Annotated in this window: 113 protein-coding genes, 2 tRNA genes and 1 pseudogene (1 of these 116 running past the window's edge); 69 read left to right on the top strand and 47 right to left on the bottom strand. The window is 64.1% G+C overall.

Annotated features, from left to right (window positions below; genetic code table 11):
• Positions 1–69: 69 nt before the first annotated feature.
• The 5 genes from ACLGL5_RS05480 to lpdA are packed head-to-tail and all read left to right on the top strand — an operon-like array spanning position 70 to position 7,104.
• Positions 70–3,057, top strand: coding sequence for a 2-oxoglutarate dehydrogenase E1 component (locus ACLGL5_RS05480; protein ID WP_069090510.1), 2,988 nt, complete (start codon positions 70–72; stop codon positions 3,055–3,057).
• A gap of 42 nt (positions 3,058–3,099) precedes the next feature.
• A complete protein-coding gene (gene odhB / locus ACLGL5_RS05475) occupies positions 3,100–4,377 on the top strand; it encodes a 2-oxoglutarate dehydrogenase complex dihydrolipoyllysine-residue succinyltransferase (RefSeq protein WP_069090509.1) in 1,278 nt (425 codons plus the stop codon).
• Between the two features lie 38 nt (positions 4,378–4,415).
• Positions 4,416–4,922, top strand: coding sequence for a hypothetical protein (locus ACLGL5_RS05470; protein ID WP_245307001.1), 507 nt, complete (start codon positions 4,416–4,418; stop codon positions 4,920–4,922).
• Entirely contained in the window at positions 4,919–5,674 is a 756-nt protein-coding gene (locus ACLGL5_RS05465) for an SDR family oxidoreductase (protein WP_069090507.1), read from the top strand. Before ACLGL5_RS05470 ends, ACLGL5_RS05465 begins: the two co-directional genes overlap by 4 nt.
• Positions 5,675–5,697: 23 nt before the next feature.
• Positions 5,698–7,104, top strand: coding sequence for a dihydrolipoyl dehydrogenase (gene lpdA, locus ACLGL5_RS05460; protein ID WP_069090506.1), 1,407 nt, complete (start codon positions 5,698–5,700; stop codon positions 7,102–7,104).
• A 489-nt stretch (positions 7,105–7,593) separates the two neighbouring features.
• Here lpdA and ACLGL5_RS05455 read toward each other — a convergent pair whose 3' ends face one another.
• Both ACLGL5_RS05455 and ACLGL5_RS05450 read right to left on the bottom strand, forming a co-directional pair.
• The gene (locus ACLGL5_RS05455; RefSeq protein WP_069090505.1) at positions 7,594–8,661 is read right to left on the bottom strand and encodes a TraB/GumN family protein; all 1,068 of its coding nucleotides are present in this window, start codon (positions 8,659–8,661) and stop codon (positions 7,594–7,596) included.
• A gap of 61 nt (positions 8,662–8,722) precedes the next feature.
• Complete coding sequence (locus tag ACLGL5_RS05450; RefSeq protein WP_064981746.1) at positions 8,723–9,661, bottom strand: tyrosine recombinase XerC; 939 nt, start codon at positions 9,659–9,661, stop codon at positions 8,723–8,725.
• A 96-nt stretch (positions 9,662–9,757) separates the two neighbouring features.
• Between ACLGL5_RS05450 and rimM the strand changes: the two genes are divergently transcribed.
• Positions 9,758–10,357 (top strand): ribosome maturation factor RimM, encoded by a 600-nt coding sequence (gene rimM / locus ACLGL5_RS05445; RefSeq protein WP_069090504.1) that lies wholly within the window; start codon positions 9,758–9,760, stop codon positions 10,355–10,357.
• A complete protein-coding gene (trmD, locus tag ACLGL5_RS05440) occupies positions 10,354–11,052 on the top strand; it encodes a tRNA (guanosine(37)-N1)-methyltransferase TrmD (RefSeq protein ID WP_069090503.1) in 699 nt (232 codons plus the stop codon). Before rimM ends, trmD begins: the two co-directional genes overlap by 4 nt.
• Here the strand turns inward: trmD and ACLGL5_RS05435 are convergent.
• Entirely contained in the window at positions 11,034–11,786 is a 753-nt protein-coding gene (locus ACLGL5_RS05435; RefSeq protein WP_064981476.1) for a sulfite exporter TauE/SafE family protein, read from the bottom strand. The two genes, trmD and ACLGL5_RS05435, sit on opposite strands and share 19 nt — an antisense overlap.
• A 326-nt stretch (positions 11,787–12,112) precedes the next feature.
• Between ACLGL5_RS05435 and rplS the strand changes: the two genes are divergently transcribed.
• The 9 genes from rplS (at position 12,113) to ACLGL5_RS05390 (ending at position 20,817) form a co-directional block, all read left to right on the top strand.
• Entirely contained in the window at positions 12,113–12,658 is a 546-nt protein-coding gene (gene rplS / locus ACLGL5_RS05430) for a 50S ribosomal protein L19 (protein ID WP_019862024.1), read from the top strand.
• A gap of 156 nt (positions 12,659–12,814) precedes the next feature.
• Positions 12,815–13,228 carry an organic hydroperoxide resistance protein gene (locus tag ACLGL5_RS05425; protein WP_019862023.1) on the top strand — a complete coding sequence of 138 codons (414 nt, stop codon included), beginning with the start codon at positions 12,815–12,817 and terminating at the stop codon, positions 13,226–13,228.
• Positions 13,225–13,761 carry a MarR family winged helix-turn-helix transcriptional regulator gene (locus ACLGL5_RS05420; RefSeq protein WP_069090502.1) on the top strand — a complete coding sequence of 179 codons (537 nt, stop codon included), beginning with the start codon at positions 13,225–13,227 and terminating at the stop codon, positions 13,759–13,761. Before ACLGL5_RS05425 ends, ACLGL5_RS05420 begins: the two co-directional genes overlap by 4 nt.
• A 157-nt stretch (positions 13,762–13,918) precedes the next feature.
• The gene (locus ACLGL5_RS05415) at positions 13,919–14,716 is read left to right on the top strand and encodes a basic amino acid ABC transporter substrate-binding protein (RefSeq protein ID WP_019862020.1); all 798 of its coding nucleotides are present in this window, start codon (positions 13,919–13,921) and stop codon (positions 14,714–14,716) included.
• Positions 14,717–14,989: 273 nt separating this feature from the next.
• A complete protein-coding gene (locus ACLGL5_RS05410; protein ID WP_069090501.1) occupies positions 14,990–15,799 on the top strand; it encodes an amino acid ABC transporter permease in 810 nt (269 codons plus the stop codon).
• Between the two features lie 50 nt (positions 15,800–15,849).
• Complete coding sequence (locus ACLGL5_RS05405) at positions 15,850–16,485, top strand: class I SAM-dependent DNA methyltransferase (RefSeq protein WP_019862018.1); 636 nt, start codon at positions 15,850–15,852, stop codon at positions 16,483–16,485.
• A gap of 275 nt (positions 16,486–16,760) precedes the next feature.
• Positions 16,761–18,170, top strand: a complete 1,410-nt coding sequence (leuC, locus tag ACLGL5_RS05400; protein WP_019862016.1) for a 3-isopropylmalate dehydratase large subunit — start codon at positions 16,761–16,763, stop codon at positions 18,168–18,170.
• Between the two features lie 165 nt (positions 18,171–18,335).
• Positions 18,336–19,532, top strand: coding sequence for a GGDEF domain-containing protein (locus tag ACLGL5_RS05395; protein WP_038650542.1), 1,197 nt, complete (start codon positions 18,336–18,338; stop codon positions 19,530–19,532).
• 73 nt (positions 19,533–19,605) lie between these two features.
• Positions 19,606–20,817, top strand: a complete 1,212-nt coding sequence (locus ACLGL5_RS05390; RefSeq protein ID WP_069090500.1) for a GGDEF domain-containing protein — start codon at positions 19,606–19,608, stop codon at positions 20,815–20,817.
• 61 nt (positions 20,818–20,878) lie between these two features.
• Here the strand turns inward: ACLGL5_RS05390 and ACLGL5_RS05385 are convergent, their stop codons facing one another.
• On the bottom strand, positions 20,879–21,241 hold the full coding sequence (locus tag ACLGL5_RS05385; RefSeq protein WP_019862012.1) for a hypothetical protein: 363 nt from the start codon (positions 21,239–21,241) through the stop codon (positions 20,879–20,881).
• A 168-nt stretch (positions 21,242–21,409) separates the two neighbouring features.
• On the opposite strand from ACLGL5_RS05385, the gene ACLGL5_RS05380 reads away from it, so the two are divergent.
• From ACLGL5_RS05380 to ACLGL5_RS05355, 6 genes are all read left to right on the top strand, one after another.
• Positions 21,410–22,033: a hypothetical protein gene (locus tag ACLGL5_RS05380; RefSeq protein WP_348628479.1), complete on the top strand. Its 624-nt coding sequence runs from the start codon at positions 21,410–21,412 to the stop codon at positions 22,031–22,033.
• Between the two features lie 347 nt (positions 22,034–22,380).
• Positions 22,381–22,800: a succinate dehydrogenase, cytochrome b556 subunit gene (gene sdhC, locus ACLGL5_RS05375; protein ID WP_069090498.1), complete on the top strand. Its 420-nt coding sequence runs from the start codon at positions 22,381–22,383 to the stop codon at positions 22,798–22,800.
• 2 nt (positions 22,801–22,802) lie between these two features.
• Positions 22,803–23,201 (top strand): succinate dehydrogenase, hydrophobic membrane anchor protein, encoded by a 399-nt coding sequence (gene sdhD / locus ACLGL5_RS05370; RefSeq protein WP_069090497.1) that lies wholly within the window; start codon positions 22,803–22,805, stop codon positions 23,199–23,201.
• Positions 23,202–23,229: 28 nt separating this feature from the next.
• Positions 23,230–25,038 (top strand): succinate dehydrogenase flavoprotein subunit, encoded by a 1,809-nt coding sequence (sdhA, locus tag ACLGL5_RS05365; RefSeq protein ID WP_171903230.1) that lies wholly within the window; start codon positions 23,230–23,232, stop codon positions 25,036–25,038.
• 2 nt (positions 25,039–25,040) lie between these two features.
• Positions 25,041–25,478: a DUF3052 family protein gene (locus ACLGL5_RS05360; protein ID WP_019862004.1), complete on the top strand. Its 438-nt coding sequence runs from the start codon at positions 25,041–25,043 to the stop codon at positions 25,476–25,478.
• On the top strand, positions 25,478–26,257 hold the full coding sequence (locus ACLGL5_RS05355; protein ID WP_010912301.1) for a succinate dehydrogenase iron-sulfur subunit: 780 nt from the start codon (positions 25,478–25,480) through the stop codon (positions 26,255–26,257). The genes ACLGL5_RS05360 and ACLGL5_RS05355 overlap by 1 nt, the downstream gene beginning before the upstream one ends.
• A 113-nt stretch (positions 26,258–26,370) precedes the next feature.
• Here ACLGL5_RS05355 and ACLGL5_RS05350 read toward each other — a convergent pair.
• Positions 26,371–26,445, bottom strand: a tRNA-Ser gene (locus tag ACLGL5_RS05350).
• 221 nt (positions 26,446–26,666) lie between these two features.
• Here ACLGL5_RS05350 and ACLGL5_RS05345 point away from each other — a divergent pair.
• From ACLGL5_RS05345 to ACLGL5_RS05335, 3 genes are all read left to right on the top strand, one after another.
• On the top strand, positions 26,667–27,140 hold the full coding sequence (locus ACLGL5_RS05345; protein ID WP_069090496.1) for a hypothetical protein: 474 nt from the start codon (positions 26,667–26,669) through the stop codon (positions 27,138–27,140).
• A gap of 304 nt (positions 27,141–27,444) precedes the next feature.
• Positions 27,445–29,088, top strand: coding sequence for a sulfatase-like hydrolase/transferase (locus tag ACLGL5_RS05340; RefSeq protein ID WP_245307000.1), 1,644 nt, complete (start codon positions 27,445–27,447; stop codon positions 29,086–29,088).
• 155 nt (positions 29,089–29,243) lie between these two features.
• Positions 29,244–29,873, top strand: coding sequence for a YceH family protein (locus ACLGL5_RS05335; RefSeq protein WP_069090494.1), 630 nt, complete (start codon positions 29,244–29,246; stop codon positions 29,871–29,873).
• A gap of 70 nt (positions 29,874–29,943) precedes the next feature.
• On the opposite strand, the gene ACLGL5_RS05330 is transcribed toward ACLGL5_RS05335, so the two are convergent.
• A complete protein-coding gene (locus tag ACLGL5_RS05330) occupies positions 29,944–30,369 on the bottom strand; it encodes an OsmC family protein (RefSeq protein WP_069090493.1) in 426 nt (141 codons plus the stop codon).
• A gap of 254 nt (positions 30,370–30,623) precedes the next feature.
• On the opposite strand from ACLGL5_RS05330, the gene ACLGL5_RS05325 reads away from it, so the two are divergent.
• The 4 genes from ACLGL5_RS05325 to ACLGL5_RS05310 all read left to right on the top strand — a co-directional run bounded on the left by ACLGL5_RS05325 (position 30,624) and on the right by ACLGL5_RS05310 (position 32,498).
• On the top strand, positions 30,624–30,851 hold the full coding sequence (locus ACLGL5_RS05325; protein ID WP_038650525.1) for a hypothetical protein: 228 nt from the start codon (positions 30,624–30,626) through the stop codon (positions 30,849–30,851).
• Positions 30,848–31,204: a YciI family protein gene (locus ACLGL5_RS05320; protein ID WP_019861998.1), complete on the top strand. Its 357-nt coding sequence runs from the start codon at positions 30,848–30,850 to the stop codon at positions 31,202–31,204. The genes ACLGL5_RS05325 and ACLGL5_RS05320 overlap by 4 nt, the downstream gene beginning before the upstream one ends.
• 158 nt (positions 31,205–31,362) lie before the next feature.
• On the top strand, positions 31,363–31,890 hold the full coding sequence (locus ACLGL5_RS05315; protein WP_069090492.1) for a hypothetical protein: 528 nt from the start codon (positions 31,363–31,365) through the stop codon (positions 31,888–31,890).
• 209 nt (positions 31,891–32,099) lie between these two features.
• On the top strand, positions 32,100–32,498 hold the full coding sequence (locus tag ACLGL5_RS05310) for a GFA family protein (RefSeq protein ID WP_083246480.1): 399 nt from the start codon (positions 32,100–32,102) through the stop codon (positions 32,496–32,498).
• Here the strand turns inward: ACLGL5_RS05310 and ACLGL5_RS05305 are convergent.
• Positions 32,495–33,754, bottom strand: a complete 1,260-nt coding sequence (locus tag ACLGL5_RS05305; protein ID WP_019861993.1) for a ubiquinone biosynthesis hydroxylase — start codon at positions 33,752–33,754, stop codon at positions 32,495–32,497. The two genes, ACLGL5_RS05310 and ACLGL5_RS05305, sit on opposite strands and share 4 nt — an antisense overlap.
• A 98-nt stretch (positions 33,755–33,852) precedes the next feature.
• On the opposite strand from ACLGL5_RS05305, the gene tesB reads away from it, so the two are divergent.
• From tesB to ACLGL5_RS05285, 4 genes are all read left to right on the top strand, one after another.
• Positions 33,853–34,713 carry an acyl-CoA thioesterase II gene (gene tesB / locus ACLGL5_RS05300; RefSeq protein WP_019861992.1) on the top strand — a complete coding sequence of 287 codons (861 nt, stop codon included), beginning with the start codon at positions 33,853–33,855 and terminating at the stop codon, positions 34,711–34,713.
• Positions 34,714–35,035: 322 nt separating this feature from the next.
• Positions 35,036–35,374 (top strand): P-II family nitrogen regulator, encoded by a 339-nt coding sequence (locus ACLGL5_RS05295; RefSeq protein ID WP_013528889.1) that lies wholly within the window; start codon positions 35,036–35,038, stop codon positions 35,372–35,374.
• A 31-nt stretch (positions 35,375–35,405) separates the two neighbouring features.
• Entirely contained in the window at positions 35,406–36,767 is a 1,362-nt protein-coding gene (locus tag ACLGL5_RS05290; RefSeq protein WP_019861991.1) for an ammonium transporter, read from the top strand.
• A 333-nt stretch (positions 36,768–37,100) separates the two neighbouring features.
• Positions 37,101–37,376: a hypothetical protein gene (locus ACLGL5_RS05285; RefSeq protein ID WP_019861990.1), complete on the top strand. Its 276-nt coding sequence runs from the start codon at positions 37,101–37,103 to the stop codon at positions 37,374–37,376.
• A 141-nt stretch (positions 37,377–37,517) separates the two neighbouring features.
• On the opposite strand, the gene ACLGL5_RS05280 is transcribed toward ACLGL5_RS05285, so the two are convergent.
• Entirely contained in the window at positions 37,518–37,889 is a 372-nt protein-coding gene (locus ACLGL5_RS05280; protein WP_069090489.1) for a hypothetical protein, read from the bottom strand.
• A 195-nt stretch (positions 37,890–38,084) separates the two neighbouring features.
• Between ACLGL5_RS05280 and ACLGL5_RS05275 the strand changes: the two genes are divergently transcribed.
• From ACLGL5_RS05275 to ACLGL5_RS05265, 3 genes are all read left to right on the top strand, one after another.
• On the top strand, positions 38,085–40,748 hold the full coding sequence (locus ACLGL5_RS05275; RefSeq protein ID WP_494372882.1) for a DNA translocase FtsK: 2,664 nt from the start codon (positions 38,085–38,087) through the stop codon (positions 40,746–40,748).
• A gap of 134 nt (positions 40,749–40,882) precedes the next feature.
• Positions 40,883–41,563, top strand: coding sequence for an outer membrane lipoprotein carrier protein LolA (locus ACLGL5_RS05270; RefSeq protein ID WP_027047537.1), 681 nt, complete (start codon positions 40,883–40,885; stop codon positions 41,561–41,563).
• A 230-nt stretch (positions 41,564–41,793) separates the two neighbouring features.
• On the top strand, positions 41,794–42,600 hold the full coding sequence (locus ACLGL5_RS05265) for an exodeoxyribonuclease III (RefSeq protein ID WP_038650507.1): 807 nt from the start codon (positions 41,794–41,796) through the stop codon (positions 42,598–42,600).
• A 140-nt stretch (positions 42,601–42,740) separates the two neighbouring features.
• Here the strand turns inward: ACLGL5_RS05265 and ACLGL5_RS05260 are convergent, their stop codons facing one another.
• From ACLGL5_RS05260 to ACLGL5_RS05250, 3 genes are all read right to left on the bottom strand, one after another.
• A complete protein-coding gene (locus ACLGL5_RS05260) occupies positions 42,741–43,238 on the bottom strand; it encodes a GNAT family N-acetyltransferase (protein WP_069090487.1) in 498 nt (165 codons plus the stop codon).
• Positions 43,239–43,247: 9 nt separating this feature from the next.
• Positions 43,248–43,706: a cyclic nucleotide-binding domain-containing protein gene (locus ACLGL5_RS05255; protein WP_069090486.1), complete on the bottom strand. Its 459-nt coding sequence runs from the start codon at positions 43,704–43,706 to the stop codon at positions 43,248–43,250.
• A gap of 122 nt (positions 43,707–43,828) precedes the next feature.
• Positions 43,829–44,512 (bottom strand): response regulator transcription factor, encoded by a 684-nt coding sequence (locus ACLGL5_RS05250; protein WP_010912284.1) that lies wholly within the window; start codon positions 44,510–44,512, stop codon positions 43,829–43,831.
• A gap of 144 nt (positions 44,513–44,656) precedes the next feature.
• On the opposite strand from ACLGL5_RS05250, the gene ACLGL5_RS05245 reads away from it, so the two are divergent.
• The gene (locus ACLGL5_RS05245) at positions 44,657–45,193 is read left to right on the top strand and encodes a L,D-transpeptidase family protein (RefSeq protein ID WP_223217913.1); all 537 of its coding nucleotides are present in this window, start codon (positions 44,657–44,659) and stop codon (positions 45,191–45,193) included.
• Between the two features lie 98 nt (positions 45,194–45,291).
• Here the strand turns inward: ACLGL5_RS05245 and ACLGL5_RS05240 are convergent, their stop codons facing one another.
• On the bottom strand, positions 45,292–45,534 hold the full coding sequence (locus ACLGL5_RS05240; RefSeq protein ID WP_038650500.1) for a hypothetical protein: 243 nt from the start codon (positions 45,532–45,534) through the stop codon (positions 45,292–45,294).
• 130 nt (positions 45,535–45,664) lie between these two features.
• Between ACLGL5_RS05240 and gcvA the strand changes: the two genes are divergently transcribed.
• Positions 45,665–46,597 (top strand): transcriptional regulator GcvA, encoded by a 933-nt coding sequence (gcvA, locus tag ACLGL5_RS05235; RefSeq protein WP_019861981.1) that lies wholly within the window; start codon positions 45,665–45,667, stop codon positions 46,595–46,597.
• A gap of 24 nt (positions 46,598–46,621) precedes the next feature.
• Here gcvA and ACLGL5_RS05230 read toward each other — a convergent pair whose 3' ends face one another.
• The 7 genes from ACLGL5_RS05230 to tsaD form a co-directional block, all read right to left on the bottom strand.
• Positions 46,622–47,365, bottom strand: coding sequence for a glycosyltransferase family 25 protein (locus tag ACLGL5_RS05230; RefSeq protein ID WP_494372881.1), 744 nt, complete (start codon positions 47,363–47,365; stop codon positions 46,622–46,624).
• Between the two features lie 15 nt (positions 47,366–47,380).
• Positions 47,381–47,797, bottom strand: coding sequence for a DUF1761 domain-containing protein (locus ACLGL5_RS05225; protein ID WP_069090485.1), 417 nt, complete (start codon positions 47,795–47,797; stop codon positions 47,381–47,383).
• Between the two features lie 69 nt (positions 47,798–47,866).
• Positions 47,867–48,565, bottom strand: coding sequence for a class I SAM-dependent methyltransferase (locus ACLGL5_RS05220; RefSeq protein WP_441938901.1), 699 nt, complete (start codon positions 48,563–48,565; stop codon positions 47,867–47,869).
• Entirely contained in the window at positions 48,520–48,945 is a 426-nt protein-coding gene (locus ACLGL5_RS05215) for an EVE domain-containing protein (RefSeq protein ID WP_019861976.1), read from the bottom strand. Before ACLGL5_RS05215 ends, ACLGL5_RS05220 begins: the two co-directional genes overlap by 46 nt.
• Before the next feature lie 38 nt (positions 48,946–48,983).
• Positions 48,984–49,280 (bottom strand): YciI-like protein, encoded by a 297-nt coding sequence (locus ACLGL5_RS05210; RefSeq protein WP_069090484.1) that lies wholly within the window; start codon positions 49,278–49,280, stop codon positions 48,984–48,986.
• Positions 49,281–49,331: 51 nt separating this feature from the next.
• Positions 49,332–50,363, bottom strand: a complete 1,032-nt coding sequence (locus ACLGL5_RS05205; protein ID WP_069090483.1) for an NAD(P)H-dependent glycerol-3-phosphate dehydrogenase — start codon at positions 50,361–50,363, stop codon at positions 49,332–49,334.
• Entirely contained in the window at positions 50,360–51,445 is a 1,086-nt protein-coding gene (gene tsaD / locus ACLGL5_RS05200; protein WP_494372947.1) for a tRNA (adenosine(37)-N6)-threonylcarbamoyltransferase complex transferase subunit TsaD, read from the bottom strand. Before tsaD ends, ACLGL5_RS05205 begins: the two co-directional genes overlap by 4 nt.
• A 102-nt stretch (positions 51,446–51,547) precedes the next feature.
• Between tsaD and hemC the strand changes: the two genes are divergently transcribed.
• From hemC to ACLGL5_RS05170, 6 genes are all read left to right on the top strand, one after another.
• Entirely contained in the window at positions 51,548–52,474 is a 927-nt protein-coding gene (gene hemC, locus ACLGL5_RS05195) for a hydroxymethylbilane synthase (RefSeq protein WP_069090481.1), read from the top strand.
• Between the two features lie 2 nt (positions 52,475–52,476).
• Positions 52,477–53,187 carry a uroporphyrinogen-III synthase gene (locus ACLGL5_RS05190; protein ID WP_069090480.1) on the top strand — a complete coding sequence of 237 codons (711 nt, stop codon included), beginning with the start codon at positions 52,477–52,479 and terminating at the stop codon, positions 53,185–53,187.
• Positions 53,188–53,297: 110 nt separating this feature from the next.
• Entirely contained in the window at positions 53,298–54,770 is a 1,473-nt protein-coding gene (locus ACLGL5_RS05185; RefSeq protein WP_069090479.1) for a COG4223 family protein, read from the top strand.
• A gap of 10 nt (positions 54,771–54,780) precedes the next feature.
• Complete coding sequence (locus ACLGL5_RS05180; RefSeq protein ID WP_069090478.1) at positions 54,781–56,382, top strand: heme biosynthesis protein HemY; 1,602 nt, start codon at positions 54,781–54,783, stop codon at positions 56,380–56,382.
• A 53-nt stretch (positions 56,383–56,435) separates the two neighbouring features.
• Positions 56,436–56,915: a tellurite resistance TerB family protein gene (locus ACLGL5_RS05175; RefSeq protein ID WP_027047532.1), complete on the top strand. Its 480-nt coding sequence runs from the start codon at positions 56,436–56,438 to the stop codon at positions 56,913–56,915.
• 18 nt (positions 56,916–56,933) lie between these two features.
• Entirely contained in the window at positions 56,934–57,650 is a 717-nt protein-coding gene (locus tag ACLGL5_RS05170) for a glutamine amidotransferase (protein WP_019861966.1), read from the top strand.
• 26 nt (positions 57,651–57,676) lie between these two features.
• Here the strand turns inward: ACLGL5_RS05170 and ACLGL5_RS05165 are convergent, their stop codons facing one another.
• The 8 genes from ACLGL5_RS05165 to ACLGL5_RS05130 form a co-directional block, all read right to left on the bottom strand.
• Positions 57,677–57,985 (bottom strand): NIPSNAP family protein, encoded by a 309-nt coding sequence (locus ACLGL5_RS05165; protein ID WP_019861965.1) that lies wholly within the window; start codon positions 57,983–57,985, stop codon positions 57,677–57,679.
• Between the two features lie 49 nt (positions 57,986–58,034).
• Entirely contained in the window at positions 58,035–59,273 is a 1,239-nt protein-coding gene (locus ACLGL5_RS05160; RefSeq protein WP_069090477.1) for an MFS transporter, read from the bottom strand.
• Between the two features lie 265 nt (positions 59,274–59,538).
• Positions 59,539–60,639, bottom strand: a complete 1,101-nt coding sequence (locus ACLGL5_RS05155) for an aminotransferase class I/II-fold pyridoxal phosphate-dependent enzyme (RefSeq protein WP_069090476.1) — start codon at positions 60,637–60,639, stop codon at positions 59,539–59,541.
• A 122-nt stretch (positions 60,640–60,761) separates the two neighbouring features.
• Entirely contained in the window at positions 60,762–61,220 is a 459-nt protein-coding gene (locus ACLGL5_RS05150) for a Ros/MucR family transcriptional regulator (protein ID WP_069090475.1), read from the bottom strand.
• Positions 61,221–61,432: 212 nt separating this feature from the next.
• On the bottom strand, positions 61,433–62,137 hold the full coding sequence (locus tag ACLGL5_RS05145) for an ROK family protein (RefSeq protein ID WP_038653527.1): 705 nt from the start codon (positions 62,135–62,137) through the stop codon (positions 61,433–61,435).
• A 14-nt stretch (positions 62,138–62,151) separates the two neighbouring features.
• Positions 62,152–63,528, bottom strand: a complete 1,377-nt coding sequence (zwf, locus tag ACLGL5_RS05140) for a glucose-6-phosphate dehydrogenase (RefSeq protein WP_069090474.1) — start codon at positions 63,526–63,528, stop codon at positions 62,152–62,154.
• Between the two features lie 22 nt (positions 63,529–63,550).
• Positions 63,551–64,567 carry a phosphogluconate dehydrogenase (NAD(+)-dependent, decarboxylating) gene (gene gnd / locus ACLGL5_RS05135; protein WP_019861959.1) on the bottom strand — a complete coding sequence of 339 codons (1,017 nt, stop codon included), beginning with the start codon at positions 64,565–64,567 and terminating at the stop codon, positions 63,551–63,553.
• Between the two features lie 52 nt (positions 64,568–64,619).
• Positions 64,620–67,031, bottom strand: a complete 2,412-nt coding sequence (locus ACLGL5_RS05130) for a glucan 1,4-alpha-glucosidase (RefSeq protein WP_069090473.1) — start codon at positions 67,029–67,031, stop codon at positions 64,620–64,622.
• A gap of 209 nt (positions 67,032–67,240) precedes the next feature.
• Between ACLGL5_RS05130 and ACLGL5_RS05125 the strand changes: the two genes are divergently transcribed.
• From ACLGL5_RS05125 to ACLGL5_RS05105, 5 genes are all read left to right on the top strand, one after another.
• Complete coding sequence (locus ACLGL5_RS05125) at positions 67,241–68,254, top strand: ABC transporter substrate-binding protein (RefSeq protein WP_027047529.1); 1,014 nt, start codon at positions 67,241–67,243, stop codon at positions 68,252–68,254.
• 49 nt (positions 68,255–68,303) lie between these two features.
• Complete coding sequence (locus tag ACLGL5_RS05120; protein ID WP_069090472.1) at positions 68,304–69,773, top strand: sugar ABC transporter ATP-binding protein; 1,470 nt, start codon at positions 68,304–68,306, stop codon at positions 69,771–69,773.
• A gap of 1 nt (position 69,774) precedes the next feature.
• Positions 69,775–70,755 carry an ABC transporter permease gene (locus ACLGL5_RS05115; protein WP_019861955.1) on the top strand — a complete coding sequence of 327 codons (981 nt, stop codon included), beginning with the start codon at positions 69,775–69,777 and terminating at the stop codon, positions 70,753–70,755.
• A 3-nt stretch (positions 70,756–70,758) separates the two neighbouring features.
• The gene (locus tag ACLGL5_RS05110; protein ID WP_019861954.1) at positions 70,759–71,706 is read left to right on the top strand and encodes an ABC transporter permease; all 948 of its coding nucleotides are present in this window, start codon (positions 70,759–70,761) and stop codon (positions 71,704–71,706) included.
• A 155-nt stretch (positions 71,707–71,861) separates the two neighbouring features.
• On the top strand, positions 71,862–73,934 hold the full coding sequence (locus tag ACLGL5_RS05105; protein ID WP_069090471.1) for a 3-hydroxyacyl-CoA dehydrogenase NAD-binding domain-containing protein: 2,073 nt from the start codon (positions 71,862–71,864) through the stop codon (positions 73,932–73,934).
• 59 nt (positions 73,935–73,993) lie between these two features.
• Here the strand turns inward: ACLGL5_RS05105 and ACLGL5_RS05100 are convergent, their stop codons facing one another.
• The 9 genes from ACLGL5_RS05100 to ACLGL5_RS05060 form a co-directional block, all read right to left on the bottom strand.
• A complete protein-coding gene (locus ACLGL5_RS05100) occupies positions 73,994–75,502 on the bottom strand; it encodes an aldehyde dehydrogenase family protein (protein ID WP_069093215.1) in 1,509 nt (502 codons plus the stop codon).
• Positions 75,503–75,522: 20 nt separating this feature from the next.
• Positions 75,523–75,867, bottom strand: coding sequence for a cupin domain-containing protein (locus tag ACLGL5_RS05095; protein ID WP_038650458.1), 345 nt, complete (start codon positions 75,865–75,867; stop codon positions 75,523–75,525).
• Positions 75,868–75,889: 22 nt separating this feature from the next.
• Positions 75,890–76,231, bottom strand: a complete 342-nt coding sequence (locus tag ACLGL5_RS05090) for a cupin domain-containing protein (RefSeq protein WP_069090470.1) — start codon at positions 76,229–76,231, stop codon at positions 75,890–75,892.
• 79 nt (positions 76,232–76,310) lie between these two features.
• Entirely contained in the window at positions 76,311–76,661 is a 351-nt protein-coding gene (locus tag ACLGL5_RS05085; protein ID WP_069090469.1) for a cupin domain-containing protein, read from the bottom strand.
• Positions 76,662–76,779: 118 nt separating this feature from the next.
• Positions 76,780–78,054: a glycosyltransferase gene (locus ACLGL5_RS05080; protein ID WP_069090468.1), complete on the bottom strand. Its 1,275-nt coding sequence runs from the start codon at positions 78,052–78,054 to the stop codon at positions 76,780–76,782.
• A 10-nt stretch (positions 78,055–78,064) separates the two neighbouring features.
• Positions 78,065–79,138, bottom strand: coding sequence for an ABC transporter ATP-binding protein (locus ACLGL5_RS05075; RefSeq protein ID WP_069090467.1), 1,074 nt, complete (start codon positions 79,136–79,138; stop codon positions 78,065–78,067).
• Positions 79,135–79,929, bottom strand: coding sequence for an ABC transporter permease (locus tag ACLGL5_RS05070; RefSeq protein WP_069090466.1), 795 nt, complete (start codon positions 79,927–79,929; stop codon positions 79,135–79,137). The genes ACLGL5_RS05075 and ACLGL5_RS05070 overlap by 4 nt, the downstream gene beginning before the upstream one ends.
• Complete coding sequence (locus ACLGL5_RS05065; RefSeq protein ID WP_019861943.1) at positions 79,922–80,764, bottom strand: ABC transporter permease; 843 nt, start codon at positions 80,762–80,764, stop codon at positions 79,922–79,924. Before ACLGL5_RS05065 ends, ACLGL5_RS05070 begins: the two co-directional genes overlap by 8 nt.
• A gap of 92 nt (positions 80,765–80,856) precedes the next feature.
• Positions 80,857–81,921 (bottom strand): polyamine ABC transporter substrate-binding protein, encoded by a 1,065-nt coding sequence (locus ACLGL5_RS05060; protein ID WP_069093214.1) that lies wholly within the window; start codon positions 81,919–81,921, stop codon positions 80,857–80,859.
• 236 nt (positions 81,922–82,157) lie between these two features.
• Between ACLGL5_RS05060 and ACLGL5_RS05055 the strand changes: the two genes are divergently transcribed.
• Genes ACLGL5_RS05055 through ACLGL5_RS05040 form a run of 4 tightly spaced genes read left to right on the top strand, consistent with a single transcriptional unit; the run spans position 82,158 to position 87,079 of the window.
• Positions 82,158–83,096 carry a GntR family transcriptional regulator gene (locus tag ACLGL5_RS05055; protein WP_019861941.1) on the top strand — a complete coding sequence of 313 codons (939 nt, stop codon included), beginning with the start codon at positions 82,158–82,160 and terminating at the stop codon, positions 83,094–83,096.
• Positions 83,097–83,106: 10 nt separating this feature from the next.
• Complete coding sequence (locus ACLGL5_RS05050) at positions 83,107–84,390, top strand: nucleotide disphospho-sugar-binding domain-containing protein (protein ID WP_069090465.1); 1,284 nt, start codon at positions 83,107–83,109, stop codon at positions 84,388–84,390.
• Between the two features lie 5 nt (positions 84,391–84,395).
• On the top strand, positions 84,396–85,778 hold the full coding sequence (locus ACLGL5_RS05045; RefSeq protein ID WP_019861938.1) for a glutamine synthetase family protein: 1,383 nt from the start codon (positions 84,396–84,398) through the stop codon (positions 85,776–85,778).
• A gap of 2 nt (positions 85,779–85,780) precedes the next feature.
• Positions 85,781–87,079 (top strand): NAD(P)/FAD-dependent oxidoreductase, encoded by a 1,299-nt coding sequence (locus ACLGL5_RS05040; protein ID WP_069090464.1) that lies wholly within the window; start codon positions 85,781–85,783, stop codon positions 87,077–87,079.
• A gap of 207 nt (positions 87,080–87,286) precedes the next feature.
• Here ACLGL5_RS05040 and ACLGL5_RS05035 read toward each other — a convergent pair whose 3' ends face one another.
• A complete protein-coding gene (locus tag ACLGL5_RS05035) occupies positions 87,287–88,057 on the bottom strand; it encodes an IclR family transcriptional regulator (RefSeq protein ID WP_038650427.1) in 771 nt (256 codons plus the stop codon).
• Between the two features lie 119 nt (positions 88,058–88,176).
• Here ACLGL5_RS05035 and ACLGL5_RS05030 point away from each other — a divergent pair, with 119 nt between their 5' ends.
• The 7 genes from ACLGL5_RS05030 (at position 88,177) to ACLGL5_RS05000 (ending at position 96,217) form a co-directional block, all read left to right on the top strand.
• Positions 88,177–89,034 carry a CoA transferase subunit A gene (locus ACLGL5_RS05030; protein ID WP_038650424.1) on the top strand — a complete coding sequence of 286 codons (858 nt, stop codon included), beginning with the start codon at positions 88,177–88,179 and terminating at the stop codon, positions 89,032–89,034.
• Positions 89,031–89,828 (top strand): CoA-transferase subunit beta, encoded by a 798-nt coding sequence (locus ACLGL5_RS05025; protein ID WP_069090463.1) that lies wholly within the window; start codon positions 89,031–89,033, stop codon positions 89,826–89,828. Before ACLGL5_RS05030 ends, ACLGL5_RS05025 begins: the two co-directional genes overlap by 4 nt.
• A gap of 1 nt (position 89,829) precedes the next feature.
• Positions 89,830–91,035, top strand: a complete 1,206-nt coding sequence (gene pcaF, locus ACLGL5_RS05020) for a 3-oxoadipyl-CoA thiolase (RefSeq protein ID WP_069090462.1) — start codon at positions 89,830–89,832, stop codon at positions 91,033–91,035.
• A gap of 154 nt (positions 91,036–91,189) precedes the next feature.
• Positions 91,190–92,221 carry a BMP family protein gene (locus tag ACLGL5_RS05015; RefSeq protein WP_069090461.1) on the top strand — a complete coding sequence of 344 codons (1,032 nt, stop codon included), beginning with the start codon at positions 91,190–91,192 and terminating at the stop codon, positions 92,219–92,221.
• Between the two features lie 178 nt (positions 92,222–92,399).
• A complete protein-coding gene (locus ACLGL5_RS05010; RefSeq protein WP_069090460.1) occupies positions 92,400–93,911 on the top strand; it encodes an ABC transporter ATP-binding protein in 1,512 nt (503 codons plus the stop codon).
• A 309-nt stretch (positions 93,912–94,220) separates the two neighbouring features.
• Positions 94,221–95,276, top strand: coding sequence for an ABC transporter permease (locus tag ACLGL5_RS05005; RefSeq protein ID WP_038650416.1), 1,056 nt, complete (start codon positions 94,221–94,223; stop codon positions 95,274–95,276).
• Positions 95,273–96,217, top strand: a complete 945-nt coding sequence (locus ACLGL5_RS05000) for an ABC transporter permease (RefSeq protein ID WP_019861928.1) — start codon at positions 95,273–95,275, stop codon at positions 96,215–96,217. Before ACLGL5_RS05005 ends, ACLGL5_RS05000 begins: the two co-directional genes overlap by 4 nt.
• 192 nt (positions 96,218–96,409) lie before the next feature.
• Here the strand turns inward: ACLGL5_RS05000 and ACLGL5_RS04995 are convergent, their stop codons facing one another.
• Positions 96,410–97,177 carry an SDR family NAD(P)-dependent oxidoreductase gene (locus ACLGL5_RS04995; protein ID WP_019861926.1) on the bottom strand — a complete coding sequence of 256 codons (768 nt, stop codon included), beginning with the start codon at positions 97,175–97,177 and terminating at the stop codon, positions 96,410–96,412.
• A gap of 291 nt (positions 97,178–97,468) precedes the next feature.
• Between ACLGL5_RS04995 and ACLGL5_RS04990 the strand changes: the two genes are divergently transcribed.
• Together ACLGL5_RS04990 and ACLGL5_RS04985 are read left to right on the top strand one after the other, a co-directional pair.
• The gene (locus ACLGL5_RS04990; protein WP_019861925.1) at positions 97,469–97,624 is read left to right on the top strand and encodes a hypothetical protein; all 156 of its coding nucleotides are present in this window, start codon (positions 97,469–97,471) and stop codon (positions 97,622–97,624) included.
• 137 nt (positions 97,625–97,761) lie between these two features.
• Complete coding sequence (locus ACLGL5_RS04985; protein WP_069093213.1) at positions 97,762–98,703, top strand: LLM class flavin-dependent oxidoreductase; 942 nt, start codon at positions 97,762–97,764, stop codon at positions 98,701–98,703.
• A gap of 2 nt (positions 98,704–98,705) precedes the next feature.
• On the opposite strand, the gene ACLGL5_RS04980 is transcribed toward ACLGL5_RS04985, so the two are convergent.
• Complete coding sequence (locus ACLGL5_RS04980; RefSeq protein WP_494372880.1) at positions 98,706–99,389, bottom strand: cysteine hydrolase family protein; 684 nt, start codon at positions 99,387–99,389, stop codon at positions 98,706–98,708.
• 232 nt (positions 99,390–99,621) lie between these two features.
• Between ACLGL5_RS04980 and exbB the strand changes: the two genes are divergently transcribed.
• Genes exbB through ACLGL5_RS04965 form a run of 3 tightly spaced genes read left to right on the top strand, consistent with a single transcriptional unit; the run spans position 99,622 to position 101,793 of the window.
• The gene (gene exbB, locus ACLGL5_RS04975) at positions 99,622–100,371 is read left to right on the top strand and encodes a tonB-system energizer ExbB (RefSeq protein WP_019861921.1); all 750 of its coding nucleotides are present in this window, start codon (positions 99,622–99,624) and stop codon (positions 100,369–100,371) included.
• 7 nt (positions 100,372–100,378) lie between these two features.
• Complete coding sequence (gene exbD, locus ACLGL5_RS04970) at positions 100,379–100,846, top strand: TonB system transport protein ExbD (protein WP_038650413.1); 468 nt, start codon at positions 100,379–100,381, stop codon at positions 100,844–100,846.
• On the top strand, positions 100,843–101,793 hold the full coding sequence (locus ACLGL5_RS04965) for a TonB family protein (protein ID WP_069090456.1): 951 nt from the start codon (positions 100,843–100,845) through the stop codon (positions 101,791–101,793). Before exbD ends, ACLGL5_RS04965 begins: the two co-directional genes overlap by 4 nt.
• A gap of 45 nt (positions 101,794–101,838) precedes the next feature.
• Here the strand turns inward: ACLGL5_RS04965 and ACLGL5_RS04960 are convergent, their stop codons facing one another.
• The 5 genes from ACLGL5_RS04960 to ACLGL5_RS04940 form a co-directional block, all read right to left on the bottom strand.
• Positions 101,839–102,159, bottom strand: coding sequence for a hypothetical protein (locus tag ACLGL5_RS04960; RefSeq protein ID WP_069090455.1), 321 nt, complete (start codon positions 102,157–102,159; stop codon positions 101,839–101,841).
• Positions 102,160–102,265: 106 nt separating this feature from the next.
• Positions 102,266–102,511, bottom strand: a complete 246-nt coding sequence (locus ACLGL5_RS04955; protein ID WP_069090454.1) for a hypothetical protein — start codon at positions 102,509–102,511, stop codon at positions 102,266–102,268.
• A 66-nt stretch (positions 102,512–102,577) separates the two neighbouring features.
• The gene (locus ACLGL5_RS04950; protein WP_494372879.1) at positions 102,578–103,636 is read right to left on the bottom strand and encodes a SagB/ThcOx family dehydrogenase; all 1,059 of its coding nucleotides are present in this window, start codon (positions 103,634–103,636) and stop codon (positions 102,578–102,580) included.
• A 412-nt stretch (positions 103,637–104,048) separates the two neighbouring features.
• Positions 104,049–104,798 carry a helix-turn-helix domain-containing protein gene (locus tag ACLGL5_RS04945; RefSeq protein WP_019861910.1) on the bottom strand — a complete coding sequence of 250 codons (750 nt, stop codon included), beginning with the start codon at positions 104,796–104,798 and terminating at the stop codon, positions 104,049–104,051.
• A gap of 327 nt (positions 104,799–105,125) precedes the next feature.
• Positions 105,126–105,201, bottom strand: a tRNA-Ala gene (locus tag ACLGL5_RS04940).
• Between the two features lie 147 nt (positions 105,202–105,348).
• Between ACLGL5_RS04940 and ACLGL5_RS04935 the strand changes: the two genes are divergently transcribed.
• Positions 105,349–105,639, top strand: coding sequence for a YggT family protein (locus ACLGL5_RS04935; RefSeq protein ID WP_027047523.1), 291 nt, complete (start codon positions 105,349–105,351; stop codon positions 105,637–105,639).
• A 13-nt stretch (positions 105,640–105,652) separates the two neighbouring features.
• Positions 105,653–105,965, top strand: a pseudogene (locus ACLGL5_RS04930) (DUF167 domain-containing protein).
• Between the two features lie 200 nt (positions 105,966–106,165).
• Here ACLGL5_RS04930 and ACLGL5_RS04925 read toward each other — a convergent pair.
• From ACLGL5_RS04925 to ACLGL5_RS04915, 3 genes are read right to left on the bottom strand one after another with little or no spacing between them, the layout of a single operon-like run.
• Positions 106,166–107,047: a MurR/RpiR family transcriptional regulator gene (locus tag ACLGL5_RS04925; protein ID WP_494372878.1), complete on the bottom strand. Its 882-nt coding sequence runs from the start codon at positions 107,045–107,047 to the stop codon at positions 106,166–106,168.
• Between the two features lie 42 nt (positions 107,048–107,089).
• Positions 107,090–108,157, bottom strand: a complete 1,068-nt coding sequence (locus tag ACLGL5_RS04920; protein ID WP_027047522.1) for an ABC transporter ATP-binding protein — start codon at positions 108,155–108,157, stop codon at positions 107,090–107,092.
• 2 nt (positions 108,158–108,159) lie between these two features.
• Entirely contained in the window at positions 108,160–108,930 is a 771-nt protein-coding gene (locus tag ACLGL5_RS04915; protein ID WP_069090452.1) for an SDR family NAD(P)-dependent oxidoreductase, read from the bottom strand.
• A 181-nt stretch (positions 108,931–109,111) separates the two neighbouring features.
• Between ACLGL5_RS04915 and ACLGL5_RS04910 the strand changes: the two genes are divergently transcribed.
• The gene (locus ACLGL5_RS04910) at positions 109,112–110,344 is read left to right on the top strand and encodes an ABC transporter substrate-binding protein (RefSeq protein WP_019861903.1); all 1,233 of its coding nucleotides are present in this window, start codon (positions 109,112–109,114) and stop codon (positions 110,342–110,344) included.
• A 97-nt stretch (positions 110,345–110,441) separates the two neighbouring features.
• Positions 110,442–110,708 carry the 5' end (the start) of a carbohydrate ABC transporter permease gene (locus ACLGL5_RS04905; protein ID WP_069090451.1) on the top strand. 603 nt of this gene lie beyond the right edge of the window, so only the first 267 of its 870 coding nucleotides appear in the window; the start codon lies at positions 110,442–110,444; the stop codon falls past the right edge of the window.

Raw genomic sequence — 110,708 nt, 5'->3', positions numbered from 1 at the left:
GGTGAATCGCCCACTATCGCGGCGCTGCCGCAAACGTAAGGAGACGGAGCCAGGCTCCGCTGAAACGACATGGCAAGACAAGATCAGGCCAACGACCAATTCTCGCTCACCTCGTTCCTCTACGGCGGCAACGCCGATTACATCGACGCGCTCTATGCCGCCTATGAAGACGATCCCGCCTCGGTCAATCCCGAATGGCAGGAGTTCTTCGCCGGGCTGAAGGACGATGCCGGCGATGTGCGCAGGAACGCCAAGGGCGCCTCTTGGGCCAAGCCGTCCTGGCCGCTGCAGGCCAATGGCGAATTGGTGTCGGCGCTCGACGGCAATTGGGGCATCGTCGAGAAGCATCTGGAAAAGAAGGTCAAGGACAAGGCGGTCACCAACGGCATCGTGCTCTCAGACGCCGACGTGCACCAGGCGACGCGCGATTCGGTGCGCGCCATCATGATGATCCGCGCCTACCGCATGCGCGGCCATCTGCACGCCAATCTCGACCCGCTCGGCATCGCCAAGCCGCTCGAGGATTACAACGAATTGTCGCCGGAGAATTACGGCTTCACCGCAGCCGATTACGACCGGCCGATCTTCCTCGACAATGTGCTGGGGCTCGAATTCGGCACCATCCGGCAGATGCTGGAGATCCTGACCCGCACCTACTGCTCGACGCTGGGCGTCGAGTTCATGCATATCTCGGACCCTGAGGAGAAGGCCTGGATCCAGGCGCGCATCGAAGGCGCCGACAAGGAAATCTCCTTCACCACGACCGGCAAGAAGGCGATCCTGCAAAAGCTGGTCGAGGCCGAAGGATTCGAACAGTTCATCGACGTCAAGTACAAGGGCACCAAGCGCTTCGGCCTCGACGGCGGCGAGGCGCTGATCCCGGCGCTGGAGCAGATCGTCAAGCGCGGCGGCCAGCTCGGCATGAAGGAGATCGTGCTCGGCATGGCGCATCGCGGCCGCCTGAATGTGCTCAGCCAGGTGATGGCCAAGCCGCACCGGGCTATCTTCCACGAATTCAAGGGCGGCTCGGCAGCCCCCGACGAGGTCGAGGGCTCGGGCGACGTGAAGTACCATCTCGGCGCCTCGTCGGACCGCGAGTTCGACGGCAACAAGGTGCATTTGTCGCTGACCGCCAATCCCTCGCATTTGGAAATCGTCGATCCCGTGGTGATGGGCAAGGCGCGCGCCAAGCAGGACTATCTGTTCGGCCGCGGCCGCGAGGAGATCGTGCCGCTGGAAGAGCGCGCCAAGGTGCTGCCGCTGCTCCTGCATGGCGATGCCGCTTTCGCCGGCCAGGGCGTGATCGCCGAAATCCTCGGCCTGTCGGGCCTGCGCGGCCACCGCGTCGCCGGCACGCTGCACTTCATTATCAACAACCAGATTGGCTTCACCACCAATCCGCGCTTCTCGCGCTCGTCGCCCTATCCGTCCGACGTCGCCAAGATGATCGAGGCGCCAATCTTCCACGTCAATGGCGACGATCCGGAAGCCGTGGTGCACGCCACCAAGGTGGCGATCGAATTCCGCATGAAGTTCCACAAGCCGGTGGTCGTGGACATGTTCTGCTACCGCCGCTTCGGCCACAATGAGGGCGACGAACCGGCCTTCACTCAGCCGATCATGTACCGCAACATCCGCACCCACAAGACGACGGTGCAGATCTATGGCGACCGGCTGATCGCCGAGGGCCACATCACCCAGGCCGAGCTTGACCAGATGAAGGCCGACTGGCGCGCGCATCTGGAATCCGAGTGGGAAGTCGGCCAGCATTACAAGCCCAACAAGGCCGACTGGCTGGATGGCGCCTGGTCTGGCCTGCGCACGGCCGACAATCAGGACGAACAAAGGCGCGGCAAGACCGCGGTGCCGGTCAAGACGCTGAAGGAAATCGGCAAGAAGCTGACCGAGGTGCCGAAGGGTTTCGAGGCGCACAAGACCATCATCCGCTTCCTCGAAAACCGCCGCGAGGCGATCGAATCCGGCGAAGGCATCGACTGGTCGACGGCGGAGGCGCTGGCTTTCGGCGCCATCCTGCTCGACGGCAATCCGATCCGCCTGTCGGGGCAGGATTCCGAGCGCGGCACCTTCTCGCAGCGCCATTCCGTGCTCTACGACCAGCGCGACGAGACCCGCTACATCCCGCTCAACAATCTGTCGGCGGCGCAGGCCGGCTACGAAGTCATCAACTCGATGCTGTCGGAAGAGGCGGTGCTGGGCTTCGAATATGGCTACAGCCTGGCCGAGCCGAAGGCGCTGACCTTGTGGGAAGCGCAGTTCGGCGACTTCGCCAACGGCGCCCAGGTGGTGTTCGACCAGTTCATCTCTAGCGGTGAGCGCAAGTGGCTCAGAATGTCGGGCCTCGTCTGCCTGTTGCCGCACGGCTATGAAGGCCAGGGTCCGGAGCATTCCTCGGCCAGGCTGGAGCGCTTCCTGCAGCTTTGCGCCGAAGACAATATGCAAGTCGCCAACTGCACCACGCCGGCCAACTACTTCCACATCCTGCGCCGGCAGCTGAAGCGCGACTTCCGCAAGCCGCTGATCCTGATGACGCCGAAGTCGCTGCTGCGCCACAAGCGGGCGGTGTCGACGCTGCCGGAAATCTCGGGCGAAAGCTCGTTCCACCGGCTGTTGTGGGACGACGCGCAGTTGTTGCCCAACCAGGCGATCAAGCTCACCAAGGACAGCAAGATCCGCCGCGTCGTGCTGTGCTCGGGCAAGGTCTACTACGACCTCTACGAGGAGCGCGAGAAGCGCGGCATCAACGACATCTACCTGCTGCGCGTCGAACAGCTCTATCCGTTCCCGGCCAAGGCGCTGATCACCGAACTGTCGCGTTTCCGCAACGCCGAGATGGTGTGGTGCCAGGAGGAGCCCAAGAACATGGGCGCCTGGTCGTTCATCGACCCGTATCTGGAATGGGTGCTGGCGCATATCGACGCCAAGCATCAGCGGGTGCGCTACACCGGCCGGCCGGCGGCCGCGTCGCCGGCGACGGGATTGATGTCCAAGCACCTTGCCCAGCTCGCCGCCTTGCTCGAAGACGCGCTCGGCGAATAAAGCAGGCGAATAGAACAGAACCGACAAGAACGGACAGGCACAATGGCTACCGAAATCCGCGTTCCCACTCTCGGCGAATCCGTCACCGAGGCGACCATCGGCAAATGGTTCAAGAAGGTCGGCGATGCCATTGCCGTCGACGAGCCGCTGGTCGAGCTTGAAACCGACAAGGTGACGGTGGAAGTTCCGGCGGCCGCCGCCGGCACGCTGGGCGAAATCGTCGCCAAGGAAGGCGAGACGGTGGGTGTCGGCGCTTTGTTGGGTTCGATCTCGGCAGGCGGCGCCGCCGCGCCGGCGACCAAGCCGCAGGCGGTTTCGCAGGCCTCGTCGCCGGATGCGGCGTCGACCAGCAAGCAGGCCGCGGCCGAGACCGCCAAGATCGCCGGCGATGGCGGCGCGGTCGAGCCGCGCAGCATGCCGCCGGCGCCGGCAGCCGCAAAACTGATCGCCGAGAACAATCTGTCGGTCGACCAGCTGTCCGGTTCGGGCAAGCGCGGTCAGGTGCTGAAGGGCGACGTGCTCGACGCCATCGCCAAGGGCGCGCCGTCGCAGCCGGCCGAGACGCCCAGGGCGGCGCCGGCATCGATTGCCGTGCGTGCGCCATCTTCCGGTGACGATGCCTCGCGCGAAGAGCGCGTGCGCATGACCAAATTGCGCCAGACCATCGCGCGCCGGCTCAAGGAAGCGCAGTCGACCGCGGCGATGCTGACCACCTTCAACGAGGTCGACATGTCGGCGGTGATGGCGCTGCGGACCAAGTACAAGGACGTGTTCGAGAAGAAGCACGGCGTGAAGCTGGGCTTCATGGGCTTCTTCACCAAGGCCGTCACGCACGCGCTGAAGGAAATCCCGGCGGTCAATGCCGAGATCGACGGCACCGACATCATCTACAAGAACTTTGCCCATGTCGGCGTCGCCGTCGGCACCGAGAAGGGCCTCGTAGTGCCGGTCGTGCGCGACGCCGACCAGATGTCGATCGCCGAGATCGAGAAGGAAATCGGCCGGCTCGGCATCGCCGCGCGCGATGGCAAGCTGTCGGTCGCCGACATGCAGGGCGGCACGTTCACCATCTCCAATGGCGGCGTCTATGGTTCGCTGATGTCGACGCCGATCCTCAACGCGCCGCAGTCGGGCATTCTGGGCATGCACAAGATCCAGGACCGGCCTGTCGTGGTCGGCGGCCAGATCGTAATCCGGCCGATGATGTATCTGGCGCTGAGCTACGATCACCGCATCGTCGACGGCAAGGAAGCGGTCACCTTCCTGGTGCGCGTCAAGGAAAGCCTGGAGGATCCGGAACGGCTGGTGCTCGATCTCTGAGGCGGTCGGATGGCAGCTCGCGGCAGAGGCGGCCAATGATGGCCCGTTTGCTTGGGTCTGCCAAACTGGCTGTGCTTATGGCCGGCATGGCGCTGGCTCCCGCAACCGCCCATGCCGCCTGCCCGATCGAACTCGCCGTCTATGGCGATGCGCAAAGCGGCAGCGAGATCGATTTTACCCCGACCGGCACCTCCGCCACCGTCACCAACACGTTCCGCATGATCCTCGACAACAATGTGGTGCTGAACGGCATCGTCATGTGGACCGAGGGCGTGGCACGGCCGAACGGCGCGCTGATGTTCAAATGCCCGGAGGGCGACACCACCGGCGCCGAGCTCGCCGCCTGTACCCCCTGGCACGGCGTCATCTACACGTCTGACGACAAGGGCAGCATCGGGCTCTTGCCGGCAGAAGGCGGCGAGGCGCCGAAGACGCTGATCCTGCCGGATCTCGGTCCGATGCTGCGTCAGTCGTCGGCCTATGGCGGCAACGGCTTCTCGAAAGTGCCGTCGGACGTTTTTACGTTGAAGGGATGCCAGGAATGAGCGAAGCGCAGAAGGTCCTGCTGGTCACCGGCGGCAGCCGTGGCATCGGCGCCGCCATCTGCCGGCTTGGCGCGAAGGCCGGCTATCGCGTCGCGGTCAACTATGCCTCCAACAAGGCTGCCGCCGACGCGCTGGTCAGCGACATCAAGGCTGCCGGCGGTGATGCTTTCGCGGTCAAGGGCGATGTCGGCAGCGAGGCCGATATCCTCTCGATCTTCGAGGCCGTCGACCGCACCCATGGCCGGCTCGACGCCTTCGTCAACAATGCCGGCATCGTCGACGCCAAGGCGCGCGTCGACGAAATGAGCGCGGCACGGCTCGAGCGCATGATGCGCATCAATGTCGTCGGTTCGATCCTGTGCGCCCGTGAGGCGGTCAAGCGCATGTCGACGCGCCATGGCGGCAAGGGCGGGGCGATCGTCAACATCTCATCGGCGGCGGCGGTGCTGGGCGCGCCGGACAATTATGTCGACTATGCCGCCTCCAAGGGCGCCATCGACACGTTCACCATCGGGCTCGCCCGCGAGGTGGCGCTGGAAGGCATCCGCGTCAACGCGGTGCGGCCGGGCATCATCGACACCGACATCCATGCTTCCGGCGGACAGCCGGACCGGGTGGCGCTGATCCAGGACACGCTGCCGATGAAAAGAGCCGGCACCGCCGATGAAGTCGCGGGTGCGGTTCTCTATCTTCTATCCGACGCCGCGTCCTATACGACAGGCGCGATCCTGAACGTTAGTGGCGGCCGCTGAGCGCCAAGCAAAGGGAAACAAACATGGCTTATGACGTCGTTATCATCGGATCGGGACCCGGCGGCTATGTCTGCGCCATCAAGGCGGCGCAGCTCGGTCTGAAGGTGGCGGTGGTCGAGAAGAACGCCACCTTCGGCGGCACCTGCCTCAACATCGGCTGCATCCCGTCCAAGGCGCTGCTTCATGCCTCCGAAATGTTCGCCGAGGCCGGCCATTCCTTCGACACGCTGGGTGTCGAGATACCACCGCCGAAGCTCAACCTGAAGAAGATGATGGCGCACAAGGATGCGACGGTGTCGTCCAACGTCAACGGCGTCGCCTTCCTGTTCAAGAAGAACAAGATCGACAGTTTCCGCGGCACCGGCAAGGTGGTCGCGGCAGGCAAGGTGTCGGTGACGGGCGAGGACGGCAAGGTCGAGGAGGTCGAGACCAAGAACATCGTCATCGCCACCGGTTCCGATGTCGCCGGCATTCCCGGCGTCAAGGTCGATTTCGACGAGAAAATCATCGTGTCGTCGACCGGCGCGCTGTCGCTGGACAAGGTTCCGGGCCACCTCGTGGTGGTCGGCGGCGGCGTCATCGGCCTCGAGCTCGGCTCGGTGTGGGCGCGGCTCGGCGCCAAGGTCACCGTCGTCGAATTCCTCGACACGATCCTCGGCGGCATGGACGGCGAGATTTCCAAGCAGTTCCAGCGACTGCTGTCCAAGCAAGGCTTCGAATTCAAGCTCGGCGCCAAGGTCACCGGCGTCGCCAAGGCCAAGAAAGGCGCAACCGTCACCTTCGAGCCGGCGAAGGGCGGCGCCGCCGAGACCGTCGCGGCCGATGTCGTGCTGATCGCCACCGGGCGCCGCGCCTATGCCGACAGTCTTGGGCTGAAAGAGGCGGGGGTCGAGGTCGACGAGCGCGGCCGCGTCAAGACCGACGGGCACCTGCGGACCAACGTGCCGGGCATCTATGCCATCGGCGACGTCATCGCCGGGCCGATGCTGGCGCACAAGGCCGAGGACGAGGGTGTCGCGGTGGCCGAAACCATCGCCGGCCAGGCCGGCCATGTGAACTACGAGGTCATTCCGAGCGTCGTCTACACCAGCCCGGAAATCGCCTCGGTCGGCAAGACCGAGGAAGAGCTGAAGAAGGCCGGCATCGACTACAAGGTCGGCAAATTCCCGTTCAGCGCCAATGGCCGCGCACGCGCCATGCTGCACACGGACGGCTTCGTGAAGATCCTCGCCGACAAGGCCAGCGACCGCGTGCTCGGCGTGCACATTGTCGGCTTCGGCGCCGGCGAGATGATCCACGAAGCGGCGGTGCTGATGGAGTTCGGCGGCTCGTCGGAGGATCTCGCCCGCACTTGCCACGCGCATCCGACAATGTCGGAAGCGGTGAAGGAGGCGGCGCTGGCCACCTTCTTCAAGCCGATCCATATCTAAGGGCGCCCAACCCTTCGACCGCGCGAAACAAACAAAACGGCCCGCCTTTCGACGGGCCGTTCGTATCTTGATGTCTAGCCGATCAGTTGGCCGGTGCCGGAGCGGGTGCTGGCGCAGGCGCGGGTGCCGGAGCGGGCGCAGGAGCCGGTGCTGGCGCCGGAGCTGGCGCGGGAGCCGGTGCTGGGGCAGGAGCTGGCGCAGGAGCCGGTGTGCTGGCCGCTGGCGCTTCGGCGGGTGCCGGATGCTCGCCGCTTCTGCCGAAAACGTAATACGCGACAATCGCCAGGATAACGACGACCAGAGCAATCAGCCAGGGGCTGCCGCCGCCACCGCCGCTTGGCCTGTCGTTGGATGGATTCGCCATAAAAGTGTCCTCCGTGGATGAAAATGATCAATCAACAGCCATCAACGTGCAACCGTTGAATGGGTTTCACGCTAGGGACGGAAAGCGCCGAAAACGCGGCGTTTGGCCTCCCACTGCCATCCGACTCAATTGACGGCGGTAACAGTATAGCCGGCTTTGCGGAAATCCTCGACCAGTCCCTCGGGACCGGGCAGGTGGAGCGCGCCGACCGCCATGAAGGCATTGCCCCTGGCCAGGATCGGTCCGGCATGATCGACCATCACCTTGTTGCGGCTGGTGATCATGGTTTCCTCGAAGGCGGCATAGCCCGAGGGGTCGTTCTGCTCGTCCGGCATGGCGGCGCGGAACAATGGCCAGAACATGCCGGTGTCGCCTCGCTGGTAGAGCACGATCATGGTCTCGTTGATGTCATTGACCTTGTCGCCGAGCTTCAGCGTGTCGACCAGGCCCTTCATGTGGAAGGCAAGCGGCAGCGAGGCCATGGCGCGTAGCTGGCTCTCGGCCGTTTCCAGACCTTCCACCGGCTTGCCGGCCGCCTTGGCGCTCTCGGCCAGCTTGACGTCGAGCACCGGTGCTCCGCCGGACTGGCGGGCGAGTTCGCAGGCCGGCAGCGCCATCATCGCCGACAGCATCCACGGCTTCATCTTGGCGACGGTTGCCGGCGGGATGCCGCGCGCGTCGAGTGCTGCGTTCATCGCCGCCGCTTCGTCCGGCTTCAGCAAGGATGACAGCGTCGTGGAGTCGGTGAACATCATCAGGTCCGGCTCCTTCAGCATCGCCGTCATCATCTTCTGCTTGTCGAGCACATCGGTGGTTTCGATGATGAGGGTGCCGGCGGCGTCAAAGGCCTTCTGTGCTTCCGGCGGCAACGTTGTGACGCGCGGGTCGGTCATGTGCATGGTGCCGAACAGATAGGATGGCTGTTCTCCCGATCTCTCAAGCTTCCACAGCAGGCCCTTGCCATTCAGCGTGGCGGCGGCTTCCGCCTCGATCTTGCTGTAGGTGGCAGGGCTGCTCTTCTGCAGGGCCGACAGCATGTCGGCACCGCTGCAGGTCGGGACGTCCGCATGCGCCCTGCCGGCCGCGAACAGCAGCACGGCAAGGAAGGACAGGAAAAACAGCACGTTGAGTGCGACAAGCAGCTTCAGCGAGATGGAAGCTGCACGGTCGGCGATGGCAATGACGCGTTTCATGGCCCCTTTCTAAGGGGGAAAAGCGGCAAAACGGTTAATTGGCAGGTCGAAATTGAAGGGTTCACGCCCTTGGATGGGCCGATTCGTAGATTTCAAGCAGCCTTGCGGTGTCGACGCCGGTGTAGATCTGCGTCGTCGACAGGCTCGCATGGCCAAGCAGCTCCTGGATGGTGCGCAGATCGCCGCCGCGGCCAAGCAGATGGGTGGCGAAGGAGTGGCGCAGCGCGTGCGGCGTCGCGGTGTCGGGCAGGTTGAGCGCCGAGCGCAGTTTGGCCATGTCGCGCTGGATGATGGCCGGATTGAGCGGGCCGCCGCGCGCGCCGCGAAACAACAGGCCTTTCGGATCGAGATGATAGGGGCAGAGCCGGCGGTATTCGGCGATTGCCCTGAGCGCCACCGGCAGCACCGGTACCAGCCGCGTCTTGCCGCCCTTGCCGGTGACGCGCAGCACTGTGTCGGCCTCGGACGCCAGATCGGCGCCGGCGAGGCCGAGCGCTTCGGAAATGCGCAGCCCCGAGCCGTAGAGCAGCGTCAGCACGGCGGCGTTGCGGGCGGCGATCCAGGGCTCTTCGGCCAGCTGGCCTTCGACCGACACGACCTGTTTGGCGTCGCTCGCCGTCAGCGGTTTTGGCAGCGATTTGGGCTGGCGCGGCGCGCGCAGCGCGGCGGCGCCGGCGGCGTTGACCAGGCCACGGCGTTCGAGGAAACGCAGCAGCGAGCGGATGCCGGCCAGGCCTCGGCCCAGCGTGCGGGCGCCGGCGCCGGCGTTGCGGCGGGCGGCGAGAAAGCCGCGCAGGTCGGCCGGGCGCAGATTGGCGATGTCCGAGATGCCGGGCGAGCCACCACAATGGCCGGTCAGGAAGTGCAGGAACTGGCGCGTGTCGCGCTCATAGGCTTCCACTGTCTCGGGCGACAGCCGACGTTCACGCGCGAGCATCTTCAGCCAGCTTTCACGCGCCGCCTGGAGATCGGGTTTCGCCGGGATGAGGAATTCCTGCATGGCGGCATCTTCCTGCATCCGGGTTAGGAAGCGGTGAAGAGCCCGTCATTGAAATGACAGCCGCGTGGGGTTAGAGCAGGCCAAAGGATATTCGCGATGAGCAAGCCGCAAAACCCTGTCCAGATGGCCGTGATCGGCGCCGCCCATGGCATCAAGGGCGAACTCAGGGTGAAGACCTTCACCGGCGATCCGATGGCGCTGGCCGATTATGGGCCGCTCTATGCCAGGGACGGCCGCGCCTTCCAGATCACAGACATAAGGCCGGCCAACACCGTCGTCGTGGTGCGTTTCAAGGGCATCAGCGACCGCAATGCCGCCGAAGCGCTCGCCGGTACGGAGCTTTTCGTCGACCGCTCTGTGCTGCCGGACGATGGCGAGGAGGATGAATTCTACCATGCCGACCTGGTTGGACTGGAGGTTCGCGACGAAACCGGCGCTGCGCTTGGCAAGGTGGTTGCCGTGCATAATTTCGGCGGCGGCGACATTCTCGACGTGACGCTCGCCGGCCGCAAGGGCGTGCTGATCCCATTCACCCAGGCCGCCGTGCCTGATGTGTCGATCGCCGAGGGCTTTGTCCGCGTCGACCCGGTGGCGGCCGGGCTGGTCGAGGACGAGGATGACGATGCGCCGCGCGAGGAAGACTTCGACCCGAAGGGCAGGCCGCGCGGACCGCGCGACGCCGGGGGCAACCGGTGACATTCAAGGCCTCGGTGCTGACGCTCTACCCCGAGATGTTCCCGGGCGCGCTTGGCCTGTCGCTGGCGGGCCGCGCGCTCGAGGCCGGCACCTGGTCGCTGGAGGCGATCCAGATCCGCGACTTCGCCACCGACAAGCACCGCACCGTCGACGACACGCCGGCCGGGGGTGGCGCCGGCATGGTGATGCGCGCCGATGTCTTGGCCAAGGCGATCGACCATGCCTCGCCGCCGGGCGATGCGCGTCCGCGCCTTTTGATGAGCCCACGCGGCAAACCGCTGACCCAGGCGCGGGCGCGCGAGCTTGCCGCCGGGCCGGGCGCCGTCATCCTGTGCGGCCGCTTCGAGGGCGTCGACCAGCGGCTGATCGACGCGCGCGGCCTGGAAGAGGTGTCGATCGGCGATTTCATCCTCTCCGGCGGCGAGCCGGCGGCGCTCGTGCTGCTCGACGCGGTGGTGCGGCTGCTGCCCGGCGTGATGGGCAATGCGGTGTCGGGCGAGGAAGAGAGTTTTGAAAACGGCCTGCTCGAACATCCGCACTACACAAGGCCGCAGGAGTTCGAGGGGCGCGCGATTCCCGAGGTGCTGATCTCCGGCAATCACAAGAAGATCGCTGCATGGCGGCGGGCGGAGTCCGAGCGGCTGACCAGCGAGAGGCGGCCGGACCTTCTCGGCGCTCACCCCTTGGTAAAATAATAAAACGCCAGAAACAGGCCGACGGCGACGACGAAGCCGCGCACCACGTTCTGCGGCACGCGCTTGGCGATCCACACGCCGGCATAACCGCCGAGCGCGCCGCCCGGGATCATGACGATCGCCTGCGGCCAGGCAACGACGCCACCCGAGACGAAGACGATGATCGCCACCGCGGCAACGACCACGGCCAGCATGTTCTTCAGCGCGTTCAGCCGGTGGTAGTCGCCGGCCTGCGTCAGGCCGAGCGTCGCCAGCATCATCACGCCCATGCCGGCGCCGAAGAAGCCGCCATAGATGGCGGTGACGAACTGCGCCAGCGAACCGGCGAGCGAGCCGACCGCCGCCTCATGGCCGGGTTTTGGTGTTGGCTTCAGCCACGGCCCGGCGGCAAACAGGGCGGTTGCGCCCAAGAGCAACCACGGCACCATGACGCGGAAGGAAGGGTTGGACAGTGCCAGAAGGATGAAGGCGCCGGCCAGCGCACCGGCCGCCGAGATCAGGCAAAGCACCAGGGCACCGCGCCAGAAGTGCCTGATATCGGTCCAGTAGGCGAGCGTCGAGGTGATGTAGCCCGGGAACTGCGTGACCGAGGAGGTGGCGTTGGCGACGATCGGCGGCACGCCGACCAGTGTCATGGCGCCGAAGGTGATGAAGGTGCCGCCGCCGGCGACCGCATTGGCGGTGCCGGACAGGAAGCCCGCCAGGAACAGCAGGATGGCGTCGAAGACAGACATGGAATGCCGCCGCGGAAAACTCTGTTATGTCAGGCTTAGAAAGGCCTGAGGGCCGGCGCAACCCGGCACGAAGCGATTACGATGGTGCCATGCCGGCAAAAAAGACTCGTGCGCGGGCGTGACAAAGCGCCGAAATAGCTGTATGTCGCCGCCGAACCGGAAGAAGAATCTGCCGGACCCGTCAACAATGACGGTGTAGTCGCCCCTGTCCGATGTCTTGCAGACGAATGTCTCGGAGGCAAAGGACATAGCCGAGCGGTCAATGGAACTGCAAGGCGAGTGTCGGACGCTCTGACTGTCGGAAGAACAAGAAGTGGATTATTGAGATGGATCTCATCCGTCAGCTCGAGGCCGAGCAGGCCGCCAAGATCGAAGCCAAGCGCAAGCTCCCCGAATTCCAGCCCGGCGACACCGTGCGCGTCCAGGTCCGCGTGACCGAAGGCACCCGCACCCGCGTCCAGGCCTACGAAGGCGTCGTCATCGCCCGCGCCGGTTCCGGCTTCCAGGAAAATTTCACCGTCCGCAAGATCTCCTATGGCGAAGGCGTCGAGCGCGTTTTCCCGGTGTTCTCGCCGATGGTCGAGGGCGTCGAGATCGTTCGCCGCGGCAAGGTGCGTCGCGCCAAGCTCTATTACCTGCGCGACCGTCGCGGCAAGTCGGCCCGTATCTCGGAAAACACCGGCGTGCGCGCCCGCAAGCTCAACGATGAGGAGCGCGACGCGCTGAACGCCGAAAAGGCCCGCATCGAGGCCGAGAAGGTCGCCGCCGCCCAGGCGCTGGCCGCCGAGACGGCCGCCAAGGAAGCCGCCGAGAAGAAGGCCGCTGCCGAGGCTGAGGCAGCCAAGGCCGCCGAGGCGACCCCGGCCGAATAAGGCTTTCGGAAATCCCATTCAAAAAAAGGCGGCTTCGGCCGCCTTTTTCGTTTCACCAGACTGTGAACGCTTCCGCCCCCGAAACAGGATCAGGCTGTTGACCGCATATTATCTTGTGTACTAAATAATCGTGCACAAGATAATTGGAGATTTGATATGGCACTCTACACCACACAGGCTCACGTCACCGGCGGCCGCGCCGGCCATGGCGAGACCAGCGACGGCCTGCTCAAGGTCGATCTGGCGATGCCCAAGGAACTCGGCGGGCCGGGTGGCGCGACCAATCCCGAGCAGCTTTTCGCAGTCGGCTACGCCGCCTGCTTCGAAAGCGCCATCCGCTTCATCGCGCGCAAACAGAAGCTGCCGCTCACGGATGCCGGGGTAACCTCCACCGTCAGCCTGCTTCCCAATGGCGAGGGCTTCAAGCTCGGTGTCGCGCTCGCGGCGCAGACGAAAGGCCTTGATCAGGCGGCCGCGGAAGCGCTTGTATCGGAAGCGCACAATATCTGCCCCTATTCGAACGCCATCCGGGGCAATGTCGAGGTGGCGCTTTCGGTAAAGGCGGCATGACGGGAAAGACCATAAATAGCCCCAGAGACGTCCCGGCGGCGGCCGCCGGGACAGTGGGGGTTCCGCGACTCGATCAGCAACTCTGCTTCGCGCTCTATTCGGCGAGCGGGCTGATGACCAAGCTCTATCGACCGTTGCTCGATCCGCTCGGCCTGACTTATCCGCAATATCTGGTCATGCTGGCGCTATGGGAGCACGCGCCGAGCACTGTGGGCGCGCTTGGCGAGGCGCTGGGCCTCGATTCCGCGACGCTGACGCCGCTGCTCAAGCGGATGGAGGCGGGCGGGCTCGTCACCCGCCGGCGCGATGCCGCCGATGAGCGCCGCGTGCTGGTCGAGCCGACGGCCAAGGGCCAGGCTCTGAGTGCGCGAGCGCAGGATGTGTCCGCGGCGCTTGCCTGCAGCGTGCCGCTCCAACCTGGTGAAGCGAAAGCGCTGCATGCGACGCTCACCCATCTCGTTGCCGACTTGCGCAACGCCGTAGCGGAAGACGGCTCGGCGGATGCGGAGGCGCTGGTTTCCGGTTCGAGATAGCCAGATTATCCCGAAATCCCTGAATTGAGGGCATCCGAATCCCTTTTCGCGCGCGCTGAAGCAGCGGTCCGTCTTGCATGACGCAAGCGGAAAGCTAAAGTCGGCCCGGATTTCCTGTAAGCCCATCCGGGCGCCTTCAATTTTCCGGGAGTGTGTCATGACCAAATCGAAACTGCTGCTGTCCGGCCTGCTGGCCCTCGTGCTGGCGCCTGTTGCCGCCTTCGCGCAGGCGCTGCCCGATCTCGGCGGCAGACAAGTGGTGGTGGTGACCGAAAACGCCTATCCGCCGCTGCAGTTCATCGATCCCAAGACGGGCAAGCAGATCGGCTGGGAATATGACGCGATGAACGAAATCGCCAAGCGGCTCAATTTCAAGGTCGAGTACCAGAACACCTCCTGGGACGCGATGATCCAGGCGGTTTCCGACAAGCAGTACAACATCGGCATGACCGGCATCACCATCAAGGATGACCGCAAGGAGAAGGTCGACTTCTCCGATCCCTATATGCGCTCGGAGCAGTTCATGCTGGTGCGCGGCGATGAAAGCCGCTTCACCGACGCCAAGACCTTCGGCGCTTTCAAGGACGGGCTGATCGGTGCGCAACCCGGCACCACGCCCTTCTACACCGCCGTCTACAGTGTGCTCGACGGCAATGAGCAGAACCCGCGCATCAAACTGTTCGAGACTTTTGGCGCCACGGTGCAGGCGCTGAAATCGGGCGACGTCGATGTCGTGCTGACCGACGGCACCGCCGGCAAGGGCTATGTCGATGCTTCCGAAGGCAAGCTCAAGCTGATCGGCGGCCCGCTCGGCACCGAGGACTTTGGCTTCATCTTCCCGAAGGGATCGGACCTGGTGAAGCCGGTCAACGCCGCGATCGCGGCGTTGAAGGCGGACGGCACGCTCGATGCGCTGAACAAGAAGTGGTTTCTCGACTACAAGATGGGGCAGTAGTCGTTGGCGCGCGTGCTTGCTGACGATGGTGCGCCGCAAATCGCGCTGACCCTGCGCCATGGCACCCCTCTCTGTCCTGCCGGACATCTCCCCCTCAAAGGGGGGAGATCAGCAGCTTCAGCGCCGGCAGCAGTTTTACGACGTCGGGGATTGGCGAAAGTCGAGACAATATCCAAATCCAATCTCCCCCCTGAGGGGGAGATGCCCGGCAGGGCAGAGGGGGGTGGCTTGCCGCGATCCTCCGACAATCCTTGCGCTGCCACGCTCGCCTGAATGGTACCGTCCTCTTCCGCCAAGTCCGAATTCCCCTGGTGGCTTGCCGCCGCCGCCGTGCTTGCACTGGCGGCGGCCCTGTTCATCGCAGCCAGCGATCTCTATGCCCAGGTCTTCGCCACGGTCGCCAAGGGTATCGCTATCACCGTCTTTGTGACCGTCATCGCCTTCGCCATGGCGTCGATCATCGGTCTCGGGGTTGCCCTGATGGGCTTGTCGGGCTCGTCCTGGCTTCGCCAGATCGCGCGCTTCTATGTCGAGATCATCCGCGGCGTGCCGATCCTGGTGCTGTTGTTCTGGATCGCCTTTGCCGGCGCGCCGGCCTTCGTCGCGGCCTGGAACGCGTTGACCGCGCCGCTGCAAAGTGCCGGCTATCTCGGTGAGCTCCTGGTGCGCGACGTGTCGCTGTTGTGGCGCGCCATCATGGCGCTGACCATCGGCTACTCCGCCTTCATCTCGGAGGTCTTCCGCGCCGGCATCCAGGCAGTCGAGAAGGGCCAGATCGAGGCGGCCAAGGCGCTTGGGCTGAGCCGTGCGCAACGCTTCCGGCTGATCGTCTTTCCGCAGGCGATCCGCACCATCTTGCCGCCGCTCGGCAATGATTTCGTCGCTTTGGTCAAGGATTCCTCGCTGGTATCGGTGCTCGGCGTCGCCGACATCACCCAGATGGGCAAGATCTATGCCGCCGGCTCGTTCCGCTTCTTCGAGACCTATTCGATCGTGGCCTATATCTATCTCATCCTCACCGTTGGCCTGTCGCTGGCGCTCAGGGCGCTGGAGCGGCGCCTGCACCGCCAGCACGAGGAATAGTCTTTGGGCCGAGACAGGGTTACGATCCTGTCGACATCGAGGGAGGTCTCATGATTGCCGACAAGGCCAATGCGGCGCTGGATTCCGTCTATGGCGCCGACACGCCTGAAACGCTGGCGCAGGCCTATGCCGCCTGGGCCGCGACCTATGACAGCGAGACCGCCTCGCTCGGCTATCTCCTGCCGTTCCTCATCACCGCCTGGGTGGCACGCCATGTTCCGGCTGGCGAAGGGCCGCTGCTCGACGCCGGCTGCGGCACCGGCCTGTCGGGGCCGTCGCTGAAGGCGCTGGGCTATGGCGACATTGCCGGGCTGGATCTCTCGGACGACATGCTCAAGATCGCCGGCAGCCGCAACGCCTATGGCGAGCTGAAACAGGCGATGCTGGGCGGACCGCTGCCCTGGCCGGACGGGCATTTCCGCGCCTTCTTCTCCACCGGCGTGTTCACCATCAGCCACGCGCCGGCATCGGGCCTGCACGAATTGGTGCGCATCACCAAGAAGGGCGGCCACGCCATCTTCACCGTGCGCGACCAGGTGTTCGAGAGCGGCGGTTTTCAGGCGGTGTTCGATGAACTCACGCAGGCGAAGAAATGGCGGCTGGTCGAGCAAAGCCCATGGTTCCGTTGCTATGCCATCGCCGAGCCCGATGCGCTGGTGAAGACGTTTGTCTTCGAGGTGATGTGAGTGGTGCCACCTCCCCCAGAGGGGGTAGGGAAAGTCGCACCGCCACGCCGCAATTGCCGAAGAGCCAAAACATTGGTATGAGCCACGCCATGGAAGAGCTTTTTGGCGATCCGGCCTACAAGGGGTTCGTGCTGCAGGACAGAAAACGCCTGCCGTCGCGCTTCTCCGCGCGCGTCTGCGGCGCCCTGACCAGCCGACTTAGCTAGACTGCTTTCGCCGGGCCAAGGCTTGCGGCGTTACACTCTTCCCATTCTCATATCGACGGATTTACGCACATGAGCGCACCGCGCACCCTCTACGACAAGATTTTCGACGACCACGTCGTCGACCGCCAGGACGACGGCACCTGCCTGCTCTATATCGACCGGCACCTCGTCCATGAAGTGACCAGCCCGCAGGCCTTCGAAGGCCTGCGCCTGAGCGGCAGAAAAGTCCGGCATCCGGAAAAGACGCTGGCCGTGGTCGATCACAATGTCTCGACCTCGCCCGAGCGCAAGTTCGGCATCAAGAACGAGGAAAGCCGCATCCAGGTCGAGGCGCTGGCCAAGAACGCCAAGGACTTTGGCGTCGAATATTATTCCGAGAACGATATCCGCCAGGGCATCGTCCACATCATCGGCCCGGAGCAGGGCTTTACCTTGCCCGGCATGACCATCGTCTGCGGCGACAGCCATACCTCGACGCATGGCGCGTTCGGCGCTCTGGCGCACGGCATCGGCACGTCGGAAGTCGAGCATGTGCTGGCGACGCAGACGCTGATCCAGCGCAAGGCCAAGAACATGCTGGTGCGCGTCGACGGCCAGCTGCCGGAAGGCGTTACCGCCAAGGACATCATCCTCGCCATCATCGGCGAGATCGGCACCGCCGGCGGCACCGGCTATGTCATCGAATATGCCGGCGAGGCGATCCGCTCGCTGTCGATGGAAGGCCGCATGACGATCTGCAACATGTCGATCGAGGGCGGCGCGCGCGCCGGCCTGATCGCTGCCGACGAGACGACCTTCGCCTATGTCAAGGACAAGCCGCGTGCGCCGAAGGGCGCGGCCTGGGACGCCGCGCTCGCCTACTGGAAGACGCTGCAGTCCGACGAAGGCGCGCATTTCGACAAGGTGATCGTGCTCGACGCGGCCAAGCTGCCGCCGATCGTCTCCTGGGGCTCCTCGCCCGAGGATGTCGTTTCCGTGCAAGGCATCGTGCCGAACCCGGACGATATCGCCGACGAGAACAAGCGCACCTCCAAGCAGCGGGCGCTCGACTATATGGGCCTCACGCCGGGCACCAAGATCACCGACATCGCGCTCGACCGCGTCTTCATCGGTTCCTGCACCAATGGCCGCATCGAGGATCTGCGCGCCGCCGCCAAGGTGATCGAGGGCAAGACCGTGAATCCGCGCGTCAACGCCATGATCGTGCCGGGCTCCGGCCTGGTCAAGGAACAGGCGGAAGCCGAGGGTCTGGACAAGATCTTCCGCGCCGCCGGTTTCGACTGGCGCGAGCCGGGTTGCTCGATGTGCCTTGCCATGAACGACGACCGGCTGAAGCCGCATGAACGCTGCGCCTCGACCTCGAACCGCAATTTCGAGGGAAGGCAAGGCTTCAAGGGCCGCACCCATCTGGTGTCGCCGGCCATGGCGGCGGCGGCGGCGATCGCCGGCCACTTCGTCGACATCCGCGACTGGAAATAACCTCCGGTCCACACATTCCGATGATTGCCGGACCCCGGAACCGCAATGCGGTTCCGGGGTCTTTTTTCATTCGCGCGGTCCGCATATTCGTCCGGGCTTAACCGCTTGTTTGGGCTTGCGCCCTATGGTCTTCCCTCACGTCACGCGAGGGGAAGTCACCGTCCTTTGGACACCGGCCTGTTGATAGCGCTGCTCAATCCGACGATCGCGCTGGCCCTCGGCGCGGCCTTCCTCGTGCTATGGGCCTATCAGCGTCACCGGCCCTATCTGGCCGTGCTGGCGCTCAGCTATTGTGTTTCGGCGCCCGGCTTTCTGTTCCAGTATTTCACCTTGCCCATCGGCATGGTGCTGACCAAGCTGGTGTCCAACATCTGCTTCGCCATCGCCGGCTGCTGCCTGTCGAGCGCCATCGTCGCCCGTTATGGCCGCAAGGTGCCCTATGTGGCGATCGGCGTGCTGGCCGGTGGTGGGCTGGCCTCGTTCTGCTGGTTCCTCTTCGTCGCGCCTGATCTCACCTGGCGTATCCTGGCGATGAATTTCGCCTTCGGCGGCCTCAGCCTTCTGGTCGCCGCCGAACTCAGGCCGGTGCGCAACAATGGCCCGACCGAGAAGATCCTGTTCGTGCTGTCGCTGCTGTCGGGCCTCAACTTCTTCGTGCGAACCCTCGTCGTCGTCATCGCGCACGGGCCGTTCACCAGCTATGACGGATTCTACAACTCGTCCTACTGGACGACGGCGCTGCTGTCGCATGCGCTGCTGTCGCTGCTGATCGCGCTTTGCCTGTTCACCGCCGCGGCCCTCGACGTGATGAAGGCGCTGAAGGCCGAGACGCATACCGATCCGCTTTCGGGCCTGCTCAACCGGCGCGGCTTCGAGGAGCGCGCGGCCCAGCTTCTGCGACACTGCGCAATGGCCAGGTTCCCGGTGGCGCTGGTGCTGGCCGACCTCGATCATTTCAAGGCGCTCAACGATGTGCACGGGCATGCCGCCGGCGATCGGGTGATCGCCGATTTCGCCGCCAAGCTCCGGTCGGCCACCGGCGCGCGCGGCGCTGCCGGGCGCATCGGCGGCGAGGAATTCGCCGTGCTTCTGCCGCTCAGCGATCTCGCCGCCGCGCGGCTGTTCGCCGAGGCTGTGCGCACGCTCTACTCGGCAGGCGGCGTCGACGGGCTTCCCGCCGGCACCAAGGTCACCGCCAGTTTCGGCGTGGCGGCCCGCAGCGGCGAGGAAGCGCTGGAGCCGTTGATGCGGCGTGCCGACGAGGCGCTCTACAAGGCCAAGAAAAACGGCCGCGACAGCGTGCGCCTGTCGTACGAACGGCCCGAAACGCTGTTCGTGCCGGAGCCGTCCAAGGCCGGCTGAAGCCGTACGTCCCAGCACACGTTAACGTCTTTTTCGCCCGTCGGTGTTAGGTGACACACGGGGTGCGAAAGAGATGAGCGGCGCGAACTTCATCCTGTTGATCAATCTGTCGGTTGCGGGCCTGCTGGCAGCATCCTTCATGGCGGTCGCGTTTCATGATGTCGGCCGCGCTCCGGCGCGCTGGTTTGCTTCTGGCTATGTGCTGGGCATGGTCTACTCGGCGATCGAATTCAGCATTCCCGCCTTCACCGATGCCCGGCTGCCGGTGGTCACTGCCTTCGCGGTTTTCCTGGGCGCAACAATAGCCTTCAACGTCGGACTGGCCCGCAAATACGGCGTCGCGCCGCCATGGTCGCCGATGCTGTTCTTCCTGGTCGCCGCCACCATCGTCGTCTATTTCGTACAAGACCTGCCGCGCCAGTCGCTGGTCCGCATGATGGCCTACCAGCTCCCCTATGCCGTCATGCAATTCGTCGGATTGGCCATCGTCTGGTCGTCCAGGCAAAGGCGCGGCCGGCTCGATCGCATCCTGATGGCGGTGCTCGCCGCCAGCGCTGTGCAGTTCGCCTCAAAGCCGTTCATCGCGCATGCCTTTGGCGGCTGGGGCGCCAATCCGCAGGCCTATCTGCAAAGCAGCTACGCGCTGGTGTCGCAATCGCTCGGCACCGTCTTTGCCCTGGCCATGGCGCTGCTGACGCTGGCCATCCTGGTCCGCGATGTGTTGGCCGAAGTGACGTCGAGATCGGAGACCGATACGCTTTCGCGACTGCTCAATCGCGGTGCCTTCACGCGCCAGGCCGAGCAGGCCGTGCTTGGCGCCATGCGGCAAGGCGTGCCGGTCGCGCTGGTCATCGCCGATCTCGATCATTTCAAGAGCATCAACGACAATTTCGGCCATGCCTCCGGCGACCGGGTGATCGAGACCTTTGCCGGTTCCCTGCGCGAAGCCGCCGCCGGGCACCATGTCGCGGGCCGCATCGGCGGGGAGGAATTCGCCATCATCCTGCCGGGAACCAATCTGGCCGCCGCCCGGCTGTTCGCCGAGGGCACGCGCAGCGCGTTCGGCGCGCTGCGCATCGACGGGCTGCCCGCGGACATCAGCTGCACGGCGAGTTTCGGGGTTGCCGAACTTCATCCCGGTGAAACCACCGCCGATCTCATGCGGCGCGCCGACGAGGCGCTCTACCTGGCGAAGAATGCGGGGCGCGACTGCGTCCGTGTCTCGGCCGGGCCGGGAGGCGAGTGGTCGTCCAGCGCAATCGTCATCAATTCCAGATCAGCATGACGTTGGTCGAATCGTCATCCTGATCCACCTCTTCGCCGTTTCCGTGAAACGGTGAAACGCTCTAGCGGCAGGGGCTGAGTTCCGGCATCTCGCCGTCGGAAAGCCCGTACATGTAGCTGCGGCCTTTGACGAAGACCGGCGGCCGGTAGCAATCGCTATAGCCTGAAATCTCGTCGGATTCATTCTGGTAGATCACCTTGGGCTGGCCGGCGCTGGTGTAGTCGGCCAGCTTCTTGGCCAGCTTGCCTTCGCCGACGATGATGCGCTTGTAGCCGGCGGCGCTGTCGATGACGAGATTGCCGAAGGAATCGGCGTAGACGCGATCCTGGTGGCGCCCATTGGCCAGCGTGGGCGTCGCCAGGCTGGCGAGCGAAACCGCTACCATAAGCGCCGAGAGGCGTGATCTGCTTGAGTTCGAACGCATGGCGTCTTCCTGATGGTTAGAGGCCAAAGCGCGTCGAGACGCGCTTTTTGATTTCTTGTCTGGATGCATGTCGTTGCCCCAAAACCGCTGACGCACTTTTGGGCGACATGCATGGCTCCTCGAATCAGAAATTAACCTTTTCTTAACCTTTGTTAAGAGGCCGGCGCGTTGCGCGGCGATGTCTCGTCAAACATGGTTAATTTCCGACTGGAGGGAAAACCCGATAGCCATCATTCGGCCATGCTTGGCGGCACCATCGCGGCCGGCATCGAATGGACCCAAAGGCAGCCTCGGGGCAACCTTGATCTTGGTGCAACATCGTGGCTAGTCTGCCGCGCGGGAGGACAGCATATGGCGCTACGCCAGACGGTTTGGGTGTCCGTTTTCCCGTTGCTTGCCGTCGTTGCGGCCTGTGTGCCGCAGGATGGCGCGCCAAAAGCGGCCAATGTCGTCTCGCCCGCGCCGGCACAGCAGTCCATCGCAGCCGCGGCTCGCCCGGCATCCGCGCCTCCGGCACCGGCAACCAAGATCACCACCGATCTCACGGCGCCGCGATCCACAGTGGGTACGGCAACCTATGGATGCGGCAATGGCAGCACGATCACCATTCAGAATCTCGGCTCGTTGTTGCGTGTGATCGAGCCGAATGGCACGACCGAAGAGTTTGCGGCGTCGCCCGCCAACCAGTCCAGCCGCTACCAGGAAGCCGCCACGCATAACGCAATCGTGATCGACGGGCGTGAGGCGCTGGTGATGAAGAGGGGCTCGACGCCGCAGACCTGCAGGCGCTAGGCCGCACGGCCAGGAAGTCGCTTATGCTGCACTGCAGCGATATCGAGCCGGCTTTGGGTCCTCCGCCCCTAATCGATTGAAGCCCGAGCCTGCCTTTTTGTCAGACTAAATGACGTTTCCAAAACGATTTTCTGGCTTTGACGCGGTGCAAAAAGAGCATTAGAAACCGGCTGTCCGAAGTCGCAACCGGAAGCGGCAATGCCGTATTTCCACCTGAGGCTAAAAGCGCGTCGCGCCGAAACGGATTCATGCGACGCGCCTCGGATTCTTGTTTAGTGCATGCCGTCCTCCCAAAACCGAGGTCACTTTTGGGCGACATGCACGAAGACGCCGAACCTGGGGGAGCCATGAGCAAATCACCAGCCACCCGCGAATTCGCCAGACGAGAACGGCCGCTTTCGCCGCACCTGACGATCTACCGGCCGCCGATCACCATGACGATGTCGATCATCCATCGCATCACCGGCGGGGCGCTTTACTTCGGCACGCTGCTGGTCGCGGTCTGGCTGATGGCGGCGGCAAGCTCGCAGGCGACCTTCGACTGGGTCAACTGGGCCTTCGGCACCTGGCTCGGCCGGCTGATCCTGTTCGGCTACACCTGGGCGCTGATGCACCACATGCTGGGCGGCGTGCGCCACCTGGTCTGGGATACGGGCGCCGGGCTGGAAAAGCATACGGCCTCGAAGATCGCCTGGGCGACGCTTGTCGGCTCGGTCCTGCTCACCTTGCTGATCTGGACCGCCGGCTACATGGCGCGAGGAGCCTGATCATGAGCGGCAAGAACAATACCGATATGCGCACGCCGCTGGCGAAAGTCCGCGGTCTCGGCTCCGCCCGCGAGGGCACCGGTCATTTCTGGCGCCAGCGCCTGACCGCAATCGCCAACATCCCGCTGACGCTGTTCTTCGTCGGGTTCCTGATCGCGCTCAACGGCGCCGGCTATGCGGAAGTGCGCGCGGCGCTCGCCAATCCGTTCGTGGCGCTGATGCTGGCCCTGGTGCTGATCTCCGGGCTCATCCATATGCGGCTCGGCATGCAGGTGATCATCGAGGATTACATCACCAGCGAAAGCCTGAAGCTGGCGACGATCGCGCTCAACACATTTTTCACCGTAGCGGTCGGCGTCGCCTCGATCTTCGCCCTGCTCAAGCTGGCATTCGGAGGCTGAGTTGGCCAAGGACGCGAAATCAGCCAAAATGGCAGGCTATAATTTTGTCGACCACAAATTCGACGTGGTGGTGGTCGGCGCCGGGGGCGCGGGCCTGCGCGCCACGCTTGGCATGGCCGAACAGGGCCTGCGCACCGCCTGCATCACCAAAGTGTTCCCGACGCGCTCGCACACGGTGGCGGCGCAAGGCGGCATTGCCGCTTCGCTGTCCAATATGGGCCCCGATTCCTGGCAGTGGCACATGTACGACACCGTCAAGGGGTCGGACTGGCTCGGCGATGTCGACGCCATGGAATATCTGGTGCGCGAAGCGCCGGCCGCGGTCTACGAGCTCGAACACTATGGCGTACCATTCTCGCGCACCGAAGAGGGCAAGATCTACCAGCGGCCGTTCGGCGGCCACATGATGAATTACGGCGAAGGCCCGCCGGTGCAGCGCACCTGCGCCGCCGCCGACCGCACCGGCCACGCCATCCTGCACACGCTCTACGGCCAGTCGCTGAAGAACAACGCGCAGTTCTTCATCGAGTATTTCGCGCTCGACCTGATCATGGAGCCGGACGGCACCTGCACCGGCGTCGTTGCCTGGAACCTCGATGACGGCACCATCCACCGCTTCTCGGCCAAGATGGTGGTGCTGGCGACCGGCGGCTATGGCCGCGCCTATTTCTCGGCCACCTCGGCCCACACCTGCACCGGCGACGGCGGCGGCATGGCGTCGCGGGCCGGCTTCCCGCTGCAGGACATGGAATTCGTGCAGTTCCACCCGACCGGCATCTACGGCGCCGGCTGCCTGATCACCGAAGGCGCGCGCGGCGAGGGCGGCTATCTCGTCAATTCCGAGGGCGAGCGCTTCATGGAGCGCTACGCGCCGTCCGCCAAGGACCTTGCCTCGCGCGACGTCGTCTCACGCTGCATGACGCTGGAGATCCGCGAGGGCCGTGGCGTCGGCAAGAACAAGGACCACATCTTCCTGCATCTCGACCACCTCGATCCGGCCGTGCTGCATGAGCGGCTGCCCGGTATTTCGGAATCGGCCAAGATCTTCGCCGGCGTCGACCTGACCAAGGAGCCGATCCCGGTGCTGCCGACGGTGCACTACAATATGGGCGGCGTGCCGACCAACTACTGGGGCGAGGTGCTGAACCCGACGACGCGCAGCCCCGACAAGGTGTCGCCCGGACTGATGGCGGTCGGCGAGGCCGGCTGCGCCTCGGTGCACGGCGCCAACCGGCTGGGCTCGAACTCGCTGATCGACCTGGTGGTGTTCGGCCGCGCCGCGGCGATCCGCGCCGGCCAGGTCATCGACCGCAAGTCGGCGATCCCGTCACCCAACGAAGCCTCGGTCGAGAAGATCATGGACCGCTTCGACGGGCTGCGCCACGCCAATGGCTCGACGCCGACGGCCGTGCTGCGCGAGAAGATGCAGAAGGCGATGCAGGAAGACGCCGCCGTGTTCCGCACGCAGGAATCGCTGGAGAAAGGCTGCAAGCGCATTTCGCAGATCTGGGGCGAGCTCAAGGACATCAAAGTGTTCGACCGCTCGATGATCTGGAATTCCGACCTGGTCGAGACGCTGGAGCTGGAAAACCTGATGGCCAACGCCATCACCACCGTCTACAGCGCCGAGGCGCGCAAGGAGAGCCGCGGCGCGCATGCCCGTGAAGACTTTTCGGCGCGCGACGACGCCACCTGGCGCAAGCACACGCTGGCCAGGGTGAGCGAAGACGGCAAGGTGACGCTCAGCTACCGGCCTGTGCACACCGAGCCGCTGCTGGCCGAAAAGGACGGCGGCATCAGCCTCGCCAAGATCGCGCCCAAGGCCAGGGTGTACTGACGATGGCGCTGGCGGGCACGGGATATTCCAGCAAGCCCCTTCCGGCCAAGCTCGGCCTGAAGGACGGCATGATTGCCGCCTTCATCGCGCTGCCGCCGGAGCTCGACGAACTGGCCGGCGCCGTCGATTTCGCCGAGGTCTACCGGCTGGCCGAATGGTCCGACATTTCGGGCAGCCATCAAAGATACGACGCCGTGCACGCCTTCACCAAACAACGCGCCGAGATCGAGGATCGCCTCGGCGATGTCGAGGCGGCGATCAAGCGTGACGGCATGGTCTGGGTGTCGTGGCCGAAGAAGGCATCGAAAGTGCCGACCGACGTCACCGAGGGTGTCGTCCGCACCGAAGCGCTGAAGCGCGACCTTGTCGACGTCAAGGTCGCCGCCGTGAATGAAGTCTGGTCCGGGCTGAAGCTCGTCATCCGAAAGGACCTGAGGTAATGGTCGAACTGACGCTCCCCAAGAATTCGAAGATCCAGCAGGGCAAGACCTGGCCGAAGCCGGAGGGTGCCACCAATCTGCGGGAATACCGCATCTACCGCTGGTCGCCGGACGATGACGAGAACCCGCGCATCGACACCTATTTCGTCGACATGGACGATTGCGGGCCGATGGTGCTCGACGCGCTGCTCTGGATCAAGAACAAGATCGACCCGACGCTGACCTTGCGCCGCTCCTGCCGCGAAGGCATTTGCGGCTCCTGCGCCATGAACATCGACGGCTCCAACACGCTGGCCTGTACCAAGGGCTGCGACGACATTTCCGGCGCCGTCAAAGTCTATCCGCTGCCGCATATGCAGGTGGTGAAGGATCTGGTGCCCGACCTCACCAATTTCTACGCCCAGCACGCCTCGATCGAGCCGTGGCTGAAGACGGTGTCGCCGCAGCCGGCCAAGGAATGGCTGCAGAGCCATGAGGACCGCGAGAAGCTCGACGGGCTCTACGAATGCATATTGTGCGCCTGTTGCTCGACCTCGTGCCCGAGCTATTGGTGGAACGGCGATCGCTATCTCGGCCCGGCAACCCTCTTGCAGGCCTATCGCTGGCTGATCGACAGCCGCGACGAGGCCAAGGGCGAGCGGCTCGACAATCTCGAGGACCCGTTCCGGCTCTATCGCTGCCACACCATCATGAACTGCGCGCAGACCTGCCCCAAGGGCCTCAACCCGGCCAAGGCGATCGCCGAGATCAAGAAGATGATGGTGGAGCGGCGGGTTTAGTTGCCGGATGCCGTGCGATGACTATCGCACCGGAAGCCGTCGAGGCGGCCGGGAGCGGCACTCTCTGTTTTTGGCAGTCAGCAATTTACTGGAATGCGACTGTTAGAGAGGCAGAGAGTGGGCGGGGCTCGAACCCGCGTCCCCTCGCTTAGCAGGCGAGCGCTCTATCCAACTGACGCTACCACTACGCAACCCTTACGGGTTGATCGTGTTCGCACGACTGGCAGGTCATGTGGGATAGCCGCTGTGCGGTTTCAAGTCACTTGTTCCGAAGCAATGAATACCTTTGGATACAGGTAACGAACTCTGCGGTCGCGCATCAATCGACTCGCCTTCCCCCAAGAATCAGGCAAGCTACATCCTAGTTCAGCCAATTGAGTCGATGAAATTCTGACAATTGGAGAGATCAATGGTGCGCAGGATTCGAGCAGGCAACGTAAAAACCGCTTTGTATGAAATTACGAAAGAACTGGTGGCGAAAGGCACATACTCTACCCCAAATGCTGTCAGGGAATTGAGATCTAAACACGGAAAGGCAGTCGATACCGATCTCCAAGATGTCTTGGATATGGGCCTAAAAGTTATTGCTGGCATTGTTCGTTCCAGGCCCAATGGGAATGCCGACCAAGGTGACCTCACGCGAGAATTGGGGATCCGAGAATTCGAGACGTTCTTCTTCAACGGCCCAGACGGAAAATCCGAGAGTAAGGTTGTGAATGTTTTGGATTCGACCCTTGAGGTCTATGACGCTCGCGTGGTTCCGGTGAAAAAATCGCGCGCTGCGCTGAATGTAAAAGAGGGTTCGGCCAAATATTTCGAGGAAATGCGAGAGCAGGGACTGGTGGGTGTGACGCTTCGTAGATACCTCGCTGATCGTAGGTAGAACCTGCGGTGCGGCAGATGTTTGGCTCGCGCATCGAGCGCTATGAGTTTCGGCTCGGCAGTTCTCGCTCACTTCGCTGCCGCCATCCTTGATTTGCTCCTGTTCGGCGGGCCGCCGGCCGCGCCCGGTCTTGTTTCAAACATGTCGCTTGCTAGTCTGGGGCGCCGAGGGAGTCTTGGTGACTAATATTAGCGACAGCTTAAGTAATTGATTGCTAGTTGCGCGCGATTACTTGTATTGTCTTAGTGTAGTTTTAAGCAGTCACCGATATTCACTTTCGAGATCGCGGTTCGAGTGTAAAGCGGTGCGCGGCTTCATCGTGAATGGGTGTTCAGTATCTGGGCCATTGATCAGCGCCACAACAGTCGGCTCGCTCACCTGGCTTGTGTCGCTGATCTATTTTCAGGAGAAGGGGCTGCTTGCGGCTCTCGGTTTGGGGGTTTTGATCGCGCTTCTCTGGCTTGACGGGTTCCGGGACAAGAAGGCGGATCGGCAGGGAAGCCGGTGGTTCAGGCCCTATTTCTCGCTCTTCCCCTGCCTTCTATTCCTTGTCTATGTCTATCTGGAAAGCGTCTTCGGCTATTTTGACTGGGGTGCGATGTTCATGCATGCCGGCGCCGGGATGCTGACGCCCGGTGTCGTCTTTGAGTATTTGTGGAATACCGGAAGCACGATGCTGGTTATTCTGGTCGTTCTTCTCGGTCTCGGCGCACTGAAGGCGCGCGGTACGCTGACGAGAGGATTGGATGTCGCCCTGATGGCGTTCTTCCTGGCGGCAAACCCGATGCTGACACGTCCGATCGCGGCAGCAATTCATCCCAATCCCCTGCATGATTTCCTGTCCAAGCGGTTCGTCGATATTGCCGCTTTGGCAGAGCCGGAGGTTGCGGCAGCATCCGTGGCCGTCGCGCCCAGCAACCTCGTTCATATTTTCATCGAAAGCGCCGAGCGCTCCTACATGAACGAGGCGGAGTTCGGTGACGTCATGGGTCCGCTGCTCGAATTCGATAGGCGTGGGGTTTCGGCGAGCAACATGGTGCAGCTTGCCTACACCAACAACTCCATCTCAGGGATGGTCGCTGCGAATTGTGGAACGCCGCTGCTGATAACGTTCTTCACATCGCGCCAATACCTGGAGGAGCATTCGCAATTCCTGCCTGGCCTGACCTGCCTGGGCGATGTTCTGAAGGCACGGGGTTATCAGCAGAACTTTGTTACCGGTTGGCCACTCAGCTTCACCGGTCAGGGGACATTCTATTCTACCCATGGCTACTCATCGCTTTTCGGGGGCCCCGAAGTGGTGGCCGCGGTCGCCGGGCGCGGCAACAGTTTCGGCGCCGACGACGCTGAAGTCCTGGATTTGAGCTTCGACATTTTGCGGCGTGCGCAGCGCGGCGGCAAACCGTTCTCTTTGACGATCGCCGTCAGCGGTGGGCACGCGATGGATGGCTACCTGACCGACAAATGTATCGGCAAGACGGGACTTTCCCCGCAAGCCCCCAATATTCTCCACGCCGTGAAATGCACCAACATGCTCGTTGCCGACTTCATTCACAAAGCCGAAGCCGACGGTCTGATGGCGAACACCGTTCTGGTGCTGCAAAGCGACCATCTCAGTGCACCTAGCGCGGTGACGGACCGCCTGGACAAGTATGAACGACGCAACTTTTTCTCCCTCTCGGGGGATGGCATTCCGTCCAAGACATATACCGGACTTTCGGGCACGATCGACATATTCCCCACCATCCTCGACGCGCTGGGCGTGCCGCCCCCCAATGGCCAGGCCGCCTTTGGCGTCTCGCTGCTCGGGGATCGGCCGACGCTGGCCCAGGAACTTGGACAGGACCTGCTCGATGACGCGGTCTATGCCGAGGATATCCTCGTCAGATCATTCTGGCAGCCGAAACCTGAGCGGAAGGCCGAGGCGCCTAGGACTAATGCCCTCTAGTGCCGAAGCGCGCCGGTGCAAATGTCCGATGCCAGATAGCGCCCTGATGCGAGAAAAGGCTGAAAAGTGTGACGCTTCGTAGCGCATTCGTCGATCGAAAATGGGAGACGTTTCGCGGACGGTCATGGTATCGGAAGCTTTGGGTATAGAAATCCATGAGCGAAGACCTTCCCATCCTCTCCCCCATCGAAGCGCGCGTGCTCGGCTGCCTGATCGAGAAGAAGGAGCTGACGCCTGACGTCTATCCGCTGACGCTCAACGCAGCCCTTGCCGCCGCCAACCAGAAGACGGCGCGTGACCCGGTCATGGCGCTGGAGCAGACGGAGGTGCACCGGGCGCTGAAGCTGCTCGAGCAGAAGGGGCTGGTGCGGCAGATGTTCGGTTCGCGCGTCGAGCGCTACGAGCATCAGATGGCGCAGCGCTTCTCGCTGACCACGCCACAGACCGCCTTGATCGGCCTGCTCCTGCTGCGCGGACCGCAGACGGCGCATGAACTGTTGGCTCGAGCCGAGCGCATGGCGCGATTTTCATCGATCGAGGATCTGCGCGCTGAACTCGACATGCTGATCGGCCGGCGGCCGCCGCTTGTCCAGGAAATCCCGCGCGGACCAGGCCAGCGCGAGGATCGCTACGTGCATCTTCTCGCCGGCCCGGTGGACGTTGCAGCCCTGTCGGCCCAGCGTAGCGCGCCGGCCATGCCTCACTCCGACCTCGAAGCGAGGGTGGAAGCGCTGGAGCAGGAAGTCGCGGCCCTTCGCGCCCGGCTTGACGCGCTGGGCGGCTGAGGCCACCTGGAGTTGTTCACATTAAAACGCCGGCTCTCAGGCCGGCGTTTGTCGCTTCTGGTTACCCCGCTCAGCCGAGCTTGGCGTCGAGCGACACCTTGATGGCGCCGAGCGCCTTGGAGACCGGGCATTCGGCCTTGGCCTTCTCGGCCAATTCCTTGAATTTAGCCGCATCGATGCCGGGCACCTTGCCGACCAGCGTGATCGCGCTGCCTGTGATGCCGGTGCCCGGAACCAGCGTCACCACGGCCTTGGCGTCGAGTTCGGCGGCGGGCGTGCCGTTCTCGGCCAGGAAGTGCGAAAGCTGCATGGCGTAGCAGCCGGCATGTGCCGCCGCGATCAGCTCTTCCGGGTTGGTGCCGGATTTGCCGCTTTCATCCTCGAAGCGCGCCTTGAACGAATAGGGCGTGCCCTTGAGCGTCCCGCTCTGGCTGTCGAGCGTGCCTTTGCCTTCTTTCAGATTGCCTTTCCAGACGGCGGTTGCGGTGCGGTCCATGAAGTCCTCCTTGGTTGCCGTGAACTTGGGGTTGTCGTGAACTTGGTCCGGGTGAAGCCCGGCGTCCGGTCAACTATAGCGCGGGTCGGCGCGAAGACCACTGCACTGTTTGGACCACGGCACGATGACGGCGCATTTGCCTTCGGAAAAATCCGGGCAGCCAGGAAAAAAATAGTCGCGCAAAAATGTCGACTTCGATCCAGCCCGTCCGTCCTGTGGGCGGCCATGGGATTTGTGGCCTGATGGAGGTTCACATGGACAATCTTTTTTTCGCACTGTGGAAGAGCCCGGGCCATGGGCCTGAGCGACAGGAAGACTTCTGGCTGGATCCGCCGGCGCCCGTCTTCGCCAGGCTGCTGGCGGCGGTCGCCATCATCGGGGTCGCGACATGCCTTCTCGACCATGCGGCGGCCATCGACGGCAAGGCTGACACGCTCGTCGTCGCATCCTATGGTTCGTCTCAGCAGGAGAGCTCGCGATGAAATATGTCTGCCTGGTTTATGGTGAGGAAAAGGACCTCTACGCATTGACCGTGGAGCGCGGGGCCAAGCTCGACGCGGATTCACTGGCCTATGACAGGTCCCTGGACCAGGAGGGCAAGCTGATCATCGCGCAGGCGCTGCAATCGGTGAGAACGTCGAAGTCGGTGCGCCGGCGCGAGGGCAAGCGCCTCGTCACCGACGGCCCTTTCGCCGAAACCAAGGAGCAACTGCTCGGCTTCGTCATGGTCGAGGCCGACACTCTCGACGAAGCGCTGGACATCGCCGCCGGTATTCCGCTGGCCGAACTCGGCACGGTCGAGGTCCGGGCGATCTACACTATACCGGGGTCTTAGGTGGTGCCTGGCCTTGGCGGCTGAGGCTACAAACCGGCTGTTTAATCGCCTAAGTTTCACCAGCCGCAATTGAAGTTTCTTCGCCGCAAGCAACTCTCGCGTGTTGAAGCGGCGCGACAGTTCTCTTATCGTCCCTCGGATTTCCGAGGGATTTCGACATGCCTTTCCTGATTGCTGTCCTTGGCGTGCTGGGTGCGGCGGCGTTCTGGTGGTACCGGATGAAGGCCATGAACGATGCCGCGCGCGAGGTCGCCGATGTCGTCGGGCGCGTGCAAGGCAACATCAGGCGCAAGAAACTGCGCAAGCAGGCGGCCCTGTCGCCGCTCACGGCGATCGACGATCCGGTGGTGGCCGCCGCGACGCTGATTACCGCGATCGTTTCCGAGAACGGCCCCGTGCTGCCGCAGCGCGAGGCCGTCATCCGCGCTGTAATCTCCGAGATCGCCGACAAGAAGAAAACCGACGAGGCGGTGATCTACGCCAAATGGGCGGCGGCGCAGATCGACGACACCACGATCGTCATCGACAAGCTGGCGCCGTTCCTGCGCGAACGTCTCGACGTCGCCGAGCGCAACGATCTGCTGCAGATGGTCAACCGCGCCGCCCAGGGTGGCGAGAAGCGCCTCGAGATCGCCGACCAACGCATGCTGCGGCTGCGGCAGAAGCTTGGTTTTGAAGTGAACTAGGCTGTGGCCATATTCGCCGGCGTATTGGCGAGGCGCTCTCGGCTGCGGACTCACAAAGGCGCAGCGACAGTCTGATGGCCGCCAAGATCATGCACAATCGCTTGCTTCGAATGTCGGAATTGGGCTCGCGCTCAGCGCATTTCATGGCGGCTCCCCCACTACGACCGGTATAAATTATCGGTCAGTCGATTGGCTCAAGGAGAATTCGCATGCGCGGTCATTGTTTATGTGGCGCCATTGCTTTTGAGGTCGATGGTCCGGCACAAGCATGCGTGAGCTGTCATTGTGAAAGTTGTCGGCGGCAATGTTCTGCGCCGATGACCACCTATATTGGCGTCTTGGACGACCAATGGCGATGGCTGAGCAAGCCTCCGAAGGTCTTCAACTCTTCTCCCGGTGTGGAAAGAACATTTTGCGATCACTGTGGCTCGCCACTGTCTTTCCGCTCAAAGAGCATGTCCGGTGTCATGCATTTTTTTGCCGCGGCGATGGAGGACCCGGAAAAATTTGCACCAACGCTGCATGTCGCTTTTGAGGAGAAGCTCCCCTGGCTGAAACTCGCCGACGGCCTGCCGACACGTTTTGGGCCTGACTATACGAAAGGCTAGATCGCCTCGCCTTTCAGCAGCCGCGGCGTGTCCGCGGACAATCCCGACGCCTGCCGGATGAAAAACTCCTTCAGGCGCGGCATGCGCTCGACGAGGCCGAGGCCGATGTCGCGCACGGTGCGCAGCGGGGTGATGTCGTTGGAAAACAGCCGGTTAAGCACATCCGTCGTGACGCCCATCTGCACCGTGTCGAAACGGCGCCATTGCTGGTAGCGTTCGAGCACGTCGAGCGCGCCGATGTCCTGGCCGAGCCGGTCGGCCTCGACGATCACTTCGGCAAGTGCGGCCACATCCTTGAAGCCGAGATTGAGGCCCTGGCCGGCGATCGGATGGATGCCGTGGGCGGCGTCGCCGGCAAGGGCCACGCGCGGGGCGACGAAGGCGCGCGCGATGGTGAGGCCGAGCGGCCAGGCGCGCGGCTTGTCGGCAACGCGGATCTCGCCGAGCTTCAGGCTGAAACGCTGTTCCAGTTCATGCTCGAAGACGAGGTCGTCGCCTTCCACCAGCGTTTTGGCATCCTCCGTGCGTTCGACCCAGACGATCGACGAGCGGTTGGTGCCGTCTTCGTCGGGTTTCAGCGGCAGCGTGGCGAAGGGGCCGGCGGGCAAGAAGTGCTCTTCGGCGCGGCCATTATGCGGGCGTTCATGCGCCACGGTGCAGACGATGCCGGACTGGCCATAGTCCCACTTCACCGTCTTGATGCCGGCCATGTCGCGCAGCTTCGAATTGACGCCGTCGGCGGCGACCAGCAGCCGTGCCGTCAGCGCGGCGCCGTCGGCCAGATGCACGGTGATACCGGCGCCATTGGTCTCGAAACCCTGCACCGCGACGCCTTCGATGATGTCGATGCCGAGCTTTTCGGCCCTGGCGCGCAAGGCGCCGTTGAGCGACTTGTTGGCGACCATATGGGCGAAGGGCTCGCCCGGCGCCACTTCGCCGCCAAAGGTCAGGAAGACCGGGCGCACAGGATCGGCGCTGCGCGAATCGGTAATGATCATCTCGGTGATCGCCTGCGCCTGCGGCGCGATCTCGGCCCAGACGCCGAGCTGGTCGAGCATGCGGCAGGCGGCAGCGGCAATGGCCGAGGCGCGGCCGTCGCGTTGCCAGGCGCCGGCGGGCGCGGCATCGACCAGCGCCACGGCCAGATGCGGTCGCGCCTGTTTCAGCGAGACGGCGGTGGCCAGGCCGACATAGCCTGCTCCGGCGACGAGGACATCGAGCCCGGATCTGGTCTTGGCGTCCGCCTTGCGTTCCATGCCTTGGCTCCTTGCGCGTCGGCCCGGGCTCGCGCCCTTGACGGCTCGTTCTTCCTGTCGGAAACCGCCATAGCAATTTTGCGGCGAGGTCACAAAACATGACGGCGGCGATCGACGAGCTTCTGAGCATTCTCGACCTCGAGAGGCTGGAACACAATCTGTATCGTGGTCGCAGCCCCCAGGTGGAGTGGCAGCGCGTGTTCGGCGGCCAGACCATCGCCCAGGCGCTGGTAGCGGCGCAGCGGACGGTGGAGCCGGACCGCTTCGTGCATTCGCTGCACGGCTATTTCATGCGGCCGGGCGACATCAGGGTGCCGATCGTCTACGAGGTCGACCGCATCCGCGACGGCGGCTCCTTCACCACTCGACGCGTGCTGGCGATCCAGCACGGACAGGCGATCTTTTCGCTGGAAGCCTCGTTCCAGGTCGACGAGAAGGGGCTGGAGCACCAGTTCGCGCTGCCCGACGACGTGCCGCCGCCGGAAGGGCTGCTGACGCAGCGCCAGCTGCTCGAAAGAGCCGAGCGTGTGCCGGAGGCGGTGCGCCGCTTCTGGGCGCGCGAACGGCCGCTGGAACTCAGGCCGGTCAATCTCCAGCACTATGAAAGCCGCGACAAGCTGCCGCCCCGGCAGAACGTCTGGATCCGCCTTGGCGGCCCGGTTCCCGATGACCGCGCGCTGCAATCGGTGCTGCTGGCCTATCTCTCCGACATGACGCTATTGGACACCTCGACCTTCGCGCATGGGCGCGGCCTGTTCGATCCCGATATCCAGGCGGCGAGCCTCGACCATTCGATGTGGTTCCATCGGCCGCATTCGCTCGACGGCTGGCTGCTCTATGCGCAGGACAGCCCGTCGAGTTCGGGGTCGCGCGGCTTCAGCCGCGGCACGCTCTATGCGCGCGACGGCACGCTGATCGCCTCGATGGCCCAGGAAGGGTTGATCCGGCTCAAGCGTTGAGCATTGCGAGTCTTGTTTGAGCAGGATCACTGGGCAAACGAAAACCGTTTGTCCGGGAAAACCGGGCTCGACTTTTCGGGATCATGCTCAAAGCTGGCAAATTAGGCAAATTCGAAAAATTGCATATTTTTTGAGCATGTGGCGTGCCGCAGGCATTGGCACCCGCTGCCTCCCATCGCCTCATTCCCTGTGTTTACAACAGGTTAACATGCTGCTTCGGCACTTGGCACGGAGCTTGAATCCTTGTGTGCACTCTCCGGCTCTTTGGGATCGGTGAAGTCGTGCAAACGCGGGGGACCGCAACAGCAAAGGGTGAAACCTTATGAAAATCGTGATGGCAATCATCAAGCCGTTCAAGCTGGACGAGGTACGCGAAGCGCTTACCGCCGTCGGCATCCAGGGCCTGACCGTCACCGAAGTCAAAGGCTACGGGCGTCAGAAGGGACATACGGAAATCTATCGCGGAGCGGAATACGCGGTCAGTTTCCTGCCGAAGATCAAGATCGAGGTCGCTGTCAGTGCCGACATGGTCGACAAGGCCGTCGAAGCCATCACCGCCGCGGCCAAGACCGGCCAGATCGGCGACGGCAAGATCTTCGTTTTCGGCATCGATCAGGCGGTGCGCATCCGCACCGGCGAAACAGACACCGACGCGCTCTGAGCGGCGAACACGTATTCCAATGGAGAGTTCAATGAATATTTCTTCCACCTTGAAGACGACGGGACGGGCGGCCCTTCTGGGCTCGCTTGCTCTGGCAGCATTGGGCAGCGTCGCCGCCTTTGCGCAGGAAGCCGCTCCGGCCGCTGCCGCCGCCGCACCGGCTGCCGCGCCCACCCCGGTGCTCGACACCGGCAACACCGCCTGGATGCTGACCTCGACGGCCCTGGTGTTGATGATGACCATTCCGGGCCTGGCGCTGTTCTACGGCGGCATGGTGCGCAAGAAGAACGTGCTCGCCACCATCATGCAGAGCTTCGCCATCACCTGCCTGGTAACGGTGCTGTGGTTCATGTTCGGCTATTCGCTGGCCTTCACCACCAATGAATCCGCCAGCATGAACAGCTACATCGGCGGCTTCTCGAGATTCTTCCATCACGGCATCACCGTCTCGACGCTGTGGCTGCCAGGGGTCGCGAACATTCCTGAGTTCGTCTTCTCGATGTTCCAGATGACCTTCGCCATCATCACGCCTGCCCTCATCGCCGGTGCCTTCGCCGAGCGCATGAAGTTCTCGGCGCTGCTGATCTTCATGGCCCTGTGGCTGCTGGTCGTCTATGCGCCGATCGCGCATTGGGTCTGGGGTGGCGGCTTCCTTGGCGCGGCCGGCGTGCTCGACTTCGCCGGCGGCACGGTCGTCCATATCAACGCCGGTGTCGCGGGCCTGGTCTGCGCGCTGGTCCTGGGCAAGCGCGAAGGCTACGGCACCACCAACATGGCGCCGCACAACCTGGTCTATTCGGTGATCGGCGCTTCGCTGCTGTGGGTCGGCTGGTTCGGCTTCAACGCCGGTTCGGAACTGGCAGCCGACGGCCTTGCCGGTGCCGCCATGCTCAACACCCAGGTCGCCACCGCCGCGGCGGCTCTCGCCTGGATGTTCGCCGAATGGATCGTCGCCAAGAAGCCCTCGGTGCTCGGCATCATCTCGGGCGCCGTCGCCGGTCTCGTCGCGGTGACGCCGGCTTCCGGCTTCGTCAACCCGACCGGCGCCTTCATCGTCGGCATCGTCGCCGGCGTGGTCTGCTACATCTCGGCGGTCAAGGTGAAGCACATGTTCGGCTATGACGACTCGCTCGATGCCTTCGGCGTCCATGGCGTCGGCGGCGTGGTCGGTGCGTTGCTGACCGGCGTGCTCGCCGATCCGGCGATCAATGCACTCGGCAAAGACGCTTCCATCGGCAAGCAGCTCTACGGCATCGTCTTCACCATCCTGTGGACGGCGATCGCCACCTTCGTGATCCTCTACATCGTCAAGGCGCTGGTCGGCCTGCGTCCGACGACCCAGGAAGAGGTCGAAGGCCTCGACATCTCCCAGCATGGCGAAGTGGTGCCGTAAGGCAAGCTTCGCCATGGGGCCGGCGGATCCTCCTCCCGCCGGCCCCATATTCTCACGCAATCCCGGGAAAACCTGCAATTCGGCTTTCCCGGAGCTACTCCAGAGATCCCGTCGTGACGTTCTCGAAAGAGGCTCACGCATTGAGGCCCGAAGCAATTCGGGCCTCTTTTTTTGGAAAATCGAACGCTTCGAAAAGAAGAAGGAGGAATCGTTTTTCGATGCGATCACGTTCGCGTGATCAGCCAACGAGAAGAAACATAGAGCCTCCCGGCTCCGTACTGGAGGTGCGAGCGCCGTTCTGGTGCTCGCTACCAACAGGGAAGGAACCAACTGATGAACATCAAGAACATCTTCCTGGGAGCACTGGCTCTGTCGATGGTCGGCGGCGTTGCGCTTGCTGGCGCGCTCGACGAGCCTGACAATATGGCGCCGTTCTTCACCGATGCCGGCATGAAGACCATGAAGTCCGAGGCGGATTTCAAGGCAGCCTGGGCCTCGACGGCCAAGGACAAGCAGGACCAGATGATGAAGGAGTGCCAGGACGCAGCGATGAGCAAGCCTCACGCCGAATTCTGCGCCAACCTGATGATGTACGCCGGTCACAAGTGATCGCGCGGGATCGGGCAGAAGGCCCGATCCTTTTGTTGTCGAGCGAAACGATGGCGGGTCCAGGTGCCCGCCATTGTTTCGTTTGCCGGTACGCCTTGGCGGAGACCGCAGGCGTTCCCGATGCCCGTCCGATGGCGGAGTCTATCCGCCGGTGCCGTCGTCCATCATGGTGTTTGTCAGCGCCTCATAGGCACTGCTGCACATCTGGGAACGGGGGCAATTGCGGACAATCAACGTCGGCGCCACCGTCAGTACGGCCGCAATCAGAATTTGCAGGCCTAGACCCGGCACCCCAAATGCCTTGCCGAAGAGAGCCCTGTACAGAAAATACAGGCCCTGTATCAGGCAGGCGGAGGCGAGCAGGTGCAGGAGCGGGCCGGTCGCCCTGGCAAAGGGCGTCACGTGACCATCCGGAAAGCCCACCATCCCGAGTTCGACAAACCAGTGCGCAGCAAGCAGGAGACTAAGCCCTGCCCAGGCCAGGGCCGCCCCGCGAAGGAAGATAGACCGCATGCCTCTATCCACCCCGGTGGCCGCACGGCGACATTGCACATCCCGCCCGCTTCCGCTGCAACCTGAAGTGACGAGTTTGATGATCTCAACCTCTTATAGTTAATGCCCCCTTAACCTTCCCACCGATAGTCTGGCATCCGAATCTGCCGGAGTGCGTCATGCGCTAGGGCCAGGCAATCACTGACGGGGAAGAGCATGCGTTCAGGGGCTTCAGCACCGCTCGCGATGACCGATACGGGGCACGGCATCCAGGCTTTCGCGCGGCGCCAGGTCGGCCGGCTGGTCGGCGCCGGCATGTTTCTGGCTGTGGCCTTCGGGGTTGCCAGCCTCGCCACCTGGAACGTTGCCGATCCAAGCTTCTCGCACGCCACCAACAACACCGTCACCAACGCCATGGGCTATGCCGGCGCGGTTTTCTCCGACCTCGCCATGCAGTTCTTTGGCCTTGCCGCGGTTGCGGCGCTGGTTCCGGCTGTCATCTGGGGGTATCTCTTGTTTTCGGCGCGCGGCGTCGACAGGCTGCCCAAGCGCGGGCTGTTCTGGTTCGGCTTCGCGCTGCTCGCCGCCGCCATCGCCGGCTGCATCGTTCCGCCCAAGACCTGGCCGCTGCCCACCGGCCTCGGCGGCGTGTTTGGCGACATGGTGCTCAAGATTCCCGGCGTGCTGATCGGCGGCTATCCGACCGGGCTGATCGCCAGCGTGCTCGCCGTGCTGCTGGCCGTGCCGGCGCTCTGGCTGTTCGCCTATGGCTCGGCGCTGATCGGGCGCAAGAACGGCTTCGCCGTGATGGAAAAGCCGGCGGCCGCGGACCCGCGCGAGGACGATCTTCTGTTCGACAATGAAGAGGATGAGGGCGACGAGGGCATATTGGCGCTCGGCGCCATCACCCATTGGTGGCTGTCGTTGCGCGCGTGGATGCATCGCCGCGCGGTGCGCCGCAGGCAGGAACGCGACGAGTACGAGCCGGAGATGGAGCCGCGCCCCAGCGCCTGGCGGCGTGCCGCCGAGCGCGTCGAATTGGCCGAATTCGCCGAGCAACGGATGAGCCCGGATGGCCGCGCCCGCGTCGAGCCGGAATTCTTCGCCGCCATGGTCAATGACCGCAGCGTATCCGTCGATCCGGACGATGACGACATCTTCGACCGCGACGACGAGGACATGGATTTCGACGAGGAGCCCGTCACCCAGCGCCGTGCGGCGCCAACGGCCAAGGTGCAGCAGTTCCGTTCGGATGCCGCCACCCGCGTCGAGGCGCCGGCGCCGCGCCCGGCGCCTGGCGCACGCGTCCAACGCGAGGCGCAGACCTCGCTGATCGGCTCCGACAAGTTCGAAATGCCGTCGCTGCATTTCCTGTCCGAACCGAAGAACGTCGCACGTGACCCGAGCCTGTCGAAGGATGCGCTGGAACAGAATGCGCGTCTGCTTGAAGGCGTGCTGGAGGATTTCGGCGTCAAGGGCGAGATCATCGCCGTGCGCCCGGGTCCCGTCGTCACCCTCTATGAGCTGGAACCCGCGCCCGGCATCAAATCGTCGCGGGTCATCGGCCTCTCCGACGACATCGCCCGCTCGATGAGCGCGATCGCCTGCCGCGTCGCCGTGGTGCCCGGCCGCAACGCCATCGGCATCGAATTGCCGAACGCCAAGCGCGAGACGGTGTATCTGCGCGAGATCATGGCGAGCCGCGATTTCGAGACGACCAAGGCAAAGCTCGCGCTGGCGCTGGGCAAAACCATCAATGGCGAGGCCGTCATCGTCGACATCGCCAAGATGCCGCACGTGCTGGTCGCCGGCACCACCGGCTCCGGCAAGTCGGTCGCCATCAACACCATGATCCTGTCGCTGCTCTACCGGCTGACACCGCAGGAATGCCGGCTGATCATGATCGATCCGAAGATGCTGGAACTCTCCGTCTATGACGGCATCCCGCATCTGCTCACGCCGGTCGTCACCGATCCGAAGAAGGCGGTGGTGGCGTTGAAATGGACCGTGCGCGAGATGGAGGACCGCTACCGCAAGATGTCCAAGGTCGGCGTGCGCAACATCGACGGGTTCAACGCACGGGTCCAGCTGGCTGAGAAAAAGGGCGAAAAAATCTCGCGCACCGTGCAGACCGGCTTCGACCGCCAGACCGGCGAGGCGATCTACGAGACGGAGGACCTCGATCTCGAGCCGATGCCCTACATCGTCGTCATCATCGACGAGATGGCCGACCTGATGATGGTCGCCGGCAAGGACATCGAGGGCGCGGTGCAGCGCCTGGCGCAAATGGCGCGCGCCGCCGGCATCCATGTCATCATGGCGACGCAGCGTCCGTCGGTCGACGTCATCACCGGCACCATCAAGGCCAACTTCCCAACCCGCATCTCCTTCCAGGTGACATCGAAGATCGACAGCCGCACCATTCTGGGCGAGCAGGGCGCCGAGCAGCTGCTCGGCATGGGCGACATGCTCTACATGGCCGGCGGCGGCCGCATCCAGCGCGTGCATGGCCCCTTCGTCTCCGACGACGAGGTCGAGAAGATCGTCGGGCACCTGAAGCTGCAGGGCGTGCCCGAATATCTCGACGCCATCACCGAGGATGATGACGAGGATGAGGACGAGCCGTCCGGCAAGGGCGGTGGCTCCGGCGGCGGTGGCGGCGGCAATTTCGAGGATTCCGACGACCCCTACGACCAGGCGGTGGCGGTGGTGCTGCGCGACGGCAAGGCGTCGACCAGCTACATCCAGCGCCGGCTCGGCATTGGCTATAACCGCGCCGCCTCGATCATCGAGAAGATGGAAAAGGAAGGCATCGTCGGCCCGGCCAACCATGCCGGAAAACGCGAAATCCTGGTGCCGACCGAGGACGACAAGTTCTGATGGCGGGGAGCTCACGGCAACTTTGAACCCTCTGGCGCGTTCAGCAACCAAGCAGCGTTCGCCCCGCCAAACTTCAGCCCAACTGGGGGTTCAGGACAGCGACAGATACAGGAATCACCACGAGAGTGACCGACATGAAAAACGATCTTTCCAAGCTCAGCGATTTTGCCCCGACCCGCCGCCAGCTCCTCGGCTTCGGCCTTGTCGCTACGGGTGCAGCCGCCTTCAACGTGGTGCCCGGGTTCGAGCTGCTGGCTTCGGCGCAGGCGGCCGTGCCCGCCGCCGCGCAGAAGATCGCCGACCATTTTTCCTCGGTCAAATCGATGAGCGGCGAATTCGTGCAGTTTGGCCCCAAGGGCGAGCAGACCGGCGGCAAATTCTTCCTCGAGCGGCCGGGCAAGATCCGCTTCAACTATGATGGAGCGTCGAATTTCAAGGTGATCTCCGACGGCAAGTCGGTGGTCATACTCAACAAGAAAATGAACACATCGGACCTTTATCCGCTGTCGAAGACGCCGCTGAAGCTGCTGCTCGATGACCGGATCGACCTCTCCGGCGACCGCGTCAAGAGCGTCAAGGAAGAAGACGACCTCACCACCATCCAGCTTTCCGACAAGTCGGTGTTCGGCAATGCGCGCATCACCATGATGTTCGATCCGAAAACCTATGATCTGCGCCAGTGGACGATCACCGACGCGCAAGGCAAGGACACCACGGTGATGATCTTCAACACCAAGGAAGGCGTCAGCTTCGCGCCCGACACCTTCGCCATCGACTATACGGCGAACCGCGAGCTGAACACCAAGACAAGATAGCTCCCGTCGCTACGGCAAGTTTGCGGCGGCGGCGCTGAAACCAGTTTCTTTCTCCCCGTTTGCGGGGAGAAATGCCCGGCAGGCCAATGAGGGGCGCCGAGATCAATAACTGGCGCCCGGCTTGTCTTTGCTGCCCGCGGCTGGCAGTTTCCGGACTGACTCCCTCAAAAGGCGTCTTCTCCGTCAGGGCCTATCGATCCTGGCTGGCTGCACGCTGTCCGGATTGCCAAATGCCCTTTTCCGTCGCCACTTGGAACATCAATTCGGTTCGTCTGCGCATGCCGATCGTGGAGCGACTGCTCGACGAGTACGCGCCCGACGTGCTTTGCCTGCAGGAAACCAAGGTTCCCGACGAGCTGTTCCCGGAAAAGGCATTCCGCAGGCTCGGCTACCAGCACATCGCCTTCCATGGCCAGAAGGGCTATCACGGCGTCGCCACGGTGGCGCGGCGGCCGATCGAGGTGGTCGAAAAGCGCCGCTTCTGCGAGATCGAGGACAGCCGGCATCTGTCGGTGACGGTGCGCGCCGGCGGCAAGACGATCCTGCTGCACAATTTCTACGTTCCGGCGGGCGGCGACGAGCCCGATCCCGAAATCAACAAGAAATTCAAGCACAAGCTCGATTTCGTCGCCGAGATGAACGCTATTCGCGCCGAGCACACAGAGGTGTCCGCCTCGGTGCTGGTCGGCGATCTCAACATCGCGCCGCTCGAGCACGACGTCTGGTCGCACAAGCAATTGCTCAATGTGGTCAGCCACACGCCGGTCGAGACCGAAAACTTCGAGGCGATGCGGCTCGCCGGCAATTGGGTCGACCTGATGCGGCACAACGTGCCACTAGACCAGAAGCTCTACACCTGGTGGAGTTATCGCGCGCAGGACTGGGAAGCATCGAACCGGGGCCGGCGGCTCGACCATGTCTGGTCGTCGCCCAATCTGGTGCCTGATTTCGCCGGCTACGAAATACTGCGCGCGGCGCGCGGCTGGGAGCGGCCGTCGGACCATGTTCCTGTCATCGCGCGCTTCGACCTGGATTAGGTATGTCGATATTCAGGTGAGGCCGGCCTGCAAATAGCGGCTTCCTGCGCTTCCGGTGCTCACGTACCCAAAAGTACGCTCCGCTCCGGTTCTCGAAAGCCACCATTTTCGGCTCGGCCTGACCTGAATCTCAACACACCTTAGGCCGGCGTCCCTGCTCGACGTTCCCATTCCGGCCGCAGCTGCGCCATGACCAGTTCGTCGCGGTGCACGCCATTGAAAAACGCGCTTCCTCGCGCAATACCTTCGGCTGTGAATCCAACAGCCTCGTAGGCGCGCCGCGCGCGATGGTTGTCCGGAAAGAGGCTGATGCATAGCCGATAGGCGTCGGTTTCGACAAAGGCCCGGTCAATCGCTGCCGCCAGCAGCATTCGGCCCTGGCCTTGGCCCGGCGCGACAACGGCAATGCGCTTGACCAGTGTCACACGTTCGGCAGAAGCCCAACCGCGCAAGATCACGAAGCCGATCGGCGCCGAGCCTTCGATCCCTACGAAATAGGCGTGGGTGCCGTCGGCAAAGGCTTGGCGATGACATGGCTCATCCCAGCGTCCGACAAAGGCATCGTAGCCTGCGCGCCGTTCGGTGGCCATGATGAAGGGCAGGTCATTTTCGGTGGCTCGAACAAGCCGGAAGTCCATTCGCGACTCTCACCTACCCGAAAACCGTGGCGCCAGTTCCTCGATGCGGCGGATCATGTCCTGGAATTCCTCGGAGATGCGCTGGTGCAGCTTCACCGCCAGTTCCGGATATTCCTCGAGGATGCGGCGGAACATCTTGCGGCTGAGCCGGATCACTTCCGAATCGATTTCGGCCGACGCGCTGGTCAGCCGATTGGTGTCGGCGATCAATGCCAGTTCGCTGAGCATGGTGCCGGGGCCGGCGGTGCCGATCGGGATACGCTCGCCACTCTGCTCGCGATAGAGCACGATGCGTCCGCTGACCACGATATAGGCCGAATCGGCCTCGTCGTCCTCGCGGTAGAGCTTGTGGTTGGCCTGCAGCAGGGTGGTCTCGGCGCCGAAGGCGAGCAGGCGCAGCTGTTCCTGCGTGAAACCCTGGAAGAGCCTCACGGCGGACAGAATGCGGATGTCGTCATCCAACGCCATCTCTAGCTGCGTCCCCGAACGGTCAGTCCAATCCCTCCTTCACGAGTTGATCCTTAATCCCCTCCAACAGGATCGCACCCGAAAGCGGTCCCGCCCAGACCGCTTATTGGATAATGAAATGTTTAAGGAACCAGCTTGTAGCCACCGCTTTCTGTCACAAGAATTTCCGCATTGGAAGGATCGCGCTCGATCTTCTGGCGCAGCCGGTAGACATGGGTTTCCAGCGTGTGCGTGGTGACGCCGGAATTGTAGCCCCAGACTTCCTCCAACAGCACGTCGCGCGTCACCACCTTCTGGTCGGCGCGGTAGAGATATTTGATGATCGAGGCTTCCTTCTCCGTCAGCCGCACCTTGCCGCCACGCGGGTCGATGAGCAGCTTCTGGCTGGGTTTGAAGGTGTAGGGGCCGACCGAGAAGGTGGCGTCCTCACTCTGCTCGTGCTGGCGCAGCTGGGCACGGATGCGCGCCAGCAGCACCGCGAAGCGGAACGGCTTGGTCACATAATCGTTGGCGCCGGCCTCGAGACCCAGAATCGTGTCCGAATCGGTGTCGTGGCCGGTCAGCATGATGATGGGCGCCTTGTAGCCGCCCTTGCGCAGGATCTTGACGGCCTCGCGGCCGTCCATGTCGGGCAGGCCGACATCCATGATGAGCAGGTCGATGAGGCCGCCGCGTGCCGCCGTGACGCCTTTTGCCGCAGTCGCTTCCTGCAGCACGTCGAATTCCTCGTAGAGGGCGAGTTGCTCGACCAGTGTGCCGCGCAGGTCGTCGTCGTCGTCGACGATTAGGATGGTGCGTGAAGTCATGGATCAATCCGTTGTTTTGAAAATGAAATTCAGTTGACCGCTGCGTATTTATGCGGAAGCTGGCCGACACAATAGCCGATCACAGTGATTTGTTCCGTGGCACGATCATACAAGAAAAAACGCGATCGCAATGCAGCCGGCGCAATTTTGCCGAAACGGCTGCGTGTGCTGACCGTGCGGGCAAGGCCCGGCCACCCCAGCCAGGGCCTGCTGCAGGCCGGAAAAACCGTGTTTGCCTGCGCGCTCGGGCGTGGCGGCATCTCGGCCGACAAGCGCGAGGGCGATGGCGCCACGCCGCTCGGCTCGATGCGGATCCTGTCGGGTTATTTCCGGGGAGATCAGTTTGCCGGTGGCCGCCGGACGCGGCTTGCGATGACGCCGATCGGGCCCGACCTCGGTTGGTGCGAGGTATCAGACGACCGCAACTACAACAGGCCTGTCAAGATCCCCTATGGCGCCAGCCATGAGCGCATGCGGCGCGACGACCGGCTCTACGACGCCTGCCTGGTGCTCGACTGGAACATCGCGCCGCGCCGCCGCGGGCGCGGCAGCGCCATCTTCTTCCACCTGGCGCGACCGGATTTCACGCCGACGCAAGGTTGCGTGGCGGTGACCGCGCGCACGATGGCCCGGCTGCTGCCGCTGCTGTCGGGTAGGACAGTGGTGAAGGTGGTGCGGTAGGGAATGGGCAGTAGGCAGTAGGCAGTAGGCAGTAGGCAGTAGGCAGTAGGCAGTAGGGATCTCTTTCTACGTCTATCCCCTACTGCCCACTTCCTTTTCTATCGCTTCTGCCAACCCGTGCCCAGCAGTCCGATTTCACGGAGTTCCCGGTCCATCGCCCTGGCGATGTCGCGGCGTTCGCCGCCGATATCGCGCAGTTCACGGTCGGAAAGGTCGTCGACCGATTCCAAGGGAAGCCTGGCGGCGACGTTGGCCTGGCGCAGCCAGTCGAACGTGGCGCGCAGCCACTGCGGGAGAGATGATTTCAGGGCGGTATGGGACTTCAGAGCGATGTCGGTCATGGCTTTATCCGGTTTCTCCGGATATCAAATCCGGTTTGAAGGTATCTCGATGTCGAGATCATACCGGATTGAAAAACAAACGGGAAACGAGTAGTTCTTTTCAGATCATCAAGTTTTATTTGGAGATCAGATGTCTCGCCTCCTGCCCGGAACGCGCGCGCTGAGGACCTTCGAGGCGGCGGCGCGTCACCTCAATTTCACCCGCGCCGCCGACGAGCTTGGGCTGACGCCGGCCGCGGTCAGCCATCAGGTCAAGGAAATCGAGGATCAGCTTGATCTGGTGCTGTTCACCCGCACCAGCCGCACCATGCGGTTGACGGAAGCGGGAAACGTGCTTCACGAGGCGTCGATCGATGCGCTCGACCTGCTCAACCGGGCGGTGTCGCGCGCCCACAAGATGACGCGCGGCACGGCGCTCTTGAAGGTGACGCTCGACGCGCAGTTCGCGACGAAATGGCTGATGCGGCGCATCGACGATTTCCGCGGTCAGAGGCCGGGCATCGAGTTGCGTTTCGACATCACCTACGATGTCAGGGACTTCGAGCGCGACGACGTCGATATCGGCATCCGGTTCGGCACCGGCAGATATGCCGGGCTTTGCGCGCACCGGCTGTTCGACAACATCATCATCCCGGTGTGCAGCCCGGCGCTGCTGGCTTCCGGGCCGCCGCTCAACGAACCGCGCGATCTCTTCCGGCATACGCTCGCGCATATCGATTGGTCGCGGCAAGGCGTCACCTGGCCGAACTGGAGCATGTGGATGCAGGCGGCCGGCGTCGACGATTTCGACGACAGCCGCACGCTCGTCTTCGGTTCCTCGACCGATGCCACGCAGGCGGCACTCGACGGCAATGCCGTGGCGCTGGCCGACTTCGCCATGGTCGCCAATGATTTGTCGCAGGGGCGTCTCGTGCGCCCCTTCGAGCTCGGCATCAAGGTCGCGCCGGAATTCGCCTATTTCCTGGTCTATCCGGAAACCGTGAAGGACGACGCCCGCATCGCAGCGTTTCGTGAGTGGCTGCTGGAGGAAGCGGCAAAGACGCACGGCACGGAGAAGGTGTAGGCGGCTGCCGGGCCTGTCTTTCGGTCACGACCGGGCGTTGTAGCCGAAGATCATGCGTCGGAACTTCTTCAGGGTCCATTTGAGCTTTTTGTAGAAAAGCGGCTGCTTTTTGCTGGCGACGGAGGTGTGAAATGAGCCGTTCTCGCTGCCCTGCTCGGCAATCGGCCGCTCGAACCAAAGCATCTCAACCCCGAGCCTCTCGTCCATCTGCTCAATCTGGTGGTCGATCGCCGTCGATATCTTGTTTTGCGCGATCCAGGCGCAGCGGGCCTCGGCAACCGGGCGGGTGATAAGGTAGGAATTGGCGCATCTTGCATGGAGAGCCGGATAAAGCTTCTGGCCCTTCCGCAATTTCCAACTCGGCGTGTAGTAGTTGCTGCCATTGCCGAGATAGATGACGGCCTTGCGCGTTGAGCCGCCGAGTTCAGCCAGCCCCTGCCGGAACTTGGCGACGAAGTCGCGGGCGAGGAAGACGTCGTCCTCGAAAACCAGGCAGTAGGGCTGGTCGGTCTCGAGGAAATCGCGCCAGATGCCGACATGTTTCAGCGCCAGCGAGACGGTCGCCAGGTGGGTAAGGGCGGGCGCGACCAGCTCGTTTCGGATTTCCGGCGTGATGTCTGCCTGGTCCCAGTCCGTGTAAAAATAGACCGGCACGCCGCGCCGCTCGAATTCGCGGACGATGTGGCGGCGCCGGTCGTCATAGCCTTGCTTGACGTGGCAGATCCGGGTGAACACCTGGTCGCGTGGAAATCCGGACTCGTCCGCCATCGACAATGCGCCGGCTTAGCTTGCCGCGGCGCCGAACCAGCCGATCACCGCGCCGACGATCAACAAGACGCCCAGCCAGTGGCCAGCGTCGATGAGGGTCAGGTCCCAGCCGAAATTCTCGTAGCGATGGTTGACCGACAGCGTCGTGGCGACGAAACCCAGCCAGAGCACGAAACCGAAGACAAGCCCGGCGAGCAATGTCGGTTCACCGCCGGTCATCGCCCCGACCACCAGCGCCATGATGTAGGCCATGACCAGTTCGGCGACGAAGCTGATGACGAAAGGCAGCGGCGATTTCTTCATCGTCGCCGGATCGAGCTTGGCGGCCTTCAGCCACGGCTTGCTCAACACCATGTACCAGGCGGCGCCGAACAGCCAGGCCAAGACGGCGGCGGCAATGACCGCCAGCCAGTTCACTGCTGAAAAATCCATGAGCTTCCCCCTCCAGATGCAGGCCATGCGACATGCATGCATTCTGTATCAGGCGCTTCGGCGATGGCGTCAAGCAAAGCGCCAGACGGTGGTGCGCTTGACCAGGGAATCCTCCAGCGCCCGCGTGACTTCCACCTCATAGACTGCAAGCGGCTCCAACCCCGATTTCGGCAGATACGACCGGCCGGGATCGCCGACGAAGATCTCGGCTCCGCGCGCCTTGAGTGTCGCAAACCATGGCATCAGGCGGTCGGCGAAGGATTTGTCGTAGAAAACGTCACCGGCCAGCACCACGTCCCAGCCCGCATCGGTGCCGATGCAATCCGTGCCGAGGAAGCCGATCCCGACGCCATTGGCCTCGCCGTTGAGGCGGATCGCGGTGGCGCAGAACGGGTCGATGTCGGCGGCGATCACTTCGGCGGCGCCCGCCTTGGCGGCGGCGATGGCGACAAGGCCGGAGCCCGAGGCGAAGTCGAGCACGCGCTTGCCCCGCACCGTGTCGGGATTGTCGAGGACATAGCGGGCAAGGCCCTGGCCGCCTGCCCAGGCAAAGGCCCAGAAGGGCGGCGGCAGGCCGATCTCGACCAGTTCGTCCTCGGTCCGCTGCCACAGATCGTGCGCTTCATCGGCGAGGCGCAGCAGAATCTCCGGCACGTGCGGCGGCGCCATCAGCGCCGTGTTGTCGAGGATGAATTGCTTCGCGCCGTGCGGGGTGAGTGCCGTCACGGAGCGGGCGTCAGGCCGCCCATGCGGCAGACTTCCTTCCATTCGGCCGGGGTCACCGGCTGCACGGAAAGCCGGCCGAGCCGCACCAGCGCCATTTCGGCAAGCTTCGGATTGGCTTTTACCTGTTCCAGGGTCGGCGGGTTCGGCACATCGCGAACCGCGCGGATGTCCACGCATTCCCAGCGCGGATCATCCGAAGTGGTGTCGGGGTGGGCCAGCGCGCAGACTTCGGCGATGCCGACGATGTTGAGCCCCTCATTGGAATGGTAGAAGAAGCCGAGATCGCCGATCTGCATGGCCTTCATGTTGTTGCGGGCGGCGTAGTTGCGCACGCCGTCCCATTGCGTGCCTGCCTTGCCCTTGGCCTTCAACGCCTCGAAGGAGAAAACCGAGGGTTCGGATTTGAACAGCCAGTAGTTCATGTTTCTCCTCCGTGCGATCCAGGTGCCGGCAACCGGAATTAACTAGCCGCCGGCTTGTTGAACGTCCAGTTCCACTGGCGAATTTCGACGCTTTCGAACAGGCCCGCCTTGGCATAGGGGTCGGCGGCCGACAAGGCCTGCGCCGCGGCCAGATCCGGCGCCTCGACGACCACGAGACTGCCGTTGGGCTTGCCGTCGGCATCGAGGAACGGACCGGCGAAGGCCAGTTTCTTGTCCGCATTCAGCCCTTCGAGAAAGGCGACATGATCGGGCCGCGTGTCGAGGCGCACCTGCAGGCTTCCGGGCTTATCCTTGCAAACAAAAGCAAACAGCATGGTCTTTCTCCTGGTCGTTGAGATTGAAATTGGGGGGTTGAAGTTGGGGGATCAATCGTTGGTTTCGGTCTTCAGCGGCCGGGTCATCAAGGCCGTCACGGCCTGGCGGATGGTGATGGTGCCGTCCAGTATGGCTGCCACGGCAGCGATGATCGGCGCGTCGATGCCGCGCTCGGCGGCGATGCGGGCGGCGATCGCCGCCGTCGGCACGCCCTCGGCCAGCGCCAGTCCGGCAAGCGCCTTGCCTTGCCCGAGCGCCAGCCCGTAGGCGAAGTTGCGCGATTGGGCGGACGAACAGGTCAGCAACAGGTCGCCAAGGCCGGAAAGCCCCATCAAGGTCTCGGGCCTGGCGCCGAAGGCGGCACCGATGCGGCGCAGTTCGACGAAGCCGCGCGTCACCATGGCGGCCTGGGCGCTGGCGCCGAGCCCGGCGCCGGTGACGGCGCCCGCGGCAATGGCAAAGACATTCTTCAAGGCGCCGCCGATCTCGACGCCGATCAGGTCGTCGCTCGAATAGCAACGCAGGTTTTCGGCGGAAAAGCGGGCGGCAAGGTCAACCGCCAGCGCCTCGTCACGGGCGGCGACCACCACCGCCGTCGGCAGGCCGCGGGCGACATCGGTGGCGAAGCTCGGGCCCGACAGTGCGGCAACCGGATTTCGCGGCAGGATTTCCTCGACAATTGCCGACAGCAAGGCGCCGGTGTCGCGCTCGATGCCCTTGGCGCAGAGAACAAGCGGGATGCCACCCGGTATATGGTCCTTCGCGGCCGTCAGCGTCGCCCGCAGCGATTGCGCCGGCGTCACCGCCAGCACGCAATCGGCGCCCGAGAGCGCTGCTGCAATGTCCGATGTCGCCTCGATGCCGGGCGCAATGGCGATGCCGGGCAGATAGCGCGGATTCTGGCCTTGGCCGATCGCCGCCACGGTTTCCGGATCGCGCGCGAACAGCCGCACCTTATGGCCGGCGCGCAGCATGGCCAGCGCCAGCGCCGTGCCCCAGGCGCCGCCGCCCAGCACGGCGACCTGCCAGCCGCCTTTACCGGGACGGGCCATGCCCTGACTGTTCTCGCTTGGACCAGTCATGCCTTGGCTCCGCGCCGGCCGGAACCGACCATCGGCGCCGAGATGCTGTCCAGCGGCCAGCGCGAGCGCGGCACGAAATCGAAGCCGTTCTCCTGCGCCATGCCTTCCCGCAGCCGTTCGATGCCGGCCCAGGCGATCATCGCGGCATTGTCGGTGCAAAGCTTGAGCGGTGGCGCGACGAAGGTGAAACCGGCCTCGGCGCACAACCGTTCCAGCGTTGCCTTGATGGTGCGGTTGGCGGCGACGCCGCCGGCAACCACCAGCGCAGGGTTTTTCGTGTCGGGAAATGTCTGGCTGAATTGCGCCAGCGCGCGCGAAACGCGGTCGGCCAGCGCATCGGCGACCGCTGCCTGGAACGAGGCGCAGATGTCGGCGACGTCCTGGTCGCTCAGCGGCTCGATCGCGGTCGCCGCCTGGCGCACGGCGGTCTTCAGGCCGGAGAAGGAGAAGTCGGGCTGCGCCGAACCCTTCATCGGCCGAGGGAAGGCAAAGCGCGAGGCGTCACCTGATAGAGCCGCCGTCTCGACGTTCGGTCCGCCTGGATAGGGCAGGCCGAGCATCTTGGCGGTCTTGTCGAAGGCTTCGCCGAGCGCGTCGTCGATGGTGGTGGCCCAGCGCTGATAGTCGCCGACACCGCGCACCGCCAGGATCTGCGTGTGACCGCCGGAGACCAGCAGCAGCAAATAGGGAAATTCGAGCCCATCGGTCAGCCGCGCCGTCAACGCGTGTCCTTCGAGGTGGTTGACGGCGATCAGCGGCTTGCCTGCGGCGGCGGCGATCGCCTTGGCCGTCATCAGCCCGACGATCAGGCCGCCGACTAGGCCGGGGCCGGCGGTGGCGGCGATGGCATCGATATCGGCAAGGGTTGTGCCCGAATCGGCCAGCGCCGCCTCGATGATGCCGTCCAGCGCCTCGACATGGGCGCGGGCGGCGATCTCGGGCACGACACCGCCGAAGGCAGCATGTTCCTCGATCTGCGAAAGCACGACGTTGGACAGGATTTGCGGCGCGGCATCGCCTTCCAGCGCCACGACGCTGGCGGCGGTCTCGTCACAACTCGTCTCAATGCCCAGAACGCGGATCAATTCGTCGCTATCCCAAGAGATTGTGTAGCCAGGCGTTCCCCTTTAGGGAGAATGCCGGAAACGCAAAGCCAGCCGGGGGGTTATCACGGACCGCGCGCCATGCAAACAATCTTGAAAATCGGAACACGCGGCAGCCCGCTGGCGCTGGCACAGGCGCATGAAACACAGGCGCGGCTGATCGCCGCGCATGGCCTGCCGGCGGAAGCCTTCGAGGTCGCCGTCATCTCGACCAGCGGCGACCGCATCCAGGACCGGCCGCTGTCGGAGGCCGGCGGCAAGGGCCTGTTTACCAAGGAAATCGAGGAAGCGCTGCTTGCCGGCGCGATCGACATCGCCGTTCATTCGTCGAAGGACATGCCGACGCGATTGCCGGACGGTCTGGAACTCAGCGCATTCCTGCCGCGCGAGGATGCGCGCGATGCCTTTGTCGGCAAGGCGGCAAAGGCCATCGCCGAGCTGCCGCGCGGCGCCAAGGTCGGCTCGTCGTCGCTCAGGCGGCAGGCGCTGATCCGCCGCATGCGGCCGGATCTCGACGTGGTGATGTTCCGCGGCAATGTGCAGACGCGGCTGCGCAAGCTCGACGAAGGCGTCGCCGCCGGCACCATCCTCGCCTATGCCGGGCTGAAGCGGCTCGGTCTTGAGCATGTCGCCACCGATTTGATGCCGCTCGACATTTTTCCGCCCGCACCCGGACAGGGTGCGATCGGCATAGAGAGCCGTATCGGCGACCGCGACGTCGAAAAGATGCTGACGGGGATCCATGATGTTCGGACGGGGCAGGCGCTGGCCTGCGAACGCGCCTTCCTGGCGGCGCTCGATGGCTCCTGCCGCACGCCGATCGCCGGCCATGCGACAATCGAGGCCGGAAATCTCTCTTTCGCCGGCCTGATCATCTCACCCGACGGCACGCAGTCGCACACGGTCGAATTGCAGGGACCGGCACAGGATGCCGCCCGTATCGGCAATGAGGCCGGACGGACGGTGCGGGCCAAGGCCGGCGAAAAGTTCTTCGACGGCTGGCTCTGAAGATGCTTCGCGTCCTGGTGACCAGACCGGAACCGGGCGCCTCGCGCACGGCGCGGCGGCTTCAGGAGACGGGCTTTCAACCGGTCGTTCTGCCCTTGACCGAAACGGTGGCTTTGCCTGCCGATACGGGGTTCGTCACTGGTGATGCCGTTGCCGTTACCAGCGCCAACGCCGTGCGCCATGCCTCAAGAGAGGTCATCGCGTCGCTTGCTGCTCTTCCTTGCCATGCGGTGGGCGCCAGGACCGCCGAAGCGGCGCGCACGATGGGGTTCTCATCCGTCATTGAAGGCTCGGGCGATGCCGAGGCGCTGGCCGACGCCATCGCGGCGGCGTTGCCCGGCAAGGCAATCACCTATCTCTGCGGGCGCGTGCGGTTTCCGATGTTCGAACAACGGCTGGAAGCGGCTGGAGTCCGGGTTCGCGCCGTGGAGACGTATGACACGCTCCCGGTGCCATATTCCGACGAGACCATCCTCGCGCTGCTTTCCGGCCAGTCGGTCGATGCGGTGCTGCTCTACTCGGCCAAGGCGGCCGTCGCGATGCAGGCTTTGAGCAAACGGCCTGCCTTGCAAGAGGCCTTTGAAAAGATACAGGTTTTCGCTCTTTCCGCCCGCATAGCCGCTGCCTTCGGCGACGGCGCCGGCAAAACAATCCACATCGCCGCGCGACCCGACGAGGAGGCGCTGCTGGCGCTTTTGCGGGTGCTGCCCTGAGCCGCGTCATCACACCGCCCCTTTTCACCGCTTGGTGATGTGCTAGACCCTTTCTGAACCATCACGCGCCGCCAGGCGTTGAGACGAAGCGAATTTTGCGGAGCCCAGGCATGGTCAAGACGCCGAAGATGCGACACTCGAAAAGCCGCCGCGAGCCGGTGACCATCGATCTCGAGCCCGGTGCCGTTTCCCGCCTCGTCGACGAGGATGCCGCCAAGGCAACGGCCCAGACCGACGAGGCAAAGGCCGAGGAAGCCGCTGATGCCTCGCAGCCGGAGGCTCCCGAAGAGCCGGTGCATGCCGACCAGACCGATCTCGAACCCTGGGAGCATGCCGATGGCGTGGGACAGGCCGGGATCGAGCCGCCCACGGAGGCCAAGGCCGCTGAGCCGGAGACGCCCTATCCCGGCTCGGATGCGCCAGCCGATCGCACTGCCGCCTCCGACTATAATTTCGAGGATGCGTCGGCCAAGCGTAGCGATGACAGCAAGGCAAAAACCCAGACGCGGGACGAAAAGATGGCGCCGATACCGGCCGCGGCAAGGCGTGGCGGCCTCAACAGCATCGCTGCCGGCATTATCGGTGGCGTCATCGCGCTCGCCGGCGCCGGCGTCTTGCAATTTGCCGGCCTGCTTGGCGGGCCGGGTTCCGGCGCCGGCGTCTCGCTCGACGGCGTCAATGGCGAGATCGCTTCGCTGAAAACCGAAATTGCCGGGCTGAAGGACGGCGGCGGCAATAACGATGCAGCGGCCAAGGTGGTCGGACTTTCCTCGGGACTGGAGCAGGTAAAGGCTGATGTCGCGGCGCTAAAATCGGCGGTCGAACAGGGCGGTGCTGGCGACAATGCCGGGCTTGCGGCGCTCGGCGACAAGGTCAAGCAGATCGAAACCGCGGTCGCCGCCCTCGGCAAGTCCGGCAGCGCGGCGCCGGTCGATCTCGGCCCGCTCAACGAAAAACTGGCGAGCCTCGACGCGCTGGTGAAATCGACGGGCGAAGCTGCGAAGGCCCAGGACAGCCGCCTCGCCGCGCTGGAACAGTCGGTGTCGCAGCTTTCCGGCAAGGTCGAGGCGGCGGCAGGACAGCCGAAGATCGCGCTCGCCATTGCCGCGTCGGCTTTGAAGTCGGCGCTCGAACGCGGTGCGCCGTTCTCGGCTGAACTCGATACGCTGGCGGCGATTTCGCCCAACGCGCCTGAGCTCGCGACCCTACGGCCCTATGCCGAAAAGGGCGTGCCCACGCGCACCGAGATCGCCTCGCAAATGGATGCCGCAGCCAATGCCATGGTCGCCGCCGCCACGCCGGTCGACCAGAATGCCGGCTTCCTGCAGAACCTGATGTCGAGTGCCGAATCGCTGGTCAAGGTCCGGCCGATCGGCGCCGTCGAGGGGCCTGGCGCGCCGGAAACCGTTGCGCGCATGGAGGTGGCCGTCACACAGGGCGACTATGCCAAGGCGCTCGGCGAATACAATTCGCTGCCTGAGGCCGTGAAGGCCGCCGGTGCCGACTTTGCCGGCAAACTGAAGGCGCGCATCGAGGTCGAAACCCAGGTCGACGCGCTGATCTCCGGCGCGATGAAGGCATGAGGGCAAAACGATGATCCGCCTGCTCGCCTTCCTCATCGTCGTCTTCGCGCTCGGTCTCGGCTTTGCTTGGCTGGCCGACCGGCCGGGCGACATGGTCGTTACCTTCAGCGGCTACCAGTATCAGGTCAGCCTGATGGTGGCGGCGGTGGCCATCGTCGCTGTCGTCGCCGCGGTAATGATCCTGTGGTGGCTGATCAGGTCGCTGTGGAACAGCCCCTATACCATCTCGCGCTATTTCCGCGTGCGCCGCCGCGACCGCGGCTACCAGGCGCTGTCGACCGGCATGATCGCCGCCGGCGCCGGCGACGGTGCGCTGGCCCGCAAGAAGACCAAGGAAGCGGCCAAGCTGATCCGTTCCGACCAGGAACCGCTGATCCATCTGCTCGAGGCGCAGGCTTCGCTGCTCGAAGGCGACCATGAAGGGGCGCGGCAAAAGTTCGAGAGCATGCTCGACGATCCCGAAATGCGGCTGCTCGGCCTGCGCGGGCTTTATCTCGAAGCCGAACGGCTGGGTGACCGCAATGCCGCCCGCCACTATGCCGGCCGCGCCGCCGCCGTTGCGCCGCAACTGGCCTGGGCGGCCGAATCGACACTGGAGGAGTTGACCGCGCGCGGTGATTGGGACGGCGCCTTGAAACTGGTCGACGCGCAGAAGGCGACGCGGCAGATCGAGCGCGATGCCGCCAATCGCCGTCGCGCCGTGCTGTTGACCGCCAAGGCGCAATCGCTCGCCGACAGCGATCCCACCACCGCCAGGACGGCCGCACTCGAGGCCAACAAGCTGCAGCCGGATTTCGCCCCCGCCGCCGTTGCCGCCGCCGCGGCGCTGTTCAAGCAGAACGATGTGCGCAAGGGCTCGAAAATCCTGGAGACCGCCTGGAGGGCCGAGCCGCATCCGGAGATTGCCGAGCTCTACACCCATGCCAGGCCGGGTGACGCCGTGCTCGACCGTCTCAACCGGGCGAAGAAGCTGCAGGAGATGAAGAAGAACCACGCCGAATCGTCGATGACGGTGGCGCGTGCCGCGCTCGATGCACAGGATTTCGCCACCGCTCGCACCGAGGCCGAGGCCGCGATCCGGATGGACCGCCGCGAGGGCGCCTATCTGCTGCTGGCCGACATCGAGGAGGCCGAGACCGGCGACCAGGGCAAGGTGCGGCAGCTGCTGTCCAAGGCGGTGCGGGCGCCGCGCGATCCGGCCTGGGTCGCCGATGGCGTGGTTTCGGAACGCTGGGCGCCGGTATCGCCTGTCACCGGTCGGCTCGATGCCTTCGAATGGCGCGCGCCGATGGAGCGGCTTGGCCAGTTGATCGACAGCCGTGACGATGCGCCCGAGACCACGGTGCCGGTGATCGAGGCGTTGGCGAAGCCGGCCAGCGAGAAGCCGATCGACGCGATCGAGCCTGCCACGGCGAGCAGCAAGACAACAAGCAAGGGAATCGATAGAAGCGAAGACCACGTCACGCCGGTCACGGCGGCTGCGTTCGCGGCGGTACCAGCCGATGCCGAGGCCGTCGAGCCGGCGGAAGAACTGGCGCGGCTGCCGGACGATCCGGGCGTCGATCCGGACGAGGAAGCGGAAAAATCGCCGCGCCGCTTCCGGCTGTTTTAATTTTTGGCCTTCGGGTGATTGACTTGGCCCTTGGGCCGTTTGGGAATGGATTGATGTTCGAACGCGTTCTGTCGTTTCTCAGGGATTTGCCGGCCGGCGCCGGCGCGCAAACCAGCACGGACGACCCGCGCGTCGCCGCCTCGGCGCTGCTCTACCATGTGATGAACGCCGACGGCGTGCGCCAGGACGTCGAATGGGAGCGGTTCAAGGCTGTGCTCTCCGAGAGCTACTCGATCAGCGGCGCCGAACTCGAAGCGCTGGCCGCCGCCGGCGAGCGCGCCGACAATGAGGCGATCGACCTCTACGCCTTCACCAGCGTGCTCAAGCGCCATCTCGACGCGGACGGGCGCAAGGCCTTCATCGGCCTGATGTGGGAGATCGTCTATGCCGATGGCGAGCTGCATGAGCTAGAGGACAATACGGTGTGGCGGGTCGCCGAACTGATCGGCGTCGAGCGCCACGACCGGGTCGAGGCGCGCCGCAAGGCGGCGGCGCAGGCGCCGGGTGCCCGCGGAACATCCAGCGACGAATAGACGGGATCTCGCCTGACGATGCCGCGCGCAACGAGCTCGAAGCCAAAAATCCTGATCGTGCTGCATCAGGAGAATTCGAGCCCCGGACGCGTCGGCCACATGCTCATCGAAGAGGGTTTCGAGCTCGACATCCGCCGGCCGCCGCTCGGCGACGCCTTGCCGGAGACGCTGGACGGCCATGCCGGCACGGTGGTGTTCGGCGGACCGATGAGCGCCAATGACGAGGACGAGTTCGTTCGGCGCGAGACCAACTGGCTGGAAATCCCGCTCCGGGAGAACCGGCCGTGCCTTGGCATTTGCCTCGGCGCGCAGATGCTGGTCAACCATCTCGGCGGCAAGGTCGAGGGGCACGGCGAAGGGCTGGTCGAGATCGGCTGGTATCCGCTCAAGGCGACCGAGGCCGGCAGGAAGCTGATGCACTGGCCCGACATGGTCTACCAGTTCCACCGCGAGGGCTTTTCCTTGCCCCGCGACGCGACGCTGCTGGCGACGGCGGAGACCTATCCCAATCAGGCCTTCCGCTATGGCGACAATGCCTGGGGCATACAGTTCCATGGCGAACTGACCCGGGTGATGATGCAGCGCTGGGTGGTGCGCGGCGCGCATCGCTTCGAATTGCCTGGCGCCCAGCCCGGCCGCGATCACCTCGGCGGCAGGCTGATCTGGGACATGCATCTGAAGCGCTGGCTGGACGAGTTTTTGCGCATGGTGTTTGGGACGCCGGCGGTGCGGTAGCTCCATCTCTTGGAGCAATTCTTTAGCTAGGGTTCGAGCACCGGCCGCATGAAGCTGCGCTCATAGCTTAGAATGCTGCGATTGCGCTTTTCCGCTTCAAACACATCCTGGCATTCCGGGTCGGCTGCCATCCGCTTGCGATAGTCCTCATAGTCGGCAAGGCTCGGAAAGCTGAACATGGCATAGGCGATATTGTTCGCTCCTTCGCTCGGCAGGAAATAGCCATGATGGTTTCCGCCGAGGCGATTGACCAGACCGATCCAGCGACGGCCATATTCTTCAAACTCGGCAAGCTTGTAGGGGTCGATGACATATTTCAGGCAGCAGGTGATCATGGCATTTCCTGTGACGGGGGTGATGTATCTTGCCGACCATCGGCGAGCGTCAGTTGCGCCCGTTGAGGTGGCGAACCCTGCGCAATTGCGGAAACAGCCAGGCCCACAGGCCTGCTACCGCGATGGCGCCGACGCCGCCAATCACCACCGCCGGCACGGTGCCGATCAGCGCCGCCATGGTGCCGGCACGGAATTCGCCGACTTCGTTGGAGGCGCCGACGAAAACCTGGTTGACGGCGTTGACGCGGCCGCGCACCTCGTCCGGCGTCCACAGCTGGATCAGCGTCTCCCTGATGTAGACGCTGAACATGTCGGTGGCGCCGAGGAGGGCCAATGCGACGATCGACAGCCAGGTGAGGGTCGACAGTCCAAACAGCACGGTGGAGGCGCCGAATGCCGCGACGAAACCGAGCATGATCACACCGGCATGGTTGCGGATCGGGTGCCCGGCGAGCCACACCGCCACGCAGATGGCGCCGATGCCGGGCGCCGAGCGCAGCAGGCCGAGGCCCCACGGGCCGAGCTGCAGGATGTCGCGCGCATAGACCGGCAGCAATGCCGAGGCGCCGGAGAGAAGCACCGCGAACAGGTCGAGCGAGATGGCGCCAAGCACGATCTTCTCGCTCCAGATGTAGCGGAAGCCGGCAAACAGCGTCTCCATGGTCGGCTTGTCGGTGGCGGTCCGCTGGGCGGGCCTGGGAATGGTGAAAATCAAAAGGGCGGCGGCCAGCATCAGCATGGCGGCGATGGCGTATGCGACTTCCGGAGAAACGCCGTAGAGCAGGCCGCCGGCAACCGGTCCAACGATGGTCGCCGTCTGCCAGGCGGACGAGTTCCAGGCAATCGCATTGCTGAAATCCTCCGGCGGCACCAGATTGGCGAACAGCGAGGACGAAGCCGGGCCGTAAAAGGCCCGCGCCGTGCCGAACATCGCGAGCACGGCGAAGATCGGCAGCGGGCTTACAAGACCGCGCAGCGTCAGGACCAGCAGAGTGAGGGCGCATATGCCCTCGATCACCGTCGACAGCGCCATGATCAGCCGGCGTCCGAAGCGGTCGGCGACGACGCCGGTGACCAGCACCAAAAGCAGCGAAGGCAGGAACTGGACGATGCCGACAATGCCGAGGTCGAAAGGATCGCGCGTCAGATCATAGATCTGCCAGCCGACGGCGACGGAGACGATCATGGTCGCGAAGGTGGTGAGGAAGCGCGCCGTCCAGTAGCTGAGGAAGGCTTTGTGCCGGAAGGCAGCGTAACGCTGCTCAGGTGAAGTTTGTAGGGATGTCATGAATAAAGGCCCCGTTGCGATGGCATTGGAGCGACGTGCGTCCAATTGGACGCACAAAGTGCGCTCCAACACTGTTTAGTTTCGCATCGTGCTTTCCGAAAATCGGAGTGGACTTTCGGGCCGATGCGATGCCGGCGGGGCACTTCCCAAGGTTGGGCGCTGGTCCGACCAATGGAACGTCTAGCAAAGTTCGATGCGCGATGCGTGCGAAAATCAGCACTGGATCAAGGGATTTTCAGCCTGTTGCGCCCATCGCACAAGGAAATTACTGCCGAAGTGCTGCCGAAATGGCGTCGAGCCCGCCTCGCAACTCGGCCTCCGTCGGCCAGCCGAAGCCGACGCGGAAGAAGCGCTTTTCCATCTCGAACCAGTGGCCGGGCCCGACATATTTGCCATGGTTTTCCAGCAGGTTCACATAGAAGCGGTCGAGATCGAAGCCGGGTTCGACATTGAGGCGCGGGAAGCCGACGACACCGCCTTCGGGCCGCACCCAGTCGACCAGCGGTTCGCGGTCGATCCAGGCCTGGACGATGTCGCGGCGCTTGGCCATTTCGGGCAGCAGCGCTCCCAGGAAGGCGTCCCGGCGTTCGAGCATGCCGCGCGCAATGCCTTCGTCGATGACGCTGCCGCAGATGCCGATCTGTTCCTTGGCGGCAAGGAACGTCTCCTGTAGTGCTGGATCCCTGGTGATCAGCCAGCCAATGCGGATGCCTGGAATGCCGAAGGCCTTCGACAGCGACGCGACGCTGATCGCCTTCGTGCTCAGCGAGGCCGCCGACGGCAGGCGCCGGCCATAGGAAAGGTCGCGATAGGTCTCGTCGACCAGCAAATGGCAGCCGCTGGTCTCCGCGAGCGCCACCAGCGCGTCGAGATCGGTCTGGCCCATCATCGTGCCGGTCGGGTTGTGCGGGCACGTAACGCTGATCAGTTTCGTGTTCGGTCGCATCGCCGCCCTGACGGCCTCGACATCGATGGCAAAGCCGTCCTCGAAGGCGAGGTCGACGAAGCTGATGGCGCAGCCGATCGCCCTTGGGGTTTCGATGTTGGTGGCGTAATTGGGCCGGATGACGACGAGATGGTCGCTCGCCGACAGAAGCGATGTCGAGATGATGAACAGCGCGCCGGCGGCACCGGCGGTGACCAGCACATCGTCAGGCGAGACGCCGGCGTCCTGTGCCGCGATCAGGGCGCGCAAGTCCTTGTCGCCGCGATGCTCGCCATAGAACAGCGTGAGGTCTGGCAGCGACAGGCCGATGTCGGAGAGCTTCTGGTCGGCGATCGAGCTCTCGGAGAGGTTGAAGCGGATGCGGTCGTAGCCGTACTCCTCCGGCGCTTCCTTCTCGATCACCATCCTGGTGTAGTTCATGGCTTCCCCCAGATCCCCTTGTCTGGTTTATCCAAGCCACAAAAACAGGAAGCCTGCCAAGGCGGTTTCGCCGGCAGGCTTCTGTTCCAGTCGTCCTAAATATTGGCTCAGGACTGAATTGCTCAGGCCGAAACCTTGGCCTTGCGGCCCTTGGCCTTGACGGGCGCCACCTCAACGGCCTTGCGGCCGAGTCCGATGGACTTCGCCAGTTGCGAGCGCGAGGCCGCATAGTTGGGGGCAACCATCGGATAGTCAGATGGCAGGCCCCATTTGGCACGGTAGGCGTCCGGCGTCAGGCCGAAATGCACGCCGAGATGGCGCTTCAGCGATTTGAACTTCTTGCCGTCTTCGAGGCAGATGATGAAATCCGGCGTCACCGAGTTTTTCGGGTTGACCGCGGGGACCAGCGGTGCGGCCACCGGCACCGCCGGCTTGCCGAGCCCGCCGATCGAGGTGGCGACGCTGGCGATGAGGTCGGCCAGGCCGGAGGCGGGCAGGCGGTTCTTCTCAACGTAGGCGGATACGATGTGGGCGGTCAGCTCGAGAAGGTCGATGCGAGCGTCGTTGCTATCGTCGGTCAATGTTTCCTCCGTCTATGGTGCACGGCCTCGAAAATGGGGTTCGTTTTCGAAAGGACGAGGCACAAAATCAAAAATGCTGAAGCGTTTCTGGCGTATCCAGTGGACCGCGCGGGGGCAGCGCGCAAAATTCCTAGTCGGCAAATCTGCACAACGCAATGATTAAGCGCGGCGCCACACGTTATTTTGAACAACTATACTAAACTGTAATAATATCAGACGATCAGAGCCTTGTCTCGCCACAGACGAAATCCGCCTTCGAAGGCGCGTGTGTTGTCACCGCGCCTGGTCTCGGCCGGTAACGCGTCGAGCTTGTCGACATTGCCGCCGCCAATGACGACATAGTCTGGCTGCAGGGCGGCGCGCAGGCGAGTGACGACGTCGAAGACGTATTTGCGCCACTTCTTCTTGCCGTGCTTTTCCAGGCCGCGCTCGCCGACATAGTCCTCGAAACTCCGGCCTTTCCTGTAGGGAAGATGGGCGAGTTCCATCGGCTGGCCGACATTGTCGAAGACCATCGCCGCGCCGAGGCCGGTTCCCAGCCCGAGGAACAGCATGCGCCCGCCTTCGTAGCTGCCGATGGCCTGCATCAGCGCATCATTGACCACCTTGACCGGCTTGCCGAATTGAGCGGCGAAATCGAAGCCAGCCCAGCCCTTGCCAAGATTCTTCGGATCGAGCACCGGCTTGTTGTGACGCACCGGGCCGGGATAGCCCATCGAGATGACGTCGTAGGACAGGCCCTCGGCGAGCTTCTTCACCTTGTCGATCATCTGCTGCGGCGTCAGGCCCGGGCCAGAATCGTCCCGGCGCTCGGCGCCGCCGGCGCTGGTCAGGATCTTGACGTGCGAGCCGCCAATGTCGATCGCCAGAACGATCTTCTCGGTGTCGGGTGCCGGTTGCTTCATCGCCTTGGCCATCGTGTCTTCTCCGATCATGCCACCGGGTCGATCCAGCCATTGGGCGGTCCGAAGCCGGCCATGGCGCCCGTCGGTCCCCATGTCTTCGGCTCGTAGAGATGCGGCGGCGTGGTGTCGCCGAGCACCGGCCCGACGATGCGCCAGGCAAGCTCGGCCGCGTCCTGGCGGGTGAAGAGCTGGCCGTTGCCGTTCATGGCGTCGCCGATCAGCCTTTCATAGGGCGGCATGTCGGCCTTGCTGTCGTCGAGCGCCGTCAGTTCCACCTGCTCGCCGACCATGTCGTCGCCTGGCGCCTTGCGCTGGGCGCCGATGGCGATCACCACTTGCGGGTCGATGCGGAAGCGCACGTAGTTCTGGTCGGCGGGCTTGATCGGGTCGAAGACGTCGAGCGGCGGCCGCTTCAGCCGCACCACCACCTCGGTGACATGCACCGGCATGTTCTTGCCGGCGCGGATGAAGAAAGGCACGTCCTGCCAGCGCCAGGTGTCGACGAAGAAGCGCACCGCCGCGAAGGTCTCGACCGGCGAGTTCGGCGCCACGCCGGGCTCGGCGAGGTAGCCGGTGAACTGGCCGCGCACGACATCGTCTTTCGCCAGCGTCCGAATCGCCCTGAGCACCTGGACCTTCTCGTCGATCAAATCGTCGGCGGAGCGGCCGACCGGCGGCTCCATGGCCAGCAGCAGGAGGATGTTGAGCAGATGGTTCTCGATGACATCCCTTATGCAGCCGACATCGTCATAGAAGCGGCCGCGCCCCTCGACGCCGAAATCCTCGGCCATGGTGATCTGCACGCTCTCGACGAAATTGCGATTCCAGATAGGCTCGAGGAAGGAATTGGCGAAGCGGAAATAGAGCAGGTTCTGGATCGCTTCCTTGCCGAGATAGTGGTCAATGCGGAAGATCGACTGCTCGTCGAACACCAGATGCAGCACGCGGTTCAGCCAGCGCGCCGACTGCAGATCATGGCCGAACGGCTTTTCCACCATCAGCCGCGCGCCACGCGCGGTGCCCGACTGCTCCAACCCCTGCACGACAGTCTCGAACATGGTCGGCGGCACCGCCATGTAGTGCAGCGGCCGCTGGGCGGTGCCGAGTGCGGTCTTCAGCTTCTCGAAGGTGGCCGGATCGCGGTAGTCGCCGCTGACATAGCGCAGCAGCGAGGCGAATTTGGCGAACACCTTCTCGTCGATCTTGCCCAGCGCATTGACGATGCCGTCGCGAGCGCGGGCCTGCAACTGCTTGATGTCCCAGGCGTCGAAGGCGACGCCGATCACCGGTTCGGTGAGCGTGCCCTTGGCGACCATCTGGTAAAGGGCCGGAAATATCTTCTTGTGGGCGAGGTCGCCGGTGGCGCCGAAGAGCACCAGCGTGTCGGACCGTTCCTGGCTCATGCGTGCGTCTCCTGCTGTGGCGTCACTTGCCGGCCTTCGGCTTTTCGACATGGCCGCCGAAGGCATAGCGCATGGCGGACAACAGCTTGTCGGCAAATTCGGATTCGCCTTGCGAGGAGAAGCGGTCGAACAGCGCCGAGGACAGCACCGGCGCCGGCACGCCGGTGTCGATCGCCGCCTTCAGCGTCCAGCGTCCTTCGCCCGAATCCGAGACGCGGCCGCCGAACTGCGCCAGGCCCGGATCGCCCTTCAGCGCGCCGGCGGTGAGATCGAGCAGCCAGGAGCCGATGACGCTGCCATGCCGCCAGACCTCGGCCACCTGCGGGAGGTCGATGTCGAACTGATAATATTGCGGGTTTTCCAGTGGGCTGGTCTCGGCGTCGGCCGTGCGTTGCCGCTTGCCGGCATTGGCCGACTTCAGGATGTTCATGCCTTCGGCATAGGCGGCCATGACGCCATATTCGATGCCGTTGTGCACCATCTTGACGAAGTGGCCGGCGCCGCTCGGCCCGCAATGCAGATAGCCGAAGGGCGCGGTGCCGGCAGCCTTGTCGGGAGCCGGCGCGCCGGCATCGGCGCCGGGCGCCAGCGTGGCGAAGACCGAATCGAGGTGCTGCACCGCCACGTCGGGGCCGCCGATCATCAGGCAGTAGCCGCGCTCGAGGCCCCAGACACCGCCGCTGGTGCCGACATCGACAAGATGGATACCCTTGGTGGTCAGTTTCGCGGCCTGGTCGACGGCGTCGTGATAGTAGGAATTGCCGCCGTCGATGACGATGTCGCCGGGCTCCATCAGGGCTGAGACCTGATCGATGATCTTGCCGGTGATCGCCGCCGGCAGCATCAGCCAGACACAGCGCGGCTTAGCGAGCTTGCCGACGAATTCCGTCAGGGATGCCGCGCCCAGCGCGCCGTCGCTGACCAGGGCGGCGACGCTTGCCGGGTTGATGTCGTAGACGACGCATTCATGGCCGTCGCGCATCAGGCGCCGCACCATGTTGGCGCCCATCCGGCCCAGTCCCATCATTCCGATCTGCATGGTTTCGTCCCGATTGCTTGAGGAGAGAGAAAATCTATCGGCCCGGCCGCTTTTACCACGATGCGTCGATGCCGACGCTGAAGTCGACATTCTCCCAACGCATCGCATCGGGCCAGAAAAAAGTGAAGACGATGGTGCTTCCCGACGTCAATCCGGCGACCGGCAGGTCGGCCAGATGGACGCCAAAAGCGGTTTCCCTGGTCTTGTGGTCCTGGATCGTCAGCCAGTTGTCGCTGCTCCAATGGACGACGCCGGGCGCTGAAAGCTCTACGCGTAAAGCCTTGCCGGCCGGGATGGAGCGGATTTTGTTGTTGAAGCGCCATATCCTGAGCGGCGAGCTTGTCTTGCCCTTGATGTAGCGCTCGACGCCTTGCGGCGGCGTGTCGAAGACCACGCCGTCGCGCAACGAACGCAACAGCTTTATGTGCTCGGCATGCGCCCAGACCAGTGGCATGGCGCTGCCGGACGGTTTGCCCTCCCACAGCTCGCGCCCCGGCACATCCGGGCTGTCCCAGACCTGTTCCGGCAGCAGCCCGCCCATGCCAGCCGAACGCTCGAAGGTCTCCAGAAGCTGCGCGGCTTTCTCCTTGCGGCCGGCGGCAAGCTCGTAATGCGCCCGCTCGCCGGTGAGCAGGGGCCAGGCGCGTCCCCGGCCTGTGCCGTCGAAAGGCGTGCCATCCTCGTGCTCGCCATAGCCGTCATCGGTGTAGCGGTACCAGACCGGGCCTTGCGGCAGATCGCATCGCAAAAGGGTGTCGACGGCCTTGACGGTACCGACGATGCGCGGATCGTCGGCTGCCCTGAGGCCAAAGCGAACCAGGGCCAGGGCGTCGGGGCTGATTATGGCTTCTGCCGGTTTGTCAGTGTCGGCCGGCGGACGGTTCTTGATCGGTACGAAGCCGTCCTTCGGCGATGCGGCGCCCGCATCGTCCGGCGGCGCGATGCGGACATAGTAGCCTGTGATGCCGGCCTCGATGCAGAGCTGGGTGCCCGTGACGTAGGTCCAGCGTTCGACCTGATCGTTCCAGCAATCAGCGGTTTCGCGCAGGTAGTTTGCCGGCTCACTCTTTCCCAGGATATCCAGCATATCGGCGGCGGCAAGCAGCGCGGCGATCTCGACGGCCAGCGTGAACGGGCTGTACCCGGCGTCTTCCTCCCAGCGGTCCTCGCCGGTGACGGGGCCGTTGCGCACGACATAGGAGGCGGCGGCTTCGATCATGGCCAGGAAATCGGCGAGCCTGGCACGCGGCAGGTGGCCCGCCCGGCGCAATGCGTCGGCCAGCAGCAGCGGAAAGGCGCATTCATCCATCTGGATGCCGGGCCAATAGGCGGTGCCGTCCGACCAGACATTCTGCGGCCAGTGACCGTCCGGCTGCTGAATCGAGTGCAGATAGGTCAGGATCTGCAGCGCCTGCTTGCCGTCGCCGGCGGCGAGGAAACCGCCAGCGGTCTCGACCAGGTCGCGCGGCCAGACCAGATGGTAGCCGCCGAGATCGTCGTCGCCCTTGTTGAAGCCCCATGGGATCGACAGGCTGGCAACAGCGGCGCCGGGTCTCGCGACCGAGAGATGCGAGGCCAGAACCGCTGTGCTCACACGATAGGTGTTCAGCCCGGAGGCAGTGTGGCGGTCGAGCTTCTCAAGCCTGGTCTGAAATGTCCGCCAGTTTTCGACATAGGTTTCGGCGGCGGCGTCGAAACCCTGCTTGAGACTGGCCAGCGCCATGTCGGCGGCGGCTTCCGGCGTCGCGCCGAAGCCAAGCGCCAGCAAGGCCGTGGTCTTGCCGGCGCAAAAGCCGATCTCGCCGGTCAGAGCGACATTGCCGTCTTCCGCCCGCTGGCAGGAGGGATCGAGCGCACCGCCGTTCTGCAATTGCTGCCATCCGTCGGAGAAACCGACATAGCCGGCCGAACAGGTATTCCAGGGCAGTGAGGAGACCAGCGCAAGGGATACGCCCCGCCCCGTGGCGAAGAGCATGCGCTGGCCCTTGTGTTCGCCGACCCAGGCAGTGTTGCCCATGCCGGCGTTGACGAGGTGCGGCGCAAGCAGCGCGTAGATCTTGTAGTCGGCCGCCGAATTTTTCAGCGGTACGAATGCAATCTCCTGCAGCAGGACAGGCCGTTTCGGATCCGTAATGATGCGCTTTTCGATACGGTAGGCGCCGTCTGCCGCGGTGTTGGTCAGCCTGTAGCCGGGTACGCCGTCCTCGAAAGGCGCTACTGCGTGCGCGGCGTCGCGCTTCTCTTCCGAGAAATAGCCACCGGGGCCGGTGACGATCAGCTCCATGTCGCGCGTGCAGGCGCTGTCGAGACGCGGATAGTAGATCTCGTTCAAGATGCCGTGGCTGATGGTGAACCAGAGCGGGCTCTTGGCTGAAAACGCGGTGCCGACGCCGCTCTTGGCGCTCGACGTCCAGCGCGCCGGAATGCCCGGTGCGCCCGGGGGAACGGTCGGCGTCACTGCCATCTCTGTTAGGCCTCCTGTGCGCATGGCTTACCCATCCAGCCAGACCATTTCAATTGGCGCACCGCAAGTTGATCGGCGGGCTTTGCGGATTGCAGTTGACAGGCTGCCGCGCCATCTGCATTTGTCTGACAATCGATAAAAAACAGGAACACAGGCTCGATTTTCCATCTAGAATCCGCACGACCAGCAACTCTTGGGAGGAGTATGACATGAAGAAACTGTTAGCCTTGAGCGCTCTTGCCGCGATGCTCGCATCGGGGACGGCGCTTGCCGATACCAGCGGCAAAAAGATCGCATTCTCCAACAATTATGCCGGCAATTCGTGGCGGCAGGCGATGCTCGACAGCTACGGCATCGTCACCAAGAAGGCGGTCGCCGACAAGATCGTCGGCGCGGCCGACATCTTCACCACCGCCGACAAGGAAGTGCCGACGCAGGCGGCCCAGGTGCAGAACCTGATCCTGCAGGGCTATGACGCCATCGTCATCAACGCCGCCTCGCCGGACGCGCTCAACGGCGCCATCAAGCAGGCCTGCGATGCCGGTATCACCGTCGTCTCCTTTGACGGCACCGTCACGGAGCCCTGCGCCTATCGCGTCGTCGTCGACTTCAAGGACATGGGCAAGCAGGAAGTCGAGCAGATGGCCAAGTTCCAGCCCAAGGGCGGGAACCTGTTGGAAATCCGTGGCCTGGCTGGCACCTCGATCGACGATGCCATCCATGCCGGCATCCTCGAAGGCGTTGCCGCCCATCCCGAGTTCAAGATTGTCGGTTCGGTGACCGGCGACTGGGACCAGACCACGGCGCAGAAAGCCGTCGCGACCATCCTGCCGTCGCTGCCTGACGTCGTCGGCATCGTCGACCAGGGTGGTGACGGCTATGGCGCCGCACAGGCTTTCGCCGCCGCCGGCAAGCCGCGCCCGACCATCATCATGGGCAACCGGCAGGACGAGTTGAAGTGGTGGAAGGAACAGAAGGACAAGGACGGCTACAAGACCTGGTCGGCTTCGATCGCGCCTGGCGTGTCGTCGCTCGCCTTCTGGGTGGCGCAGCAGGTGCTCGATGGCCGCAAGGATATTCCGCACGACCTGCTGGTGCCGTATCTGGCCTTCACCCAGGACGACTTCGAGGCAGCCCTGCCGAAGATCAAGGAAGGCGGCGTCGCCACCCACGAATACACGCAGGAAGACGCCCTCGCGGCGATCAAGGCCAACATCAAGTGAATGTCGCGCTTGCGTTGCCCTTCGTACCATCGCGCGGATAGTGTTGAGCATGCCTGAAGGGAACGCTGACATCATCAGACTGAACGGCGCCGAAAAACATTTCGGCGCCGTTCGTGCGCTGGGCGGCGTGGACTTCCATGTCCGGCCCGGCGAATGCGTCGGCCTGGTCGGCCACAATGGCGCCGGCAAATCGACGCTGATGCACATGGTGGCGGGCACGCTCACACCCGACAGCGGCAAGATCGGCGTGCATGGCGGCGTCGAGGACAACTACTCGGTGTCGCGGGCGCAAAAGCTCGGCATACGCTGCGTTTTCCAGGAACTGTCGCTGTGCCCCAATCTCAGCGTCGCCGAGAACACGCGCATCAACCACGCCTCGCTTTCGGGCCTCGGCTGGCGGCGCAAGGCGGCCGCGCTGATCACCGCCAAGCTTGACGAGATCTTTCCGGATCATGGCATTTCGGCCTGGGACATCGTCGGCGACCTGTCGATCGGCCGGCGCCAGATGGTCGAGGTGGCGCGCGCCTTCACAGTGACGCAGGACCGGCTCGACCTCGTCATCCTCGACGAGCCGACATCGTCGCTGGACGCGCACACGGCTGGCCAATTGCTGGCCTTCGTGCGCCGTTTCATCGCCAGCGGCAAAAGCTGCATCCTGATCTCGCATGTGCTGGGCGAGGTGCTCAGGAACGCCGACCGCATCGTGGTGATGCGCGACGGCAAGGTGGTGGTCGCCGATGCGGCGAATGCCTTCGACCGCGACCGGCTGGTGACGGCGATGGGCGGGGCCGAGGCGCGCCAGAAGATCGCCGCTGAAATTGCCGCTGCCAAGCCGGCTGACGGTCCGTTGCGGGTGCGTGCGCGTCCCGCCGCGCAGAAGGACGGCGCCGACCTTGTCGCCCGCGCCGGCGAGATCATCGGCCTTGCCGGGCTGGCGGGACACGGCCAGACCGACCTGCTGCTGGCGATCTTCGCTGCTGCTTCCCGCGCCAGGACCGGCATCGAAGTGACCGCGCCGGTGGCGCTGGTCGCCGGCGACCGCCAGTCGGACGGCATTTTCCCGCAATGGTCGATCGCCGAGAACATCGGCATCCGCTCGCTGGCGCGATTGCGCAACGGGCTGCTGATCTCGCCGCGGCGCGAGGCCGAGTTGGCCCAGTTCTGGCAGAAGAAGATCGGCATCCGCACGCCCGACATGAACAACAACATTTTTTCGCTGTCGGGCGGCAACCAGCAGAAGGCGCTGTTTGCCCGCGCGCTCGGCTCGGATGCCCAGATCGTGCTGATGGACGATCCGATGCGCGGCGTCGATATCGGCACCAAGCTGGAAGTCTACGACCTGGTGCGCGAGGAGGCGGGCCGCGGCCGCACCTTCCTCTGGTACACCACGGAAACCGAGGAACTCGACAATTGCGACCATGTCTATGTCTTCAAGAACGGCCGCATCGTCGCCAATCTGGGTCGCGACGAATTGACCGAAGAGAAGATCATCCAGTCCTCCTTCGGCGACGCGGCCTGAGATGACCGCCGCCAGCCTCGACGCCACCGCCAGGAGCTCCGCCGAGCGTGGTGCGCTGGCCCGTGCCCGCCTGCTGCGCGGGCTGCTGCCAGCGCTGTCGCTGGCATTGGTGCTCGCCGCCATCGCCTGGCTCAACCCGCGCGCCATCAGCTATTTCGGCTTCAGCCTGATGCTGAACCTGGCGATCCCGATCGCGCTGGCGACGATCGCGCAGATGTTCGTCATTTCAGGCAATGAGCTCGACCTGTCGATCGGCACCTTCGTCGGTTTCGTCGGCTGCGTCACCGCGACCTGGCTGAAGGACGCGCCGCTTATCGGCGTTGCCATCCTGCTTGGCTCGATCGGCGTCTATGCGCTGCTCGGCGCGCTGATCCATCTGCGCAATCTGCCGTCGATCGTGGTGACGCTCGGCATGAGTTTCGTCTGGCAGGGGCTGGCCATCCTCGTCCTGCCCAAGCCCGGCGGCAAGGCGCCGGACTGGCTGCTGGCGATCATGTCGTTCAAGCCGCCTCTTATCCCCTTCCCGATCATCGCGGCGCTGCTAATCGGCCTCGTCGTCCATTTCGGCCTGATGCGCACCTCCTATGGCGTGATCCTGCGCGGCTCCGGCGGCAATCCGGCCGCGCTCAAGCGCGCAGGCTGGTCGCTGCTTAGAACCAAGATCGTGCTGTTTGCGCTGGCCGGCCTGTTCGGCGTGCTGTCCGGCATGGCGCTGATCGGCATCACCACCTCGGCCGACGCCAATATCGGCAATGGCTACACGCTGCTTTCGATCGCCGGTGTCATCCTCGGCGGCGGCGAATTCGTCGGTGGCCGGGTGTCGCCGATCGGCGCGGTGATCGGCGCGCTGACGCTGGCGCTGGCCGCTTCGCCGCTGCTCACCTTCATGCACATTCCGCCGGACTGGCAGGTGGCCGCCAACGGCGCCATCCTGATCATCGTGCTGGCGGCGCGGGTGCTGATCAGCCGCAGGGAGAGGTGAGCGATGATTTTGGTTAGATCGCTGGCCGGCAAACCCTGGGTATGGTCGTTCCTCGGCGCGCTTGTCGTGTGGCTGGCGACGATCGCCTTCACCGGCGGCTATGGCGCCGGCGGCATGGTCACGGCGGCGTTGTCACTTGCCGTCTTCACGGTGATCGTCGGCGTCGGCCAGATGTTCGTCATCACGCTCGGCCCCGGCAATGTCGACCTGTCGCTGCCGGCCAACATCGGCTTGGCGAGCGCGGTCGCCATGAAGGTGATGGCCGGCAGCGATTCCATGATCGTCGTCGGGCTGCTGGCGGCGCTCGCCTGCGGCGCGGCGATCGGCGCGATCAACTATCTGCTGATCTGGGCGCTGCGCATTCCGCCGATCATCGCCACCTTGTCGGCGAGCTTCATCATCCAGTCGATCGACATCAGCTACGGGCGTGGGCTGCAGATCAAGCCACCGCCCGGCTTTGCCGATTTCACCAACTGGCAGGTGCTGGGTATTCCCGTGCTGGCGGTGCTGACCGTGCTGTTCACCATCGGCGCGGCCATCGCCTTGCAGCGCATGATCTATGGCCGCTCAGTGCTGGCGATCGGTCAGAACATCCGCGCCGCCTGGCTCGCCGGCGTCAATGTCGGCCGCATCCGCTTCCTCACCTACACGCTGTCGGGCGCGCTTGGCGGCATCGACGGCGCCCTGCTCGCCGGCTATTTCAGGGGCGCCAATGTCGATATCGGCAATGAATATCTGCTCGCCTCGATCGCCGTCGTCGTCATCGGCGGCACGTCGGTCGCCGGCGGCAAGGCCAATGTGCCCGGGGTCTGGGGCGCGGCGCTGTTTCTGGTGCTGCTCTTGACCATGCTCAACACGTTCGGCGTCAGCGCCGGCGTGCGGCTGCTGCTGACCGGGCTGATCATCGTCGGGGTGATCACGGCGGCGGGTGGGGAGAAGGCGGTGCGGTGATCGCCGTTCCGAAGCGTCTGGCGACCATCGACCGCAATCTCCCGGGGCAGCCCGTCGTGCCGCCAAATGTTGGGCCAGCCCAACAGCGGGTTCCCATTCGCGGCGCGGCCTAGTAAACCCTTCCGCGATCCCAGTCGGTCCCGGGAGGGCTCTGCTTGTCCAATTCTGTCAGCGTCGTGAACGACAATGGCGTCGCCATCGTCACCATCGACAACCCGCCGGTCAACGCGCTGAGTTTCCATGTCCGCGAGCCGCTGATGCAGGCGCTGGTCGACTTGCGCGACGATGCTTCGGTCACGGCAATAGTCATCGCCTGCGCCGGACGGACCTTTGTCGCCGGCGCCGACATCACCGAATTCGGCAAGCCGGTGCAGCAGCCCGATCTGCGCGCCATCGTCGCGATGCTGGAAACCATCGCCAAACCGACGGTCGCCGCCATCCAAGGCACCGCGCTCGGCGGCGGGCTGGAACTGGCGCTCGGCTGTCATTTTCGCGTTGCCGATATCGACGCCAAGCTCGGCCTGCCGGAAGTGAAACTTGGCCTGCTGCCGGGCGGCGGCGGCACGGTGCGGCTGCCGCGCCTGGTCGGCGCGGTGAAGGCGCTGAAGATGATTGTCTCGGGTTCGCCGGTCGGTGCCGACGAGGCGCATGAAGCCGGTCTCGTCGATGCCGTTTTCGAGGGCGATCTGGTCACGCATGCCACGAACTTCGCAGGGGAAATCGCCCGCAAGGGTGGTCCGTTCACGCCTGTGCGCGATCGCAATGACGGGCTTGGGGAAACCGACCTCGCGGCTTTCGATGCCGAGGCGGCGGAGCTCGCCAAAAAGGCGCGCGGGCTGGAAGCGCCGGTTGCCTGCGCGCAAGCGGTGCGCAACGCCGTTACACTACCCTTCGACGAGGCGCTGGCGGCGGAGCGCGCGCTGTTCGTGAAACTGGTCGCCAGTGACCAGTCGCGGGCGCAGCGCCATCTGTTCTTCGCCGAACGTGAGGCGGCAAAGCTTCCCGGCAAGGACACGCCCAAGCGCAGGATCACCCGCGTCGGCGTCATCGGCGCCGGCACGATGGGCGGCGGCATCGCCATGGCCTTCGCTAATGGCGGCTTTCCGGTCACCTTGCTGGAAACCAGCGTGGAAGCGCTGCAGCGCGGGCTGGGCATGATCGAGAAGAACTACGCCGTTTCCGTTTCGCGCGGTTCCCTGGCCGAAGACGCCAAGCGTCAACGGCTCGCCCAGTTCAAGGGCTCGACCGACTATGCCGATCTCGCCGAGTGTGACCTCATCATCGAGGCGGTGTTCGAGGACATGGCGGTGAAGAAGGAGGTCTTCGGCAAGCTGGATGCCATCGCCAAGCCGGGCGCCATCCTTGCCACTAACACTTCCTATCTCGACATCAATGAAATCGCCGGCTCGATCTCGCGGCCACAGGATGTGCTCGGCCTGCATTTCTTCTCGCCGGCCAATGTCATGAAGCTGCTGGAGATCGTGCGGGCAGACAAGACCGCGCCGGATGCGCTGGCGACGGTGGTCGACCTCGCGCGGCGGATCGGCAAGGTGGCGGTCGTCGTCGGTGTCTGCCACGGCTTTGTCGGCAACCGCATGCTGGCCGCGCGCGGTTCGGAATCGGAAGCGCTGCTGCTCGAGGGCGCGATACCCAGCCAGATCGACAAGGCCTTCACCGATTTCGGCTGGCCGATGGGGCCGTTCCAGATGGGCGATCTCGCCGGGCTCGACATTGGCTGGCGCAACCGCAAGGCGCGCGGCCTGACGGCCGTGATCGCCGATACGCTGTGCGAACAGGGGCGTTTCGGGCAGAAGACCGGCCGGGGCTTCTATCTCTACGAGGCAGGCGCCCGGGCAGGCGTTCCAGATCCAGAGGTTGAGGCGCTGATCCGCGAAAAGGCCGCCGAGCGTGGCATCGCGCCGCGTGCGATCAGTGCGGAAGAGATCATCGAGCGCACGCTCTACCCCCTGGTCAATGAGGGGGCGAAGATCCTCGAGGAGAAGATCGCGGCCCGTGCCTCCGACATCGATGTCGTCTGGGCCAATGGCTACGGTTTTCCCATCGGCAAGGGTGGCCCGATGTTCTGGGCCGGTCTCGAAGGGGCGTCCAGGATCGTCGAACGGCTTGACCACTGGCATCAGCGGACCGGCAAGCAGGTTTTCGAGGTGGCTCCGCTCCTCAGGCAAATGGCCGAGACCGGTTCCTGGGAGACCGACGCGACAGCCTGACCAGATGACCGCTGAAGGCGGCGGCGATCATTGAGCCGCGCGGTGTCGCCGCCATGCCCTCACACGTGCTTGCGTCCGCCGGTCTCGCGGAACCAGCTGTCGGGATAGGGATACCACCAGTCCTGGATCGCCGGTCTGTGGTCGATGATGACCATCTTGGAACGGCGGAAGGCATCGAGCCCCTGCCGTCCCAGTTCGCGGCCGAGACCTGACGCCTTCCAGCCACCGAAGGGCAAGGCGTCATTGTCGATAAGCGGATTGTTGACCCAGACCATGCCGGCCTCGAGCCGTTCGGCCGCCTCATGCGCTTCGGCGAGATCGGTGGTGAACACCGAGGCACCGAGCCCGAACGGGCTGTCATTGGCAAGCCGGATCGCCTCGTCGAAATCCTTCACGCGGCAGATGGCGGCGACCGGGCCAAAACACTCTTCGCGCACGATCGCCATGTCGGGGGTGACGCCGGTCAGGATCGTCGGTTCGTAGAACCAGCCGGTGTTGTGCGCCGGCGGGATGCGCCCGCCGGTAATTGCTTTGGCGCCGCTGCGAATGGCGTCATCGACAAGACGCATGACCTTGGCCCGAGCCGCTTCGCTGACCAGCGGACCAATCTCGGTCTTGTCCATGCCGTTGCCGATGCGCAGCGCGCGTGTCCTGTCGGCGAACAGGTCGACGAAGTGGTCATGCACGGCATCGACGACGAAGAAGCGCTCGGCCGAGGTGCAGACCTGGCCGGTGAGGTGGAAGGCGGCGGTGACGCTGCCGGCCGCGGCGACCTCCAGCGGCGCGTGTTTGCTAATGATCAGCGGATCGCTGCCGCCGGCCTCGATGACGCAAGGCTTCATGCGTTCGGCGCAGGCAACCGCCACCGCCTTGCCGGCGGCGACCGAGCCGGTGAAGGCGACGGCATGGGTGCGGTCCGAAGTGATCAGCGCCTGCGCCGTTGCCGCGCCGCCGGGCAGGCAAGAGACCAGGCCTTCCGGTAGCGAGCGGAACACCGCCATGTAGTCCAGGGTCGACAGCGTCGTCGCCTCGGCAGGCTTGATGATGCAGGCATTGCCCGCGGCAAGCGATGCCGCGACGGTCCAGCACATCAACAGGATCGGAAAATTGTAAGGCATGATGTGGACGGAGACGCCATAGGGCTCGTAGCGCGCATATTGGAACGAACCGGCCTGCGTCGTGCCGGCCACCTTGCCGGCATCGTCGCGCGCCATCTCGGCATAGTAGCGGAAGATCGGCGCGCAATTGGCGATCTCACCGATGGCTTCCGGGTAGGGCTTGCCCATCTCGCGCACCATGAGCTCGGCGCAGCGGGTGAAATCGGTGGCCTCGATGGCGTTGGCGACGGCGTGCAGATGTTTTGCCCGGCTCTTGGCGTCGAGCCTTTTCCAGGCAACTTGCGCCCTGGTCGCGGCGGTGAGCGCGGCGTCGATCTCGCCCTCGCTGGCCGTGGAGATGGCGCCGACCGTCTGCAGCGTGGCCGGGTCGATCACTGCCTTGTTTGCACCGGCCATCGGCCGGTAGTCCGGATTGACGAAGTAGGTCGGCCGGTCGGGGGAGAAGGGCATGGACATCCTCTCGAATCCGCTCAGCGGATCATGTAGACCTTCTTGATGGTCTCGTGGACGGTGCAGACGCCTTTCCAGTCCTGCGGAAAGAAAGCCGCCGTGTCCGGCTCGATTTCGATCACTTCACCCGATTCGTGCACATAGGTGCAGCGGCCTTCGAGGAAGTGGCAGAACTCGTCGCGGGTGACGTGGCAGTGCCATTTGCCCGGCGTGCAGACCCATAGGCCGCATTCGGAACGGCCTTCCGGTCCCTTGTGGAGCAGCTTGCCCGAGGTGTGGGACTGCCCCTCGATCATCGTCGGGATGACGCCCCAGTCGATGAGGTCGGTGACGGCGAGCGGCGATTGCATGATTGGCGTGGTCATATCGAATTCCTTGAAATGATGCTCACCGGCACATGAAGGCCTTGGTCAGCGTTTGCGTGATGATGGAAATGCCGGTCCAGCCGGCGGGAAAGAACACCAGCGTGCCAGCCGCGATCGGAATCTCCTCGCCATTCTCATGGACATAGCTGCCGTGACCCGACAGGAAATGGCAGAACTCGTCGGCGGCGAAGGTGACCTTGCGGGTGCCCGGCGTGCAGGACCACAGGCCGCATTCGCTCGACCCGTCCGGGTTCTGCGACAGGATTTTGCCGGAGGCGCGCGGCGCGCCGGCAAGTGTGTTGCTCCCCGCGCCCCAATCTTCCAGTTCCACGGCCGAGGCCTGCGGCCAGTGCGGTGTCGACATGTCTTGCTCCTATGAAGTGGATTCTTGCCTGAGCATGATCTTTTCCGAAAACCGGGTTCCACTTTTCGGGATCATGCTCTCAGGCCAGCATGTAGACGTTGCGCATGGTCTCGTGCACCGTGCACTCGCCCGTCCAGCCGGCGGGGAACATGACCACGGTCCCGGCCGAGACTTCTATCACTTCGCCGACATCCGAGCGGTAGGTCGCGCGGCCGGCGACGAAATGGCACAATTCGTCGCGCGGGATCGAGAGCCGCCAGCGGCCCGGCGTGCACACCCAGATGCCGGATTCCGGCTGGTTGTTCGGACCCTTGTGCACCAGCCTGCCGGTGGAGTGCGAGGCGCCGTCCAATGCGTCGGACTGGGCGCCCCAGTCGACGAGATCGGTGCGGGTGGAGGCTTGATAGAGGTGCGGAGCGGAGGAGGTCATGGACGTGCTCCGATGGCGGGATGCCTAATGTCGACATGTTGCGCCCAGGCACCGCCCTCTGGCCTGCCGGCCATCTCCCCCGCAAGGGGGGAGATCAGATGCATCTCAAACATCGTGCTCACAGCAGCGCCTCCAGCAAGCCGGCAGCCTTCTCAGGCCCATTCTGTGCGTGCATCTGTGCGGATGTCTTCGCCAGCTTGGCCTTCATCTTCGGATCGGTCAGGCAGGTCTCGATCTTCGCGATCAGCTCGGCATCGCTCCAGTCGTAGCGCGGCATGCCGAAGCCGTGGCCGGTTTCCTCGACGCGGGTGGCGTTGTCGTGGCCGTCCCAGACATAGGGCATGATGATGGCCGGCTTGCCGAAATAAAGGCACTCGGTGAAAGAGTTGTTGCCGCCATGGTGGATCACCGCATCGACCTGCGGGATCACCGAGGGCTGCGGGAACCAGCTCTCGACGATGACGTTGCTGGGCACGTCCTTATACTGGTCCTTGTAGCCGCCGACATTGACCAGCGCCCGGTAGCGCGTCTTGCCCAGCGTGGCGATGATGCGCTTCAAGAGTTCGACATCGCCGGCGCCAAGGCTGCCGAAGGAGACATAGAGCAGCGGCCCGTCATTATTCTCAGCGAAGGTCGGCACGGCGTAAGGTTTCTCCTGCCGCACGCAGCCTTCGAGATACTGGAATTGTCGGGGGTCGAGCGGATGACGGCGCTTGAATTTCGCCGCCTCGGGGTAGAGCAGCAGGTTCAGATAGGGCGAGGCCTCGAAGAACTGGCCGACCGGGTAAGGCGCCTCGTTGTTGGCGGTGAGGAAGGCATTGAAGTCGTCATGGATCGGCTTGATCACCGCGTTGAAATGGTCGCGGTAGCGCTGGTGGCCGGCATGGTCGTTCTCGCCGCAACCGGAGAGATGCGGCGGGATGTCCTCGTCCTCGATCTCGTTTTCCGAGCAGGAGATGACGCGCACCCAAGGCTTGCCGAACTGTTTGATCGCCGGGAACAGGATGACGTTGTCGACGCAGATGACGTCCGGCTTGATGGCGGCCAGCACGCGCGGCAGATCCTTCTGCGCCCATTTGGCGCTGTCGACGATCGCCGTCCAGCAATCCTTCACATAATTGTCGACCTGGTCGTAGGGCGATTTGCGGAAATTCGGGATGTGACCGTTGATGAAATCCTCCCAGAATTTCGCCATCTGCTCGGGCGGCATCGGTTCGGAGAGGTTCACCGGATGTGCCTCGAAACCGTAACCCCTATAAACCTCGACAAAGCCGGGGTCGGACAGGAACACGGCCTTGTGGCCACGCGCCTCGACTGCTTGGGCGATGCCGACGGAATTGAGCGCCGGGCCGTAGGCGGCTTCCGGGAAAAAGGCGATCGTCTTCTGCGCCATCAAGCTTCTCCTATTCTGCGAAAATTCTGACATCGGCGGCATCCCAGCCGAGTTCGACCTGGTCGCCCGACGACACCGGCCGGCGGTCGGCTGCATCCGCGGTGACGCGCACCAGGAACGGTTTGGGCGACAGCGGCGTTCGAACGTGCAGCTGCAGGTCGAGGCCGTGATAGGCCAGCGCCTCGACCGTGCCGGTCGTGCGGTTGGCGGTCTCGGCTGACGGGAACAATCGGATGCGCTCGGGCCGCACCGAGGCAACCGCCGATGCGCCCGGCGTGAGCGCTGCAGGGACCTTGCCGCCGATGCGCGCACCGTTTTCGGCGACCACGCCATCGGCTGACGCCTTGCCCGGGATAAAATTCATCACGCCGATGAAGTCGGCGACGAAGCGGTCGGCGGGATGCTCGTAGATCGCGTGCGGCGTGTCACATTGCAGCAGCCTGCCGTCTTTCAGCACCGCCATGCGATCGGCCATGACAAGCGATTCTTCCTGGTCATGGGTGACGATGACGAAGGTGATGCCGACCTCGTGCTGCAGGCGCTTCAATTCCAGTTGCATGGCGCCGCGCAGCTTCTTGTCGAGCGCGCCGAGCGGCTCGTCGAGCAGCAGCAGCCGGGGCCGCTTGACCAGGGCGCGGGCGAGCGCGACGCGCTGCTTCTGGCCGCCCGACAATTGCTCCGGCTTGCGGTCGGCGAAGGGGACGAGCTCGGTGGTCGCCAGGATGGCGTCGACGCGGGACCGGATCTCTCTCGCCGGCAAGCGCTCCATCTCCAGCCCATAGGAGACGTTGGCGCGCACGCTCATATGCGGGAACAACGCGTAAGACTGGAACATCAGGTTGACCGGCCGCTTGTTGGGCGGGGTCCTGGCGATGTCCTTGCCGTCGAGCAGGATGCGGCCGTCGCTCGGCATCTCGAAACCGGCCAGCATGCGCAAGAGCGTGGTCTTGCCGCAGCCCGATGGGCCGAGCAGCGCGAAGAACTCGTTCTCGCGGATGTCGAGCGAGATGCCGTCGACGGCGGTGACCCGGCCGAAATTCTTCGACACATGGTCGATGGCCAGCAGCGTGCGCGGTTCGCTCATTGGCCGATCATTCCCCGGTTGAGCCGCTGCGACAGGGTCAGCGCGGTGATGCTTACGGCCATGACGATGGTCGCCAGCGCGTTGATCTCCGGTGTGATGCCGAAGCGGATCATGGCGTAGATCTGCATCGGCAGCGTGGTCGAAGCGCGGCCGGCGCCTGCGGTGAAGAAGGCGATGATGAACTCGTCGACCGACAGCGTGAAGGCGAGCAGCGCACCGGCGATCACCGCCGGCGCGATGACCGGCAAGGTCACGCGCCGGAAAGTGGTGATGGCGGAGGCGCCGAGGTCGGCGGAGGCCTCGACGATCGACCAGTCGAAGCTCTTCAGCCGGGCGCGCACCACCGAGCAGACGAAGGCAAGGTTGAAGACGACATGGGCGAGGATGATGGTGTGCAGGCCCATGGTCAAATTGAGCATGGAAAAGAACGACAGCAGTGCAATCGCCAGCACGATGTCGGGGATGATCATCGGCGCAAAGATCAGGGCTTCCAGCCCCTTGCCATATTGCCGGCGCATCTCGACGCCGATCGCCAGCAGCGTGCCGAGCAAGGTGGCTATGGCTGTGGAGACCAGCGCCACGATCAGCGTGTTGAGCGCGGCGGACAGGATCGCGGAATTGTTGGCTAGCGAGGCATACCATTTCAGCGAGAAGCCGGACCATGCGGTCGGCAACCCGCCTTCGTTGAAGGAGAGCGGCACCAGTACGGCGATCGGGATGTAGAGGAAGGCGAAGACGAGGCTCAGCACAAGCCACAGCGTACGCCGCGTCACAGGGGAACGCTCAGCCATCGGCGTCACCTTTGGTCTGCGCTGCCCGCCCCGAGGCGCGGTCGGCGGCGAGCGCCTGGACCATCAGCACCAAAAGCATGATGGCGATCAGCGCCATGGCGAGGGCAGCGCCGAAGGGCCAGTCATTGGCGGTGAGGAACTGGTCGTAGACGAGATTGCCGATCATCTGGAAACGGCCGCCGCCGAGCAGGGCCGGGGTGACGAAATTGCCGATAGACAGCACGAAGACGAAGACCGCGCCGGCGGCGATGCCGGGCACGGTCAGCGGCAGGATGACACGGCGGAATGTGGTGGCGGCCGAAGCGCCGAGGTCGCGCGAGGCCTCGGCGAGTTCGGGGTTGAGCCGCGACAGCGGTGCATAGCAGGCGAGGATGACGAAGGGCAGATAATTGTAGACGAGGCCGGCGATGACCGCGCCTTCGGTATAGAGCATCGATGGCGGTTCGCCGGTATAGCCCAACCAGCGCAGGAGCTGGGTGATCAGGCCTTCGCGGTTGAGCAGCACGATCCAGGCATAGGTGCGGATCAAATAGTTGGACCAGAACGGCAGCACGGCGAAGAACAGGAACACAGGCTGCCAGCGGCGCGGGGCAGCGGAGATGGCGTAGGCAGCGGCATAGCCGATCACCACGGCGATCAGCGTGGCAGTGCCGGCGATGCGCGCTGACTTCAAGAAAATGCCGGCATAGAGCGGGTCGAAGACCAGCCCGAAATTCTCCAGAGTGAAGGTGTAGTCGATGCCGCCATAGATGCCGCGCCGGAAGAAGGCGAGCGCCAGCACCAGCGCGCACGGCACCACCATCAGCGCGGTCAGCCAGACCAGCGCCGGGGCCATCAGCAGAGAGGAGCGAAGTCGGGTCTGGGACAATTTAAGGTACCGCTCAGGGCCGGCAGCCAAAGCACTGCCGGCCGTGATATCCGTGCCGCTTACTGCGCGGCCTTGATCTCGCTGACGATCTTGGAATAGTCGCGCTGGGCGTCGCCGACATCGCGCAGCTGCTCGAACTTGACGAGATCGGCCACCGGCATCGCCATGTTGGGGAATTTCGCCAGGAAATCGGCGGGCAGGCTTTCCATCGCCGGCTTGTTCGGCACCTTGTAGTCGATGTTCTGCGCCGCCCAGGCGTGGTTCTTGGCGTCGAGCATGAAGTTGATGAACTTGAAGGCGTCGTCCTTGTGCTCGGAGGCCTTCATCACCACCATCGTGTCGACCCAGAGGTCCGAGCCTTCCTTCGGAATGACGTATTTGATCTCCGGCTTTTCGGCGATGCCGTAATTGCACCAGCCGTCCCAGGCCTGCACCATCAGCGCCTCGCCGGAAACCAGTTTGGAATAGAAGGTGGTGTCGTCATAGGCGAGCAGGGTCCTCTTGGCCGAGATCAAGAGGTCCTTGACCTCGGCCATCTTGGCCGGATCGGTCTCGTTGACGGAAAAACCCTTGTCGAGCTGGCCCGCGGCCAGCAGCCAGCGGTCGGTCGCCAGCATGGTGGTCTTGCCCTTCAGCGCATCTGAAGGCGCGAGCAGATCGCTCCAGCTCGTCGGCGCCGTCTTGACCAGGTCCGAGCGGTAGCAGAGGCCGGTCGTGCCCCAGGTGTAGGGCACGGAGAACGCGTTGCCGACATCGTGCGGCAGCTTGGTCGCTTCCGGATAGAGGTTGGCGAGATTGGGGATCTTGGCGTGGTCCATCGGCTCGGTCAGACCGAGCTTGTTCAGCACTTCGGCAAAGGGCGAAGAGACGAAGACCACGTCATAGCCCTTGCCGCCGGCGGCGATCAGCTTGCCCATGATCTCTTCATTGGTGGCGTGCACCACCACTTCGCCGGAGACGCCGGTGGCGGTCTTGAAGGCGGTCATGGCGTCGGGCGCCATGTAGCCGTCCCAGTTGGAGATGACGAGGTCGGCGGCCATTGCCGGCGCCGACAGCGCCAGGGCAAGGCCGAGAGCGATTGAAGAGACCTTGAGCGCACGGCGCTCCGGGCTGGTAGCGGTCATGGCAGACTCCCATTCCGGTTGATCGTCGAATTCTGTGCTGGACCGGACGCGACCCATGCCGCTGCCTTCGATCCTGTTCCCTCGGTCTTTTTTGTCGCCGATTGCCAGGACAGTACTATTGCAGAAAAAAGTACGTCAATCCATAATTTGCCAACCGACCGAGGAATCTGGCCGATTGCGCTTGCTCCGGCGATCAGCCAAACCAATGCGGTCACATCCGTCCGCCGAGACAAGTCATGCAAGCCGCAGCCCGACGACCTCGAACCAACCATCTCGACCTGGCGCAGCGCATCCTCGATGTGGCGCGCCAGCGCGGCTTCGAGCCCGGCGCGCGCCTGCCCGAACAGCAGATCGCCTCTTTGTGTAATGTCTCGCGCACGCCGGTGCGAGCGGCACTCAGCCTTTTGGCTGAGCGGGGCGTCGTGCGCTGGGAAGCCGATACCGGTTATCACCTGGCGGTCGACCTCGCCGCGCAGCCGGCCATATCAGCCGAGCTTCCCAGCGCGGAGGAAGACGAGCTGGCCGAGGCGATCCTGCGCGACCGCTCGGCGCGGCGGCTGGACCAGACGGTGACCGCCGCGGCGCTGATGCGACGCTACAGCGCTGATCGAAAGACGGTACTAAAAGCGCTTAATAAACTGACGGAAGAGAATCTGCTGGACCGCGCGCCCGGCCAGTCCTGGCTTTTCCGGCGCACGCCCGACGATCCGGAGGCGCAAGGCGAAAGCTACGAGTTCCGGCTGCTGTTCGAGCCGGCGGCGATCCTGACACCGGGCTTCCGGCTGGACGGCGCGCGCGCGGCGGCGTTGCGCCAGGGCATGGACGCCTTGTCGGCGCTGCCGGATGCCGCGTTCGACACGCGCGAGTTCCAGCGTCTGGACATGGATTTCCACGGCATGATCGCCGAGGGCTGCGCCAACCGCTTCATCGCCGACGCGCTGGCCGATCATCTCCGCCTGCGCCGGCTGCCGGGCATCTATGCCGGGGTCAACGTCTTCCGGCTGCGGCAATCCTTGCTGGAACACCTGAACATACTCGACCATCTCGAAAGCCGGCAGTATGAGGTGGCTGCCGATCTGCTTCGCATCCACCTGAGGCTCTCCCGCAACCAGCGACCACAAGCGGCCAGCCGCGGGGCGCCCGCCCTGTTCGGCATGATCAGCCGGCCGGAATGAAGAGGATTAATTGACGCGCAAAGCCAGCCCGACCATCGCGCTGTTTCCCGAAGCCAGCTTCGGCGCCGCGTTGAATTGCGTCGGCATCGCGCAGGCCTTGCGAGCGCGGGGCGCCCGGCCCGTCTTCATCTGCCATGCTGGTTTCTCCGGTGTCTTTGCCGACTATGGTTTCCAGGAATATCAACTGCCCACCGACGAGCCGCTGAGCGACAGCGAGCGCCAGAGCTACTGGCAGGCCTTCGTGCGCCGGCACCTGCCGCATTTCCGGCTGAGCCCGATCGACCAGCTCGAAACCTATGTCGCACCGACCTGGCAAGCGATCGTCGACACTGCGGTCAATGCCGAGGCGCCGCTGCGGCAATTGCTGGCGCGGCTGAAGCCGGACGCGGTGGTGCTCGACAATGTCATCATGTTTCCGGCGATCGCCGACGCCGGCTGCCCCTGGGTGCGCGTCGTCTCCTGCGCCGAGACCGAGCTGCCGGACGCCGAGGTGCCGCCCTACCTTTCCGGGATGGCTGCCGATGACCCGCAACGCGCGGCGTTCGAGGCGCGCTATCTCTCGGCTTCGGCGCCGGCACATGACCGCTTCAACCGCTTTCGTGCCGATGCTGGCCTGGGACCGTTGCCGAAGGGCCTGTTCCTGGAAAGCTCGCCCGATCTCAATCTGCTGCTGACGCCAGCGATCGTGCGGCGCGAGCGGGCCGAACCGCTCGATCCGGCCCGCTTCGTCTATCTCGAAGGCTGCGTGCGCTCGGAAGGGCCGTTCGAGGTGCCGGTGTTTCCGCGCAATGGCGGGCCGCTGGTCTATGTCAGCTTCGGCAGTCTCGGCGCCATGGATGTCGGGCTGATCGAGCGCATGCTCGCAGTCTTCGACAGGCTGCCGGCGCGCTTCATCGTCAATGTCGGCGGCCTGCGCGACGCCTATCGCGCGGTGCCGGACAATGTCTATCTCGACGCCTGGTTTCCGCAGCCTTCGGTGGTGGCGAAGTCGGACCTGTTCATCCATCACGGCGGCAACAACAGCTTTTGCGAGGCGCTGCGCTTCGGCGTGCCGTCGCTGATCATGCCCTATTGCTGGGACGGACACGACAATGCACGCCGCGCCGAAGAGACCGGCACCGGCGACCATATCGGCCGTGACGGCTGGACCGAAGGAGTATTGGAGAGAGCCATTCTCGGCCTGCTGGCCGACGACGCCATGCGCGCCCGCCTGAGGGACAATGCAGCCCAGATGGCGCTGAAACCCGGAACGGACGTGGCCGCGCAAGCCATACTCTCTCTGATACGGACTTGAACGACATGCTTGATAAAAACACCAAGACCTCTCTCTCCAGCGGCAACGATCCCAAGGCCTGGCTGGCCCAGCACGGCATCACCGAGGTCGAATGCCTGGTGCCCGACATGAACGGCGTGCTGCGCGGCAAGGCGCTGCCGACGGTGAAATTCCTCAAGGCGCTGGAAGACCTCGCGCTCTATCTGCCGAGCAGCGCCTTCCTGGTCAGCATCGACGGCCGCTATTCCGGCTCGATCGACGAGGGCTTTGCCTATTCGGATCCGGATATGCGCATGGTGCCTGACGTTTCGACGCTGTGCCTGGCGCCGGGTGCCGGGGCCGGCAAAGCCTATGTCTTCGCCGACGCCTTCCACATGGACGGCCGGCCATGGATGGCCTCGCCGCGCCATGTGCTGCGCGCCGTGCTCGATCTCTACCGCCAGCGCGGCTGGCGCGCGGTGGTGGCGCCGGAGGTCGAATTCTATCTGACCGCGCCCAACCCCGATCCGGACAGGCCGCTGACCGCGCCGGTCGGCAGCAATGGCCGCGCGGAAACTGTGCAGCATCCCTACGACATGGTGGCACTGGAAGAATTCGAGCCGGTGATCCGGCGCGTCTATGATTATGCCGCGGCGGCCGGCCTGTCGCTCGATACGCTGATCCATGAATCGGGCACGGCGCAACTGGAGATCAATCTCCTGCATGGCGACGCGCTGCCGCTCGCCGACCAGGTGCTTTTGTTCAAGCGGCTGACGCGCCAGGCCGCGCAGCAATGCGGCATGCACGCCACCTTCATGGCCAAGCCGATCGCGGCCCAGGCGGGCAGCTCGATGCATCTGCACATGTCCGTCATCGACGAGAAGACGGGCACTGCACTGTTTGCCAGCGACGATGATGCCGACACCGAGATGTTCGGCCATTTCATCGGCGGCCTGCAGAAATACGTGCCGGAAATCATGCCGCTGTTCGCGCCGAACGTGAATTCGTTCCGCCGCATAAGGCCGAACCACAGCGCTCCGGCCAACATCGAATGGTCGCACGACAACCGCTCCTGCGGCCTGCGCGTACCGGCCGGTGGCCGCTCGGCGCGGCGGGTGGAGAACCGTTTGCCGGGCGCCGATTGTAATCCCTATCTGGCCATCGCCGGCTCGCTGCTCGCCGGCTATCTCGGCGTCGAGCAGAAGCTGGCGCGCTCGGCGGAAGCCACGGGCAATGCCTACAAGATCAAGAGCACGCTGCCGAAGACCATGGAGGAGGCGCTCGACCGCTTCACCGCCTGCGAGCCGGTGCGCAAACTCCTCGGCGAGGATTTCTTCCAGACCTATCTGCGCGTCAAGAGCATCGAGCTTGACCTGTTCCAGAGCGTGGTGACGAGCTGGGAACGCGATCACCTGCTGCTGAAGGTGTGATCATGGCATCTTCAACAGGTTTCAATTCCGGTCTCGATATCGGCAAATCCTACTATGTCGCCACCGCCAATCCGGCGCCGGACCATCCGGCGCTTGCCGGCGATGTCGAAGCCGATCTGGTCGTTGTCGGAGGCGGCTGCACCGGCCTGTCGGCTGCCCTTCACGCCGCCGAGCGCGGCCTGAAGGTGGTGCTGCTCGAAGGCGGCAAGATCGGCTGGGGCGCATCGGGGCGCAATGGCGGCCAGATGATCCCCGGCCTGCGCAAGGGCGCCAAGGGCCTGGTCAAGCTTTACGGGCCGGAGCGGGCGAAGGTGCTATTCGACCTTGCCTTCGAAGCACGCGGCCTGGTGCTCGATATCATCGAGCGCCACGCCATCGACTGCGATCTGAGGCTCACCGGCCATATGGTCGGCGCGGTCAACGGCTCCGATCTCAAGGATTTGGAGGAAGAGGCCAAGTGCCTCGAAAGCGTGATGAAGTTCCGCGATGTCGAGATCCTCTCGGCGGCGGACGCCCGCGCCAAGGTCGACACGCCTTATCACGGCGCGATGTATGAGCCGCTTGGCGGCCACATGCATCCGCTGAACTACACGCTTGGCCTTGCCCGCGCGGCAGTGGCCGCCGGCGTCGTCATCCACGAGAATTCGGTGGCGGTGAAACTGGAGCGCGAGCCTTCGATCCGGGTCTCGACAGCAAAGGGTTCGGTGCGCGCGAAACATGTCGTGCTGGCGGGCGACGCGCTGCTCAATGGGCTGGAGCCGCGCGTCAACAGCCGCATCATGCCGGTCGGCAATTACATCGTCGCCACCGAGCCGCTGGAGGGCAAGCGCAACGTCATCCCGGCCAATGTCGCGGTGTCCGACACGCGCTTTGTCGTCAATTACTACCGCATGTCGGCGGACGGCCGGCTGCTGTTCGGCGGCGGCGAGCGCTACACGCCATCGCCGCCGGCCGACATTGCCGGCTTCGTGCGGCCGCACATGGAAGGCACCTTCCCGCAGCTCAAGGGCTGCCGCATCGATCATGCCTGGGGCGGGCTGGTGTCGGTGACGACATCGCGGCTGCCGCATGTCGGGCACTATGGCGAGGTCTATTTCGCGCATGGCTATTCCGGCAAGGGCGTCATCCTGTCGACGCTGTCGGGCAAGCTGCTGGCCGAAGCGATCACGGGGGATGCCTCGCGACTCGACCTGTTCTCGACGCTGACCCCGCTGCCGTTCCCCGGTGGCACGGCGCTGCGCGGCCCGCTCTATGTGCTGGGCATGCTGTGGTATGCGATGCGGGACCGCATCAAGCATTGAAGGCGCAGTTACGCATCGAAGTTTGCGCTGCCCCTCACCTGCCTGCCGGCATCCTCTCCCCGTATAGTGACGGGGAGAGGGGCGCTACCATCGGCGATTTCGCCAAGATGGCGTTGAGGCCAGCCACTTTCTCCCCGTCTCTATACGGGAGAAATGCCCGGCAGGGCAATGAGGGCGGCGCTTGCTTTGAAAGCTTTGGCGATTTGATTAGACGACGAAGAAATCTTCGATCCGCTCCCTGGCCTCAAGCAGCGCCGGCAGGATTTCCCGCTCCATCTCGGCGACCGAAAATCGCGCCGACTGCGTCGAGACATTGATCGCCGCGACCGTGCCGCCAGCGCGGTCGCGGATCGGCACGGCGATGGAGCGCAGGCCGAGCTCCAGCTCCTCGTCGACGATGGCAAAGCCGTCGGCTTTCGCCTTGCCGATGGCCTCGGCCAGCAGCCTGATGTCGGTGATCGTCTTCGGCGTCCGTCTCTCGATGGTCGCCTGGTGCAGAAACTCGTCGAGTTCCTCAGGCGCCAGTCCGGCGAGCAGAATGCGCCCCATCGAGGTGCAATAGGCGGGCAGCCTGGTGCCGACATCGAGCGACACGCTGAGGATGCGTCGGCCGGGAATGCGGGCGACATAGACGACATCCTGGCCCGACAGGATCGCGGCCGAGCAGGCCTCGTTCAGTTGCGCGGCGACCGCGCGCATGATCGGCGCGGCGAAGCTCCACAGCGAGCCGCCGCCCAGCCATGTGCGGGCAACGGCCAGCAGGCGCGGCGACAGCGAGAACACACGGCCGTCCTGGGTGGCATAGCCCGTGGCGACAAGCGTCAGCAGGAAACGGCGGGCGCCAGCACGGGTCAGGCCGGCTTCCTCGGCCATCTCGGTCAGCGTCATGCCAGAGGGGTGGCGGGCGAGGATCTCCATGACGGCAAGGCCGCGCTCGAGCGAGCCGACATGATCACGGGAAGCGGCCTCTTCGTCCATCTCACCTCCGCCAAACGGCATCGCCGCCAGGATTGACTCCACGACCTCACTCGGCGTAGAAAGTTTCGCATACAAAACAAAAGTTCGCAATACGAACTTTTTGAATCCGGAGCCGATCGATGGTCAAGTTCCTGCCGCTCAAACAGGCCGTGGCCGAGAATTTGAACGATGGCGATTCCGTCGCCTTCGAGGGCTTCACCCATCTGATCCCGACAGCCGCAGCGCATGAGGCGATCCGTCAGGGATTTCGAGATTTGACCCTGATCCGCATGACGCCGGACCTGATCTACGACCAGATGATCGGCATGGGCATGGCGAAAAGACTAATCTTCTCCTATGTCGGCAATCCCGGCGTCGGCCTGCTGCGGCGCGCCCGCGATTCCATCGAGAACGGTTTTCCCCGGACGATCGAGGTCGAGGAGCACAGCCATGCCGGCATGGCCAACGCCTATGAGGCGGGCGCGGCCGGCCTGCCCTGCGCGGTGTTCCGCGGCTATCGCGGCGCAGGCCTTGCTGCGGTCAACCCGAACATCAAGTCGGTCACTTGTCCGTTCACCGGCGAGGTGCTGGCGGCCGTTCCCTCGATCCGGCCTGACGTGACCTTCATCCATGCGCAGAAGGCCGACAAAAAAGGCAATGTGCTGGTCGAGGGCATCATCGGCATCCAGAAGGAGGCCGTCCTGGCGGCCAAGCGCGCTGTGGTGACGGTGGAGGAGGTGGTCGACAATTTCGACGATCTGCACCCCAACCTGACCGTGCTACCCCGGTGGACGATCGCGGCGATATCCGTCGTGCCTGGCGGCTCGCACCCGTCCTACGCGCATGGCTATTATGCGCGCGACAACGCCGCCTATCTCGAATGGGACGAGATCGCCGCCGACCGCGAGAAATTCCAGGCCTGGATGCAAGCGAACGTCATCGAGAAGAGCGCCGACGATTTCGCCGGCCGCGTCGACCATCTGAGGAAAGCGGCATGAGCGACAATCCGGGCTTCACCCCCAACGAGATGATGACGATTGCCGCCAGCCGCGCGCTGCGGAATGACGATGTCTGTTTCGTCGGCATCGGTGCGCCGTCCGCCGCCTGCAATGTGGCGCGGTTGACGCACGCGCCCGACATCACCTTGATCTACGAGAGCGGCACGATTGGCACCGCGCCTGATGTGCTGCCGCTGTCGATCGGCGACGGCGAATTGTGTGAGACCGCCGTCACCACCGTCGCGGTGCCCGAAATGTTCCGCTACTGGCTGCAGGGCGGCCGCATTTCGATCGGCTTCCTCGGTGCCGCACAGCTCGACAAGTTCGGCAACATCAACACCACCGTCATCGGCGACTATGTCCATCCCAAGACCAGGCTGCCCGGCGGCGGCGGCGCGCCGGAGATCGCGACCTCGTCGAAGGAGATCTACATCACCATGGCGCAGAGCAAGCGCGGCATGGTCGAGAAGATCGACTTCTTCACCTCCTTCGGCCATGGCGAGGGCGGCGATCACCGCAAGCGGCTTGGGATCGACACCGCCGGGCCGACGCTGCTGATCACCGATCTCGCCATCTGGAAGCCGGATCCGCTGACCAAGGAATTCACGGTCGTGTCACTGCATCCCGGCGTCACCCGCCAGCAGGTGCAGGAGAGCTGTGGCTGGATCGTAAAGTTCGCCGAGGCGCTTGACGAAACACGGGCGCCAAGCGAACTCGAACTCAATACATTGCGTGACCTGCAGGCCCGCACCAAGGCGGCGCATGAGGGAACCGGAAAAGCAAAGGCTGCATGACATGGCCGAGGCCTATATCTGCGACTACATCCGCACGCCGATCGGCCGCTTTGGCGGGTCGCTGTCCTCGGTGCGATCAGACGACCTCGGCGCCATTCCGCTGAAGGCTTTGGCCGAGCGCAATGCCGGCATCGACTGGCAGGCGGTGGACGACGTCGTCTATGGCTGCGCCAACCAGGCCGGCGAGGACAACCGCAACGTGGCGCGCATGGCGCTGCTGCTGGCCGGCCTGCCCAAGGAAATCCCGGGTTCGACCGTCAATCGCCTGTGCGGGTCCGGCATGGATGCGCTGACCATCGCCGCGCGGGCCATCAAGGCCGGCGAGGCGGAACTGATGATATCAGGCGGTGTGGAATCGATGAGCCGGGCGCCCTTCGTCATGCCCAAGGCCTATACGGCGTTTTCGCGCAATGCCGAGATCTACGACACCACGATCGGCTGGCGCTTCGTCAACCCGCTGATGAAGAAGCAATATGGCGTCGATTCGATGCCGGAGACCGGCGAGAACGTCGCCGAGGATTTTGGCGTCTCGCGCGCGGCCCAGGACGCCTTTGCCGTGCGCAGCCAGGACAAGGCGGTCGCGGCGCAGGCCAATGGAAGGCTGGCCAAGGAGATCACCGCAGTGAGGATCCCGCAGCGCAAGGGCGATCCGGTCGTGGTGTCGAACGACGAGCATCCCCGGGCCGGCACGACGGTCGAGTCACTGGCCAAGCTGCCGGCGCCGTTCCGCCAGGGCGGCACGGTGACCGCCGGCAATGCCTCCGGCGTCAATGACGGCGCGGCGGCGCTGATCGTTGCCTCGGAAGCGGCTGTCAAAAAATACGGCCTGACGCCGATCGCCCGCATTCTCGGTGGGGCTGCCGCCGGCGTTGCGCCGCGCATCATGGGCATTGGCCCGGCGCCGGCGACGCAGAAGCTGTGCGCGCGGCTTGGCCTGACGCCAAAGCAATTCGATGTCATCGAGCTCAACGAGGCCTTTGCCTCGCAAGGCATCGCCGTGCTGCGCCAGCTCGGAATCGCCGAGGATGCCGAGCACGTCAACCCGAATGGCGGTGCCATCGCGCTCGGCCATCCCTTGGGCATGTCGGGCGCGCGCATCTCCGGCACGGCGGCGCTGGAACTGCGCGAACGCGGCGGCCGCTATGCTCTCGCGACGATGTGCATCGGCGTCGGCCAGGGCATCGCCATCGCGCTCGAACGGGCCTGACCGCCGCCTTCCCTTTGGCCAGCGAGAATCAGGGTTGGATTCGGCGTGTCGCCAAATTTGACCATGTGGACAAAAGTCCGGACCCGTTCCATAGTTCCCCGTCTGATTTTTAGAACGGCCGGCTCGACACGGCTGTCAAACAGAGGGGACTGCAATGGAAAACCGGAAGAACAAATTTTCGTCGACACGCGAAGGTCTCTCGCGACGCAATGTGCTGGAGCTCGGCGCGCTTGGCCTGGCAGCGGCCATGCTGCCGGGTGCGGCCTTCGCCAAGGAGAAGAAACTGAAGGTCGCGGCGATCTTCGCGACGCCGATCGAGGAGCCCTGGGACAACCAGATCCATGTCGCCTTGCAGAAGGCGGAGAAGGAACTCGGCATCGAATACAAATGGTCGGAAAAGGTGCAGACAGCCGACTTCAGCCGAGTCATGCGCGAATATGCGCAAGGCGGCTACCAGCTGGTGCTGGGCGACGCCTTCGCCGCCGAACGTGAATCGCGCCGCACCGCAAAACAGTTCCCGAAGACCGCCTGGCTGTTCGGCTCTGGTGCCGGCCCGGCCGAACCCAATTTCGGCGTCTTCGACAACTGGATCCACGAGCCCGCCTATCTCTCGGGCATGATCGCCGGCAAGATGTCGAAGTCGGGCACGGTCGGCGCCGTCGCGGCGATGGGCATTCCGGAAGTGAACCGGCTGGTCAACGCCTTCTTCGCCGGCGCCAAGGAGGTCAACCCGAACGTCAAGAAGAAGGTCGCCTTCATCGGTTCCTTCTTCGATCCGCCCAAGGCCAAGGAAGCCGCGGTCGCGCAGATCGATGCCGGCGTCGACGTCATCTATGCCGAGCGCTTCGGCGTCATCGAGGCGGCGGTCGAGAAGAAGATCCTCGCCATCTCCAACATGTCGGACCAGTCGAGCCTCGGCCCCGACACGGTCATCACCGGCCCGGTGTGGGACATGTATCCGACGGTCGAACAGGCGATCAAACTGGTCAAGGCCGGCGTCTACACCGCGCAGGACTATGGCGACTTCTCGCGCATGGCCAAGGGCGGTTCCTATCTCGCCCCCTACCACAAGTTCGACAAGACGCTGCCGGCCGAGGTCAAGGATCTGGTCGAGAAGAAGAAGGCCGAGATTCTTGAGGGCAATTTCCGCGTCGACGTGGATGAAAATACGCCGGTTTCGGATTGAGCCTTGCTCACCCTCCCCTTGTGGGGAGGGTCGATCCGCGAAGCGGAGCGGGGTGGGGGTCTTCAGCGCCGCACCCCCACCCCGGCTCACGATCTCCGCTTCGCTGCGATCGTAAGCCGACCCTCCCCACAAGGGGGAGGGTGAGGAGCCGCGCCATCTCATCGGAGCATTCTGACCCTTGTCCGCCCCACTCATCGAAATGCGCGGCATCACCAAGAGCTTCGGCGCCGTCAAGGCGAACGAGGCTGTCGACCTCAGCGTCGCGCCCGGTGAAATCCTCGGCCTGCTGGGCGAGAACGGCGCCGGCAAGACGACGCTGATGAATGTGCTGTTCGGCGCCTACGCGCCGGACGCCGGCGAGATTCTCATCCAGGGTGAGCCAGTGAGGATCACCAGTTCAGCCGATGCGCTGGCCGCCGGCATCGGCATGGTGCATCAGCATTTTCACCTCGCGCCACGGTTGACGGTGCTGGAGAACCTCTTGATCGGCATTCCGGGCAAAGGCGGGCGGATCGACCGCGCCGGCGGGCTGGCGCGGCTGGCCGAAATCGGCCGCCAGCATGGACTGACGCTCGATCCCGACCTGCCGGTCTCGGCGCTGTCGGTCGGCGAACAGCAGCGGCTCGAGATCGTCAAGGCATTGTTTCGCGGCGCGAGGCTTCTGATCCTCGACGAGCCGACGGCGGTGCTGGCGCCGAGCGAGGTCGACGGGCTGTTTTCGGCGCTGCGCTCGATGGCGGCGCAAGGCCTCGGCATCATCTTCATCTCGCACAAGCTCAATGAGGTGCGGGCGCTCACCCATCGCTGCACGGTGCTGCGGCATGGCCGCGTCGCCGGTCGCGTCGACGATCCGGCCAACACGACATCCGCCGCCATGGCGCAGCTGATGTGTGGCCACGAGATCGTGCCACCGGCCAGGGGGCCATCAACGCCGGGCGAAGCGGTGCTGACGCTCGATGGCATTTCCACCTCGAACCATGCAGGCACGGTGCTGCGCGGTGTGTCGCTTGCCGTCCGCTCCGGCGAAATCCTCGGCATTGCCGGCGTGTCCGGCAATGGCCAGCGGGCGCTGGCGGAGGTGATTTCGGGCGTGCGCGCGCCCGATGCCGGCCGGATGACGATCGCCGGCCAGACGGTCTCGCGGTTCTCGCCGCGCGAGGTGCAGGCGCTCGGCCTCGGCCGCATCCCGGAGGACCGCATGACCACGGGTCTGGTCACCAATCTGCCGCTTGCCGATTCGATGGTGCTGCCACGCATCGGTACCGCCGCGTTCAGCAGCAAAGGCCTGCTCAAGCCGGATGCGATCCGCACCTTCGCCGAAGAACAGATCAAGGCCTACGATATCAGGTGCCCCGGGCCGATGACACGTGCCGGGGCGCTGTCGGGCGGCAATCTGCAGAAGGCGTTGTTGGCGCGCGAACTCGCTTTCGATCCGAAGGTTCTGATCGTCTCGCAGCCGACGCGCGGCCTCGACATTGGGGCGGCCCGCTTCATCCATGAAAAATTCCTCGACATGCGGGCCAAGGGCTGCGGCATCATCGTCATCGGCGAGGATCTGGAAGAACTCCTGGTGCTCTGCGACCGCATCGCGGTGATGTATGAGGGCCGCATCGTCGGTACGCTCGACAGTGCTGATGCGACGATCGCGCGGCTCGGCCTGCTGATGACCGGAGCGGAGGGGAGGGCATAGCATGGATTTTCCGCCGCGGCTCTTCGCACGGACCTCAAAGGATATCGCCCGCTTTTGGCTGACTTTGAATGTCGGCGCCGCCCCTCACCTGCCTGCCGGCATCCTCTCCCCGTATAGAGACGGGGAGAGGGGCGCTCTCATCGCTGCTTTCGCCAACCACCGACGTTGCAAGAAAAGTGCCGAGGTCGCGGGCAGTTCCCTTCTCCCCGTCCCTATACGGGGAGAAGGTGCCGGCAGGCGGATGAGGGGCAGCGCCAACGCCGGATCCGTCGGTTGGGCTGCTGCGCCGAGTGCGGAGGGCCACAGCTGATGTTTCGCCTGGAAGTTCGCACCTCGACGCCGACCTGGTTCAATCTCGCGCTGCCGTTGCTGGCGATCGCGGCAACGCTTGTCCTGTGCAGCGGCCTGATCGCGCTGGCCGGCGCCGGCATTCTGGAATCCTACGGAGTGATGTTCACCGCCTCGCTCGGCGACAGCTACGCCATCACCGAAACGCTGGTGCGCGCCGCACCGATGATCTTCACCGGGCTGGCGGTCGCCGTCGCCTTCCGCGCCAAATTCTGGAACATCGGCGCCGAGGGGCAGTTGCTGGCCGGTGCCGTGGCCAGCTGCTTTGTCGGCGCCATCCCGATGCCGGGAGCGCTCGCCATGCTGTTGATGGCAATCGCCGGCGCCGCCGCCGGTGCGGCCGTCGCGCTGGTGCCCGCGACGCTGCGGGTCAAATTCAAGGTCGACGATGTCGTCAGCTCGCTGTTGCTCAACTCGGTCATCTACTACGCGCTGATGGCGCTGATCGAAGGACCGTGGAAGGACAGTTTCAGCGGCTATCCGATCTCGCCGCCGATCGAGGATTCGGCCAATTTCCCAGTGCTGATCGAAGGCACGCGGCTGCATCTGGGCGTCATCGTGGCGCTGATCGCAGCACCGCTGATCTGGTTCCTCATCGCGCGCACGACGCTTGGTTTCCGCATCAGGGTCACCGGCGAGAACCCGGAAGCCGCCCGCTATGGCGGCATCCATGTCGAGCGGGTGCTGCTCTCGACCGCGTTGCTGTCCGGCGCGCTGGCGGGGCTCGCCGGCGTCGGCGAAGTCGGCGGCGTGCATTTCCAGGTGATGAGCGACATCTCGCCGGGCTACGGCTATTCCGGCATCGTCGTTGCCATGTTGGCGCGGCTCAATCCGCTGGGCGTCGTGCCAGCGGCGATCTTCCTCGCCGCCGTGATGACCGGCGCCGAGGCGATGTCGCGCGCGACAGGCGTGCCGGCCTTCCTGAGCGACGTCATCCAGGGCACTGCCTTGCTGGCCATGCTGGTGGCGCTGCTGTTTACCGCCTATCGCATCCGCCGCGTTGGAGTCGCCACATGAGCGTGGTGCTGGAACAGATCTTCCAGGTCGGCTTCCTGGCCGCCATCATCCGCATCGCAACGCCTTTGGCTTTCGCCACGCTCGGCGAAATGTTCTCCGAGCGGGCCGGCGTGCTCAATCTCGGCATCGAAGGCATCATGCTGCTCTGCGCCATGACCGGCTTCACCGCCACCAGCCTCAGCGGCAGCCTGTGGCTCGGCGTCCTGGTGGCAGTGCTGACCGGCATGCTGATGGGCGCGCTGCATGCGCTGTTCACCGTGATGCTGGGCCTCAGCCAGCATGTCTGCGGCATTGGCGTGACTTTGTTCTCGTCGGGCCTTGCCTATTTCCTCTACCGGCTGATCTTCGGCCAGCAATCGGTGCCGCCCGCCATCAAGGGTTTTCAGACGCTGCCGATCCCGGTTCTGTCGGACATTCCGGTGCTCGGACCGGCGGTGTTCAACCAGTTCGCACTGGTCTACATGGCGATCGTTGCCATACCGCTCGCCGCCTTCGTGCTTTACCGCACACCCTGGGGCCTGTCGGTCCGCATGGTCGGCGAGAACCCGCGCGCAGCGGACTCCGCTGGCGTCAGCGTCATTGCCACGCGCTTCCAGGCCGTCATCCTCGGCGGCGCGCTGATGGGGCTGGCCGGCGCCTTCCTGTCGATGGCGCAGTTCAACGCCTTCACCTTCGGCGTCGTGTCGGGGCGCGGCTGGGTGGCGATCGCGCTGGTGGTGTTCGGCCGCTGGGACCCGTGGCGTTCGGCGGGCGCGGCACTGCTGTTTGCCTTCGTCGATGCGTTGCAACTGCGCATGCAGGCCAGCGGCTTGGGGCATATCCCCTACGAAGCGTTCCTGATGCTGCCGTTCATCTTCACCATCGTCGCCATGGCTGTGATGTCGCGCAATGCGGTGGCGCCCTCGGCGTTGTTGAAGCCGTTTCGCAGGGAAGAGCGTTAGCAAGGCTTGGGTTCCTCGCCCCCGCAAAAGCGGGGAGAGGTGGCCGCGAAGCGGTCGGAGAGGGGGCCTGCGACGCTGGTGAATTGTTTACGAGTCCAAGGAAAGTCGAGCCATTCCCCCTCTCCGTCTCGGCTTCGCCGAGCCACCTCTCGCCCACTCGCGTGGGGGCGAGGAACCTAGATTCTGAAAGCCTCACATCGCCGTAAAACCATTGTCCACGAACAGATGCGCGCCGTTGACGAAGCTCGACTCGTCGCTGGCCAAATACAGTGCGGCCTTCGCCACCTCCTCCGGCTCACCGATGCGCCCCTGCTGCGCCGCCAGCGCCGCATCCGAAACATCGACGCCGAGCTTGCCGAGGTCGGCGACCTCGCGCAGGCCGTGCGGCGTCCTGATAAAGCCGGGGCAGACGGCATTGCAGCGGATGTTGCGGTCGCGGAACTCCACCGCGATGGCGCGCGCGAACATGTGGCAGGCGCCCTTGGTGGTGTCGTAGAGCACCTCCATCGGTGTGGCCGCTACCGCCGAGATCGACGAGGTGCAGACGATCGAGCCGCCGCCCGCCGCGATCATGCCGGGCAGCACGGCACGCGTCATCAGGAACATCGAACGCACATTGACGGCATGCAGCCAGTCCCATTCCTGCACGGTCGTCTCCAGGAACGGCTTTATCACGATGGTGCCGGCGTGATTGAACAGCACCGTGACCGGCCCGAGTTTTTCGGTCGCGCCCTTCACCGCCGCCTGAACCTGCGCCTCGTCGGACACGTCGGCGACAAAATGCTCGGCGACATGGCCGCGCGCACGGATCGCCGCTGCCGTTGCGGCCGCTGCCTCGCCGTTGCGATCGATGATCGCGACCTTGGCGCCTTCGGCCGCGAACAACTCAGAAGCCGCGCCGCCCATTCCCGTCGCGCCGCCCGAAATGATGGCAACCTTGCCGGTTAGTCTTTCGCCCATTTTTGTTCCCCTGTTCGACCCAGTTCGCATTTGTTTGTCGCGCGATGCTACCGCGCCCGCACAAGGCGGCCAATGGACGAATTGGGTGCAGCGCGAACAAGGCCATAGGTCCATTCGGACGCGTCCAGAGCAAGGCTCATGCCTGCCGATCAAATCGCGCCGGCAAGCGATCCCAGCAACTCACAACCAACTTAACCCCTGGGGAGAGAAAAATATTCTGCCTACAGCCCAAAAATAGCAATCGACAAAGTCTACAAGTTTTATAGATTAACCGGCGAGACGGAGGTCGATATGTCCTATATCCAGAACGCTCAGACTGACAGCACCGGCCAGAGGCTGGCCAATGCCCAGACCTTTCGCCCGGCCTATGCCGGAGCTTTCGCCTATCTCGTCTTTGCCCTTGCGTTTGTGTTCACCGGGGCCGTCGTTCTGGGCCTTATTCCCTAGGGCACCGGATCGACAGGGGCCAGCCGCCCCGCTGTATCAGGCAATCGGAGTTGAATGAACCGGATCCCGGTGCGTTTGCGCGCGGCCGCGATTCGAATTTCAGCGCATCCATGATTCCAGCGATGGAGGAGATGACAATGCCGATCGAATTCACCCATGTCCCCGGCAAGACCGCCGACGCCGCCATTCCGTTTTTCTATGATTTTGCCGAGACGGCAACCAAGCTCGGACTGATCGAGGATGGCGGCTTTCAGAAGATCGTCGTCGACGATTCGGCCGGGCTGCTGACCAATATGGATCTTGCCGCTCAGGTCCTCGACCGCACCGCCTCGCTCGAGGTCGTGCTGACCCACTGGGCAGGTGTCGTCGAGCCGACCGTGGCGGCGCGCCAATTGGCATCGATGGATCGAAAAAGCGGCGGTCGGCTGGCGCTCCGGATGATCAGCGAGCCGTTGAACGATGACGATGCCGAGTCGCGGCCGGCCGGGCATGGCGTCATCTGGCAGCGCATCGACGAATATCTCGTGCTTTTGAAACGGCTGTGGTCGAACGACCGGCCCTTCGATCATGAAGGCGCCTTCTACAGCATCAAGGGCGGCTACGTGCCGCGCAAAGGGCCGCACGGCGCCGACCTGACCATCCGCATGGGCGGGCAATCGGGAACGGCGCTGAAAGTGGCCGGCCGGCATGCCGATGTCTTCGAACTGGCGCCGGGCTCGATCGACGATGTCAGGCAGTTGATGGAGCGGGTGCGTGGCGCTGCCGCCGAACATGGCCGGGCCGGCAAGCTGCGCTTCGCGCTTCCGGTGCGGATCCACCAGGGCGCTTCCGCTACCGGCCACAAGGCGGTCGACCTGTCCGGGCCGCCCGCCCAGGTCGCGTTGTCGCTGCTGGCCTATGCCGGGCTCGGGATCGATGAGTTCATGATCGTCGGCGTCGACACGCCGCGCGAGATCGCGACGGCCGGCCGGGAAACGATCGCGCTGCTGCGCAACTCGCTGGCGCGCCGCGAACATGATGTTTTCCAGCCGGGGGCCTACGCGCCTCGCACGGGGCTGGAGACGCTTGCAGCAGGGTGACGTCAATCGTCTGCGTGATGCCTGTCGCCAAGCCGCGACAGGCCATCGATGACGGCGGCTGAATTGGCCAGGACGCCGAACACACCGTCCTCGACCGTCACCATGTGAAGCGCCGCCTCGTGAGCTCTCTGGTCGCCACTGGCGCAGGCATCCGAGATCGTCAGGCACTGAAAGTTGCGGTCGCAGGCCTCGCGCAGCGTGGTGTGCACGCAGACGTCGGTCGTGCAGCCGGAAAACATCAGGTGCGAGATGCCTTGCGCGCGCAGCACAAGCTCGAAATCCGTATAGGTGAAGGCGCTGTTGCAGGTCTTGTCGACGATGATGTCCTGCGGCGCGACGTCGATTTCCGGAACGATCTGGAACCCCGTGCCCGAGCGCAGCAAGACGTCGGTGCCGTCGAGACCGGAGCGCTTGCGGCGCCATTTCTCATAGGGCGTCATGTCGGCCATGTCGGCGCGATAGCCCTGCCTGGTGTGGATGACCGTGACGCCGGCTTTGCGCGCGGCTGATATCAGCCGGTTCACCGTGGGCAGGATCGCCCGCAGCGGCGAAGGGTCATATCCTTTTCTGGCGAAATAGCCCGTGGTCGACAGGAAATCCTGCTGCAGGTCGATGACGACAAGTGCCGTGTTTTCGGCCACCAGCCTGCCGTCATACGGGAAGTCGAAGGGCGTTGCCTTGATCATCCGAGGGTGTCTCCTTGCCTATCGCGAGAGCCATCCTGACTGGCGAAGCTCAAGTCGTCCACCCAGGCCGCGGGTCTGACGCGAAGAAGCAGGATGTTGCGGGCATCGCGCTGCCGCAGGCGAACGTCATCGGCTGTCCCGGCGAATTGTTGACTGTTGCAGTCATCTTCAATGTTGACTTGCATAGTCATGTTTAATAATCAACCCAGACATCGGACTGCCGAGGCCAGAAATGGGAAATCGGCGACCGCATTGGAGAAAGCCAATGGAGCTGAACCTGCCGCACGATCTGTCGCCATGGGGCATGTTCATGGCCGCCGACATCATCGTGAAGGCGGTGATGATCGGATTGGCCTTCGCTTCTTTAGTCACCTGGACGATATGGCTGGCCAAATCGCTGGAAATTTTTGGCGGCAAACTGCGTATCCGCCGCGCCGTCCGCGCGATCGGCGGTGCCGCGACGCTGAAGCAGGCGATCGGCGCGCTCGACCGCAGTGGCGGCCCCGGCACGCTTCTGGTCAAGGCAGCGGAAGATGAGACCGCGCTCTCGGCCGGCGCGCTCGACCATGCCGGCGGCGACGGGCTGAAGGAAAGGGTCGCCTCGCGCCTGTCGCGCATCGAGGCGGCGGCGTCGCGGCGCATGTCGCGCGGCACAGGCGTGCTGGCGACGATCGGGTCAACGGCGCCCTTCGTCGGCCTGTTCGGCACCGTCTGGGGCATCATGAACGCCTTCATCGGCATTTCGCAGGCGCAGACCACCAATCTGGCAGTGGTCGCGCCGGGCATCGCCGAAGCGCTGCTAGCCACGGTGATGGGCCTCGTCGCGGCAATTCCGGCAGTGGTGATCTACAATGTCTTCGCCCGCTCGATAGCCGGCTACCGGCAGATCCTCGCCGACGCCTCGGCGGGCGTCGAGAGGCTGGTCAGCCGCGACCTGGACTTCCGCACGGTCGCGCCGGCGACGGCGCCGACGGCGGAGTAGCGACGCCATGGGAAGCAGAATCCGCCAGACCCTGGACGACGATCTCGAGGAGAGCCACGAGATCAACGTCACGCCCTTCATCGACGTCATCCTGGTGCTGCTGATCATCTTCATGGTCGCCGCCCCGTTGGCGACGGTGGACGTCAATGTCGACCTGCCGGGCTCGACGGCGACGCCCGCGCCGCGACCCGAAACGCCGTTGTTCCTGACCTTGAAGGATGATCTTACGCTGGCTATCGACAACGACAGCGTGCCGCGCCCGGCCTTCGCGGCCACGTTGGACAGCAGGACCAGGGGCGACAAGCAGACGCGCATCTTCCTGCGCGCCGACAAGGCGGTCGCCTATGGCGACCTGATGGAGACCATGAACCTGCTGCGCGGCGCCGGCTATCTGAAGATCGCGCTGGTCGGCCTGGAGACGGCGCCCGCGACCAATGCGCCGGCACCCGCTCCCGCGGGAACGGCCGCGCCATGACGCAGGCGGCGGCCCCGCCCACGACTTACCTGTCGCGCTTCGGCTGGCGCGATCTTGGCTTGTGGACGGGTGCGGCGGTGCTGGTGCTTGGCGCCCATGTCGCAGTCGCCTATGCGGTGCAGAGCTTCAGTCCGATCGAGACGGATGGCGGGCCGCTGCGGGCTCCGATGATCGAAATGGTGCCGATGACGGTGATGCCAGCCGTGCCCGAACAGGCGGCGATGCTTGAAGCAGCGATGCCCGACCAGGCCGAACCAGTCGAGGAGGCCGAGAGGGTCGCCGAAGCCGAGCCCGAGAAGATGATCGAACAGACCGAGCCGACAGCCGAGCAACCGGAAATGGTGCCGCCCGACGAGACCGAGCTGACCACGACAGCCGAGCCCGAACCGGCCGATCAGCCGCCGTCGGACGAGGTCATTCCCGATGTCGTCGAGGCCGTCACGCCCGAGGTCGTCGTTCCGTTGCCGCAGCCGAAGCCGGTCGAAGAAGCCAAGGAAAAGAAGCTGGTCCAGGCCAAGGCGAAAAACCCGGCTGAGAAACCCAAGCCGCGGCCAAGGAAGGAAAAGGCCGAGCCGGCAAGGAAGGTTGCCACCGCAAGCGCGCAGACAAGGCCGGCGGCAAGGGCGGCCGCGCCGAAAGCGGCGGCAGCGTTCTCGGGCATAAGCCCGGCCAAGTGGGAATCCCGGCTGGCGGCATGGATCAATCGGCACAAGCGTTATCCAAGTGCTGCGAAATCCAGGGGAGCGCAGGGCAATGTGAACGTGGCCTTCGCGGTGGACGCATCCGGCAGGGTGGTGTCGGCGCGCGTGGCGCGTTCTTCGGGCGATCCCGACCTCGACCGCGCCGCGCTCGCCGTGCTGCAGGGCGCAACGGTGCCGGCACCGCCGCCGGAGCTCGGTTCCCGCGTCAGCCGCACGGCGCCGTTCGTGTTCAATTTGCGGGATTAGAGCAGAGGGCCGACCCGTGCTGTCCGATCTTTGTGAGGACCGCAGTCAATGGCTCATCGACTGGCACAGCGCTTCGACCTGATCCAGGTAGAAGCGGCATTTCGTGCGCAGTGTCCTGAGGTTCGGATCGTCGGGGCCGTTGATCTCGATGGTCTGCATCATGAAGTCGAAATGGGCGTGGAAGGCGTCAGCCGCGCCCCACAGGCCGTCTGCCTGCCAGGTGTCGGCCATCGCCAGGGAAATCAGTTGCCGGGCCTCGGCGCGTGCGGCATCCGGCGATGCCGGCCGACTGGCGATCAGGGTCTGGAGCCGGCCGAAGATGCTGTTCCTGGCGTCGGCGCTCCTGATGGGTGCGATCATGTTCATTGGCGGGTCCCCCTCGAATCTCTATGCATGAAGTCCATTTGCGGGCCGCGGGCGATCAAGGCGGGGATCGCAGCGCCGCCGCGCACACGGCTGCGTGTTGCATCCGCTACGCTCTCCTTTGCTGAGCGTGGTTGTCCTTCGGCTTGGTATGCGTCGGGTTGCCGCTGAGCTGCGCATGCCTTGCCGGCTGCGCGCCGCGCAGGACGTCGAAGGCCTCGGCATAGGCCATGCCGAGCAGGTAGGAGATCATGGGAAAACGGCTTGCTTCGGCCATCTGCACGAGCTCATTGCTCATCGTCGCGATATATTGAAGGCTATCGATCTCTGACTGACGTAGGGACTGATTGGCCACGTGCTTCTCCTGTCATCGGATGGAACTCAGGGAACGCGTATTGGCTACACGGACATACTAAGACGGCTAATTAACGGACTGACCCACCGAATGCGGGTTTGGTTCCGGGGTCGAAAGGGTCAACGCATAGATGGGTGCATCGGTGAGACGGTCGAGGCCGAGAAGACGCTTGATCGCCGAATGGCTGAGCGCTGCCGTGGGGCAGGCCGACAGACCATGCCTGGTCGCCGCCAGCATCATGTTCTGGCCGATATGGCCCGCCTCGATCAGCACGACGCGGTAGGCGTTGGCATCCTCATATTTCCACATGGTGCGGTCGAGCCTGGCGCAAAGCAGGATCAGGCAAGGCATGGCATCAGCCCATTCCTGACCGCCGACCAGTTCGGAAATCTTCGGCAGATGGTTGGCCGAGATCCTGCCGAGGTCGTGATCGGCGGCGGAATAGTGGTAGACGCCGGGCTCCAGGCCCTCGACGCCAAGCGCAACCAGATAGGCCTCATAAGGGTTGCGTGCGCCGCCCGAAGGGGTCATGCCCAGCGGCAGGGCGCCGACGCAGTTGCTGGTCTCGCCGGTAATGCCCATGCCCGCGAACAGGCAGTCGGAAAGCTGCCGCGCGGTGATGGTGGGGGCGGCCGCGGTGCGGTTGGTGCGGCGCCGCGCCATAAGGGTCAGCAGTTCGTTGTCGTCGAGCGCGTTCGGCAGCCGAATGGCGCCGGCGGCATTCTTGAGCATGAGGTCGGGCTGCGCGACATGGCCGGCGCGTTCGATCTGGCGGGCCTCGGCATGCTCAATGGTCATGAACTCCGAGTCCTGGACGCAGAAGTGCATCAGCGCGGTCGGGATGCCCCAGTTCCATTGTCCGGAGAATCTTGTTTCCTGTTCGGCCAGCGGTGAGTTGGCGGTGACCAGGGCGGAAAAATCGAGCAATTGCGGGACGACGGCGCTCAGGTCGGACGTCGACCATCCGTGAGCGCGCGAGATTTCCGCGGGAGAGGCCCATTCGTCCCAGGATGCGAGGAGACCGATCACCTCGGGGCTGCATTCGAAGACGCTTCGGGTCAGGAAATTGCAGGCCGTGACCTTGTTGGTCCCAGGATAGAGGACGAGCGTTTTTGAAGAGCGCATTTTCATGATGCTGAATGCCGTTTTGTGAATGCGAGGCGCCGACAGGCGAACCGCCCATCGGCGCCGAACGGCTTCAGCGCTTGTTGTAGTGCATGCCCTGCGAGAAGAAGACGGTCTGCGTGCCCGCGGCGACCGTCAGCTTCGGGGCATTGTTCACTTTCTTGGCCATTTTTGTCCCTTTCCCGACCCCCAATGGGATCTGTTGAAAGACCCCGGCAGCGGGATCCGCGTGAAGAAAGGTAAGGTCGAAAGAGTTAATGGTTTGTTAAAATTGTAGTAAAGGCAGTGTTATCTAAAATATCTTTCTTGGCGATAAAGTCTAAAATATCGATTTTGCTCAGATATGGAGTAGGCAATCGTCACCATACGCTTTTTCGGGATATCCTTATTCTTATTTAGCGTAACCTGGCGACTAAGCCAGTCCGTCCCGGGCGAGGCTGGCGACGAGTTGATCGATGCCGGGATCGTCGAGCCTGACGACATGCGCCATGCGGATCGCATGCCGTGGCCGGATGCCGGACATATCCTGCCGCATGATGACCGATACGAATGCCGGCCCGGCCTCTGTCAGAAGCATGGCCTTGCCCGTCAGCACCGGTTCGGAGATGGGAGCCCACTGCACGGAAATCAGCGACGGTTCGCCGGTCTGGCGACGGTTGACGCCGCTGAAATAGATCCAGTTCAGGCGCGAGATGGCCACGCCATAGTGGTTGCCGCGCGCCCGCGCCCATGTCGAGCCACGGCGCTCCGACCACCCGGTGACCCTGCGGAATGTGACCAGTTCGGCCTCGCGACGCACGAAGGTCACCGACCGCATCAGGAGGTCGGGACGGGCGGGGATGGAAAAGTAGGTGAAATAGGTACCGCCCGCGATCGACGGGGCGGGCGGGCGGATCATCTGGTTGAACAGACTTTCGGAAATCGGCGGCAGACCGGGAGCCCTGTGCTCGGGGGTACCAGGGTCCTGGTAGAGTTCGGCCTCGTCGATGCGGAAGTAGTCGCAGATCAGCTTGGCGGTGGCTTTGTTTGGAACGGTCTGCCCTTGCAGGTATCGCTCAAACTGCGTGCGGTTGATGCCCAACTCACGGCATACCGCGCTAACGGAGGCATGGTCCTTGCAGAGTCGTCGGAGATTTGCAGCGAGGTTCTCGCGAATGGACACGTCTTTGCTTTCGCAGGCGAATTCTTCATTTCAAACTCGGAATCCCTGTAGCGCCTTCGGTCGCCCCCGCCGAAACGCCTTGTCACAACACACAGAAAAACCGATTTGAGAACGCCACTCTAATGGGGCGGCTTCCAAAAAAAATAGCGGCGATCCGGCAACGGCCATCGCCATAAGTCCAATTGACAATTGCCTAGCCCCGGAGGTCGCGAAATTGCGTGCGGCTTTCTTTGGAGTGGAATTGGCACGCAGCGCCGCATGACGAGGCATGGGACGACCATTCGCCCTGGCGGCGCGGCGGAAAAAGCAGAAAACCAATTATTCCGCTGGTGGAGCTGAGGAGGATCGAACTCCTGACCTCGTCATTGCGAACGACGCGCTCTCCCAGCTGAGCTACAGCCCCGTCCAACGGATGGCGCATTTATCTGGCACGGCGGATTTCTGTCAAGGCGGGGTTTTGCCGAAAATCCCTGTTGCCTGATGCTTCGGTTGCCGGCCCTTGCCGGTTTGGCGTGCAATGGCTACATGTCGGCAACAATTGGAGACCGGCATGCTCGCCCTCATTCAAACCATCGTCATGGCGCTTGACCTCTACTGGTGGATCATCATCGCCTCGGCGATCTTTTCCTGGCTCTATGCCTTCAACGTCGTCAATTCGCGCAACCAGTTCGTCGGCAGCATCGGCAACATGCTCTACCGGCTGACCGAGCCGGCGCTGCGGCCGATCCGCCGCTTCATGCCGGACCTTGGCGGCATCGACATCTCGCCGATCATCCTGCTCTTGATCCTGTTCTTCGTCAGGCAGTTCATTCTCACCACGGTAGCACCGCTGGTGCTTTGAGCCCGACGATCGCATGAGCGCGCCGTTCCGCATCCGTGAGAACGGCATCGACCTGTTCGTGCGGCTGACACCAAAATCTTCCATGGACAGGTTGGAAGGCGTCGAAACGGCGGCGGACGGGCGAAGCCATTTGAAGGCGCGGGTCCGCGCCGTGCCGGAAAACGGCGCCGCCAATCACGCGCTGGAGAGACTGGTCGCCAAAGACGCTGGGCGTGCCGGCATCGGCCGTTTCGGTTGTCGCTGGCGGCACGAGCCGGCTGAAGACTGTGCGCATCGTGGGCGATCCAGAGGCGCTGGCGCAGCGCGTTGAGGCGCTCGGCCTATAGAGCCTAGTTCTGCTAGGCGGTGCCCCCTCATCCGGCCGCTTCGCGGCCACCTTCTCCCCCAGGGGAGACGAGGAAAGCGCCGGCGGTGGCTACCTCCTCTCCGCTTGGGGAGAGGTCGGATTGGCCCGAATTGTCTTTTGCAATTTGGTTGGCAATCCGGGTGAGGGGCTTCGCCCGGCGCGATCACCCCGGGGACGCCTTCAATCCCCCAATGGCAGCCTTGGATCGTCGACCTTCAGCGTGTTCACGCTCTGCTTGATGCGGCGCAAATTCTCCAGCACTTTCGGACCGCGCGTCTCGGCAACCGATGTCACGATCATGTCGACGATCGCCAGCAGCGCATAGCGTGACGATGTCGGCTTGTAGATGTTGCCGTCCTCGAGCGGCTGCAAATGGATGACCGTGTCGGCGGCCTTGGCCAGCGCCGAATTGGGCGCGGTGATGGCGACCGTGGTGGCGCCATATTGCTGGGCGACCTGCACCGCCTCGATGACCGAGCGCGCATAGCCGGACACCGAAAAAGCGACCAGCGTGGTTTCCGGCGTGGCTACGGCGGCGTACATGCGCTGCAACTGCCCATCGATCTGCGCCAGCACCGGCAGGCCAAGCCGGAACAGCCGATTCTGCATCTCGGTCGCCATCATCGAGGAGATGCCGCCAGAGCCGATGCACAGCACATTGCCTGACGTCGCAAGCCGCTCGGCGACGGCGACCAGCGTCGTCATGTCCAGGTTCTCGCTGGCGCGCTGGATGGCCGAGATCGCCGCTTCGGTGATGGCCGAGGCGATGCGCTGCTCACGCGCGTCGCGGCTCAACGGTTCGGGCGACAGATACTGGCCGCCAATGGCGATGGCCTGCGCCAGGTAGAATTTGAAGTCGCGCAGGCCCTCGCAGCCAAGATTGCGGCAAAAGCGCGTCACCGTCGGTTCGCTGACGCCAACGCGCGCGGCAATCTCGGAGATGGCCGCCTTGGAAGCGAAATCGAGATCGGACAGCACAAGGCCGGCCAGCCGGCGATCCGACTTGGTGCCGTCCTGCGACATCAGCTGCAGCCGCGTGATGATGTCGGCCGGCGTCTTCATGTCTGTTGTTTCGTCTTCATGCCGTTGCCCTCGGGGCAGGCCTTATAGCGGCAGGCCCGTCGCCTTGTCGAACAGATGGATGTTGCCGGGATCGACCGAGACCGGCAGCAGGTCACCCGGCTTGACCGGCACCCTGTCGCGGAACACGGCGCGCACCGTATCGGTGCCGATGGCGCCATAGACATGGGTCTCGGAGCCCGTCGGCTCGACGACATCCACCTTGAGCGCCATGGCATCGGCGGCCTCACCGATGATGAAGTGCTCGGGCCGGATGCCGGCCTCCACCGCATTGCCAGCCGGTGCCGCCTTGCCGGCAAGCGCAAGCCGTCCGCCGCCGGCCGATTCGAACCAGCTTTTCTCGGGCGTCGCCTTGAGGGCGCCGGAGACAAAGCTCATCGACGGCGAGCCAAGAAAGCCGGCGACGAACTTGTTGGCCGGCCGGTCATAGAGTTCGAGCGGGGCGCCGACCTGCTGGATCCGGCCGCGGTCCATCACGACGATGCGGTCGGCCATGGTCATGGCTTCGATCTGGTCGTGGGTGACATAAACGATGGTCGATTTCAGCCGCTGGTGCAGCGCCTTGATCTCGGTGCGCATCTGGACGCGCAACTGCGCGTCGAGATTGCTGAGCGGCTCGTCGAACAGGAACACCGAGGGTTCGCGCACGATGGCGCGGCCCATGGCGACACGCTGACGCTGGCCGCCCGAGAGCTGGCGGGGGTAGCGGTCGAGATAGGAGAAGAGGTTGAGCACCCCGGAGGCCTTCTTGACCTTGTCGTCGATGGCGGCGCGGCTCTCGCCACGGATCTTCGGGCCGAAGCCGATATTGTCGGAGGCCTTCAAATGCGGGAACAGCGCATAGGACTGGAACACCATGGCGATGTTGCGCTGCTGCGGCGGCAGATCGTTGGCGCGCGTGCCGCCGATCATGAGGTCGCCGGAACTGATCGTCTCCAGGCCGGCCAGCATGCGCAGCAAGGTCGACTTGCCGCAGCCGGACGGGCCGACCAGCACCACGAACTCGCCGCTCCTGATGTCGAGGTTGATGTCCTCAAGGATCTTGTGCTGGCCAAAGGATTTCGACAGGTTGCGAAACAGGACGTCGGTCATGGTCACGCTCCCAATATGTCGTCGATGAATGGCAGGCAGCCGGCGGTCAGTCCGGCATCCACGGGCATCACCACGCCTGTTACGCCCGATGCGCGGTCCGAGGCAAGGAAAGCCACGGCTTCAGCCACTTCCGCGGCGTTGACGATGCGGCCGAGCGGGTAGAGGCGCTTGAGCTTGCCCAGGATTTCCGGGTCCTTGGCCAGCCGATGGTCCCAGGCGGCGGTGCGGATCGATCCGGGACAGACGACATTGGCGCGCACGCCGCTGCGGCCGAGTTCGACGGCGATCGATTTGGCATAGGCGTTGATGCCGGCCTTGGCCGCGGCGTAGGCCGGATTGCCGAAATGCGCGATGGCGTTGACGGAGGAGATGAAGACGACGCTGCCTGACCCGCGCGCCGCCATTGCCTTGACGATAGGGTCGGCGAAAGTCATCACCCCGGTCAGATTGAGGTCGAGCTCGTGCTCGATCCTGTCGGCATCGAGCGCGGAAATCGTCTCGGCGCGCGTCCAGCCGGCATTGTTGATCAGGATGTCGGGCACGCCGTCAGTATCCAGCACGGCGGCGATCCCCGCCTCGATCGAAGCCCGGTCGAGAAGGTTGAAGACATGGCGCGAGGCAAGGTGCGGGCTTGCCAGCGCTTCCTGCGACTGGTCGCAGCCAACCACCCGGGCGCCCCTTCCGGCCAGCAATGCGGCGATCGCCGAGCCAAGGCCGCCGCCGGCACCGGTGACGACGACAGTGCGGCCTTCGAATTCGGCTTTCGAAACCACGGCGCTTGCTCCTCCCGCAGGTCAGGCAGATGTCGGCAGGCTACCGAAAGGAATGTAATTAAGCAACATGATAATCCGCTTGCATGCCGCGAAATCCTCGATAATGTAGGAAAGTCACATAAATCTTGTGCCTGGTATCGGCACAAGGAGCGCAAATGCGCGGAACAATGGGAGAGATCAGATGAGCCTTGCCAAATGGACTGTCGGCCTGATGGCCGGAATGAGCATGCTGGCCTTCGCGGCGCAGGCGAATGCCGGTGAAGTGCGCGTAACCGTCGCCGAATACAGCGCCAAGACCGGTCCGTATTTCGAAGAGGTCAAGAAGGAGTTCGAGGCCAAGAACCCCGGCATCACCATAAAGTTCGAGGTCGTGCCGTGGGATGTGCTGCTGCAGAAGCTGACCACGGACATCACCGCCGGCACCAATGCGGATCTGTCGATCATCGGCACGCGCTGGCTGATCGACTTCGTCCAGCAGGGCGTCGCCGAACCGCTAGACAGCTACATCACGCCAGACTTCAAGGGCCGCTTCATCGACACCTTCCTGTCGCCCTCGATCATGGACGGCAAGACCTACGGCTTGCCGATCGCCGCTTCGGCGCGCGCGATGTATTACAACAAGGAACTGTTCGAGAAAGCCGGCATCGCCAAGCCGCCGGCGACCTGGACCGAGCTGCAGGACGATGCCCGCAAGATCAAGGCGCTTGGATCCGGCGCCTTCGGGTTCGGCCTGCAGGGCAAGGAGATCGAGACCGACGTCTATTACTACTATGCGATGTGGTCGCAAGGCTCGGAAATCCTCAACAAGGACGGCACGTCGGGCCTCGGCACGCCGGGCGCGCTCGAAGCCGCCAAGCTCTACAAGTCGATGATCGACGAGGGGCTGACCGAACCAGGTGTGACCTCCAACAACCGGGAGGACGTGCAGAACCTGTTCAAGCAGGGCAAGGTCGGCATGATGATCACCGCGCCCTTCCTGTCCAACCAGATCAAGGACGAGGCGCCGAAGCTCAAATACGGCGTCGCCGCCATTCCGGCCGGCCCGACCGGGGCGCGCGGTACCTATGGCGTCACCGATTCCATGATCATGTTCAAGAACTCCAAGAACAAGGATGAGGCCTGGAAGCTGATGGACTTCCTGTTCACCACGGAACAGCGCGCCAAGTTCACGCAAGGCGAAGGCTTCCTGCCGGTGAACAAGGAAGAGGCCAAGATGGATTATTACGTCAACAACGCCGATCTGGCCGCCTTCACCGCGCTGCTGCCCGACGCCCGCTTCGCGCCGGTCATCCCGGGCTGGGAAGAGGTGGCCCAGATCACTTCGGATGCCATGCAGAAGATCTATCTCGGCGGCGACCCGGAGGCAGGCTTGAAGGACGCGGCGGCGAAGGCCAACGCGGTGCTGAAGAAATAGGGCGTATCTCCCTGCGCCCCGTGGCGCGCCCCAGACTCAGGCGGGGCGCGCCACATCTTGCAGATGCGAATTTTGGATTCGCCAGCCAGGCCAGCCGATGCAAAATCGTTTCCTGCCCTATCTCCTGACCTTGCCCAGCCTGTTCCTGGCGGCGGTCGTCATCTTCTGGCCGGTCTGGGACCTGATCCAGATATCGACGCATGGCGTCAATCGCTTCGGCCAGTTGCGCGAGTTCAGCGGCCTTGCCAATTTCGCGTCGCTTGCCGCCGATCCCGATTTCGTCGCGGCACTCTGGCGCACCGGTGTGTGGACCGTGCTGGTGGTCGGCGGTGCGCTGCTTTTGTCGGTGCCGGTGGCGATGATC

It is taken from the genome of Mesorhizobium sp. U510 (assembly GCF_059180695.1).
The sequence above is the reverse complement of the archived record's forward strand: the minus strand, read 5'-3'. Positions and strand labels throughout refer to the sequence as shown.

Coding starts and splice junctions, on each gene's coding strand:
- ACLGL5_RS05480 (WP_069090510.1), top strand. CDS start 70: ATGGCAAGACAAGATCAGGCCAACGACCAATTCTCGCTCACCTCGTTC.
- odhB (WP_069090509.1), top strand. CDS start 3,100: ATGGCTACCGAAATCCGCGTTCCCACTCTCGGCGAATCCGTCACCGAG.
- ACLGL5_RS05470 (WP_245307001.1), top strand. CDS start 4,416: ATGGCCCGTTTGCTTGGGTCTGCCAAACTGGCTGTGCTTATGGCCGGC.
- ACLGL5_RS05465 (WP_069090507.1), top strand. CDS start 4,919: ATGAGCGAAGCGCAGAAGGTCCTGCTGGTCACCGGCGGCAGCCGTGGC.
- lpdA (WP_069090506.1), top strand. CDS start 5,698: ATGGCTTATGACGTCGTTATCATCGGATCGGGACCCGGCGGCTATGTC.
- ACLGL5_RS05455 (WP_069090505.1), bottom strand. CDS start 8,661: ATGAAACGCGTCATTGCCATCGCCGACCGTGCAGCTTCCATCTCGCTG.
- ACLGL5_RS05450 (WP_064981746.1), bottom strand. CDS start 9,661: ATGCAGGAATTCCTCATCCCGGCGAAACCCGATCTCCAGGCGGCGCGT.
- rimM (WP_069090504.1), top strand. CDS start 9,758: ATGAGCAAGCCGCAAAACCCTGTCCAGATGGCCGTGATCGGCGCCGCC.
- ACLGL5_RS05435 (WP_064981476.1), bottom strand. CDS start 11,786: ATGTCTGTCTTCGACGCCATCCTGCTGTTCCTGGCGGGCTTCCTGTCC.
- rplS (WP_019862024.1), top strand. CDS start 12,113: ATGGATCTCATCCGTCAGCTCGAGGCCGAGCAGGCCGCCAAGATCGAA.
- ACLGL5_RS05425 (WP_019862023.1), top strand. CDS start 12,815: ATGGCACTCTACACCACACAGGCTCACGTCACCGGCGGCCGCGCCGGC.
- ACLGL5_RS05420 (WP_069090502.1), top strand. CDS start 13,225: ATGACGGGAAAGACCATAAATAGCCCCAGAGACGTCCCGGCGGCGGCC.
- ACLGL5_RS05415 (WP_019862020.1), top strand. CDS start 13,919: ATGACCAAATCGAAACTGCTGCTGTCCGGCCTGCTGGCCCTCGTGCTG.
- ACLGL5_RS05410 (WP_069090501.1), top strand. CDS start 14,990: ATGGTACCGTCCTCTTCCGCCAAGTCCGAATTCCCCTGGTGGCTTGCC.
- ACLGL5_RS05405 (WP_019862018.1), top strand. CDS start 15,850: ATGATTGCCGACAAGGCCAATGCGGCGCTGGATTCCGTCTATGGCGCC.
- leuC (WP_019862016.1), top strand. CDS start 16,761: ATGAGCGCACCGCGCACCCTCTACGACAAGATTTTCGACGACCACGTC.
- ACLGL5_RS05390 (WP_069090500.1), top strand. CDS start 19,606: ATGAGCGGCGCGAACTTCATCCTGTTGATCAATCTGTCGGTTGCGGGC.
- ACLGL5_RS05385 (WP_019862012.1), bottom strand. CDS start 21,241: ATGCGTTCGAACTCAAGCAGATCACGCCTCTCGGCGCTTATGGTAGCG.
- sdhC (WP_069090498.1), top strand. CDS start 22,381: ATGAGCAAATCACCAGCCACCCGCGAATTCGCCAGACGAGAACGGCCG.
- sdhD (WP_069090497.1), top strand. CDS start 22,803: ATGAGCGGCAAGAACAATACCGATATGCGCACGCCGCTGGCGAAAGTC.
- sdhA (WP_171903230.1), top strand. CDS start 23,230: ATGGCAGGCTATAATTTTGTCGACCACAAATTCGACGTGGTGGTGGTC.
- ACLGL5_RS05360 (WP_019862004.1), top strand. CDS start 25,041: ATGGCGCTGGCGGGCACGGGATATTCCAGCAAGCCCCTTCCGGCCAAG.
- ACLGL5_RS05355 (WP_010912301.1), top strand. CDS start 25,478: ATGGTCGAACTGACGCTCCCCAAGAATTCGAAGATCCAGCAGGGCAAG.
- ACLGL5_RS05345 (WP_069090496.1), top strand. CDS start 26,667: ATGGTGCGCAGGATTCGAGCAGGCAACGTAAAAACCGCTTTGTATGAA.
- ACLGL5_RS05335 (WP_069090494.1), top strand. CDS start 29,244: ATGAGCGAAGACCTTCCCATCCTCTCCCCCATCGAAGCGCGCGTGCTC.
- ACLGL5_RS05330 (WP_069090493.1), bottom strand. CDS start 30,369: ATGGACCGCACCGCAACCGCCGTCTGGAAAGGCAATCTGAAAGAAGGC.
- ACLGL5_RS05325 (WP_038650525.1), top strand. CDS start 30,624: ATGGACAATCTTTTTTTCGCACTGTGGAAGAGCCCGGGCCATGGGCCT.
- ACLGL5_RS05320 (WP_019861998.1), top strand. CDS start 30,848: ATGAAATATGTCTGCCTGGTTTATGGTGAGGAAAAGGACCTCTACGCA.
- ACLGL5_RS05315 (WP_069090492.1), top strand. CDS start 31,363: ATGCCTTTCCTGATTGCTGTCCTTGGCGTGCTGGGTGCGGCGGCGTTC.
- ACLGL5_RS05310 (WP_083246480.1), top strand. CDS start 32,100: ATGCGCGGTCATTGTTTATGTGGCGCCATTGCTTTTGAGGTCGATGGT.
- ACLGL5_RS05305 (WP_019861993.1), bottom strand. CDS start 33,754: ATGGAACGCAAGGCGGACGCCAAGACCAGATCCGGGCTCGATGTCCTC.
- tesB (WP_019861992.1), top strand. CDS start 33,853: ATGACGGCGGCGATCGACGAGCTTCTGAGCATTCTCGACCTCGAGAGG.
- ACLGL5_RS05295 (WP_013528889.1), top strand. CDS start 35,036: ATGAAAATCGTGATGGCAATCATCAAGCCGTTCAAGCTGGACGAGGTA.
- ACLGL5_RS05290 (WP_019861991.1), top strand. CDS start 35,406: ATGAATATTTCTTCCACCTTGAAGACGACGGGACGGGCGGCCCTTCTG.
- ACLGL5_RS05285 (WP_019861990.1), top strand. CDS start 37,101: ATGAACATCAAGAACATCTTCCTGGGAGCACTGGCTCTGTCGATGGTC.
- ACLGL5_RS05280 (WP_069090489.1), bottom strand. CDS start 37,889: ATGCGGTCTATCTTCCTTCGCGGGGCGGCCCTGGCCTGGGCAGGGCTT.
- ACLGL5_RS05275 (WP_494372882.1), top strand. CDS start 38,085: ATGCGTTCAGGGGCTTCAGCACCGCTCGCGATGACCGATACGGGGCAC.
- ACLGL5_RS05270 (WP_027047537.1), top strand. CDS start 40,883: ATGAAAAACGATCTTTCCAAGCTCAGCGATTTTGCCCCGACCCGCCGC.
- ACLGL5_RS05265 (WP_038650507.1), top strand. CDS start 41,794: ATGCCCTTTTCCGTCGCCACTTGGAACATCAATTCGGTTCGTCTGCGC.
- ACLGL5_RS05260 (WP_069090487.1), bottom strand. CDS start 43,238: ATGGACTTCCGGCTTGTTCGAGCCACCGAAAATGACCTGCCCTTCATC.
- ACLGL5_RS05255 (WP_069090486.1), bottom strand. CDS start 43,706: ATGGCGTTGGATGACGACATCCGCATTCTGTCCGCCGTGAGGCTCTTC.
- ACLGL5_RS05250 (WP_010912284.1), bottom strand. CDS start 44,512: ATGACTTCACGCACCATCCTAATCGTCGACGACGACGACGACCTGCGC.
- ACLGL5_RS05240 (WP_038650500.1), bottom strand. CDS start 45,534: ATGACCGACATCGCTCTGAAGTCCCATACCGCCCTGAAATCATCTCTC.
- gcvA (WP_019861981.1), top strand. CDS start 45,665: ATGTCTCGCCTCCTGCCCGGAACGCGCGCGCTGAGGACCTTCGAGGCG.
- ACLGL5_RS05230 (WP_494372881.1), bottom strand. CDS start 47,365: ATGGCGGACGAGTCCGGATTTCCACGCGACCAGGTGTTCACCCGGATC.
- ACLGL5_RS05225 (WP_069090485.1), bottom strand. CDS start 47,797: ATGGATTTTTCAGCAGTGAACTGGCTGGCGGTCATTGCCGCCGCCGTC.
- ACLGL5_RS05220 (WP_441938901.1), bottom strand. CDS start 48,565: ATGGAAGGAAGTCTGCCGCATGGGCGGCCTGACGCCCGCTCCGTGACG.
- ACLGL5_RS05215 (WP_019861976.1), bottom strand. CDS start 48,945: ATGAACTACTGGCTGTTCAAATCCGAACCCTCGGTTTTCTCCTTCGAG.
- ACLGL5_RS05210 (WP_069090484.1), bottom strand. CDS start 49,280: ATGCTGTTTGCTTTTGTTTGCAAGGATAAGCCCGGAAGCCTGCAGGTG.
- ACLGL5_RS05205 (WP_069090483.1), bottom strand. CDS start 50,363: ATGACTGGTCCAAGCGAGAACAGTCAGGGCATGGCCCGTCCCGGTAAA.
- hemC (WP_069090481.1), top strand. CDS start 51,548: ATGCAAACAATCTTGAAAATCGGAACACGCGGCAGCCCGCTGGCGCTG.
- ACLGL5_RS05190 (WP_069090480.1), top strand. CDS start 52,477: ATGCTTCGCGTCCTGGTGACCAGACCGGAACCGGGCGCCTCGCGCACG.
- ACLGL5_RS05185 (WP_069090479.1), top strand. CDS start 53,298: ATGGTCAAGACGCCGAAGATGCGACACTCGAAAAGCCGCCGCGAGCCG.
- ACLGL5_RS05180 (WP_069090478.1), top strand. CDS start 54,781: ATGATCCGCCTGCTCGCCTTCCTCATCGTCGTCTTCGCGCTCGGTCTC.
- ACLGL5_RS05175 (WP_027047532.1), top strand. CDS start 56,436: ATGTTCGAACGCGTTCTGTCGTTTCTCAGGGATTTGCCGGCCGGCGCC.
- ACLGL5_RS05170 (WP_019861966.1), top strand. CDS start 56,934: ATGCCGCGCGCAACGAGCTCGAAGCCAAAAATCCTGATCGTGCTGCAT.
- ACLGL5_RS05165 (WP_019861965.1), bottom strand. CDS start 57,985: ATGATCACCTGCTGCCTGAAATATGTCATCGACCCCTACAAGCTTGCC.
- ACLGL5_RS05160 (WP_069090477.1), bottom strand. CDS start 59,273: ATGACATCCCTACAAACTTCACCTGAGCAGCGTTACGCTGCCTTCCGG.
- ACLGL5_RS05155 (WP_069090476.1), bottom strand. CDS start 60,639: ATGAACTACACCAGGATGGTGATCGAGAAGGAAGCGCCGGAGGAGTAC.
- ACLGL5_RS05145 (WP_038653527.1), bottom strand. CDS start 62,137: ATGGCCAAGGCGATGAAGCAACCGGCACCCGACACCGAGAAGATCGTT.
- zwf (WP_069090474.1), bottom strand. CDS start 63,528: ATGAGCCAGGAACGGTCCGACACGCTGGTGCTCTTCGGCGCCACCGGC.
- gnd (WP_019861959.1), bottom strand. CDS start 64,567: ATGCAGATCGGAATGATGGGACTGGGCCGGATGGGCGCCAACATGGTG.
- ACLGL5_RS05130 (WP_069090473.1), bottom strand. CDS start 67,031: ATGGCAGTGACGCCGACCGTTCCCCCGGGCGCACCGGGCATTCCGGCG.
- ACLGL5_RS05125 (WP_027047529.1), top strand. CDS start 67,241: ATGAAGAAACTGTTAGCCTTGAGCGCTCTTGCCGCGATGCTCGCATCG.
- ACLGL5_RS05120 (WP_069090472.1), top strand. CDS start 68,304: ATGCCTGAAGGGAACGCTGACATCATCAGACTGAACGGCGCCGAAAAA.
- ACLGL5_RS05115 (WP_019861955.1), top strand. CDS start 69,775: ATGACCGCCGCCAGCCTCGACGCCACCGCCAGGAGCTCCGCCGAGCGT.
- ACLGL5_RS05110 (WP_019861954.1), top strand. CDS start 70,759: ATGATTTTGGTTAGATCGCTGGCCGGCAAACCCTGGGTATGGTCGTTC.
- ACLGL5_RS05100 (WP_069093215.1), bottom strand. CDS start 75,502: ATGCCCTTCTCCCCCGACCGGCCGACCTACTTCGTCAATCCGGACTAC.
- ACLGL5_RS05095 (WP_038650458.1), bottom strand. CDS start 75,867: ATGACCACGCCAATCATGCAATCGCCGCTCGCCGTCACCGACCTCATC.
- ACLGL5_RS05090 (WP_069090470.1), bottom strand. CDS start 76,231: ATGTCGACACCGCACTGGCCGCAGGCCTCGGCCGTGGAACTGGAAGAT.
- ACLGL5_RS05085 (WP_069090469.1), bottom strand. CDS start 76,661: ATGACCTCCTCCGCTCCGCACCTCTATCAAGCCTCCACCCGCACCGAT.
- ACLGL5_RS05080 (WP_069090468.1), bottom strand. CDS start 78,054: ATGGCGCAGAAGACGATCGCCTTTTTCCCGGAAGCCGCCTACGGCCCG.
- ACLGL5_RS05075 (WP_069090467.1), bottom strand. CDS start 79,138: ATGAGCGAACCGCGCACGCTGCTGGCCATCGACCATGTGTCGAAGAAT.
- ACLGL5_RS05070 (WP_069090466.1), bottom strand. CDS start 79,929: ATGGCTGAGCGTTCCCCTGTGACGCGGCGTACGCTGTGGCTTGTGCTG.
- ACLGL5_RS05065 (WP_019861943.1), bottom strand. CDS start 80,764: ATGGCCCCGGCGCTGGTCTGGCTGACCGCGCTGATGGTGGTGCCGTGC.
- ACLGL5_RS05060 (WP_069093214.1), bottom strand. CDS start 81,921: ATGACCGCTACCAGCCCGGAGCGCCGTGCGCTCAAGGTCTCTTCAATC.
- ACLGL5_RS05055 (WP_019861941.1), top strand. CDS start 82,158: ATGCAAGCCGCAGCCCGACGACCTCGAACCAACCATCTCGACCTGGCG.
- ACLGL5_RS05045 (WP_019861938.1), top strand. CDS start 84,396: ATGCTTGATAAAAACACCAAGACCTCTCTCTCCAGCGGCAACGATCCC.
- ACLGL5_RS05040 (WP_069090464.1), top strand. CDS start 85,781: ATGGCATCTTCAACAGGTTTCAATTCCGGTCTCGATATCGGCAAATCC.
- ACLGL5_RS05035 (WP_038650427.1), bottom strand. CDS start 88,057: ATGGACGAAGAGGCCGCTTCCCGTGATCATGTCGGCTCGCTCGAGCGC.
- ACLGL5_RS05030 (WP_038650424.1), top strand. CDS start 88,177: ATGGTCAAGTTCCTGCCGCTCAAACAGGCCGTGGCCGAGAATTTGAAC.
- ACLGL5_RS05025 (WP_069090463.1), top strand. CDS start 89,031: ATGAGCGACAATCCGGGCTTCACCCCCAACGAGATGATGACGATTGCC.
- pcaF (WP_069090462.1), top strand. CDS start 89,830: ATGGCCGAGGCCTATATCTGCGACTACATCCGCACGCCGATCGGCCGC.
- ACLGL5_RS05015 (WP_069090461.1), top strand. CDS start 91,190: ATGGAAAACCGGAAGAACAAATTTTCGTCGACACGCGAAGGTCTCTCG.
- ACLGL5_RS05005 (WP_038650416.1), top strand. CDS start 94,221: ATGTTTCGCCTGGAAGTTCGCACCTCGACGCCGACCTGGTTCAATCTC.
- ACLGL5_RS05000 (WP_019861928.1), top strand. CDS start 95,273: ATGAGCGTGGTGCTGGAACAGATCTTCCAGGTCGGCTTCCTGGCCGCC.
- ACLGL5_RS04995 (WP_019861926.1), bottom strand. CDS start 97,177: ATGGGCGAAAGACTAACCGGCAAGGTTGCCATCATTTCGGGCGGCGCG.
- ACLGL5_RS04990 (WP_019861925.1), top strand. CDS start 97,469: ATGTCCTATATCCAGAACGCTCAGACTGACAGCACCGGCCAGAGGCTG.
- ACLGL5_RS04985 (WP_069093213.1), top strand. CDS start 97,762: ATGCCGATCGAATTCACCCATGTCCCCGGCAAGACCGCCGACGCCGCC.
- ACLGL5_RS04980 (WP_494372880.1), bottom strand. CDS start 99,389: ATGATCAAGGCAACGCCCTTCGACTTCCCGTATGACGGCAGGCTGGTG.
- exbB (WP_019861921.1), top strand. CDS start 99,622: ATGGGAAATCGGCGACCGCATTGGAGAAAGCCAATGGAGCTGAACCTG.
- exbD (WP_038650413.1), top strand. CDS start 100,379: ATGGGAAGCAGAATCCGCCAGACCCTGGACGACGATCTCGAGGAGAGC.
- ACLGL5_RS04965 (WP_069090456.1), top strand. CDS start 100,843: ATGACGCAGGCGGCGGCCCCGCCCACGACTTACCTGTCGCGCTTCGGC.
- ACLGL5_RS04960 (WP_069090455.1), bottom strand. CDS start 102,159: ATGAACATGATCGCACCCATCAGGAGCGCCGACGCCAGGAACAGCATC.
- ACLGL5_RS04950 (WP_494372879.1), bottom strand. CDS start 103,636: ATGCGCTCTTCAAAAACGCTCGTCCTCTATCCTGGGACCAACAAGGTC.
- ACLGL5_RS04935 (WP_027047523.1), top strand. CDS start 105,349: ATGCTCGCCCTCATTCAAACCATCGTCATGGCGCTTGACCTCTACTGG.
- ACLGL5_RS04925 (WP_494372878.1), bottom strand. CDS start 107,047: ATGAAGACGCCGGCCGACATCATCACGCGGCTGCAGCTGATGTCGCAG.
- ACLGL5_RS04920 (WP_027047522.1), bottom strand. CDS start 108,157: ATGACCGACGTCCTGTTTCGCAACCTGTCGAAATCCTTTGGCCAGCAC.
- ACLGL5_RS04910 (WP_019861903.1), top strand. CDS start 109,112: ATGAGCCTTGCCAAATGGACTGTCGGCCTGATGGCCGGAATGAGCATG.